The 115343-nt window shown below is 41.4% G+C and carries 96 protein-coding genes, 5 tRNA genes and 1 other annotated feature (2 of these 102 cut by a window edge); of the genes, 75 read left to right on the forward strand and 26 right to left on the reverse strand.

The genetic code is table 11. The annotated features are described in order from the left end of the window. The 4 genes from AC1DOK_RS08090 to AC1DOK_RS08105 all read left to right on the forward strand — a co-directional run. Positions 1 to 88: the 3' portion of a sugar phosphate isomerase/epimerase family protein gene (locus AC1DOK_RS08090; protein WP_477553752.1), read on the forward strand. It extends 776 nt beyond the left edge of the window; the window shows 88 of its 864 coding nt (coding positions 777-864); its start codon lies beyond the left edge, outside the window; the stop codon is at positions 86 to 88. Between the two features lie 23 nt (positions 89 to 111). Next, positions 112 to 1173 carry a Gfo/Idh/MocA family protein gene (locus AC1DOK_RS08095; RefSeq protein ID WP_477553753.1) on the forward strand — a complete coding sequence of 354 codons (1062 nt, stop codon included), beginning with the start codon at positions 112 to 114 and terminating at the stop codon, positions 1171 to 1173. A 111-nt stretch (positions 1174 to 1284) separates the two neighbouring features. After that, complete coding sequence (locus tag AC1DOK_RS08100; RefSeq protein WP_477553754.1) at positions 1285 to 2160, forward strand: sugar phosphate isomerase/epimerase family protein; 876 nt, start codon at positions 1285 to 1287, stop codon at positions 2158 to 2160. A 120-nt stretch (positions 2161 to 2280) separates the two neighbouring features. Continuing rightward, a complete protein-coding gene (locus tag AC1DOK_RS08105; protein ID WP_477553755.1) occupies positions 2281 to 3162 on the forward strand; it encodes an NAD(P)-dependent oxidoreductase in 882 nt (293 codons plus the stop codon). A gap of 41 nt (positions 3163 to 3203) precedes the next feature. Here AC1DOK_RS08105 and AC1DOK_RS08110 read toward each other — a convergent pair whose 3' ends face one another. The 4 genes from AC1DOK_RS08110 to AC1DOK_RS08125 all read right to left on the reverse strand — a co-directional run bounded on the left by AC1DOK_RS08110 (position 3204) and on the right by AC1DOK_RS08125 (position 6886). Beyond that, positions 3204 to 3920: a helix-turn-helix domain-containing protein gene (locus AC1DOK_RS08110; protein WP_477553756.1), complete on the reverse strand. Its 717-nt coding sequence runs from the start codon at positions 3918 to 3920 to the stop codon at positions 3204 to 3206. A gap of 68 nt (positions 3921 to 3988) precedes the next feature. Next, positions 3989 to 5251: an MFS transporter gene (locus tag AC1DOK_RS08115; protein ID WP_477553757.1), complete on the reverse strand. Its 1263-nt coding sequence runs from the start codon at positions 5249 to 5251 to the stop codon at positions 3989 to 3991. Positions 5252 to 5465: 214 nt separating this feature from the next. Further along, complete coding sequence (gene clpP / locus AC1DOK_RS08120; protein WP_477553758.1) at positions 5466 to 6059, reverse strand: ATP-dependent Clp endopeptidase proteolytic subunit ClpP; 594 nt, start codon at positions 6057 to 6059, stop codon at positions 5466 to 5468. Between the two features lie 35 nt (positions 6060 to 6094). Beyond that, positions 6095 to 6886: an RNA polymerase sigma factor gene (locus AC1DOK_RS08125; RefSeq protein WP_477553759.1), complete on the reverse strand. Its 792-nt coding sequence runs from the start codon at positions 6884 to 6886 to the stop codon at positions 6095 to 6097. A 171-nt stretch (positions 6887 to 7057) separates the two neighbouring features. Here AC1DOK_RS08125 and AC1DOK_RS08130 point away from each other — a divergent pair, with 171 nt between their 5' ends. Next, complete coding sequence (locus AC1DOK_RS08130; RefSeq protein ID WP_477553760.1) at positions 7058 to 7903, forward strand: patatin-like phospholipase family protein; 846 nt, start codon at positions 7058 to 7060, stop codon at positions 7901 to 7903. Positions 7904 to 7947: 44 nt separating this feature from the next. On the opposite strand, the gene AC1DOK_RS08135 is transcribed toward AC1DOK_RS08130, so the two are convergent. Both AC1DOK_RS08135 and AC1DOK_RS08140 read right to left on the reverse strand, forming a co-directional pair. Beyond that, positions 7948 to 8175: a DUF3892 domain-containing protein gene (locus tag AC1DOK_RS08135; RefSeq protein WP_477553761.1), complete on the reverse strand. Its 228-nt coding sequence runs from the start codon at positions 8173 to 8175 to the stop codon at positions 7948 to 7950. Positions 8176 to 8268: 93 nt separating this feature from the next. Then, positions 8269 to 9111, reverse strand: a complete 843-nt coding sequence (locus AC1DOK_RS08140) for a helix-turn-helix domain-containing protein (protein WP_477553762.1) — start codon at positions 9109 to 9111, stop codon at positions 8269 to 8271. A gap of 282 nt (positions 9112 to 9393) precedes the next feature. Between AC1DOK_RS08140 and AC1DOK_RS08145 the strand changes: the two genes are divergently transcribed. Continuing rightward, entirely contained in the window at positions 9394 to 14373 is a 4980-nt protein-coding gene (locus tag AC1DOK_RS08145) for a glycosyl hydrolase family 8 (RefSeq protein ID WP_477553763.1), read from the forward strand. Positions 14374 to 14496: 123 nt separating this feature from the next. Here the strand turns inward: AC1DOK_RS08145 and AC1DOK_RS08150 are convergent, their stop codons facing one another. After that, the gene (locus AC1DOK_RS08150; protein ID WP_477553764.1) at positions 14497 to 14649 is read right to left on the reverse strand and encodes an RNA polymerase sigma factor; all 153 of its coding nucleotides are present in this window, start codon (positions 14647 to 14649) and stop codon (positions 14497 to 14499) included. A gap of 338 nt (positions 14650 to 14987) precedes the next feature. Between AC1DOK_RS08150 and AC1DOK_RS08155 the strand changes: the two genes are divergently transcribed. The 22 genes from AC1DOK_RS08155 to AC1DOK_RS08260 all read left to right on the forward strand — a co-directional run bounded on the left by AC1DOK_RS08155 (position 14988) and on the right by AC1DOK_RS08260 (position 43764). Continuing rightward, positions 14988 to 15980 (forward strand): kanamycin nucleotidyltransferase C-terminal domain-containing protein, encoded by a 993-nt coding sequence (locus tag AC1DOK_RS08155; protein ID WP_477553765.1) that lies wholly within the window; start codon positions 14988 to 14990, stop codon positions 15978 to 15980. 206 nt (positions 15981 to 16186) lie between these two features. After that, positions 16187 to 17200: a LacI family DNA-binding transcriptional regulator gene (locus AC1DOK_RS08160; protein WP_477553766.1), complete on the forward strand. Its 1014-nt coding sequence runs from the start codon at positions 16187 to 16189 to the stop codon at positions 17198 to 17200. Between the two features lie 60 nt (positions 17201 to 17260). Continuing rightward, the gene (locus tag AC1DOK_RS08165; protein ID WP_477553767.1) at positions 17261 to 18556 is read left to right on the forward strand and encodes an ABC transporter substrate-binding protein; all 1296 of its coding nucleotides are present in this window, start codon (positions 17261 to 17263) and stop codon (positions 18554 to 18556) included. A gap of 115 nt (positions 18557 to 18671) precedes the next feature. Continuing rightward, positions 18672 to 19538: a carbohydrate ABC transporter permease gene (locus tag AC1DOK_RS08170; protein WP_477553768.1), complete on the forward strand. Its 867-nt coding sequence runs from the start codon at positions 18672 to 18674 to the stop codon at positions 19536 to 19538. Further along, a complete protein-coding gene (locus tag AC1DOK_RS08175) occupies positions 19538 to 20356 on the forward strand; it encodes a carbohydrate ABC transporter permease (protein ID WP_477553769.1) in 819 nt (272 codons plus the stop codon). Before AC1DOK_RS08170 ends, AC1DOK_RS08175 begins: the two co-directional genes overlap by 1 nt. Before the next feature lie 12 nt (positions 20357 to 20368). Continuing rightward, entirely contained in the window at positions 20369 to 22648 is a 2280-nt protein-coding gene (locus AC1DOK_RS08180) for a glycoside hydrolase family 65 protein (protein ID WP_477553770.1), read from the forward strand. 24 nt (positions 22649 to 22672) lie between these two features. After that, positions 22673 to 24355 carry a glycoside hydrolase family 13 protein gene (locus AC1DOK_RS08185; protein ID WP_477553771.1) on the forward strand — a complete coding sequence of 561 codons (1683 nt, stop codon included), beginning with the start codon at positions 22673 to 22675 and terminating at the stop codon, positions 24353 to 24355. A gap of 270 nt (positions 24356 to 24625) precedes the next feature. Continuing rightward, positions 24626 to 26005 carry a Na+/H+ antiporter NhaC gene (gene nhaC, locus AC1DOK_RS08190; RefSeq protein WP_477553772.1) on the forward strand — a complete coding sequence of 460 codons (1380 nt, stop codon included), beginning with the start codon at positions 24626 to 24628 and terminating at the stop codon, positions 26003 to 26005. A gap of 228 nt (positions 26006 to 26233) precedes the next feature. Continuing rightward, positions 26234 to 27430: a quaternary amine ABC transporter ATP-binding protein gene (locus AC1DOK_RS08195; RefSeq protein ID WP_477553773.1), complete on the forward strand. Its 1197-nt coding sequence runs from the start codon at positions 26234 to 26236 to the stop codon at positions 27428 to 27430. 2 nt (positions 27431 to 27432) lie between these two features. Continuing rightward, entirely contained in the window at positions 27433 to 28260 is an 828-nt protein-coding gene (locus tag AC1DOK_RS08200; RefSeq protein WP_477553774.1) for an ABC transporter permease, read from the forward strand. A gap of 41 nt (positions 28261 to 28301) precedes the next feature. Beyond that, positions 28302 to 29231 (forward strand): glycine betaine ABC transporter substrate-binding protein, encoded by a 930-nt coding sequence (locus tag AC1DOK_RS08205; protein WP_477553775.1) that lies wholly within the window; start codon positions 28302 to 28304, stop codon positions 29229 to 29231. Positions 29232 to 29340: 109 nt separating this feature from the next. Then, positions 29341 to 29563, forward strand: a binding site (T-box leader). 90 nt (positions 29564 to 29653) lie between these two features. After that, positions 29654 to 30913, forward strand: coding sequence for a tyrosine--tRNA ligase (gene tyrS / locus AC1DOK_RS08210; RefSeq protein WP_477554112.1), 1260 nt, complete (start codon positions 29654 to 29656; stop codon positions 30911 to 30913). A gap of 872 nt (positions 30914 to 31785) precedes the next feature. Then, positions 31786 to 33195 (forward strand): tyrosine-tyramine antiporter, encoded by a 1410-nt coding sequence (tyrP, locus tag AC1DOK_RS08215; protein ID WP_477553776.1) that lies wholly within the window; start codon positions 31786 to 31788, stop codon positions 33193 to 33195. A 124-nt stretch (positions 33196 to 33319) separates the two neighbouring features. Next, positions 33320 to 35182, forward strand: coding sequence for a tyrosine decarboxylase (tdc, locus tag AC1DOK_RS08220; protein ID WP_477553777.1), 1863 nt, complete (start codon positions 33320 to 33322; stop codon positions 35180 to 35182). A 91-nt stretch (positions 35183 to 35273) separates the two neighbouring features. After that, positions 35274 to 36089, forward strand: a complete 816-nt coding sequence (gene pdxK / locus AC1DOK_RS08225) for a pyridoxine/pyridoxal/pyridoxamine kinase (RefSeq protein WP_477554113.1) — start codon at positions 35274 to 35276, stop codon at positions 36087 to 36089. A gap of 44 nt (positions 36090 to 36133) precedes the next feature. Then, positions 36134 to 37507, forward strand: coding sequence for a Na+/H+ antiporter NhaC (nhaC, locus tag AC1DOK_RS08230; protein WP_477553778.1), 1374 nt, complete (start codon positions 36134 to 36136; stop codon positions 37505 to 37507). A gap of 362 nt (positions 37508 to 37869) precedes the next feature. Continuing rightward, complete coding sequence (locus AC1DOK_RS08235; RefSeq protein WP_477553779.1) at positions 37870 to 38175, forward strand: YerC/YecD family TrpR-related protein; 306 nt, start codon at positions 37870 to 37872, stop codon at positions 38173 to 38175. A gap of 130 nt (positions 38176 to 38305) precedes the next feature. Next, entirely contained in the window at positions 38306 to 39334 is a 1029-nt protein-coding gene (locus tag AC1DOK_RS08240; RefSeq protein ID WP_477553780.1) for a LolA family protein, read from the forward strand. A 167-nt stretch (positions 39335 to 39501) separates the two neighbouring features. Continuing rightward, on the forward strand, positions 39502 to 40680 hold the full coding sequence (gene alr / locus AC1DOK_RS08245) for an alanine racemase (protein WP_477553781.1): 1179 nt from the start codon (positions 39502 to 39504) through the stop codon (positions 40678 to 40680). 131 nt (positions 40681 to 40811) lie between these two features. Beyond that, a complete protein-coding gene (locus tag AC1DOK_RS08250; RefSeq protein ID WP_477553782.1) occupies positions 40812 to 41096 on the forward strand; it encodes a CopG family ribbon-helix-helix protein in 285 nt (94 codons plus the stop codon). 3 nt (positions 41097 to 41099) lie between these two features. Then, positions 41100 to 41450 carry a type II toxin-antitoxin system PemK/MazF family toxin gene (locus AC1DOK_RS08255; RefSeq protein ID WP_477553783.1) on the forward strand — a complete coding sequence of 117 codons (351 nt, stop codon included), beginning with the start codon at positions 41100 to 41102 and terminating at the stop codon, positions 41448 to 41450. 142 nt (positions 41451 to 41592) lie between these two features. Beyond that, complete coding sequence (locus AC1DOK_RS08260; RefSeq protein ID WP_477553784.1) at positions 41593 to 43764, forward strand: Tex family protein; 2172 nt, start codon at positions 41593 to 41595, stop codon at positions 43762 to 43764. A gap of 49 nt (positions 43765 to 43813) precedes the next feature. Here AC1DOK_RS08260 and cmpA read toward each other — a convergent pair whose 3' ends face one another. Further along, positions 43814 to 43957 (reverse strand): cortex morphogenetic protein CmpA, encoded by a 144-nt coding sequence (gene cmpA, locus AC1DOK_RS08265; protein WP_477554114.1) that lies wholly within the window; start codon positions 43955 to 43957, stop codon positions 43814 to 43816. A 142-nt stretch (positions 43958 to 44099) separates the two neighbouring features. Continuing rightward, on the reverse strand, positions 44100 to 44450 hold the full coding sequence (locus AC1DOK_RS08270; RefSeq protein WP_477553785.1) for a hydrolase/acyltransferase: 351 nt from the start codon (positions 44448 to 44450) through the stop codon (positions 44100 to 44102). Positions 44451 to 44602: 152 nt separating this feature from the next. Here AC1DOK_RS08270 and AC1DOK_RS08275 point away from each other — a divergent pair, with 152 nt between their 5' ends. From AC1DOK_RS08275 to AC1DOK_RS08330, 12 genes are all read left to right on the forward strand, one after another. Continuing rightward, entirely contained in the window at positions 44603 to 45082 is a 480-nt protein-coding gene (locus AC1DOK_RS08275; protein ID WP_477553786.1) for a SprT family protein, read from the forward strand. A gap of 18 nt (positions 45083 to 45100) precedes the next feature. Next, a tRNA-Asn gene (locus AC1DOK_RS08280) sits at positions 45101 to 45173 on the forward strand. 8 nt (positions 45174 to 45181) lie between these two features. Continuing rightward, positions 45182 to 45273 (forward strand) — tRNA-Ser (locus tag AC1DOK_RS08285). A 170-nt stretch (positions 45274 to 45443) separates the two neighbouring features. Continuing rightward, positions 45444 to 45518, forward strand: a tRNA-Glu gene (locus AC1DOK_RS08290). A gap of 21 nt (positions 45519 to 45539) precedes the next feature. Then, positions 45540 to 45615 (forward strand) — tRNA-Lys (locus AC1DOK_RS08295). 20 nt (positions 45616 to 45635) lie between these two features. Further along, positions 45636 to 45717, forward strand: a tRNA-Leu gene (locus tag AC1DOK_RS08300). Between the two features lie 292 nt (positions 45718 to 46009). Then, on the forward strand, positions 46010 to 46642 hold the full coding sequence (locus AC1DOK_RS08305) for a hypothetical protein (protein ID WP_477553787.1): 633 nt from the start codon (positions 46010 to 46012) through the stop codon (positions 46640 to 46642). A 14-nt stretch (positions 46643 to 46656) separates the two neighbouring features. Next, on the forward strand, positions 46657 to 48486 hold the full coding sequence (locus AC1DOK_RS08310) for a cyclic nucleotide-binding domain-containing protein (protein WP_477553788.1): 1830 nt from the start codon (positions 46657 to 46659) through the stop codon (positions 48484 to 48486). A gap of 411 nt (positions 48487 to 48897) precedes the next feature. Further along, positions 48898 to 49182: a hypothetical protein gene (locus AC1DOK_RS08315; protein WP_477553789.1), complete on the forward strand. Its 285-nt coding sequence runs from the start codon at positions 48898 to 48900 to the stop codon at positions 49180 to 49182. 76 nt (positions 49183 to 49258) lie between these two features. Beyond that, on the forward strand, positions 49259 to 49567 hold the full coding sequence (locus AC1DOK_RS08320; protein ID WP_477553790.1) for a hypothetical protein: 309 nt from the start codon (positions 49259 to 49261) through the stop codon (positions 49565 to 49567). A 389-nt stretch (positions 49568 to 49956) separates the two neighbouring features. Beyond that, a complete protein-coding gene (locus tag AC1DOK_RS08325; protein ID WP_477553791.1) occupies positions 49957 to 51714 on the forward strand; it encodes a methyl-accepting chemotaxis protein in 1758 nt (585 codons plus the stop codon). 205 nt (positions 51715 to 51919) lie between these two features. Next, a complete protein-coding gene (locus AC1DOK_RS08330) occupies positions 51920 to 52972 on the forward strand; it encodes an AI-2E family transporter (protein WP_477553792.1) in 1053 nt (350 codons plus the stop codon). 61 nt (positions 52973 to 53033) lie between these two features. Here the strand turns inward: AC1DOK_RS08330 and lpdD are convergent, their stop codons facing one another. After that, entirely contained in the window at positions 53034 to 53447 is a 414-nt protein-coding gene (lpdD, locus tag AC1DOK_RS08335; RefSeq protein ID WP_477553793.1) for a prenylated flavin chaperone LpdD, read from the reverse strand. A gap of 162 nt (positions 53448 to 53609) precedes the next feature. After that, positions 53610 to 55088: an NCS1 family nucleobase:cation symporter-1 gene (locus AC1DOK_RS08340; protein WP_477553794.1), complete on the reverse strand. Its 1479-nt coding sequence runs from the start codon at positions 55086 to 55088 to the stop codon at positions 53610 to 53612. Between the two features lie 293 nt (positions 55089 to 55381). On the opposite strand from AC1DOK_RS08340, the gene AC1DOK_RS08345 reads away from it, so the two are divergent. From AC1DOK_RS08345 to AC1DOK_RS08375, 7 genes are all read left to right on the forward strand, one after another. Then, entirely contained in the window at positions 55382 to 56737 is a 1356-nt protein-coding gene (locus AC1DOK_RS08345) for an aminotransferase (protein ID WP_477553795.1), read from the forward strand. A gap of 236 nt (positions 56738 to 56973) precedes the next feature. Further along, entirely contained in the window at positions 56974 to 58224 is a 1251-nt protein-coding gene (locus tag AC1DOK_RS08350; RefSeq protein WP_477553796.1) for a M20 family metallo-hydrolase, read from the forward strand. A 72-nt stretch (positions 58225 to 58296) separates the two neighbouring features. Continuing rightward, on the forward strand, positions 58297 to 59178 hold the full coding sequence (locus AC1DOK_RS08355) for a nitrilase-related carbon-nitrogen hydrolase (RefSeq protein WP_477553797.1): 882 nt from the start codon (positions 58297 to 58299) through the stop codon (positions 59176 to 59178). A 43-nt stretch (positions 59179 to 59221) separates the two neighbouring features. Continuing rightward, positions 59222 to 60583 (forward strand): NAD(P)-dependent oxidoreductase, encoded by a 1362-nt coding sequence (locus tag AC1DOK_RS08360; RefSeq protein WP_477553798.1) that lies wholly within the window; start codon positions 59222 to 59224, stop codon positions 60581 to 60583. A 48-nt stretch (positions 60584 to 60631) separates the two neighbouring features. Then, complete coding sequence (preA, locus tag AC1DOK_RS08365) at positions 60632 to 61930, forward strand: NAD-dependent dihydropyrimidine dehydrogenase subunit PreA (RefSeq protein ID WP_477553799.1); 1299 nt, start codon at positions 60632 to 60634, stop codon at positions 61928 to 61930. Next, positions 61927 to 63351, forward strand: a complete 1425-nt coding sequence (hydA, locus tag AC1DOK_RS08370; RefSeq protein WP_477553800.1) for a dihydropyrimidinase — start codon at positions 61927 to 61929, stop codon at positions 63349 to 63351. Before preA ends, hydA begins: the two co-directional genes overlap by 4 nt. Before the next feature lie 65 nt (positions 63352 to 63416). Then, the gene (locus AC1DOK_RS08375) at positions 63417 to 63632 is read left to right on the forward strand and encodes a hypothetical protein (RefSeq protein WP_477553801.1); all 216 of its coding nucleotides are present in this window, start codon (positions 63417 to 63419) and stop codon (positions 63630 to 63632) included. 25 nt (positions 63633 to 63657) lie between these two features. On the opposite strand, the gene AC1DOK_RS08380 is transcribed toward AC1DOK_RS08375, so the two are convergent. Continuing rightward, positions 63658 to 65268, reverse strand: coding sequence for a PucR family transcriptional regulator (locus tag AC1DOK_RS08380; RefSeq protein ID WP_477553802.1), 1611 nt, complete (start codon positions 65266 to 65268; stop codon positions 63658 to 63660). A 299-nt stretch (positions 65269 to 65567) separates the two neighbouring features. On the opposite strand from AC1DOK_RS08380, the gene ald reads away from it, so the two are divergent. Both ald and AC1DOK_RS08390 read left to right on the forward strand, forming a co-directional pair. Beyond that, the gene (gene ald, locus AC1DOK_RS08385) at positions 65568 to 66689 is read left to right on the forward strand and encodes an alanine dehydrogenase (protein WP_477553803.1); all 1122 of its coding nucleotides are present in this window, start codon (positions 65568 to 65570) and stop codon (positions 66687 to 66689) included. 35 nt (positions 66690 to 66724) lie between these two features. Beyond that, a complete protein-coding gene (locus tag AC1DOK_RS08390; protein ID WP_477553804.1) occupies positions 66725 to 68185 on the forward strand; it encodes a CoA-acylating methylmalonate-semialdehyde dehydrogenase in 1461 nt (486 codons plus the stop codon). Here AC1DOK_RS08390 and AC1DOK_RS08395 read toward each other — a convergent pair. Continuing rightward, positions 68141 to 68524 (reverse strand): hypothetical protein, encoded by a 384-nt coding sequence (locus AC1DOK_RS08395; RefSeq protein WP_477553805.1) that lies wholly within the window; start codon positions 68522 to 68524, stop codon positions 68141 to 68143. The genes AC1DOK_RS08390 and AC1DOK_RS08395 overlap by 45 nt on opposite strands. A gap of 29 nt (positions 68525 to 68553) precedes the next feature. Here AC1DOK_RS08395 and AC1DOK_RS08400 point away from each other — a divergent pair, with 29 nt between their 5' ends. Beyond that, positions 68554 to 69447 carry a LysR substrate-binding domain-containing protein gene (locus AC1DOK_RS08400; RefSeq protein WP_477553806.1) on the forward strand — a complete coding sequence of 298 codons (894 nt, stop codon included), beginning with the start codon at positions 68554 to 68556 and terminating at the stop codon, positions 69445 to 69447. A 48-nt stretch (positions 69448 to 69495) separates the two neighbouring features. After that, positions 69496 to 70149 (forward strand): DUF4085 family protein, encoded by a 654-nt coding sequence (locus AC1DOK_RS08405; protein WP_477553807.1) that lies wholly within the window; start codon positions 69496 to 69498, stop codon positions 70147 to 70149. Between the two features lie 121 nt (positions 70150 to 70270). On the opposite strand, the gene prpB is transcribed toward AC1DOK_RS08405, so the two are convergent. The 4 genes from prpB to AC1DOK_RS08425 form a co-directional block, all read right to left on the reverse strand. Continuing rightward, on the reverse strand, positions 70271 to 71173 hold the full coding sequence (gene prpB, locus AC1DOK_RS08410; protein ID WP_477553808.1) for a methylisocitrate lyase: 903 nt from the start codon (positions 71171 to 71173) through the stop codon (positions 70271 to 70273). 54 nt (positions 71174 to 71227) lie between these two features. Continuing rightward, positions 71228 to 72682 carry a bifunctional 2-methylcitrate dehydratase/aconitate hydratase gene (locus AC1DOK_RS08415; RefSeq protein ID WP_477553809.1) on the reverse strand — a complete coding sequence of 485 codons (1455 nt, stop codon included), beginning with the start codon at positions 72680 to 72682 and terminating at the stop codon, positions 71228 to 71230. A 48-nt stretch (positions 72683 to 72730) separates the two neighbouring features. Next, complete coding sequence (gene mmgD, locus AC1DOK_RS08420) at positions 72731 to 73840, reverse strand: citrate synthase (RefSeq protein WP_477553810.1); 1110 nt, start codon at positions 73838 to 73840, stop codon at positions 72731 to 72733. Positions 73841 to 74107: 267 nt separating this feature from the next. Continuing rightward, entirely contained in the window at positions 74108 to 75460 is a 1353-nt protein-coding gene (locus AC1DOK_RS08425; RefSeq protein WP_477553811.1) for an MATE family efflux transporter, read from the reverse strand. 93 nt (positions 75461 to 75553) lie between these two features. Between AC1DOK_RS08425 and AC1DOK_RS08430 the strand changes: the two genes are divergently transcribed. Then, a complete protein-coding gene (locus tag AC1DOK_RS08430; RefSeq protein WP_477553812.1) occupies positions 75554 to 76030 on the forward strand; it encodes a glutathione peroxidase in 477 nt (158 codons plus the stop codon). 336 nt (positions 76031 to 76366) lie between these two features. On the opposite strand, the gene AC1DOK_RS08435 is transcribed toward AC1DOK_RS08430, so the two are convergent. From AC1DOK_RS08435 to melA, 3 genes are all read right to left on the reverse strand, one after another. Beyond that, positions 76367 to 76741: a hypothetical protein gene (locus AC1DOK_RS08435; protein ID WP_477553813.1), complete on the reverse strand. Its 375-nt coding sequence runs from the start codon at positions 76739 to 76741 to the stop codon at positions 76367 to 76369. Between the two features lie 24 nt (positions 76742 to 76765). Next, the gene (locus tag AC1DOK_RS08440) at positions 76766 to 77218 is read right to left on the reverse strand and encodes a helix-turn-helix transcriptional regulator (protein ID WP_477553814.1); all 453 of its coding nucleotides are present in this window, start codon (positions 77216 to 77218) and stop codon (positions 76766 to 76768) included. Positions 77219 to 77450: 232 nt separating this feature from the next. Next, the gene (gene melA / locus AC1DOK_RS08445) at positions 77451 to 78749 is read right to left on the reverse strand and encodes an alpha-galactosidase (RefSeq protein ID WP_477553815.1); all 1299 of its coding nucleotides are present in this window, start codon (positions 78747 to 78749) and stop codon (positions 77451 to 77453) included. A 211-nt stretch (positions 78750 to 78960) separates the two neighbouring features. Between melA and AC1DOK_RS08450 the strand changes: the two genes are divergently transcribed. From AC1DOK_RS08450 to AC1DOK_RS08480, 7 genes are all read left to right on the forward strand, one after another. Continuing rightward, complete coding sequence (locus AC1DOK_RS08450) at positions 78961 to 79830, forward strand: AraC family transcriptional regulator (RefSeq protein ID WP_477553816.1); 870 nt, start codon at positions 78961 to 78963, stop codon at positions 79828 to 79830. Positions 79831 to 79954: 124 nt separating this feature from the next. Continuing rightward, on the forward strand, positions 79955 to 80656 hold the full coding sequence (locus tag AC1DOK_RS08455; protein ID WP_477553817.1) for a dihydroorotate dehydrogenase electron transfer subunit: 702 nt from the start codon (positions 79955 to 79957) through the stop codon (positions 80654 to 80656). Beyond that, the gene (locus AC1DOK_RS08460; RefSeq protein WP_477553818.1) at positions 80637 to 81569 is read left to right on the forward strand and encodes a dihydroorotate dehydrogenase; all 933 of its coding nucleotides are present in this window, start codon (positions 80637 to 80639) and stop codon (positions 81567 to 81569) included. Before AC1DOK_RS08455 ends, AC1DOK_RS08460 begins: the two co-directional genes overlap by 20 nt. A gap of 83 nt (positions 81570 to 81652) precedes the next feature. Next, the gene (locus AC1DOK_RS08465; protein WP_477553819.1) at positions 81653 to 81928 is read left to right on the forward strand and encodes a hypothetical protein; all 276 of its coding nucleotides are present in this window, start codon (positions 81653 to 81655) and stop codon (positions 81926 to 81928) included. Between the two features lie 182 nt (positions 81929 to 82110). Beyond that, on the forward strand, positions 82111 to 82917 hold the full coding sequence (locus AC1DOK_RS08470) for a transporter substrate-binding domain-containing protein (protein WP_477553820.1): 807 nt from the start codon (positions 82111 to 82113) through the stop codon (positions 82915 to 82917). Positions 82918 to 82928: 11 nt separating this feature from the next. Beyond that, positions 82929 to 83585: an amino acid ABC transporter permease gene (locus AC1DOK_RS08475; RefSeq protein ID WP_477554115.1), complete on the forward strand. Its 657-nt coding sequence runs from the start codon at positions 82929 to 82931 to the stop codon at positions 83583 to 83585. Next, positions 83582 to 84304 carry an amino acid ABC transporter ATP-binding protein gene (locus tag AC1DOK_RS08480; protein WP_477553821.1) on the forward strand — a complete coding sequence of 241 codons (723 nt, stop codon included), beginning with the start codon at positions 83582 to 83584 and terminating at the stop codon, positions 84302 to 84304. Before AC1DOK_RS08475 ends, AC1DOK_RS08480 begins: the two co-directional genes overlap by 4 nt. Before the next feature lie 108 nt (positions 84305 to 84412). On the opposite strand, the gene AC1DOK_RS08485 is transcribed toward AC1DOK_RS08480, so the two are convergent. Both AC1DOK_RS08485 and aspA read right to left on the reverse strand, forming a co-directional pair. Continuing rightward, on the reverse strand, positions 84413 to 85342 hold the full coding sequence (locus tag AC1DOK_RS08485; RefSeq protein WP_477553822.1) for an EamA family transporter: 930 nt from the start codon (positions 85340 to 85342) through the stop codon (positions 84413 to 84415). 64 nt (positions 85343 to 85406) lie between these two features. Further along, complete coding sequence (gene aspA, locus AC1DOK_RS08490) at positions 85407 to 86831, reverse strand: aspartate ammonia-lyase (protein ID WP_477553823.1); 1425 nt, start codon at positions 86829 to 86831, stop codon at positions 85407 to 85409. Positions 86832 to 87079: 248 nt separating this feature from the next. Here aspA and AC1DOK_RS08495 point away from each other — a divergent pair, with 248 nt between their 5' ends. From AC1DOK_RS08495 to AC1DOK_RS08535, 9 genes are all read left to right on the forward strand, one after another. Further along, entirely contained in the window at positions 87080 to 89494 is a 2415-nt protein-coding gene (locus AC1DOK_RS08495) for a DUF7408 domain-containing protein (protein ID WP_477553824.1), read from the forward strand. Then, positions 89491 to 90420 (forward strand): ABC transporter ATP-binding protein, encoded by a 930-nt coding sequence (locus AC1DOK_RS08500; protein ID WP_477553825.1) that lies wholly within the window; start codon positions 89491 to 89493, stop codon positions 90418 to 90420. Before AC1DOK_RS08495 ends, AC1DOK_RS08500 begins: the two co-directional genes overlap by 4 nt. After that, positions 90417 to 91361: an ABC transporter permease gene (locus AC1DOK_RS08505; protein ID WP_477553826.1), complete on the forward strand. Its 945-nt coding sequence runs from the start codon at positions 90417 to 90419 to the stop codon at positions 91359 to 91361. Before AC1DOK_RS08500 ends, AC1DOK_RS08505 begins: the two co-directional genes overlap by 4 nt. Before the next feature lie 32 nt (positions 91362 to 91393). Next, the gene (locus AC1DOK_RS08510; RefSeq protein WP_477553827.1) at positions 91394 to 93187 is read left to right on the forward strand and encodes a phage tail tape measure protein; all 1794 of its coding nucleotides are present in this window, start codon (positions 91394 to 91396) and stop codon (positions 93185 to 93187) included. A 35-nt stretch (positions 93188 to 93222) separates the two neighbouring features. Then, the gene (locus AC1DOK_RS08515; protein WP_477553828.1) at positions 93223 to 94212 is read left to right on the forward strand and encodes an AAA family ATPase; all 990 of its coding nucleotides are present in this window, start codon (positions 93223 to 93225) and stop codon (positions 94210 to 94212) included. Then, positions 94209 to 95195 carry a DUF58 domain-containing protein gene (locus AC1DOK_RS08520; RefSeq protein WP_477553829.1) on the forward strand — a complete coding sequence of 329 codons (987 nt, stop codon included), beginning with the start codon at positions 94209 to 94211 and terminating at the stop codon, positions 95193 to 95195. The genes AC1DOK_RS08515 and AC1DOK_RS08520 overlap by 4 nt, the downstream gene beginning before the upstream one ends. Positions 95196 to 95257: 62 nt before the next feature. Beyond that, positions 95258 to 97243: a vWA domain-containing protein gene (locus AC1DOK_RS08525; protein ID WP_477553830.1), complete on the forward strand. Its 1986-nt coding sequence runs from the start codon at positions 95258 to 95260 to the stop codon at positions 97241 to 97243. Beyond that, entirely contained in the window at positions 97227 to 100169 is a 2943-nt protein-coding gene (locus AC1DOK_RS08530) for a VWA domain-containing protein (protein WP_477553831.1), read from the forward strand. Before AC1DOK_RS08525 ends, AC1DOK_RS08530 begins: the two co-directional genes overlap by 17 nt. Positions 100170 to 100316: 147 nt before the next feature. Continuing rightward, positions 100317 to 101735, forward strand: a complete 1419-nt coding sequence (locus tag AC1DOK_RS08535) for an NAD-dependent malic enzyme (protein WP_477553832.1) — start codon at positions 100317 to 100319, stop codon at positions 101733 to 101735. Positions 101736 to 101878: 143 nt separating this feature from the next. On the opposite strand, the gene AC1DOK_RS08540 is transcribed toward AC1DOK_RS08535, so the two are convergent. From AC1DOK_RS08540 to AC1DOK_RS08555, 4 genes are all read right to left on the reverse strand, one after another. Continuing rightward, entirely contained in the window at positions 101879 to 102496 is a 618-nt protein-coding gene (locus AC1DOK_RS08540) for a TetR/AcrR family transcriptional regulator (RefSeq protein WP_477553833.1), read from the reverse strand. Between the two features lie 197 nt (positions 102497 to 102693). Further along, complete coding sequence (glpK, locus tag AC1DOK_RS08545) at positions 102694 to 104184, reverse strand: glycerol kinase GlpK (protein WP_477553834.1); 1491 nt, start codon at positions 104182 to 104184, stop codon at positions 102694 to 102696. Positions 104185 to 104214: 30 nt separating this feature from the next. Continuing rightward, on the reverse strand, positions 104215 to 104781 hold the full coding sequence (locus AC1DOK_RS08550) for a glycerol-3-phosphate responsive antiterminator (protein ID WP_477553835.1): 567 nt from the start codon (positions 104779 to 104781) through the stop codon (positions 104215 to 104217). 98 nt (positions 104782 to 104879) lie between these two features. Continuing rightward, positions 104880 to 106520: a glycerol-3-phosphate dehydrogenase/oxidase gene (locus tag AC1DOK_RS08555; RefSeq protein WP_477553836.1), complete on the reverse strand. Its 1641-nt coding sequence runs from the start codon at positions 106518 to 106520 to the stop codon at positions 104880 to 104882. A gap of 310 nt (positions 106521 to 106830) precedes the next feature. Here AC1DOK_RS08555 and AC1DOK_RS08560 point away from each other — a divergent pair, with 310 nt between their 5' ends. The 7 genes from AC1DOK_RS08560 to AC1DOK_RS08590 all read left to right on the forward strand — a co-directional run. Continuing rightward, positions 106831 to 107814 carry a glycerophosphodiester phosphodiesterase family protein gene (locus AC1DOK_RS08560; RefSeq protein ID WP_477553837.1) on the forward strand — a complete coding sequence of 328 codons (984 nt, stop codon included), beginning with the start codon at positions 106831 to 106833 and terminating at the stop codon, positions 107812 to 107814. Between the two features lie 325 nt (positions 107815 to 108139). Next, positions 108140 to 109777 carry a urocanate hydratase gene (locus AC1DOK_RS08565; protein WP_477553838.1) on the forward strand — a complete coding sequence of 546 codons (1638 nt, stop codon included), beginning with the start codon at positions 108140 to 108142 and terminating at the stop codon, positions 109775 to 109777. 84 nt (positions 109778 to 109861) lie between these two features. Then, positions 109862 to 110935, forward strand: a complete 1074-nt coding sequence (locus AC1DOK_RS08570) for a DUF917 domain-containing protein (protein WP_477553839.1) — start codon at positions 109862 to 109864, stop codon at positions 110933 to 110935. A 33-nt stretch (positions 110936 to 110968) separates the two neighbouring features. Further along, a complete protein-coding gene (locus AC1DOK_RS08575) occupies positions 110969 to 112342 on the forward strand; it encodes a dihydroorotase (RefSeq protein ID WP_477553840.1) in 1374 nt (457 codons plus the stop codon). An 18-nt stretch (positions 112343 to 112360) separates the two neighbouring features. Next, positions 112361 to 113617: an allantoate amidohydrolase gene (locus tag AC1DOK_RS08580; RefSeq protein WP_477553841.1), complete on the forward strand. Its 1257-nt coding sequence runs from the start codon at positions 112361 to 112363 to the stop codon at positions 113615 to 113617. Positions 113618 to 113793: 176 nt separating this feature from the next. After that, a complete protein-coding gene (locus AC1DOK_RS08585) occupies positions 113794 to 114438 on the forward strand; it encodes an ABC transporter permease (RefSeq protein WP_477553842.1) in 645 nt (214 codons plus the stop codon). Between the two features lie 41 nt (positions 114439 to 114479). Then, on the forward strand, positions 114480 to 115343 hold the 5' portion of the coding sequence (locus AC1DOK_RS08590) for a glycine betaine ABC transporter substrate-binding protein (RefSeq protein WP_477553843.1). The gene runs 39 nt beyond the window's last position; 864 of the gene's 903 nt are visible here — the first part of the coding sequence; its start codon is at positions 114480 to 114482; its stop codon lies beyond the right edge, outside the window.

Here is a 115343-nt window from a genome sequence, read left to right on the forward strand (position 1 = left end):
CTCAGTTGAGTTTGAAGGACTCGAAGATTGTAAATGGGGTTCGAAGACTGGGATGGATAATGCAGTTAGAATGTGGAATCAACTATAACGTTAGTGGAGTGTGAGAATGATATGAAACGCGTAAATGTTGGTGTGATCGGAGCGGGTTCGATTTCGAGTGTTCATTTTGAAGCTTATCGTAACAATCCCAATGTAGAAATTTATGCTGTTTGTGATTTGAACGAGGAGCGGGCAGCAGAGAATGTGGCTAGATATGGGGCAACTAAGATCTATACGGATTACCATGAATTATTAGCTGACCCTGCTATCGATGCGGTTAGCATATGTACTTGGAATAACTCACATGCGGCTATATCCATTGCGGCATTAGAAGCAGGTAAGCATGTGCTTTGTGAGAAGCCGCTTTGTAAAACAGTAGAAGAAGCAATACAAGTACAAGAAGCCGTCAATAAAACCAATCTTATCTATCAAGTGGGCTTCGTTCGTAGAAGTGCTTCGAATACCGGCATTTTGAAGCAATTTATTGATGCAGGTGAGTTAGGTGAAATTTATTATGCTAAAGCCTCTTGTTTACGTAGACTTGGGAATCCGGGTGGCTGGTTTGCTGATGTAGAGCGTTCAGGTGGTGGACCGTTAATTGATCTTGGAGTTCATATTATCGATATCAGTTGGTATCTAATGGGTAGACCAAAGGTGAAGTCGATTACTGGTAATGTGTATCATAAGCTTGGTAATCGCTCGAATATCAAAAATCTACAATTCTATAAAGCTGCTGATTATGATGCAAACCGCAATACAGTTGAAGATAGTGCGAATGCCCTTATTCGTTTTGAGAACGGAGCTTCGCTAATGGTTGATGTCTCCTTCACTCTTCATGCGAAGAAGGATGAGCTATCCGTTAAACTGTATGGTACTAAGGGTGGTGCTGAACTCGAACCTGAAATATCAATAGTGCTTGAGAAGCATGACACGATTCTGAATGTTAATCCTCAGGTGGATCATCTTTCATTTGATTTTGCCCATGCATTTCAGAATGAGATTGATAACTTTATTAACAGCTGCTTAACTGGTTCCCAATCGATTGCACCAGTTGAAGATGGCGTCGAGCTTATGAAAATATTATGTGGCATTTATGAAGCAGCTGACAAAGGCTGTGAAATTACTTTTGCATAATTAAGCAAGTAAATCAATTTAATGGTTTCAATGAGTTATGAAATTGATTCAAGTATATGGTTTATATCGATACTAGCTTTCCTAAGGAAAGCATATAGGAGAGTAAGGATAATGAAACTATTGAATAAAGTTGGCGTAATCGTAGACAGCTTTGGCGTACCCTTACGTGAAGGACTTCAAAAGGCTAAATTAGTCGGTGCTGACGGTGTGCAAATCTATGCCGTTCACGGGGAAATGGACCCAGATAACCTATCTAGTGCTTCCAGAAAAGAATTGAAAAATTACATCGCATCACTTGGTCTTGAAATATCCGCATTATGTGGTGATTTAGCTGGGCATGGCTTTCAAGATGCTGAGGTCAATAAGCAGAAAATCGAGAAATCTAAGCGGATTCTTGATCTTGCTGTTGAACTAGGTACGAGAGTAGTAACTACTCATATCGGGATTGTTCCTCAGGATGAGAATGATCCTATATATGAAGTCATGCAGAAGGCATGTGATGAACTATCCATGTATGCCAAAAGCATGAATGCGTTCTTCGCAATAGAAACAGGGCCAGAAACTGCGGCAACCCTAAAGAAATTTCTTGATTCCTTAAGTGCGAACGGTGTATCGGTCAATTTTGATCCTGCGAATATGGTCATGGTTACAGGAGATGATCCGGTAGCTGGGGTAAAGCTACTACGTGATTACATTGTACATACGCATGTGAAGGATGGTATCCGTTATATGCCTGTTGATCCGAGAGATGTATACGGATCGCTTGGATATGCAGATATGGATCATGGCAAAATTGCTCAAATGGTCGCATCAGGAGAGTACTTCCGTGAAGTACCGCTTGGTGAAGGAAATGTTAATTTTGATACTTATTTTGCTGCATTACAGGAAATTGGATATGAGGGTTATTTAACGATTGAACGTGAAGTGGACCAGAATCCTGAAGAAGATATTTCGAAGGCAGTTCAATTTATCCGTCAATATCAATAAACAGAAGAGAGGCCGAAGGCCTCTCTTTTTATCGTTATAAGAATAAATTCGAAATTGTACTTTAGGATAAGATGAGTTTTAATTATAGAAGGAGTCTTTAGTGATCAGGAGGAATAATAGATGAAATTACAGCCTAAAGAAACTGCAGTAGGATTTATTGGTATTGGGGTAATGGGCAAGAGTATGGCAGGTCATATCATGAAAGCGGGCTATCCTTTACATATTTATACGCGTTCAGCAAACAAAGCGGCTGAGTTAATAGATCAGGGTGCAGTCTGGCATGATTCGCCGAGTAGTCTTGCAGCGGTATGTGATGTCATTATTACAATGGTAGGTTATCCGAAGGATGTAGAAGAGGTGTATCTTGGTGAGCAGGGTTTACTGAAACATGCGCAAGCAGGTACCTATTTCATTGATATGACAACATCGAGTCCACTACTTGCAGAGAGAATCTATCAGCAGGCTGCCAAACAGCAAATGCATGTATTAGATGCACCGGTTTCCGGTGGCGATGTAGGTGCACGTGAAGCTAAGCTATCCATTATGGTCGGTGGCGACCGTGATACTTATGAAGCTATACTGCCGATCTTGGAACTTATGGGATCGAATATCGTGCTACAAGGCAAAGCAGGTGCTGGTCAGCATACGAAGATGTGCAATCAAATAGCGATTGCTTCCAATATGATTGGGGTATGTGAGGCGTTAGCTTATGCTAAATCGTCGGGACTCGACCCTGAAAGCGTACTGAAGAGCATTGCAACTGGAGCGGCAGGAAGCTGGTCTCTTAGCAATCTTGCACCTAGAATTATTGCCGGCAATTTTGAACCTGGCTTCTATATTAAGCATTTTATCAAAGATATGGGCATTGCCCTTGAGGTTGCTAAGGAAATGAAGCTAGAGACACCAGGTCTAGCACTTGCTGCTTCTCTCTATGGGCAGCTTGCTGATCTCGGATATGAGGATAAAGGGACACAGGCTCTGTACAAAATTTGGGCGGAGTAAATTCGGATGGGATAATAGATTGTAATAAAGCCAAGCCCTCATTACTCGGGTTTGGCTTTTGTTTGTGGTAGTTGATTTTGCAGCTCATTTGCAAGCCGTTCTGCATCTTCGAGGCGATAGGTAAGCATTACGTAGACATAGTCGTGCTTCTTGTCTGCATCTGGTTCAGGTTGGCCTGTACTTGGTTTGGTTGTATCTGATTTAGCTATATCTGATTCTAGCTCGTCTGAATTTGATAAGGCTTCATCTTTGAGTTCGGATTCTGCTTGATCATCCTGATCTGATTTAGTTGAAAGTGCTTGATTAATTTTCTCCAGGGAAAGCTTCCATTCAGCTTCTGTTATAGATTCAAAGGCAATGTTAGCACTTGCATTGTGCTCTTTGGAACCTGTTTCCATACCATGCTGAATTAGACTTAATCCCGAATTAATAAGCGACATGAACCTTTGCATCAAATAAGCTGAGTTCTCAGAAGCCATCTTATCGTCTAAGTGATATGTGGTATTCATTTTTTTATTCGACATATAATACTTCTCGATCAAATTACCTTGCTGCTTCGTCTCGACAAGCTCGAGAAAGCCAGCCTCTTCAAGCTTCTTGACGTGATAGTATAACCGTGAAGGTAACTCATCCATCTTCTCCGCCATTTGTTTAACCGTTACTGGTTCCGAAGCTGCGATCGTTAGGATTTGATTACGCTTAGGATCTAGCATTAGCTTGGCTATTTCAAAATCCGATATCGTTGGTATATTTGCCATAAGTGGTCATCCTTTTCTGAGCAACAATTCAGGTAGCACTCCTGTACCCGTTAAGTGTTGATGTCAGCTTAGGCAGATGTTGCGTCTTGCTCCTTAGCTTTCATGTCCTGTTCGATGCTTTTGAGTGCTCGATAATATTTTAACATAGGAAAGAGCAATGTGGCGACTATTAGCAAAAAACCAGCTGCAGCCAAAGAGTTAAGGATACCTAATGTAGATGCAAACCACCCGCCTAGTAGCAAGCCGATGACTATCATCGTATTAGCAAGTGAGTTGAAAATAGCCATTCCTCTACCTCTTGCATGATCTGGTGTAAGGATGACGAATAGACTCCCAAGCGGAACATTAATGAAAGCAACGGCAATGCCAAGTAAGACGATCCAGCCATAAATAGGTGGTAATCCGAATAGGTTGTGGAGAGGTTCAAGTGGAAGGATCAGGATACAATTGATACCAATCGCTATAAGTGACCCTAGCATAAGCGTATGGGGTAAGAGACGTTTAATCAAATAGGAAGCTCCGATTACACCGAATAAACTGCCAATTCCAAGTGCTGTTTCGAGGAATCCATAGTGCACGGGTGGTACTTTAAATGTATACAGTAGCGCAGCATCTATATTGGTATTAATAATACCAATTACGAGCATGGTAGGGATGAGCAGGATCAGGATAGCTAACAAGCCTTGGTTGCGGAATACAATACGAAAGCCTTCTTGGAAAGATTGTTTGTAGGATAGATGAACGGCTGGATCTTTGGCCTTACTTAGAGTTTGGACATTCGGAATAAATAGGATGAATACGGCTGAAATCAGGAATGTAACAACCGTTATGACGAATATAGCCGTAAAGTTATGGAAGCCGATCAGAACACCACCGATCGCAGGACCAATCATTCTCATAGCCGTCGCTGTTGCTTGGGATAAGGAAACGGATTGCGTGATATTCTCTTCTCCTACGATTCTGGGGATAATGGAAGTCCGAGCAGGCTCGAAGAATAAAGCACCAATCCCTTCAAAGAATACAAGCACAAGTAATAAAGCAAGCGAGTGCTGAGAAGGGATCATAAGCAGAACGATGATGGCTCGATAGAGATCGGAACTAATCATGATTCTTTTTTTGGAGAAACGATCTACTAGCGGTCCAATGAAAGAACCAAATAACGTGCTTGGAATGATTTGGGCCAGAATGACAAAGCTGATCACAATCGGATTGTCGGATAAATTGGCTGCAAGATAAACAATGAGAAGCTTAGTTATTCCATCACCTAGTTGGGAAACAATTTGAGCAAGCCACAGATTTAAGTAAGAACGATTGCGCAGTAATGTTAGCATGATAATCACCTCATAAGTTATTAAGTTTCAGACTCAATTAATAAAAATTTATCGTTAAAATTTATTTTAACGGTAAAAAACAATTTAATCAATACTATTTTTTAGTTTTTTTTGAAAAATATGAAGTCTCACTCCTATGCAAAAAAGACTAGTCGGTGATCTACACCGTCTAGTCTTTTATGTTTTTATGGCATTATGAAACAGTGTTATGCTCTTAAAGCTCAGGTATGCTCTTTATCACCTTGTCAACAATCCCATATCCCAATGCTTCATCCGCGGACATGAAATAATCACGTTCCATGTCGCTATTGATACGTTCAATGGCCTGACCAGTATGTTCGCTAGTAATTCGATTGATCGTTTCTCGTGTCTGTAGGATGCGTTTAGCAGAAATGGCGATGTCGGTAGCTTGACCTTGTGCCCCGCCGCTTGGCTGATGAATCATCACTTCACTGTTCGGCAGAGCATAACGCTTGCCTTTGGCTCCAGCAAGGAGTAGGGTCGACGCCATGGAAAAGGCTGCTCCCGTACAGATCGTTGATACCTGAGGCTTAATGAACTGCATGGTGTCATAAATAGCAAGTCCTGCTGTAACCGATCCACCCGGGCTATTAATGTACAAGGAGATATCCTTATCAGGATCTTCAGCAGTCAGATAAAGTAGCTGTGCAACAATCGAATTCGCGACTTGATCATCAATCGCTGATCCTAGGAAAATAATTCGATCTTTTAACAAACGGGAATAAATATCGTAAGATCTTTCTCCGCGATTCGTTTGATCGATGACATATGGAATAAAAGTACTCATGCTATATCCCTCCACGTATAAGCCTTGTGAGTGAATTAGGCCGCCAATTGGTCAAGAGGGTGTAAATGACTGAAATGATTGGTGTAATTGTTGGTTGCGTTATATTTGCTGCTGCTTGGAATAGTTCTGCTTTGTGCGGTTACAGTTGGAACAAGATCCAGAGGTGCACCATCATTGAGTAATAGGATGAGTGCTTGAGGATCACCCGATCTGAATGCGGCAAGATAGGCGTATACGACCTTATCGTCAGTTCTATCACAACCTAGCTGAGATGCTTTATTAGAGTTGCTCCAATCATCTGCTAAGAGCTCTTTGCTATTAAGCTGTTGAAGTTTGGTTCTTGCACGATTAAGTGCAGCCTTAATGGCTCCTTCAGTTGTTCGTAGTAGCTCGGCTACTTCAGAGGCAGTATAACGCAGGGCATCTATGAGCAGTAATATTACTCGCTGACGAGGTGGTAAATTCGCCACTAGCGTCTCCATGGCAGCCTCTAATTCGAATACATCGAAAGTCTCTTCAGTTGGAACTTGAAGTGGATCAAGGTTCGAGTCGATAAGCAACTTATCTTTTCGACAGCGATCAATCCAAGAGTTGGAGGCGATCCGGAATAGGTAGGCTTTGCTTATTTCTTGCTTATACGGATACCGTATAAACATAGAATAGGCCTTCATTATAGTCTCCTGCGCGAGATCCTCTGCTTCAAAGTGCGAACCAGTCACAGCACGACAATACCACTGTAGTGATACATGTAGGGGTTCTACATTATTCATGAATGTTCGCTGAACAACTTCAGTATTTAGGCTTTGGTCAGAAGCATAAAGAGACATGCTGAAAGCCTCCTTCATTGACTAGGGATGGTCGGTATTCACTCACAGTATATACGATAAAAATGAGCAAATCGATACGGTACCCATCTAGATTGAAAAATAAAGTGAATTAGAGTACGGTAAGAGATAAGAGTTATTACAAAAGATTGTATCGGAACAGGAGGATGTTAGTTGAATGAGACAGGAGTAGTGCTGGAAGGCGGCGGTATGCGCGGCGTATATACAGGCGGAGTGCTCGAGTATTGGCTGGAGAATGGACTGAAATTCCCTTATACCGTAGGTGTTTCTGCTGGAGCATGCAATGCAATATCCTATATATCTGGACAGCATGGTCGTAATAAGAAGGTTACTATAGACTATATTGGTGATAATCGTTACTTGAGTATAAAGAATTTATGGCGTGAAAAAAGCTTGTTTGGCATGAATTTTATTTTTGAACAAATGCCTAAAGAACTCGTTCCATTCGATTATGATACGTTCTACAATTCATCACAGCAGCTTATTGTTGGAACAACAGATGCGTATACGGGGGAAGCTGTGTTTTATCGAGATTTCGACTTACGGGAACAAACCTTGAAGTTAGTTCGTGCTTCTAGCAGTTTGCCGTTCTTATCTCCTCCAGTTCAACATGGTGGACGCACGCTATTCGATGGAGGAATTGCATCCCCTATTCCAGTTGAACAGTCGATGAAGGATGGCAATACTCGTCATATTGTTGTGCTGACACAGCCAGCCAATTACCTTAAGAAACCAACTCGACTTGGATGGTTAGCTAGACGATTTTACAGTGAATATACGGGGCTTATTCGTGCTCTAGAAGAGCGTGCTGCAGTATATAATGCAACTCTTGATCGTCTTGCAGAAATGGAGAAGGAAGGCAGCGCAGTCATTATTCGTCCATCTGTTGATTTACAGGTCGGCCGAATGGGGAAGAAAAAAGATAAATTAGAAGCACTATATGAGCTTGGAATGAGAGATGCCGAAGCAGCGATGGACAAGCTTAAGAAGTGGATATAAGTGAAAAAGGGGAGTGCCATATGATGACGGCACTCCCTTTATATTTAGAATGTGGGTAGATTATCTAGATTGTTACTCGGATCACCATCTGCATTACTGCGGATATGCTCATCTCCATCTCGACCTCGAAATACATTGACATTACTGATTTCTCCAGCTTTAGCCATCTGCTGCGCTTGCATATAATCAACTACTTGGCCTGACGACAGCTGCATTTCTACGATATCTCCATCCCCATTCTTACGAACGGCAACGATTTGCTCTTGGTTCAATTTATTCACCTCCAGTTCACCAGACATGTATATAGGGTGAATTCGCTATTAGGTTGATCGAAAGTTGTGTGGTTTATTCCTATAACCTATTCATCAACTACCTCGATTCATTTTACGATACTTAAGTGGCGACGATCCGATGGTTCCTTTAAATACTCTTCCAAAATGGGTTAGGTTCTCAAATCCTACACGATCGGCAATTTCAGATACGGATAATTGAGAATTCTTTAGAAGAGAGCGAGCTTCTTTCATACGAATGTTATTCAGATACTCGATACAGGTAAATCCGGTCACTTCTTTGAAGGTCCGGCTTAAATGAGAGGGACTAATAGAGAAGCTTTGAGATAAATCATCTAAGGTTATACGTTTATCATAATTGCTATTAATAAATTCTAAAACACGGGAAATTTTCTTATTGGCCCGATTCGATTCAATTAGACTGTGATTAAGACCCATATCAACTTTGCGTTTGAGGAAGACGAGTAGCTCCATCAGTAGGATTTTTTGGTAATAGTCGTATCCCGGCAATTGATTGGCTTCTTCCTGAATCATTTTATTAAAAAGATGCTCGATAAAGGTTTGGTCGTATCCGCCGAGCTTGATCGCATTCGATTTGGAATGAAAGTAGGAGAAGAGGTTAAACCCTTCATGGTCGACGAGAAAGTTACTTAGAAAGCCCTTCTTAAAAACCAAGGTTACTCGTTCATATGTAGTGCCGTTTAAATTAACGAGCTTATGTAAATCGTTCATGTTAATAAACAATAAGACACCGCTGACAATTTGGTAAGTTCTGTCTTCAATATAATAATAAATTTCACCTGAGATTAGATAGAGGATTTCATAGGCATCGTGATAATGAGTGGATGGCATGCTGGAGTGGATTTTCTTTTCACGACTAATGTAAAAAGGAAGAGATTCATAAAAATTGATTTCCATAGACATCAACTCCCGATCAAATGAGTGCATTATGCGTGGGAAATATGCTTTTTGGTACACGTTAGATTTATTTCTATTATTTGTATTATATCATTCATGACGATTTGCAGGAGATGAAGTGAAGAGAGGGTCAATAAATTCCCTCACATAGTTGAAATATAATAGCATTATACGTAGAGAATAAACATTTTAAGGAAAATAGGAAGAGAATGTTTGTGAGGTGTTGGGATATATTGAAGGTGGTAAAGCGCTTTAATTAACAATGGAAAAGAGGTAATGAAGGTGCAGATTTCAAAAAATCTTAAAAGAAGATTATATCAAATCCTATCATTTTTACTCATTCTAATTTTGCTGCCATTAAATGTTATAGGAGCTGCAAGCGCAGAGGAAGAGCCAGCCGAGATGGCAATCACATCGGGTACGGAAATTCTTGCCCAGTGGAATTTTACTAGCTCTGGAACGGGGGGGATTATTCCAGCATCGTCTGGCGTAAATCAACTTAGTTCCACCATTCAAGCTGTTGGTGGTCCATTCTTTGAGGCACTCGTATCAACTGATAATAGTATTAAATATCAAGGCTGGGATAACGGAGCGAACACCAAATACTGGCTAGTTACGCTATCGACGAAGGATTATGAGAATATTACTTTATCCTCGCAGCAGACATCAACAGGCTCTGGCCCTCGTGATTTTAAAGTTCAAATTAGCGGTGATAATCAAACTTGGTCGGATGTACCAAATGGCGGTCTAACATTAATAACGAGTAATTTTAGTTGTACGAACTGTAAATTACAGGATGCCCCACTGAACGCAAATAATCAAGATTTGTTGTACATACGCTGGGTCGTTACGACCACCAAAGCAACAAATTCAAGTAATTCTGCTGTTGGCGCCTTTGGTTCGAGCTTATTAAAGGACGTTATTGTAAAAGGCAATCGGATTGAAGAGGGCACGGAAATACCAACAAGTGAAGTAGCCAAAACCCCTGCAGCCAGTGCTACCGGACAGACAGAAAATGCACTCGTATCTGTTAAATTTAATAAAGGCATTAGCTTGAATTCGGGCTATAATCCTACAATTGTTGAAAATAACGCAAGTGCACTAACTGGCATAACAGCAACAGTTAATAATGATACTTTAATCATCGGTCATCCTAACTTTTTGAATGGAAAGACCTATACCGTAAACGTTCCTAAGGAGTTAGTATCAGGTACGGATGGCGTAGCTCTTGCTAACGATATTACATGGAGTTTTACAATAAAGAATGCTACGAGCCCTAGTGAACCTAAAGTTATAGCAGAATGGGTATTTACGAATGGAGGAAGTAACGGAAGCTTCCCTGCTACAAATGGTCTGAACAAAACATCCTCCACATTTACGAATGTAGGTGGTGTATTCGAGGCTTACGATAGTGGCACGAAAGCAATCAGCTATCAAGGCTGGAATGGCAGTGGGGCTAAATATTGGCTGGCAACCGTTCCTACGACGGGTTATGAGAATATAACGTTATCGTCGGTACAAAATTCCTCAGGAACGGGACCACGTGATTTCAAAGTGCAAACTAGCACAGATAATCAGGCCTGGCAGGATGTGCCGAACACAAGTCTCAAGATGGTTACTTCGAGCTTCGCTTGTGCAGGAGATACTTGTAAATTAAGCAACGTTCCTGTTCCGAATGCAGATAATAAGAGCTTGTTGTACATTCGCTGGCTCGTCAGTTCGAATGTTAATACCAAAGGTGAAGCGGGAGCAATAGGAAGCTATGGTTCAAGCAGAATCAAGGATATTCGTGTGTCAGGGAGCCCTAGCTCAGGAACAAATCCTGATGTTCCAACAATAGATGAGGTTTTGCTTCCTGCAAGTGGCGCAGTGAATGTTGCTGTGAGTGCACCAGTTACGGTTAAATTCAATAAGCCGATTAGCCTTGTTGCAGGGTATACTGCGACGATCAAGAGTAGTGACAACATTACATTAAGCAATGTAACAACTGAAGTCATCAATAATAATACCTTAAAGATCAATCACCCGAACTTTACAAGCGGAAAGTCCTATACGGTATCCTTACCTAAGGAACTGATCAAAGGTCAGGATAATTTACCGTTAATTCGGGATGTTTCTTGGAGCTTTACCGTTCAAAACTCAACTAGTGCACCTGTATTACCGAAGTTAATCAACATGACTTTTAATGGAGATCCAAAAACAAGTATAGCCCTTGCTTGGTATACCGATGTCATAACGAACACGGTGGTTCAAGTGGTGGAAGCTTCCGCAGTTCAGGGCGGTGTGTTTCCAGAGACTGGAGCAACTACTTATCAAGGAAGTTCTGAGAAAATAAGTACTTTCGTGATTCCAGGAGACAGAGCTAATCAGAGGGAAACGAATTACTACAGTCATAAAGCAATTGCGAATAACTTGACGCCAGGAACGGCTTACAAATATCGTGTCGGGAATGGTACTTCGAATAGCTGGAGCCAGATTGGTTCATTCACGACAGATGCAGCAGGAAATCAGCCGTATCATTTCATAGCTGGATCGGATTCACAGGCATCAAGTAGATCAGGCTTTGAACCTTGGGCAGATACTTTTGAGAAGGCAATCGGTCAAATAGGGAATCCTAAATTCCTTCTGAGTGCAGGGGATTTGGTAGACCATGGTGATCTAGAGGAGCAATGGCAATGGATGTTGGGTCTAGCGCAGAATGAGCTTACAACGGTTCCTTTTGTCCCTGTGCTTGGCGGTCATGAAGTTCAGGATTATGATGGAGATGAGACAACACCTAACAATAACTTCTACAATCATTTTAACTTGCCTAAACAGGTTGTTGCCGGTACACATGAAGGTTCTGTTTACTCGTTTGAATATGGAGACGCACTATACCTTGTATTCAATTCACAATTTGAAGGTAAGCTCGCTAGTAATGGAACTGTGCAGTCGGCAGATCAAGAATACTTGGATCAAGTAAAATGGATGAAGAATACGGTTGCAAAGAGTGATAAGAAATGGAAATTTGTTGCGTTCCACAAAGGTCCTTATGCGGCAGGCGATAATTCAGGAGAATGGGAAGATGATCGTGTACAATTTTATAAAAAGCACCTAGTTCCTGCGTTCGATGAGATGGGGATCGACATGGTGTTTGAGGCTCACGATCATATGTATATGAGATCTTTTCAAATGTACAATGATCTAGTTGTTCCAACCTCACAAATCACGCTAGATAGTGAAGGAAATGCGATCAATCCTAAAGGAACTGTTTATTTGATGTCGAACTCACTCGGAAATAAATTCTACACGAAATATCCAGGATATAACGATTATTTTGCAGCGAAGAACCTACAACCGAACAAAAAGATGTTTACTGATGTTTCTGTCGCGGATCAAGTGCTTCAATTTACAGCTTATACAGCAGCTATAGCGGACGAAGGATCTGGCAACAATGGTGTGAAAGTTTATGATCACTACGGAATCAGAAGAACAGATGTCAAGCCGGCAGTGGTCACGAATGCGAGTGTTGTTCTAAATGGCAACAAAGCAGTCATTTCATGGAGACCTCCAACAGGAAGCACAGAACCAGTAAGAGGTTACCGGATTTATGAGAAGAATGATAAGGTATCCACACACTGGAGTGAGTACATTCCTGCAGAGACAGGTAAGACGCAATATAGCTTTACTGTGAACAATATTAATGCGAGTACGAATTACGAATTTATCATCAAAGCAGTTGGTGCGAGATTCAATTCGGATCCCGTGCAAGTGAATACAATTGGAGGGCCAGTTCCGACTAATCCTCCGGCAGTACCTACCAATTTAACAGGTCAGGCGCACTCGTCTTCCCAAATTAATCTCACATGGACAGCTTCAGCGGGTAGCACAGCGCCTACTGGTTATTATGTATATCGCAATGGAAGCAAGGTTGGAACGACTGCGGTAACTTCCTTTAGTGATACAGGACTGAATCCGAATACAACATACAATTATGTGGTAAAGGCTTATAATGCACAGAATCTCGAATCACTCGCAAGTAATACGGTTAGCATTCAGACATTACAGGCGCAGGTAGGAAATGGTCCTCGCAAAGCATTTCCGCAGCATACGACCTATACTGGGAATACGATTAAGCCTAATCATGTGACGCAAACGCAAATGGATGCAACAGTAACTAGGCTATATGATGAATGGAAAGCGAAATACCTCAAGCAGAATCCATACACATCAAATCAATATTATGTCTGGTATAGTGATGGAGATTGGATTGAGCCAGACGATATTTCCATAACAGTATCAGAAGCACATGGTTATGGTATGTTGATTACTGCGATAATGGCTGGACATGATACGAATGCCAAAACTTACTTTGACGGAATGTATCGGTACTTTAGAGCGCATCCGAGTGAAATTAACCCTGATCTAATGGCTTGGCAACAAGGTGATAACGGTTCTGCAATCATAGATATTAACGGAGTTGATTCAGCTACTGACGGTGATATGGATATCGCATATGCGCTTCTGCTTGCTGACAGCCAGTGGGGAAGTAGCGGAGCAATCAACTATTTGGCAGAAGCGAGGAAGGTTATTGATGCCATCATGGAAAGTGATGTGAATCAATCCGAATCAATTTTGCGGATAGCAGATTGGGCGACGAGTGGAACTTGGGCAAATGTAACTCGCCCTTCCGATTTCATGCTTCAGCATATGAAAGATTTCCGAATTGCTTCTAATGATAGTCGATGGGATCAAGTTATTAATAAAACGTATGACATTGTGAATAGCCTGTATGCAAATTATAGCCCGAATGCAGGTCTACTTCCCGATTTCGTGATAAAGAGTGGTAGCAACTTCATTCCTGCGGATCCACAATTATTAGAATCCGATAATGATGGGGACTATTATTATAACTCAGCTCGTACACCTTGGCGTATTGGTACAGATTATCTGATGACAGGGGATATGAGGGGAAATAATCAGCTAAGCGCAATGAATAGCTGGATTCGTGCGAAGACGAATAATAATCCAAGCAATATTATGGCGGGTTATAAGCTGGATGGCTCGCTGGCGATAAGTAATTATGGAGATACGACATTCTCTGCTCCATTCATGGTGAGCGCAATGATCAATTCCTCCAACCAAGCATGGTTAAACAGTCTATGGGATCATAATGCGGCAGTCTCGACATCAGGAGATGTCTATTATGGTAACACCATTCGTTTACTAAGTATGCTAGTTGTATCCGGTAACTGGTGGGCACCGACGATTGTTGAACCCTAATGATGCATAGCTAACATTTACTTATGACGCCAAAAAGTCCAAAGCGCATTCGTTCAATCGAATGGGAGCTTTGGACTTTTGTATTATTCTGATTCACTTTGAGCAAAGCCTCTATGAATGTTTTCATATGGGGAACGTATCTTGTACAACCTCTTCCGCTGTTTGGCGATCCTTAACTAACAGGAATGCCGTTTTCAGCAGGTAGTCGCCGTATTGATTCATTAATGAAACGAGTGCTGCTTCGTCTTTCTCATGAAGACGCTGTATGATATTCAATTCGGGATCACCCTTTCCTATAATTAAGATGCAGCTACAGTGGATTTGGTTGCAATTGCGAAATAATTTTATAAGTATATAATTGATTGAGATTATTGTGTAAAATTTATTGATAGAATAATGAGTAAATAATATCATGTAATCCATTAGGGAAAACAATGAATTAATTCAAGAACAATAATATCCTATGTAAGATCGAAGGAGTAATTTAATTGCTGAACGTATTTGACGTCTCTGACGCGTTAATAAACCATATCAGGACCAATTTTTCAAATGATATTGCTATAATTGCTTACTATGGGTCGTATGCTTAAGGAACAGCGACCGAACGGTCGGACTTGGACTTTTTTTTTATTCCAGCAACATCTGATGGTTATCGTGCGAGCATTCAATTTATTGTGGATGATATAAGTTTTGACTTTTGGCCTATTAGCTGGGAACGGGCTGAAACAATGGCAAAACTGGAGGATTCAAAAACTACGATTATTGCTGACAGTCAAATACTGTACGTTAGATCGGATGAAGACCATGCTCGCTTTATGAAGCTACGAGATAAGATCAATGAGAAGCAAGATCCAAAGAATGGACAACATTTCACAGAGAGAGCTGAAGCGTTGTTACATGACGTCTATGTACATTTATATAAGATGAGACGGAATAATGAATCTGATAGTGTGACCTTATTCCGCATAGAATCATATGAAGTCTTGACGAAAGTACTGCAATGTCTTGCACTCTTAAACCAGACATTCTACACAAAGGGCTGGGGCAAGAACATGGATCAAATTATGCGGCTTCCATTGAAACCACCTCGTTTAGAAATGTTGATTGATGCAATCATGACAGCTGAGTTTGCTGTAGATATTCGTCAAGCTTGTGAAGAGCTAGTATCGGATACACTTGAATTAATTTTGAATAAGAAGGAAACATACACCACTTACCCTTCATATCCAGACAGAATGCTCGGCTATTACGAAGAGGTAAAAGGGGTGCTAGATAAGGTTGTAACAGCATGTGAAACTAACGATTATTCATCAGCCTTTTATGGAGCTGTTGGCGTACAAGATCAAATTGCCTATTTTCTTTATTTCGCTGAAAAGGGGCATTGGCCGAGCCCATTAGATCACTCTATGAGCTATCTGGAGTTATATAAACAGTTAGGGTTTCCGGATCTAATCGATTTTCTGAATCCTGCTGATTTAAGACCACTTCAGACAGCAATAGTGACTTTAGACAATCTCTTAGAAAACCATCTCAGAAACCATGAAGTCAAAGTAAATCGATTTGCCTCGCTTGAGGAGTTCACTGCATTTTTAAATACGAAAGCATAATCGACCAAAGATAACTGTTATTGAACTATTAGTTAAGAATTAGACTTATTTTCAACTGTAATTAATATCCAGTTTACAGGTTATTAAACCTATGGTAAATTTAATTCAACCGGTTGCACAGTACATTGTCAGCCGGTGAGATACAATAGTGCAAACGGTTGCGCAATTTGTTGAATAACCTTGTACTACATATAAGGGGGGCCTGTATGGAGCACAAAAATACGACTCTATCTACCATTGCTGAGCTTGCAGGTGTATCCAAATCTACGGTTTCAAGGGTACTATCGGACCATCCGAGGATAAGCCAGAAAACCAAAGATCGAGTGTATGAAATAATTGAAGAATTGGGATATCACCCCAATGAAGTTGCTAGGAGTTTAGCGAATAAATCGACGAAGACGATTGGAATTGTTATGCCAATTCACAATACAGAGGCATTCTATGCAAGTTCCTTCTTCCAAGAGTCATTAAGAGGGATATGTACTGTAGCGAGTGAAAGCGGTTACGACATTCTGATTTCTACGAATAAATCTTCAGAAGTGGATGTTATTCGAAGATTCATTAATGGTAAAAAGGTTGATGGAATCATCTTAATGAGGTCCCATGTCAAGGATGAAGGTATTGAATCTTTGCTGAAAGCTCAGTTTCCTTTTGTACTCATTGGTAGTTATGAGCCGGAAGTGGGTATATATAGTGTAGATAACGACAACTTTCAAGCTTCTTATGATTTAACGAGTTATTTGATCGCGCAAGGCAAACGTAAAATTTGTTTTATCGGTGGAACTCACGACTCTGTCGTAACGGTCAATCGAATTAACGGCTACAAGAAAGCGCTTAGTGATTTCAATCTATTAATAAATTGCGAATCACTAGTAATAACAGATAATTTATACAGCGAGTCTTCGACTGACATTGAAACAATCTTTACTGCAGAAGATAAGCCTGATGCCATTATTGTTATGGATGATCAAGTAGGCGGGGTTGTGATTGAGAAGCTCAACAAGCTAGGTCTTCGAATCCCCAAAGATGTTCGAGTAGCAGGCTTCAATTCGAGTTCTAATTTTGTGAATGCAAGCCTTTGTATAACGAATATCGATATCCATTCCGAGCAAATAGGGTCCAGGGCATGTCAGATGCTGATTGATTTAATGAACAACAAGAAAGTCGACCACAAAGTGATTGTGGAGCATGATTTAGTGAAAAGAGATAGTTTACTTTGATGAATACTGCTAAGCAGTGTTTATAGACATTTTTTTCATCTTAGAGGAGGTTTTTTTAGAATGAGCATGAAAAAAGGGATTATTGTAGCAACTGCAAGTGCGTTGGTATTGGGGGCTTTGGCAGGTTGTTCGAGTTCAAAAGAAGGAGATAAAGCAGCTGCAGACCAAACAGTAATTGATATTTATCAGTTTAAAGTTGAGTTTAAAGAACAATTCGAAGCGGTTGCCAAAAAGTACGAGAAAGAAAATCCGAATGTCAAAATTAACATTAGTACGGTTGGTGGCGGCGATGATTATGGTGCTTCACTTAAAGCTAAATTTGCATCTGGCGCAGAGCCTGCGATCTTTAATGTCGGAGGACCTCAAGATGTAGCAGATTGGACAGGTAAGCTCACGGATCTTGCTGATACAGAGGCTGCTAAGAAAGCATTACAAGGTACATTAACTGGTGTGACTGTAGATAATAAAATATATGGTCTTCCATTTGCACAAGAAGGTTATGGACTTATATATAATAAAGAAGTTTTCAAGAAAGCAGGAATTGATCCAGCTACGATCACTTCATATGATGCATTAGTCAATGCGGTTAAAACGCTTGATTCCAAAAAATCAGAGCTTGGATTAGAAGCGGTAATGGCATTCGCAGCTAAAGAAACTTGGATTACTGGCTTGCACTTATCCAATCCGTTCTTCGCAGCAGAGTTTGATAATGATATTAACAAAGTGTACGCAGCGAAGGAAATTGAGTTCAAGTATCAAGATGAATTCAAGAAAATGGTTGATCTACAGCAGGAATTTTCTGCACAGCCAACTGTAAGTTTGGACTATTCCAGACAGGTTGAGGAATTATTCTCTCAAAGTAAAGTAGCGATCACACAGCAAGGAAACTGGGTATATAATTCGATCGCTGATATTGATCCAGAATTTGCTGCGAATAATGTAGGCATGCTACCAATTCCAGTTGCTGGTGTTAAAGAAGATGTAATTCCTGTTGGTGTTCCGATGTACTGGGCTGTCAATGAAAATAAAGACGATGCAACTAAGAAAGCAAGTAAAGACTTCTTAGATTGGTTATATACTTCTGAAGAAGGTAAACGTACTGTATTGGAAGACTTCAAATTTGTGCCTGCATATGATGGCTATGATAATGATAAAATCTCAGATCCACTTTCAAAAACTGTTTATGAATATGCTCAAAAAGGTAAAACATCCAGCTGGGTATTCATGGGCTATCCGAGCGCATGGGGAATGGACAAGCTAGGTGCTGACATTCAGCAATATGTGAGTGGAAAGCTAGCTTGGGAACAACTCGTTCAGAATGCTAAGGATTCATGGAAAGCTGCTAGAAATAAGTAATCAACACATAGTTACAAATAAAGTGGCTGTGAAAGCCACTTTATTTGTAACAAAAGTTAAGTTCTGCTCCATCCATATGCTCGCAGTTTCTTGACTTCAAGAAGGAGGATGTTTTATGAAAAACAATAAAAATGGTCTTTCATTCTGGCTGTTTCTCGTGCCAGCACTCGTTGCTTTAATAATTGTAGTTGGTTTCCCTTTGTTATACGGTATTTATTATTCTTTTACAGACTGGAACGGAATTGGTTCTGCAACTCTAATTGGATTCGAAAATTACACCAAGCTGTTTAAGGATGAGGTTTTCCTAAACTCGCTTTGGTTTACAACTAAATTCGCTGTAGTTTCCATTATATTCATTAATATAATTGGACTTGGTTTAGCCTTAATCGTGACTTCTAAGATTAAATCTAAAAATGTTTTAAGAACTGTATTTTTCATGCCAAATCTAATCGGTGGATTAATTCTAGGTTTTATCTGGCAGTTTATTTTTATTAAAGCGTTCGCAGCAATTGGTCAAGCACTAGGTATTGAGTCATTACAGGCATGGCTATCGACCCCAACAACGAGCTTCTGGGGACTAGTTATTCTGATGAGCTGGCAAATGGCTGGTTATATCATGGTGATCTATGTTGCTTACTTAGAGAATGTACCACAGGATATGGTTGAGGCATCAGAGATTGATGGGGCGAGTGCATGGCAAAGATTTCGTCATATCGTTTTCCCGCTAGTTGCCCCAGCATTTACAGTCAGCTTGTTCCTTACGCTGTCGAATTCGTTTAAGTTATACGATCAGAACTTATCGCTAACAGGCGGCGGACCTTATAACTCAACACAGATGGTCGCTATGAACATTTTTAAAACGGCGTTTGGAGAGAACCAAATGGCTTATGCACAAGCCAAAGCAGTAATTTTCTTCATTATCGTTGCTGCCATCGCTTTGACTCAGGTTTATTTCAACAAGAAACGTGAGGTGGAGATGTAATGACTAAAAGAAGAAAGAAACTAGCTCTTGAAATTCTAGGGATTTTACTTGGAATCATCTGGATATCTCCATTTTACTTAATGATCGTTAACTCTTTAAAAACTAAGAAAGAAATTTTTGGAGATACGTTAGGTTTGCCAGCTAAGGTAACCTTTGATAACTATGTTAAAGCAGCGCAGCAATTAGATTTTGTGAACACATTCTTTAATTCATTATTGATTTCGGTTATTAGTGTTGTGGTGATAATTATATTTTCATCCATGGGAGCTTATGCTTTGTCTAGGACGAAGACGAAACTTAGTGAGGCTATGTTCTTAGTATTCGCAGCTGCGATGCTGATTCCGTTTCAGACCGTTATGATTCCACTTGTTGAGATATTCGGTAGTGTTGACATGTTGAATCGCGTGGGTTTAATTATTATGTATCTTGGTTTTGGTTCAAGTTTATCGATTTTCTTATTCCATGGCTCCCTTAAAGGTATTCCAGTAACGTTAGATGAAGCAGCTACCATTGATGGCTGTAATACATTCCAAACCTTCTGGCGTATTGTATTTCCAATGCTCAAGCCTATTACGGTTACAGTTGGTATTTTGAATATCATCTGGGTTTGGAACGATTACTTATTGCCATCGCTAGTTATTAATCAAGAAGGCATGCAGACCATTCCACTCAAAATGTTCTATTTCTTTGGTGAATATACGAAACAGTGGCATTTAGCCCTAGCGGGTCTGACGATTGCGATTATTCCGATCATTATTATTTATTTCATTGCACAAAAACAAATTATCGCTGGTATAACTCAAGGATCCGTGAAGTAGGGGGAATTATAAATGAGATTGTATGATGTTGATGGATTCAAATTAACAACAAGCAAGTTGCATAAGTCTGATATGCGACTTGCAGAAAGCCTTACCTCGATTGGCAATGGCTATATGGGAATGAGAGGGAATTTTGAAGAAACCTATTCCGGCGATTCTCATCTTGGTAGTTACATTGCGGGCGTATGGTTCCCTGATAAAACCAAAGTAGGCTGGTGGAAGAATGGCTACCCCGAATATTTTGGTAAAGTGATCAATGCTCTTAATTATATTGGGATACGAGTTCATTTGGACGGGGAAGAGGTAGATCTTTCAGTTGATCTAGTACGTGATTTCCATCACGAGCTCGATATGAAGAATGGCATCCTAAAGAGACAATTTATCGTTGACAAAGGTACTAAGCAGACGCGAGTTGAAGTTGAACGGTTCTTAAGCATTGATCGTAAAGAAATTTGCGCTATTTCATATAAGGCTACTCCGTTAAATTATGCGGGCAAGGTCGTGTTCACACCGTTCCTTGATGGCAATGTAAAGAATGAGGATTCAAATTACGAGGAGACTTTCTGGCTGGAGATTGAGCGTGGTGTTAAATCTTTAAATGGCTTCCTAGTGGCTCAAACAAAGCCGAATCCATTCGGTACTCCGCAGTTTACGGTAGGTGCAAGTATGCAAATCGCGCCAATGAAGGAAGCCTCGGTCGATGTGCTTGAGCGTGCAATGTATGTGGAGAATTCGGTAGCCTGTCATGCGAATGAGGGTGAAACGGTTGGCATTTATAAGTATATCGCTGTAACAACCTCTAGAGACTATTCAGATTCGGAAGTACGAACTAAAGCTCAAGAAATTGTGCATGATGCAGCTAGTACTGGATATGAGGCATTGAAACTCGCACATGAGACGAAGTGGCATGCTAGATGGGATATCTCCGATGTTGAAATTGTAGGAGATGAAGAAGCTCAGCAGGGAATTCGATTTAATCTATTCCAGCTCTTCTCGACTTACTATGGGCAAGATGCTCGTTTGAATATTGGTCCCAAAGGATTCACTGGTGAAAAATATGGTGGCGCAACTTATTGGGATACGGAAGCCTATGCAGTTCCATTGTATTTATCTGTAGCTGATAAGGAAGTAACACGCAACTTACTACTTTATCGTTATAACCAGCTTGAGGGTGCTTACCATAATGCAAGGCAGCAAGGCTTACAAGGTGCCTTATATCCGATGGTAACCTTTACAGGCGTTGAGTGTCACAATGAGTGGGAAATTACATTTGAAGAAATTCATCGGAACGCGTCGATGGTTTATGCGATCTATAATTATGTGAACTATACAGATGATAAAGCTTACCTAAGTGAATTCGGTATTGATGTTTTAGTCGGTGTCGCAAGATTCTGGGCGGATCGGGTGCATTTCTCTGAGCGTAAACAGGTATATATGATTCATGGAGTTACAGGGCCGAACGAGTACGAGAATAATGTGAATAACAATTGGTATACGAATTTAATGGCTAAATGGTGCCTAGAGTACACATTGGAAGTCATTGAATATTTACGTCAATCAGGAGCGACTGGGAACTTGGAGAAACTTCAGGTGGCTGACGAAGAACGTAAGCAGTGGCGTTCCATTGCGGAGCAAATGTATTTACCTTACGACAAAGAGCTAGATGTATTCGTACAACATGATACATTCCTGGATAAGGATTTGATGCCTGTTGATGAATTGAAGCCAGAAGAACGTCCAATTAATCAGAAATGGTCATGGGATCGCATCTTACGCTCTTGTTTCATTAAACAAGCAGATGTCTTGCAAGGCATTTACTTCTTAAATGATCAATTTACTTTGGAAGCGAAACGACGGAATTTCGAGTTCTACGAGCCGATGACAGTTCACGAATCAAGCTTATCGCCTTGCATTCACTCCATTCTTGCCGCTGAGATAGGCATGGAGGAGAAGGCTGTTGAGATGTACAAACGTACAGCTCGACTTGATCTCGATAACTACAACAATGATACAGAGGATGGCTTGCATATTACCTCAATGACAGGAAGTTGGTTATCTATTGTTCAAGGATTCGCAGGGATGAGAACAAGCGGTGGTATGCTGTCATTCAATCCTCTATTACCTAAGGACTGGGAGCAGTATTCCTTTAAGATTAACTATCGTGATCGATTAATTAAGGTAACAGTAAGTAAGGAGAATACCGTCCTTGAGTTACTGAAAGGTAACGATTTAAAGCTTCAGCTTAAAGGTGAAGCGGTTCTATTAGAAAACACGATTTCGCTATCGAATTAATAATGGAGAGGGAGGCTTATACAAATGAAAGATTGGTGGAAAAGCTCAGTTGTATATCAAATCTATCCGAGGAGTTTTAAAGACTCCAATGGGGATGGACTTGGTGATATCCAAGGAATCATTCAGAAACTCGATTATCTAGAGGAGCTGGGGATTGATGTTATCTGGCTAAGTCCCGTATTTGACTCTCCACAAGATGATAATGGATATGATATCCGTGACTATAAGAATGTGTATGACAAGTTTGGAACGAACGAGGATATGTATGAACTGATTGATGAAGCTCACAAGCGTGGCATCAAAATTGTCATGGATCTAGTTGTCAATCATACCTCGGATGAGCATCGCTGGTTTGTAGAGAGTCGCTCTAGTAAAGATAATCCATACCGTGATTACTATGTATGGAGAGATGGCAAAGAGGATGGTTCAGAGCCGAATAATTGGGGCTCGTATTTCAGTGGTTCTGCTTGGCAATATGATGAAGCAACGGGTCAATATTACCTGCATTATTTCTCTAAGAGACAGCCTGATGTCAATTGGGAGAATGATCAGCTTCGTAATGAAGTATGGGATCTCATGAACTTCTGGATGGAGAAAGGTGTGGATGGTTGGAGGCTAGATGTGATTAGCTCCATCTCCAAATATCAAGATTATCCAGATTACGACCTGATTGAAGGTCAGAAGCATGTGATTGGCAAGTACCATACGAATGGACCTCGTCTTCATGAATTTCTGAAGGAAATGAACCGACAGGTATTGTCCAAATATGATTGCATGACGGTCGGCGAAGCACCTGGTTCAACACCGCAAGAAGCCTTATTATTCACTGCTCCTGAGCGTAGTGAACTTAATATGATCTTCACCTTCGAACATATGGACCTAGATACACAGCAGGGCACACCGAATGGTAAGTGGGCGCTTCGTGATCTGAATCTGGTTGAGTTAAAGCGTAATTTAGCTAAATGGCAAACAGAGCTTGAGATCGGTGGCTGGAACAGCCTGTACTGGAACAATCATGATCAACCGAGAATTGTGTCCCGTTGGGGGAATGATGCGGAATATCGAGTGGTAAGTGCTAAGATGTTCGGAACGATACTTCATTTTATGAAGGGAACTCCTTATATTTATCAAGGCGAAGAAATAGGTATGGTGAATTGCGCATATGAGCTTGATGATTACAATGATATAGAGATTCGCAATGCGTATCGTGAGCTTGTAGAGGAGAATCGTACGCTGACATATGAGGAATTCATGAAGGCTGTTCACTATAAAGGCCGTGATAACGCTAGAACCCCTATGCAATGGGATAACAGCGAGCAAGCTGGCTTCACTGATGGTATACCTTGGCTTAAAGTGAATCCGAAGTATCAGGATATTAATGTAAGTGATGCACTCAAGGATCCGAATTCTATCTTCTATTATTATAAGAAGCTAATTGAGCTTCGTAAGCAATTGCCAATTGTCGTACATGGAAAGTTTGAGCTTGTGCTTGAGGAACATCCAGAAGTCTTCGCTTATACAAGGGAATATGAAGGTAAGAAGCTGTTCGTTGTCGCAAACTTCTATGGTAACAACTCAGGGGTTCAGTTGCCCGAACAGCTGCAAGGAACTAAATGGAGTAAGTTACTGAGTAACTACGAAGATTCTCCAATTAATCCTGAGCAATTGCAACTAAGACCATATGAAGCCATTGTCTATATTGGTTAAATTAATGATTTATAAGTGCTGCCTTGTAGTCTGATGACAATGGGGCGGCTTTTTGTTTTGGAGTGAAACTGAATCGGCTGAAGAAACATTTATCCAATTCAGAGTATAGCGGTTATTCTTGCTCAAAATAAGATGAAACCTTCAAGTATCCACAATTTGTGGTTTGACTGATGAGTGCATCTATATTATATTTTGCTATTATACTTAACCGCGTAAAAGCGTAAAATCATAAAATGAAATTCGTCTAAGAGTTTAAGGAGCCATTACATGATGTCTAAACAGCCTAGCTTTGGTCAAAGCCTTATTTTATTTGTGGGGATGTTTCTGTTATTGTTCATCGCCATGTTTATTCTCAAATCTGAACCACATATTCCTTTGTTAATGGGAACCGCTATTGTCGCAACCTTACTTTATTGCTTTGGATTCAGCTGGAACGAGCTGCAGGATGCGATGCTAAAAGGGATTCAGTCGGCGATTATGCCAATTATTATTCTTGGTCTTATTGGTGTTCTCATTGCAACTTGGATGATGAGTGGAACTGTACCAACGATTCTATATTACGGTTTAGAATATATTAATCCGCAATATTTTGCGTTAAGTGCACTATTTATTACGATTGTTGTATCGATGTTCACAGGCAGCTCTTTTACAACTGTTAGTACGGTGGGGGTTGCTCTCATGGGGATGGCGCTAGCTATGGGAATTAATCCGCTCATTGCTGCAGGAGCGATTATTAGTGGTTCATGCTTTGGAGATAAAATGTCGCCGCTGTCCGATACGACAAATTTTGCTCCAGCGGTAGCGGGTGTTCCATTATTCACTCATATTGGTAATTTATTGTACACAACTGTTCCTGCGTTAATTCTGACCGCCGGCTTCTTTCTTATTATGCCTCAAGCAGACGGAATTGATCTGTCTTCGATTATGAGTATGAAAGCAGCTCTCCAAGATAGCTTTAATATTCATTTACTCACAATATTATCACCAGTTGCAGTGCTTATCTGCTCGGTCTTAAGGAAGCCTATTTTGCCGACGCTTATGGTTGGGATTGTAACAGGACTTCTTGTCACCTGGTTAGTTCAAGATAATACGTCTTTATCGATGTGGCTGCAGGTCATGCAAAGTGGATATAAGGGTGAGGTAGCTAATGATATGGTTGCTTCCATCGTTCATCGAGGTGGATTACAATCTATGACATCTTCAATCTCACTGATTCTGATTGCTTTAGCACTAGGTGGGTTATTGCAGCATTGCGGGGTTATTCGGGCTTTGTTCGAACGCTTAGTGAAGCCATTACGTAATCCAAGCCATATGGTACTTGCTGCAGGCAGTTCATCGATCGCTGTTAATGCGTTGACTGGTGAGCAGTATTTATCGATTCTGTTGCCTGGGCAAATGTTCAAAGAAGAGTTCATGAAACGACATATTCCGATGAAAACATTATCACGCACATTGGAGGATTGTGGAACCCTAGTTAATCCCTTGATTCCGTGGGGGGTCAGCGGTGCTTTTTTTGCAGCAACATTAGGGGTTCCTGTTATTGAATATGTTCCATATGCGACGTTCTTATGGCTTTCACCGATTATAACCTTTATATATGCCTATATGCCAAAGCTTAAACGAATCAGCTTGGGAGATTCGGAGAAGTGAGCGTCAACTAAATCTACTATTATTCGTGCTGCAAACAGATGGCTCCTGAATTTCTCAGGAGCCATCTGTTTGTGTTGGAATCAGAAAGGATATAGGGATATCGCAGGCACGCACTTAGTTAGACGATAGGATGCATTATTGCAGTGTATAAAGGAGGATATAGTTATAGCATATTAAATACGATCTAATTTAATGGATCAGTCGTGTACGGATCTGAGGTGAAGAAGCATGACCATTCTGGAGGTCAAGGAAGTCAGCAAGCTGTTCGGTCACAATCTTGAACAAGGAGTAGCCCTTCTTAATCAAGGCTATACCAAAGAAAGGCTTGCCAAGGAAAAACAAATTACCGTCGGTGTTAATCGCGTCAGCCTCGATATTAAACAAGGTGAAATATTTGTGATTATGGGGCTTTCGGGAAGTGGTAAATCTACACTAGTACGTATGCTCAACCGCTTGATTGAACCAACAGCAGGCCAAATTCTTGTACATGGGCAGGACTTGGTTCAATTGAATAAGGAGCAATTGCGTCATGTCCGCCGTAAAACGATTAGCATGGTGTTTCAAAAATTTGCGTTATTTCCACATCGCACTGTACTTGAAAATGTGGAATATGGACTGGAAATACAAAACATAGATAAAGTTGAACGGCGGCAAAAAGCCCTTCAATCCCTTGAACTTGTAGGGCTTAAAGGCTGGGGTGACAAAAGTCCTGATGAGCTCAGCGGAGGTATGCAGCAGCGGGTCGGACTCGCAAGAGCACTAGCAAATGATCCGGAAGTACTGCTTATGGATGAGGCTTTTAGTGCACTTGATCCACTCATACGTAGAGATATGCAGGATGAACTGCTGGAACTGCAAGATCGTATGAAAAAAACGATCGTATTTATTACACATGACCTTGATGAAGCGCTGCGAATTGGAGATCGTATTGCGCTTATGAAGGATGGATCTGTTGTGCAAATTGGTACACCGGAGGAAATCATGATTCAACCTGCAAATCGTTATGTGGAGAGATTCGTCGAGGATGTGGATCTGTCCAAAGTGCTTACGGCTTCGCATGTAATGAGGCGACCAGAGACCATCACACTGGATCGCGGACCGCGGGTAGCGCTTGAATTGATGCGTGAACGAGGGATTTCGAATCTGTTCGTCATTGATCGATCGAAGCGGCTGCTTGGTGTCATTTCAGCTGAAGATGCCTCCGCTGCATACAAAAACAAGCAAACCTTGCAAGATATTTTAATTACAGATGGTCCTTGGGTCACCCCGGATAAATTCATTGGCGAGCTATTTGAAATAACAAGCTCTGCTAAACTGCCGCTGGCCGTAGTTGACAACAATCATCGCCTTGTTGGAGTCATTGTGCGTGGAGCGCTGCTCGGTGCGCTTGCTGGCGTAATTGACCTTAAGGGTGGGAATGATTAACCATGCCTAAGATACCTATAGCAGATTGGATTCAGCTCCTTGTGAATTGGATGGAAGATCATCTGTCCGGGCTATTCGATGCCATCGCCTTAATAATCGCCACTGTTGTGGATTTTATCTCGTGGCTCTTCTTATTGCCCCATCCTTATCTATTCGTGGTAATCTTGGGAATTATTGCGTATATAGTTGGACGACTATCGTTAGCTCTGTTCTCTATGATTGGTTTTTTGCTTATATATAACCTGGATTATTGGCCACAGACAATGGATAGCCTTGCACTTGTATTAACTTCAGGCCTTCTTTCCATTGCGATTGGTATTCCTTTAGGAATTCTGACTGCATATAGCCGCCTTGGTGCCCGAATCATCATACCTATTCTAGACTTCATGCAGACAATGCCTGCCTTTGTTTATTTGCTGCCAGCGGTCACCTTCTTCAGCCTAGGTGTTGTGCCGGGGGTCATTGCTTCGGTGATTTTTTCCATCCCGCCAACGATTCGTTTGACGAAGCTGGGGATCAACCAAGTGCCTGAGGAGCTTGTTGAGGCGTCCGATGCCTTTGGCTCCACTTCCATGCAAAAATTGTTCAAAGTGCAGCTTCCACTGGCTATTCCAACTCTCATGGCGGGTGTGAACCAGACGATTATGCTATCGTTGTCTATGGTTGTTATTGCTTCAATGATTGGGGCGCAGGGTATTGGTGCCGAAGTGTATCGCGCTGTAACTCAATTGCAGATCGGCAAGGGCTTTGAAGCAGGTCTGGTTGTTGTTATTCTAGCAATTGTCTTGGATCGCTTGAGCCAAAATATTTTCAAACCCAAAATCAGATAAAACATCCCCAATGCTTTACGGTATGAAAGGATAGTTCGAATATGAAAAAAAACAAGATCCTACTGCTCCTGTTTATCTTGGTTATTATCGCATCGCAAGCAGCGTGCAATCCAGATCGTCGTAAGCTCGGAGAAACGATACCTGGATATAACAATCCGTCTGGTTCAGCTTCAGGCTCCATCGCTCAGCAGGTGAATGGCCAAATTATCGGCATTGACCCTGGTGCAGGTATTATGAAAGCGGCAAAAAGAGCCATACAAGACTACGGCTTATCGGACTGGACCCTTGTGGAAGGCTCGGGTGCTGCCATGACAGCTATGCTGGATAAAGCCATTAAGAATCAAAGTCCGATCATCATTACAGGATGGACGCCCCACTGGATGTTTTCGAAGTACGATCTTAAATATTTGGATGATCCCAAAAAATCTTTCGGTGAAGCGGAAGAAATTCATACGTTTACTCGTATAGGGCTTCAAAAGGATCAGCCTATAGCCTACGAATTTCTTAGACGGTTTAAGTGGACTGCTGAGGATATGGGGCAAATTATGACGGCAATTCGGGAAGGACAGCAGCCTGAAGCAGCAGCTAAAGCTTGGGCAACAGCTCATGCAGATATAATCGCTCCTTGGATTAAAGACCTAAAGCCGGTAAATGGGGAAACTATGAGATTAAGCTATGTTGCTTGGGATTCAGAAATTGCCAGTACACATCTGGTGAAGGTGCTGCTCGAAAGTAAGCTCGGTTATCAAGTTACCGCACTTCAAGTCGAATCTGGCCCAATGTTCACAGGCGTTGCAAACGGCGATGTTGATGCATCGGTCTCTGCCTGGCTGCCGCTAACTCATGCAGACTATTGGGCGAAGTTCAAGGATAAAGTAGAAGACCTTGGCGCTAATATGACGGGAGTCAAAACAGGCCTGGTCGTACCTACTTATATGGTAATTAACTCCATTGAAGATCTGAAAAAATGAATAGCAGCAACGGTTTGGCTGCAGGTAATTGGAGATCAGTGACGTTTTATAAATTTAATGGTTGACAAATAAATTTATATTCACTATGATTGTCAATAATCTAATATTGGATAACGCGATGAAAGAGTTTAGTAGCAATTTGTCACTGTTCAGCAGAAAGCCAGGGGTTGATGCGACCTGGTACAAACAAACTTGTGAATTACGCTCAGGAGTACCTTAGGTAACGCTAAGCGGAGTGGCAATCGATATTATTGCCGAGAGTGGTATTAATAGTGGCTGCAGCACTATTAATGCAATCTGGGTGGTAACACGGTTAATAAATCGTCCCTAAGCCTATAATAGGCATAGGGACGATTTTTGTTTTTTTTAGAAGTACGTTTATCTTAATCATAAAACTATACACCAAGGAGCTGATTCAGATGATGAACATTATTGATGAACTAGAATGGCGGGATGCCATTAATCAACAAACCGATGCTGAAGGATTGCGTAAATTAGTAAGCGAGAAGTCGATTTCGTTATACTGTGGTGTGGATCCAACCGGTGATAGCATGCACATTGGACATTTAATTCCATTTATGATGCTGAAACGATTCCAGTTAGCTGGACACCGTCCGGTTATCTTGATTGGTGGAGCGACAGGCACGATTGGTGACCCAAGCGGTCGCCAAACGGAGCGTCAGTTGCAAACTTTAGAACAAGTCCAAAAGAACGTAGATGCGTTGACAGCACAAATGAAAAAGTTATTTGTTAATGACGGCGACAATGGGCTTAAAATGGTCAACAACTACGATTGGACACATAACGTAACGATATTGGATTTCTTGCGTGACTACGGTAAAAACTTTAGTGTCAATACAATGCTGGCTAAGGATATAGTAGCAAGTCGTCTCGATACGGGGATATCCTTTACAGAGTTCTCATACCAAATTCTTCAATCTATGGACTTCCATCATCTGTTTAAAGAAGAGGATGTTCAGATGCAAATCGGTGGTGCTGACCAATGGGGCAACATTACAAGCGGCCTGGACTTGATTCGTAAAAAAGAAGGTTCAGAAGCCAAAGCTTTCGGATTGACGATTCCATTGATGCTTAAAGCAGATGGTACGAAGTTCGGTAAAACAGCGGGTGGTGCGATCTGGCTGGATCCGAACAAAACGACTCCATTCGAGTTCTACCAGTTCTGGGCGAACACAGATGACCGAGATGTCATTAGATACTTGAAGTTCTTCACATTCTTGACGAAAGACGAAATTGATCAATTAGAAATCAAAGTGCAGACCGAACCTCATAAGCGTGAAGCACAACGAATGTTGGCAGAAGAAATGACCAAGTTCGTTCATAGTGAGGAAGCTTTGAATCAATCGAAGAAAATTTCAGAAGCATTGTTCAGCGGCGATATTAAATCGTTAACAGCTGATGAAATTGAGCAAGGATTCAAAGATATGCCTACATTCCATGCTTCTAAAGAAACAAAAAATATTGTGGACTGGCTGGTCGATCTAGGCATAGAACCTTCTAAGCGCCAAGCTCGAGAAGATATTGCGAATGGAGCCATCTCCATAAACAGCGACCGTGTGACAGATGAAAATATGGATGTCACAGTGAACAACGCTTTTGATGGACGATTTATCATCATTCGCAAAGGCAAAAAGAACTACAGCCTCGTGAAATTGGTATAAATCGACAACTGTAACCGAGTCTTAATCTATCTATAATCAATGATGTAGATTTATAGAATTGCTATGATTTACATCACAAAAAAGACGGGCTCCAAAGTCATGAAAAATGACTGAGGAACCGTCTTTTTTTTGCCAATTTAAGACAAATGACACAACTTCAGTGCATTCGAAATAAATAAATGTAATTTGAAGAAAAGAGAAAAAATGGATAAATCAACTAGATATGATGATCATGTCATATCCATACAATCGAATAAGCTGTACTTCATCTATGTATAAATATTCCTTGGATATCTGGTTATATTCCATTCCCCTGAACTTCTTCTTTAACATAACTCCAAACATCTATATCTAATGAGCAGAATAAAAAAAACCCCTTTAAGCCATTATAATTTTGAGCAGCATGAGTTGTAGTGAAATGTAGTTTCCAGACTTATTGTAACCAAGTATATCTAAAATATAGCAGGATAGGGAAGGATGTGTAATCGAAGAGAATTAAATTAATATTTATGCACATTTTTAAATTAATATACATTTATTTAGCCTGAAAATGCTTTTATCTACAAAAGCGTAAAACATTTAAAGCATTCATCAATAAAGTAATAAAAACATTAAAGTAAATAACTAAAATGTTTTGGAAAATATAAACAAACCCTTGTATATCAAGGTTAAAAGACGAATTGACAGAACAAAAAAAGCAGGCGTATACTGATGCTGCAAGTTAATCGATTAACTTAAAAATAGCAATAAATTCATATTGGGAAGGTGATATGTTAAACATTAACATTCATTAATTCCGATAGTCTCAATTCATACTTTATTCATAATTTCGTGATTTGAGGAAATTGAAAGATAGAAAGAAGGATGGATTTATGGCCAATACGAAAAAGTTGACACTGTTTGGACTAATCGGTATTACGATGGCATTCTTCGGTACGGTACGTAGTGTACCAACGCTTTCCATCACGGGTTGGACCCAGATCTTTTACATGCTTATTGCGGCGGTATTGTTTGCATTGCCTATTGCATTGATGTCAGCAGAACTTTCAACAGGATTTCCAGAAGAGGGTGGCCCCCAAGTGTGGGTCAAGAATGCATTAGGTGAGAAATGGGGATTTGTTACCTCGTGGTTATTATGGGTTCAAATGTTCTTCGGAATGGTTATGGTCTCTTCTACAGTAGGTATCTTACTAGGGTATGTCATTAATAAGCCTGAACTATCCTCTAACAATTACTTTATTTTTGCAATGATTCTTATTTCCTACTGGACCGTAACTTTATTGAATCTTAAGTTCGATATGGTTAAAATCGCAGGGAATTGGGGAGCAATTATCGGGGTATATATCCCATTTGTTATTCTTGTTGTTTTTGGTGTCATTTATATGATTAAACATGGCATTCAGCCAAATAGCTACTTAGGCAATTTTAAAGCCAGCGATTTGCTGCCTAATTTCAGGGATTTGGGAAGCATGGCTTACTTGTCGGGTATCATCTTTATTTTTGCAGGCGTCGAGATTTCGTCGGTCCATGCTAACAATATTGAGAATCCGAAACGCAACTATCCGATTGCTGTCATTACATCGGTTCTCTTACTTGTTGTTTTTAACTTAATCGCAGGTTTGACGGTATCCAATGCGGTACCAAAGGGTATGTTGGAACTGGCTAATATTACGCAACCATACTTGATTTTCTTTGAAGATTTAGGTATTCCTTTGATTTTCGTTAATATCGTTTCTGCCATGATTTTGATTGGCGTATTGGTGCAGCTGAGCGCATGGGTGCTCGGACCGAGCAAATCCATGATTAAAGTAGCTGAAGACGGCAACTTGCCTCCTTTTTTCCAAAAGAGAAATAAAAAAGGTGTTCCGATTACATTTGTCATGATTCAAGCGATTGTCATTTCGTTAGTCTCTGTCTTGTATATCGTTGTACCGAATGTCAACAGCGCATTTCTTATTATTACGATAACAACTACAATTCTATATTGTATTGTATATGCTTTAATCGCAATTTCAGCTATTCGATTGCGTTATAAAATGCCGAAAGTGGAAAGACCATTTAGACTCGGAAGTAAAGGGAACGGTTTAATGTGGTTCATTTCCCTGCTGTCTCTGTTGAGTGTAGGTATTACTTTAACAGTCAGCTTGATTCCGCCTTCCATTCTCGAACCAAGTCAATACATGGGATATGTGATATATCAAGTGGGAGCTACTATCGTTATGGTAGGTATCGCCTTAATTATTTATAAAGCCAAGAAACCGAGCTGGAAGAAAAGTGAATAAATTCACAAAATAAGCTCGCAAAATAAGCTCTGCATCATACAATTCATCAATAATTCATCATTAATTCATTATACAATTCATCATTAATTCATCATACAATTCATCATAACTGGAGGAAAAAAATATGAACTATCAACTTCCCGATCTTAACCTTAAAGCATTATTCCTTGGCAGCAAAGGCGAGAATGTCGATCTCTTTAAAGAAATACTACTTAAAGTTGTTGATGAGCATGTAGGCTGGCGTCAAAATTATCAACCACAAGATTTGCCGGTTATTACACCATTTGATAAAAGCTCGAAGAGCTTCCAAGATACTGCAGACCATGTGCGAAGTGTATTCAATGTGTTGTCATCCAAGCTTCGTACAGAATCGTTGCCATGGCACACAGCTGGCCGCTTCTGGGGGCATATGAACTCGGAAACATTGATGCCAGCGATTATTGCCTATACTGCAGCAATGCTCTGGAACGGTAATAACGTTGCCTATGAATCCTCTCCAGGTACATCGCAAATGGAAGAAGAAGTTGGGCATCAATTGGCCAAGATGATGAGTTACAGAGAAGGCGAAAGCTGGGGACATATCTGTGCAGACGGTTCGATTGCCAACTTGGAAGGACTGTGGTACGCAAGAAATATGAAATCACTTCCGCTTGCGATCAAGGAAGTAGCGCCTGAATATGTAGAAGGTAAATCCGAATGGGAATTGCTGAACATGTCTACAGAAGAAATTCTGAACATCATGGATCAAATTCCTGACAAGCTCGATGATGTGAAAGCACATTCTGCAAGAAGCGGCAAAAATCTCGATAAATTAGGAAAATGGTTAATTCCGCAAACGAAGCACTATTCATGGCTGAAAGCAGCCGACATTATCGGTATCGGCTTGGATAATGTAGAAGCCATCGATGTTGACAGCTGTTATCGGATGGATATTGGCAAGTTAGAAGCGAAAATTCGTGAATTGGTTGCACAAAACATTCCAGTTCTCGGTGTTGTTGGCGTTATCGGCAGTACGGAAGAAGGTCAAATCGATCACATTCATAAAATTGTTGAGCTGCGCGAAAAGCTAGCTAAAGAAGGAATTTACTATTATATTCATGTGGATGCGGCTTATGGCGGATATGCTCGTGCAATTTTCTTGGATGAAAATGATGAATTCATCGATTATGACAAAATTGATGAGGTTTATGCAAGAAACAGCATTTTCACCGATATGAAATTGAAAAATGAATGGCTTACAGAAGATATTTACAAATCATTCAAAGCAATGAGTCAAGCCGAAACGATTACGATTGACCCGCACAAAATGGGATACATCCCTTATTCTGCCGGTGCTATCACCGTAAGAGACACTAGAATGCGTGACGCAATTTCTTATTTCGCGACTTATGTATTTGAAAAAGGTGCCGATATTCCAGCTTTGCTTGGCGCTTATATCCTCGAAGGTTCCAAAGCAGGCGCAACTGCTGCATCTGTATGGACAGCACATAAAGTATTGCCGTTAAACGTAACAGGATACGGTAAATTGATGGGTGCAAGTATCGAAGGCGCATATCGCTTCTACAATTTCTTGAAGAATAAAAAATTCAATGTGAATGGCAAAGTTATTAACTTGTACCCATTGACGAAGCCTGACTTTAACATGGTCGATTATGTATTTAATGAAGAAGGCAATACAGACTTGGTAGTAATGAACAAGTTGAATCACGACTTCTTCGATCAGGCGTCGTACGTGAAAGGCGACTTGTACAGCAATGAATTTATTACTTCCCATACAGACTTTGCAATTCCTGACTATGGGAACAGCCCACTGCAATTCGTACAAAGCTTAGGATTCAGCAGAGAAGAGTGGGATCGTGCAGAAAAAGTAACTATACTGCGTGCTTGTGCATTGTCTCCATATGCGCATGACAAAGAAGTATTTGAAGAATATGCAGCAAAAATCGAAAAAGCGATACAAGAAAAACTTGAAAAAATCTATAGCTAAATAAAGAAAAACAATGAACTGGAATGCGTAACGATAGGATATTGTTACGCATTTCTCTTTATCTAAATAAGGGGTGCCTAAAATGTCCAACATAAATATCAAAAAAGTGTTAACGGTTGCAGGATCTGATTCAAGCGGAGGAGCTGGGCTGCAAGCAGATCTCAAAACGTTTGAGGAATATGGTACTTTTGGTTTCTCAGCTATCACCTCCATTGTAACGATGGATGCTGGTAACGATTGGCACCATCATGTGCATCCCATCAATTTAGAGCTTGTGCATGAACAATTAAAAACAATCTTATCCGGCGGTACATTAGATGCCATGAAGACGGGAATGCTAGGTTCCGTAGAAATCATCAAGCTCCTAAGCACCATCATAGACAAGCATGATATTACCAATATAGTCATCGATCCCGTGATGGTATGTAAAGGGGAAAATGAAGTAATTCAACCGGAAAATGGACATGCTATCCGTGATTTATTGTTGCCAAGAGCAACGATTACAACTCCTAATTTATTCGAAGCCGGACAACTGGCAGGTATGAAGAAAGTTAGTACGATAGCTGAGATGAAAGAAGCAGCACATCAAATCCACGAGCTTGGTGCGAAATACGTCGTAATCAAGGGCGGCAAAGCGCTACAGGATCATCAAGCGATCGACCTGTTATACGATGGAACCGAATTTACGCTATATGAAGCAGAGAAAATTGAGACAAACCACAACCACGGGGCAGGATGTACGTTCGCCGCAGCAATTACAGCAGGACTTGCAAAGGGACTATCCGTGAAAGAAGCCGTAGCGAAGGCTAAATTATTTACAGCTGAGGGAATTAAATATGGATTCGCATTTAATCAATTCGTTGGTCCTGTATGGCACGGTGCTTACAATAAGGCTGAACTACGCTAGAAAACGCTAAGGCAGCACGATTTACATGATAAGGAGTTCTGCGTATGAAAAAAGAAGTGACGCTAAAAGAAAGTTTGTTTCTTTTAGTTGTATTATTAGCAATTATAGGGGCTTGTATAATTGGCTTAGGCATGTCTCCTCAAATCCCCATTTTGATTTCCTTAGGAATCATTATTGTCTTCGCAAAGGTGAAAGGAGTATCTTGGGATCGTGTCCACAAAGGTATTCAAAACGGGATTATTCCTGGATTAATTCCAATCCTTATATTTATGCTTATCGGTGCTTTAATCAGCGTCTGGATTGCCGCTGGTACGATTCCAACGATTATGGTGTATGGATTCGGTATATTATCTGCGAAGTATTTTTTACCTTCTGTTTTTGTAATTTGTGCAGTTGTAGGTATAACAGTAGGTAGCTCATTTACGACGATATCGACAGTGGGCATTGCTTTCTTCGGTATGGGTCAAATCATGGGCTATGATCCAGCCATCATAACTGGGGCCATCATTTCAGGCGCCTTTCTAGGGAACAATGTCTCTCCTTTATCAGATACGACGAACCTGGCTTCAGCCATTGCTGAGGTTGAACTATTTGATCATATCCGCCATACGATGCGGGTTGTCATTCCATCCTTTATTATCTCGCTCGTATTTTATGGGGTTATGGGAAGTGCTAAGGTTCTGTCTACAGGGGATCAGATCAATGAGCTTGTTCAAACCTTAAATACCTCTTTTACCATTTCTATGGTCACTTTAATTCCGGTATTAGTGCTCTTTCTATGTGCATGGAGGAAAATACCGGCAATTCCTACATTATTGTTAAGTATTGCGTTTACGATTGGCGTTCTTTATATTTATCATCCACATACAAGTTTTCTTGATCTATCCAATCTTATGCAAGACGGATATGTATCGCATACAGGGGTTGATAGTGTAGACAAGCTACTTTCTCGTGGTGGCATTCAGAGCATGATGTGGTCTGTATCCTTGATTCTTCTGGCACTAGCGTTAGGCGGATTGCTAGTTGAACTGAACATCATCAAGACAATAATTTCGAGAGTAGCGGCTTTCGTGAGTACCAAAGGAAAACTCATCTTAATAACAGCGTTAAGTTCCATGGGTATTAACCTTCTTCTCGGCGAACAGTATTTGTCTATTATTTTACCAGGTGAAGCGTTCAAGTCCCAATATGATGAGATTCAGTTACCTCGCAAAGAAATGTCAAGAATATTGGCCAATGCAGGGGCAGCATTTAATGCACTAATTCCTTGGGGTGTCAGCGGCGTATTTATTACGGGGACATTAGGTGTATCTACATTAGAATATTTACCCTTCGCCATTTTTTGCATTGTTGCACCTGTTATAAATATTTTACTGGGATTCAGGAATAAGTCAGCGAAAGCATCTAAATCGGTTTGATTATCAAGTATATAAAAAAATATAAGTTTCACACTTAATACTTATATACACCTTAAGAAACGGCATCACCGTCTTATAAAGACGGTGATGCTCGTTTCTTCTTGTGATAGAAAAATAGCTGGTATGATTTTGGTGTTAAGCCGGTAACTAACCAGCTTTTTTGTAAATTTTTACATAAAATTATTAATATATAATTATAAATGTAAATAATGCTATAATATGTTATAAACCTCATTAACTCACAGAATAATATGAGAAAAAAATCACAAATAAGAGGTTTATTATTTGTAAAATGTCTTCTAATCATATACTAAGCTTGATGCAGGAATATGATGCGGTAATTACTCAAGGGGGTTGACATAATGCTAATAAATGAGCTGCAAGGAAAAGCTTTAGATGATTTTTTTGAGGGTATTTTAACGCTTAAAAGCAAAGAAGAATGCTATGCCTTCTTTGATGACCTATGTACGGTAAATGAAATCAGAACGTTGTGTCAACGATTTCATGTCGCTAATATGTTGTACAATCAAAATACCTACAGTGATATTGAAGCAGAAGCGAGCGCAAGCACTGCGACAATCTCGCGTGTGAAGCGATCTCTGTATCACGGGAATCATATGTATGATGTTATCTTCAAACGAATGGAGAAACAAAAATCTGAGAAGTGATAAGAAGATATTTAATCGGTCAATTCAAGCAATAAGTTGAATATGCTTGTCATGCTAGTCTGCATAAATGTCCAAGTCCCCTCATAGTATGTACAAATGCTGATTACTAATGAAGGTAGGGGATGATGGAATGCGCCGGATGACATGGATCACCACCATCGTGTTGATTTTTGCGGTGGTATTAGTAGGTTGTGGCAAGAAGGACGCTGGAGGAGTAGTAAAGGACCTCGGTAAAGTGGTATCCAGTATGGAGAGTTATCAAGGAACCGGTCGCATGGTGTTGCAATCGGGCCAGCAGCCGCAAGAGTATGCAGTTGAGGTTTGGTATCAAAGCCCTCATTTTTACCGTATACTGTTGAAGAATGTAGAGAAGGACATCACGCAAATTGTATTGCGCAATGAAGATGGCGTATTCGTACTCACACCGCATCTTAATAAGAGCTTCCGATTCCAAAGCGATTGGCCAGAGAATCAGCAGCAGGTGTATTTGTATCAGTCACTCGTCAAAAGTATAACAGATGATACAGCTCGTCATTTTACAACGGACAAGGAATCTTATGTATTTGAAGTTGCGGCAAATTATAGTACAGGTGCTTTAGCAAGGCAAAAAATTTGGATTGATCAAAAAAGCCTTAAGCCTCAAAAAGTTGAAGTATCAGATGCAAGTAATAATGTGATCGTGAAGGTTGACTTTACTGCATTTGAGTTCGATAAGAAGTTTGAGAAGGATTCTTTTGATATGCAGCGCAATATGACTAGCTTTAATCTTCAATCGATGCAGACAATGTCACCAAGTGAAACAGAAGAAGAGCAGTCGCAATCGGTTGAAATGGTGGAACTTATGATTCCAAATGGCGTTTCGATGCAAGATATTAGTGAAACGAAGTATGGCGAGAATAATGCTCTACTCATTCGTTACAAAGGTAAATATAATTATTCAGTACTGGAATCTAAGCCCCGTGAACAAGCAGCTTCATCGGTATTGTCAGGAGAAGTCGTTGACCTTGGATTTGCGTTCGGTGTTATGACAGGGGAAGAGACGCGTACACTCTCTTGGCTTAATGATGGAATGGAATTCCGTTTAACAACATCTGATTTACCAAAAGAAGAGATGATTCGAGTAGCACAGTCCTCGTATAATGCATCTGCAACTAAATAAGTCATTTGACAGTGCAGGGTTATCCGATTAACATAAGCTTATCATTGATAACCGGCTGAAATGAATAGCGTATGAGGGAAGGATCCGAATGTGATTCTTCCCTTGTCCCTATATAGAAAGCTGTTATAGATGATGGAAATGTGAATTGGAAAAGAAGGTGTAGTCAGATGGGAGAATATTACCGACCTACTTGGGTAGAAGTATCACTTGATGCGCTTGAATCGAATTGGAATGAATTAAAGCGATTTCTGCCTAATCAAATGCATATGATGGCTGTTGTAAAAGCTGACGCTTACGGGCATGGTGCTGCAGAGGTAGCGAGACAAGTACTAAAGCAGGGAGCAGCTTATCTGGGGGTTGCTTTTCTTGATGAAGCGCTAGAGCTTCGAACAGCAGGTATTACAGCCCCAATTCTTGTTCTAGGATATACGTCACCTGAAGGAATTCCTCTTGCAATTGAACATGATATTACGCTTGCTTTGTTCAGTGAGGAAGTACTTGCCACATTACAGAGTATGAACATGGCTCATGATGGCAAACGCTTGAAGGTTCATGTCAAAATAGACACAGGCATGGGGCGCGTGGGTTTACATCAGAAAGCAGATGCAATTGCCTTTGTCGAGCAGTTGACACAGCTCCCAAATGTTGTTGATTTAGAAGGTTTGTTTACGCATTATGCAATTGCTGATGAACTCGATAAAACATATACGTTACAGCAATATCATAAATTTGAAGAAATCGTGAGTCACTTTCAAAATCAGGGAATTAATATTCCTTATATACATGCAGGGAACAGTGCGACAGCGATCGATACACCGGAGTTATCATATAACATGATTCGGGTGGGGATTGCTATGTACGGCATGTATCCTTCTGATGTGGTTAAGATGGATCATGTGTTGCTGAAACCTGTATTAAGTATTAAAACGAAAGTTGTTATGCTTAAAACATTACCGGAAGGTTCAGGGATCAGCTATGGCCTTCGTTACCATACACAAGGTCAGGAGCTAATTGCAACACTTCCAATAGGTTATGCAGATGGTTTCTCAAGGATTCTAAATGGCAAAAGCGAAGCACTTATAAAAGGTCGCAGAGTCCCGGTAGTGGGTACTATATGTATGGATCAATGTATGATTCAGGTGAATGATGTACCTGACGCAGAGGTTGGTGACGAGGTCGTTATTCTTGGCTCACAGGGTCAAGCGAGTATAACAGCTGAAGAAATAGCGGCTAAGTTAGGTACGATTAATTATGAGGTTGTATGTATGCTATCGCATCGTATACCGCGGGTGTATGTAAAAGAAGGTAAAGTTGTGAAAGTTGTCAACGCACTTTGGAAAGGATAAGTGTATACTGGAATTGTATATTCGAATATATCATAGAATATATACGAACTACATATACTTGTTCTTGTATAAATTTGCATGATAAAAGCTAAAATGGTAATATTGTTTTGTACTGTTTCTGGGGGTGCAAGATGGTGAGTAATTTGCATAGCACAAAAAGAATAATGATTTCACTACCAGACCATTTACTACAAGAAGTTGATGGTATTGTAAGGAAAGAAAATTCAAATCGCAGTGAGTTTATTCGTCAAGCGATGAAGCTTTATCTAATCGAACGCAAAAAACGTTCCATTCGCGAATCCATGCAACGAGGCTATCTTGAAATGGCTAAGATTAATCTCAGCATGGCTTCAGAAGCATTTCTTGCGGAGGAAGAAGCGGACGGTACAGTTGATCGCTTAGTTAGTGGGGTGTAAATCTTGATTGTTAAACGTGGCGATGTTTTTTTTGCGGACCTATCACCCGTCGTTGGATCAGAACAGGGAGGAGTACGACCTGTTCTCGTGATCCAAAACGATATTGGAAATCGTTTTAGCCCAACCGTCATTGTTGCGGCTATTACTGCCCAAATTCAGAAAGCCAAGTTACCAACACATGTAGAAATTGATGCTGAAGTTCATGGATTTGATCGAGATTCCGTTATTTTGCTGGAACAAGTACGTACGATTGATAAACAGCGTCTGACGGATAAAATCACTCATTTGGACGAGGAAACAATGAACAAGGTTGATGATGCTTTGCAAGTAAGTTTGGGGTTAATTGAGTTCTAAAAGAGGAATGCTAAGTTCCCTTTGTGTATTGTTGATCGTGACAATGTCGAGGGGCTGCTGGAGTTCCTCTTTTTTGTGACTAAGAAAGCATAAACGAATTCGGCCCATGATAAAGAATGGTACTGGAAGGTGGAGATTTGAGTTGGAAACAGAAGGACAGATTGTTAAACAGATCGCTGCTGAGCTGAGCTTGCCAATCGGTAAAGTGAAGACAGCTACTGGACTACTTGATGAAGGAAATACCATTCCATTTATCGCGAGGTATCGTAAAGAAATGACTGGGGAGCTCGATGAGAATCAGCTTCGTGACATTGAAGACCGTTTGCGATATTTACGTGGTCTTGAAGAGCGTAAGCAGGAAGTTATCCGTCTTATTGATGAACAAGGCAAACTAACGGATGAACTAAGGACAGCTATCCTTGCTTCTGTTAAGCTCCAAGAGGTTGAGGACTTATATCGCCCTTATAAACAAAAACGTAAAACGCGTGCTTCGGTAGCGAAAGAGCGTGGGCTTGAACCACTAGCAGATTGGATTATGACACAGCCACGCAGCGGAGATGTAATGGCTGAGGCTGTTCAATATATAAATGAAGAGAAGGCTGTAACGACAGCAGAAGAGGCTGTTCAAGGAGCGATGGATATCATCGCTGAATCGATCGCTGATGATGCTAAGATTCGTTCATGGGTAAGACGTTATACAACTGAGCAAGGTGTTATACATACAGAAGCTAAAGATACAGAGCAGGAATCTGTCTATGAGATGTACTATGCGTATCAGGAGCCTGTCCGTAAGTTGCCTCCACATCGTATACTCGCAATTAATCGCGGGGAGCGGGAGGAAGTTCTGAAGGTAAAGCTTGTCGTACCTACTGAACGTGTTCATGATTGGATCAGTGGACAAGTGATTAAAGGTACTTCTATTGTAAGTGATTTACTTCGTACCGTAGTTGAAGATGCTTATAAGCGTTTAATTGAGCCTTCTATCGATCGAGAAGTTCGCGGCGAGCTGACAGAGAAAGCGGAGACACATGCGATTGCTATTTTTGCCGAAAATCTACGTAATCTCTTACTTCAACCCCCAGTTAAGGGGAAGGTTGTACTGGGAGTAGACCCCGCTTTTCGGACAGGCTGTAAGCTATCAGTAGTCGATGAGACAGGCAAAATGCTAGAAGTGGCCGTTACCTATCCAACGCCACCTGCCAATAAGGTTGCTGAAGCTAAGAAAGTGTTCCATTCGCTTGTCGAGCGATACGATGTTGAGTTAATCGTCATCGGGAATGGTACAGCTTCACGGGAGACGGAGCAATTCGTTGCCGAGTTTATTCGAGAGGAACAAGCGGCTAGTAAGCGTCACTTGCAGTATTTGATCGTGAACGAGGCTGGTGCGAGCGTGTATTCAGCTTCCAAACTAGCACAGGAAGAATTCCCCGACCTTGACGTTGCAGAGCGTAGTGCCGTGTCCATTGCCCGCAGATTGCAAGATCCGCTCGCGGAGCTAGTGAAGATCGAGCCGAAAGCGATCGGCGTAGGTCAATACCAGCATGATGTCTCGCAGAAACATCTGGAGGGCAGTCTTACAGCCGTCGTGGAGTCAGCGGTTAACCACGTCGGTGTCGACGTGAATACCGCATCTGCGGCGCTGCTCTCGTATGTAGCGGGCATTAACGCGACGATTGCCCGTAATATCGTTGCTTACCGTGAGGAGAACGGTAAGTTCAAGAAACGCGGCCAGCTGCAGAAGGTGCCGCGCTTAGGTGCCAAAACCTACGAGCAATGCGTAGGTTTCATGCGAATCAGCGAGGGTACAGACCCGCTGGATAACACCCCAATCCACCCCGAGTCCTACGAGGTGGTGGATCGCCTGCTGAGCGAGCTTGGCGCATCGCCCAAGGAGCTGGCATCCCAGCCGCTGCGCGAACGGCTGACAAACCTAGAGCCAGCTGAGCTGGCTAATCAGCTTGGCGTAGGCGTGCCGACGCTAAAAGACATCCTAGACGCGCTCAAGCGTCCAGGACGAGATCCGCGCGAGGAGCTATCCCCACCGATCTTCCGCACGGATGTGCTACAGATCGAGGATCTCACGCCAGGAATGGAGCTGCATGGAACGGTCCGCAACGTAATTGATTTCGGTGCTTTCGTAGACATTGGTATCAAGAACGATGGGCTAGTTCATATCTCGCAGCTTAGCAATTCTTACGTTAAGCATCCAATGGATGTTGTATCCATTGGTGATACGGTTAAAGTATGGGTTCTTAGTGTAGATCTAAAGAAGGGCCGAGTGTCACTTACGATGAAAGATCCTCAGGTTAGCTGAATTCATTTCACATACTAAAAAAGCAGATGAACCACGCGATTATCGCGGTTCATCTGCTTTTGGTTTCTTCATGATTTTTATTCGCTATTAATCTTGTTCGATAAAAAAACCAAGAATCATTCAATAATCGAATTTGCTTGCGATTCTTTGATAAAAATGCTCGCATGAGCTGATTACACAGCCACTGCGGCATATGCGGAATCGATGGTGAATGTGGCATACAGCCATCCCCTCCAGCCGTTTATACTTGATAAGTTAATCTGAGTTATAAGAACGAATCTGTCATAACCCGATTACTCATAAGTATATGAGGCAAAAGCGGAATCGGTGCCAGTCTACTCGGATTCCTCTTCGTACCATTGTTCTAATTGAGCTTGAAGCGCACGAATTTCTGTGAGCAGGGAAATAAGTGGATAGGATTTCTCATTAACAGCTGCGAATGAACGCTCTAATTCATTCATATAATCCAAACCTTGAATAACCGCATAACCGCTAGTAGTTAGTTCTAAATCATCACATTCGGCAATAACAACTGGAAGTGTTGGAATGCTGTCAGCTGTAAGCTTTTCGATTTCTTTATGTAATCTGCGATTCAAAGCGGTTAGTTGATACATATGGGTTGCTGGCATTTGTACGAATTCCAACTGATCCTGTGATTTAAGTACTGCGTATCTCATTTTCGACATTTGTAGATACTCCTCTCTGATTAAACCAAGACATCCTTTTACGTTAAGCTACTACTTGACAGTATAGTAGTTAAAGAGGTACAAATTCAAGTGAGAAGTTGCTCATTATGTGTTTAACAGAGGGACGAATTAGTGGGATGGGGGATACTACAATGAACGATGATCAGCTGCAGCAATGGGTCGAACAAATATCGAATCACTCTTTTGGTAGACCATTTCTCCATCGTGCTACCTTTAATTCCCGTCTGCGTTCAACAGGTGGACGGTATTTTACCAAAAGCCATAATATCGAAATTTCCTCCCTACAGTTAGAGCTGCATGGTTTAGAGGAAACGGAGAAAATTATCAAGCACGAGTTATGCCACTACCACCTTCATTTATTAAAAAAAGGATACAATCACCGAGACGCTGATTTCAAGCAGCTTCTTAGTAAGGTTGGCGGCACTCGCTATTGTAAATCATTGCCTGATTCAATGGGGAGACGCCGATTACCTTACCGATATCGACTTGTTTGCGTCAAGTGCTCCATGGAATATATGAGAAAACGTAAGGTTGATGTTAGGAAATATTTGTGTGGCAAATGTCATGGGAAATTAAAGCTCATTGAACTTGACTCGAGTGGTCATTCATGATAAATTAGTAAATGTTATTCCCTGATAGCTCAGTTGGTAGAGCACTCGACTGTTAATCGAGTTGTCACAGGTTCGAGTCCTGTTCGGGGAGCTTGTCATGGAGAGATACCCAAGTGGCTATAAGGGGACCCTCTGCTAAGGGGTTAGACTGCGTAAGCGGTGCGAGGGTTCGAATCCCTCTCTCTCCGCCATAACTTAGCATAAGTAAAGTCGCAAAGCGGCGGCTTTTTTTGTTGTTAATACAGTGATTTTTAAAGAAATACCAATAATTACAAACAAAATTATGTCTTGTATTTTCTCCAAATATCCCGTATAATAACGCTTGTCTTCCAAAAAGGTTGAATAAAATTTAGGATTGCTCGGCCCGTTGGTCAAGTGGTTAAGACACCTCCCTTTCACGGAGGTAACAGGGGTTCGAGTCCCCTACGGGTCACCATTAACTTTTCTCACATCATGAGAGCCATTAGCTCAGTTGGTAGAGCACCTGACTTTTAATCAGGGTGTCGAAGGTTCGAGTCCTTCATGGCTCACCAGTATTATAATTGTATAACATGCGGTCGTGGTGGAACGGCAGACACGCTATCTTGAGGGGGTAGTGCCCATAGGGTGTGCGGGTTCAAATCCCGCCGACCGCATAACGATGAGAGTCCCTGCAGAGCAAGGGCTTTTTTCTTTTTCTGCTACTTTAAAAGTTGCCGGGCACGTTTAATTTACAAAATACTCTGTATTCTTCACCAAATGATGTACAGCTAGTATAAAAGTCGACACATAGACGGTTCGAATTTCAATCTTTCTCGAATTCGCAGATTTTTCTCTTTCTTTTTACAAAATGTAATTCAAACTACAGAATGGAAGCCACAGAAATAATATGATAGCCGTAAGAAAAGTCTTAATATTAAAATAATGAGAGGAAGTTGGAAAATGAGCATGAAGAAGAAGATAGTATCTGTTAGTGGTGTATTTATTGTAGGTGTACTTGTCGGTTCGGCCCTTATGTACAACAATTCGTTCTACCATAAGGTCAATGATGTGCTAGGCAGAGGTGCGACGCAGAATTCGATCGCAAGTGCCGGAAATGTGAACGGAATGATGTCGGTTAACGTAAACAGCATGGATCTTGAGACGGCATTGATGGCGGTTCAACAGCAACGCTCGGGGCAGATGGATCAGCAGCTGAAGAATCAAATTACTGCAGTACAGGCTAGGAACGATCAGATAGCCAAATTAAATGCTTATCTGAACAAGCAGAGAGAGGTAGCGGCACAGTTTCCGAGCAATGCCCAATCCACAGATAAGACAAATGGCAATCAGCAAGAAGCCATAAGAGAAGAAATGAAAAAAGTTGGGATAAGTGAAGAGCCCCCGAAAACTAAAGGCGAACTCGATGCGTTGATATCGAAAACAAAAGGTCAAATCGACAGTTTATCGAATACGCAACAGATGGATATGCTTCGTTTGCAGAGTTTGAGCAATAAACGAAATGAAGCGTTCGACGTTATGAGTAACTTCGTGAAGAAGATGCAGGATTCCAGAAGCAGCATTATCGGCAATATGAGATAAAGGAAGTTGAATAGATGTCCTCCGAAGATGTTTTTTCTTTTTTGCACGAGCATTCTCTGCTACGCGGTATACCGGATGATGAGCTGCGAATTGCGGCCAGTTCTATTCAATCCATCGATTTCATGGACGGACAAACTCTCCTTGTTGAAGGAGAAGTCGGCACGGATTGTTATTTTATTCGTACGGGTAACGTACAGGTTTCATCACGTAATTTGGTCGGGAAGTCGATGCTGCTGGCCGAGCTCGGTCCAGGGGCGTTAGTCGGAGAAATCGGACTACTGCACAACGAACGCAGGACAGCTCGCGTAACAGCTATTGGCGACGTATCGGCGCTGTGTTTGGATCGTCAGTTATTCGAGTTATTGGCCAAAAGTAGCCCGCTGTTTCATGAGAGCATGCTGCTAACCGTCCGTATTCGTATGATTCATCGGAAGCTTCGCAACGCTACGATATGGTCGGTCATACCTGACGCCGAGCTTCGCGGTCTCGCGGAAGTCACCACAGTCCGAAAAGTTGCGAAGGGTGAAATCGTCGTAGCGGAGGGAGCGCTTGCCGATCAATTTTACATGGTTAGCAAGGGTAAATTAGAAGCCTGTGGGAGGAGAAGGAAAAGGACGGTTCTGCTCGAAGGTGATTTCTTCGGGGAAGCGATGCTATTGACCGATACTCCTTCCGAGGTTGCAATTACGGCATCGGAGGATAGTGAATTATTGGTGATGGGGAAGAGCGAGTTTCTGTATGTACTAAGTTATTACGTCCCGATCCAGAAGCAGTTTATGGAGATTCTTCACATCCGGACTCCGCACCTAGTTTCCAAAGTTAAATATGAGTTTGGAGGAGATCTAGGGCCTGTCTATGAGGAACGCAGCTCCATTCTGCCGAAAGCCAGGGAACGCTGGATTGACGTACTTCTTTGGCTGGGCGGGGGCTTCATCGCACTGTCTCTGCTGGCTTTGTTCCTGAACAACAGCTGGCTGAACATCGTAGTTATGATTGTAGGAGGACTTGTGGGTCCGGTTACGTTCGTTTCATATATTCGAGACCACCAGTTATTAGGTTTTCGACAGACACGGTTAAGCATGATTTTTGTGGCTTCCGCGATATTCGCGGTTCCTGTAGCGTGGTTCCTAGAGCGAGCATGGCTATTCGATATCGGTGACAGCAGCTTGGATTACGCGCAGTTTAGATTGCCGTTATTAGTATCATTGATTGAAGAAAGCGTTAAACTTCTCGTATGTATCGTGCTCGTTCGGAGGAAGCAAATGCATTTTCTGATGGATGCGGTCGTGTTCGGAGCGGCAGCGGGTATGGGATTTGCTGCGATAGAAAGCATGATCTACGGTTGGTCGCATATGGAAGAGGTATCTTCAGTCGGCATGTTATCCGTTCTCTGGATCAGGGCCTTGTTGTCACCTTTCGGCCATGGAGCATGGACGGCGATCGCGGTAGCAGCAATCTGGATCGGTGTGGTGTCAACGAAGTCGAAAGCCTTTGGTAACGCGCGAGTCGTGTACAAAGTTGGAGGCGCAATTCTCCTGCTTCTCATCGTCATTGGTTTACATGCAATATGGGATTATCGCTTTGACAATGGCCTTGCAAAAATTGGGATGATGGTTGTGATCGGTTGCATCGATATCATCTTGTTATATATCCTGATTCGTATCGGTAGAAGAGAGGAGCTTCAAACCCTATCGACAATGAATCCCTATGTGCAAGAGCAGCTTCGGCACCTCGATCCGGATGATACGAAGGGTGGCGAGCTGCATTGCAGCAGTTGCGGTACCTTATCGCCGAGGAGTACCAGATATTGTGCTCGTTGCGGACACGCTTTAAGAGTCAAATAAATGGCTCCTTTATAAACATGAATAAAGCCTGAAGCTGTAAGCTGCTGCCGCTACTTTACCAAAGACAGCATATTTAGCATTCGTTGTGGCTGATGTTGATTGAAAATTGAATATCCTCTTCAATTCTAGAGACAGTGTCCTATTTCTTAGGTGCTGTTTCTTTATTGTCTCCTCTTATTTAGGTGGAAATATACCTGAGAGTGTGATATGATATAATTTGTGTCTTATTAATTAATCATATGCATTAATATGAATATTATTGGCATGTTTGGTAACAAACTTAAAATAACTCACATGAACTAAACGGTATTAAGGGATAAATAAAAAGTCCTTGTGTAACAGGGGCTTTTTTTAGTGTCAATGTATACTGTTCTTGATCGGAGCACAACTGAACAAGGAGGACTTGAATAGATGTCTAAGATGCTAGCTAAATTGTATTTGTTCTGTGAAGAGAATAAAGAATGCTCCAAAATACTAAGAATCACAAGATATTCAGATATCAAAGAGGTGACAGAACATTCTTGTGATACAATTGAGTTAGAAATGACACAATATGAAAGTCTAAACATTGACGTTAATCATGGAGAAAATGTTTTATCATTTATGCTCCAGGGCTGTATGACTGATTATGAAGAGAAAATTGCTAAAGTTCATCATCATAATCAATTATACTTAGAATTGGAATTCATTGATTAAATACCCAAAGCAGCCTAAGGTCAAGTAGCTCATTCACACACCAAAATAATGAATTACAGAAAAGGGGTTATGTAAAATGAGAGTAAACTTGAATTTTACGAATAAAGGACGAGTCGCAATTGGTAACTTTAATAATGATGAATTGATTGAGATTTTCACTCGATATATCAAAACCTTATCCAAGCATTATGCGATTGATGTCTTTGTTCCAGCTGAGGATAATCAGAATATTATAAGCGATGGGGTTATAACGCTAAGAGTTGAAAATGCACAATGTGATGTTGAGACCTTCTTTAAGGAACTTGGTAGAGATATTAAAGTACCTTTAAAGAAACGACTTGGCGATAAAGTAGATACCGTTTATAAAATTGTTATTGAAAAATAATTAACGAATGATATTGGACTTGTAATTATTAATTTTTGGATCAATACAATGTTACTTCACTCCTTAGTAGTTTTCTGGTTGGATCATTTGACCATGGAAACTACTCTAATGAAGGGTGAAGTTTTTATATTTGAATCATTCTGTGGATCATCGGACTTGAATTAATGTAAAATTCTTAAAATTCTAATAATTAATCTAATTTAGTAATATAGTGGTAAATAAAATGTGATTTCATAAATACGATGCGTATTTATGATTTTTTTGATTATATATAGTCTAAATAAAATCGAAATTCTGCCGATAAATTAAGAGTGGAAGTTTGACAAAATATGAGGAGCCGTACCAACTACCTTGGGTATTTGACACTACGTGCATTACGGGGGATATGTATGATTGTGATTAATTATTTTAGACGGAGTTTAATTCGTAAGTTGATTTTGATGTTATCTGTGACATTTATGATTCTAGCGATTGCTTTAATCACTATTTCTTATCAACGAGAAAAAGCGCTTTATTTCGACAATGTTGAGAATGTTTCGCTCACTTTACAGAATCAAATTAGTCTAGAGATGCCAACGATTAAAAAACTAGCTACATTGTCGAAAGAAAAAGGTATTCCAAATGAAGAAGACCTTGTTGACATCGAGAGGTATTTATCGGCTGCAACGAAGAGTGGTTTTGTAACGAACGCTATTCTTTTTGATGCTAATCCTGTCTCTGCCGGAGATAAAATCTCGCTAAAAATTCTAGCTGTAAGTGATTCCTTACGAAAATCTGGACTGGAGCATTTCACAGATTACGAATTACCAGAAATACTCCAAAAAGGTATGGAAAAGCTCCGAACTTCAGATCTAGCTATATCGGATGCTTATGAAAATGGGGTTACTGGTAAAATTGTATCTTCATACGTAACATTAAAAAATGATCAAGGTGATGTTGTAGCTATTCTAGGTACTGAAATCGATTACGAAATTGTAAACGATGAATTGAATGGAGCTCTGCTATTTACAATATTAACCGGAATTGGTATCGGTCTTGTGATGCTCATTGTCTCCTTAATCATTTTACGTAGGCAATTAAGACCACTTCATGAAATAACAGCTATGACTAAGTTAGCGGCACAGGGTGACATGACGATTCAGATGAAGGAGACTCGGATCGACGAATTCGGCATGTTAAAGCGTAATTTTAATGAAATGATCCAGCAGATTGGCACACTCATATCTGGCATTAAAGTAACTACAGCAAGAATTGAAGAATCAGCTGTAAGTTTACGTGAAGGTGCTGAGCAGACGGCTACTTCTGCAGGGGAAGTTACAGAGAGCACGCAAGAACTTGCAACCAAAGCTGAAAACCAGCTGCAAAGTATAGAAGAGACCAAACGTGCTATTGAAGAAATCGCAATTGGTGTGGGGCGAATAGCAGAATCCTCCAACGATGTGGCTGACACGGTATCATCCGTTTCTGCTCAAGCCGAAATGGGAAATCAGGTTATTGATGAGGCGACCAATCAGATGTCAGTAATTAAAGACAGGGTTCATGATTCGAATGAGCAGTTACAGCGATTACTAGCACAATCACAGGAAATTGCTCAAATTGTAACAGCAATAAGTGAGATTGCTAATCAAACGAATCTGCTTTCCTTGAATGCTTCGATTGAAGCAGCTAGAGCAGGAGAACATGGCCTCGGATTTAATGTAGTTGCGATGGAAATAAGGAAACTTGCCGAGCGGTCTGGTAGCTCTGCTGAGGATATAACAAGAATTATTAAATCCGTACAAAGCAATGTGGAACAAACAGCTGATGTAATCTATAAGAGTGAGCAAGAGGTTATACAAGGATCAAATATAATGGCCGACGTTAGTAGCACATTCCATGCGATTTCGAGTGCTATGGCGGATATTAATACACAGGTACAAGAGACTTCTGCCTCTACAGAACAATTATCAGCTAGTATTGAGGAAGTTAATGCCACAATGGATGAACTTGCGAACTTATCAGAAACATCCTCAGCAAGTGCACAGAATGTTGCTGCAGTTACAGAGGAACAGCTTGCCACAATGGATGAAATTACGAATCAGTCTCGCTTGTTAGATGAAACAACACAAGAAGTAAGCGCTCAGATCGCGAAGTTCAAAATTAAGTAGGATGATTCAGATGCTCTAAAATACGATAGTATTGGTTAATGAAAGGAGCCTTGTTTACAAGGCTTTCTTTGTTATTCTATCTTATTTTATAGTTGTGATTGTAGTTAATGAGTAAGATTTTTGATACAATAATAATCTAGCCACATGACTAGCGTAATAAATAGCTATTTACTAGGCAATTCAATGATTGACGAGGTGCAAATGGATGAATTTCAGACAAATATTACAGAGTCAGGGTTTTAGGCGTTTTGCTATTCTGGTTCTAATCTGTATTCTATTTTACAGTGTTAGAAGCATGGCAAACGTTATTCTATTAACGCTTCTGTTTACTTTTCTAATGGGTAGCTTGCACAAGACAGTTCTGAAAGTCACCGATCGATTTTTCTCCATACATCCCAAAGTTATTCTTCCAATTCTGTATGTACTCCTGATTACGATTATCGTTCTCGGTATTTATAAATTATTCCCATTAATCGGCAAAGAAATTATGCAGCTATATGAACTTATCATGAAAGCTTATAATCAGCCTCACGATAGTGATATAGGAAGATATTTCAAGGAGTTTCTAGGTAATTTCGACATCAAAAGCTACATCCAGCCAGGTATGGATCTTATTATGAGGGTGTCAAACCTTGGTGTAAATGTTCTTATTGCCCTAATCTTAAGTCTGTTCTTCTTAATGGAGAAATCGAATATTGCAAAGTTTAGCCGCAAGTTCTTAACAAGCAGGCTTAGCTGGTTGTTCGTTGAAATCGATTATTTCGGTCATAAGTTTGCACAAACCTTTGGTAAAGTTATTGAGGCGCAGTTATTAATTTCTTTGACGAATACGATTTTAACATCTTTGACACTATGGGCTCTAGGCTTCCCGCATTTATTAGGTCTTGCCCTGATCGTGTTCATATTAGGTCTAATTCCAGTCGCTGGTGTGTTCATCTCATTATTCCCACTAAGCTTTATTGGCTTCAGTATTGGCGGAGTAGAGTATGTTGTTATCATCCTGGTTTTCGTGGCAATCTTACATGCTTTTGAGGCGTATGTATTGAATCCTAAGCTGATGTCATCCAAAACTCACCTGCCAATCTTTTACACGTTCATCATATTGATTTTCTCAGAGCATATTTTTGGCATATGGGGATTAATTGTCGGTATACCGATCTTTGTATTTATTCTCGATATTATTGATGTTAAGACACTTGACGTGAAGACAGTAGAGCCCAAAGAAGCAGAAGTGAAATCAACGGAAAAGTTAAACTAAATTATAAGAGAAATAGATAATAATATTAGAGTTAACAAGCTTAAAGCCTCCTACTGTTCATTCAATTGACAGTGGGAGGTTCTTTTATTGTGAGTAGTTTGAGAAGCTTTTGAGTAAGCTGAGGAATATTTGATAAAAACTCGGCGATTTCGTCTTTATTCGCATTGTCTAGATGTACCCCAGCTGTAATCACGACTGGTTTCTGTATTTGTTTACATAAGGTTTCAGCAATTGGAATCGCAATTGCATCATCTTTATGTCCTAGAAAATTATGAACGGATGTTGTACAGCTGTATGTACCATCATTTTTGAGACTTAGTCGTGGTTCGCAAATGACTACGGTGCCAATATGTGGTTCTTCGCCTCCACCAATATAAATATTAACGCCTTTGTCCACACTTATGAGTACAGCTTTAAGTGCACTACAATCATTACCAACCGTAATTTCATTAATCTGCCACATGGTATGTTGCAACTAGATTCCCCCCCCATACATTTCTTCTTGTTCGTTATTACTATAACATATTCACCTTTATAATATTTCCAGACAGGCAGTTGGCTCACATGATAGTTAAATAAAGAGCAGGCTTGAGTTTAAACTCAAGCCTGCTTATTTGGCAATCAGATGTTACGTTGATTAACCGCTAATTTGTTTAGTAAAGGATTTATATTCAGATGCTTTAAGCAAGGACTGATCTTTACTCATAAACCACGTGTACAGAAGCATGGATACTAATAGTCCAATAATCCAAGCATTATCCCAGACGAAGGTTAATCCAGGAATATATTTGCACACGACGGTTACGGCTATTCCAAAGAGCAGCGCCCAGATGGCTTTCTGGTTAAATCCGCCGCTATAGCTATATCTTCCGTTAACCTGGTAGAGTTCAGTTAGTTGAATTTGGCGTTTACGAACGAGCCAGTAGTCTGCAATTGCAATACCTTCGATCGGACCTAGTAGAGCACCATAAGTTCCGAGCCAACCAAAGATATAGTTGCCGAAATTCTCAAGAATAGCCCATGGCTGCAATATAAGTGAGAATAAACCAGTAATAATAACGCCGATACCATACGTAAACTTCCTTGGCCAGAGATTCTCAACTGCGCGAGCAGGTGCAATGACATTAGCTGCTACGTTAGTTGTTACTGTTGCTAGAATAATTCCGAGTGTACCGAGGAAAATGACGAATGGTGAGAATTTAGCTAATAGAGCCGCTGGATCCCAGATGGCTTCACCGAATACGACAACAGTTGCGGAAGCAACAGCAACTCCGATGAAGGCAAATAAGCCCATTGTGGTAGGTAAGGCTGTAGATTGACCGATAATCTGAGATTTTTGACTTTTCGCATAGCGACAAAAATCGGGAATATTGAGTGCGAGCGTTGCCCAGAAGGCAATTGCACCCGTTAAAGAAGGAAAGAAGACCTTGAAGAATTCTCCTGAATTGGTGAGAGTAGAGGGAGCAGATAACATTGGACCCCATCCGCCAGCTGAAGTAAATGCCCATGCTAATAATGCAAGACTCATAATGATTAGAGTTGGAGCAGCCCAGTTCTCCATTCGACGAACGGCTTCCGGACCTCTGTAAGCGATTACGACGTTAAGCGCCCACATGAATACGAAGGATATTCCGAGGTGCCCAGATACATTAGCCCAGCCGCTCATAGCTACAAGAAGTGTATCAAGTGCAGCGCCTGCGAACCAGCAGTTAATTCCAAACCAACCAGCTGCAATGACACCACGTGCTAAAGCGGGTATATGCGCACCCCTTGAACCAAACCAGAGACGTGCAAATACAGGGTAGGGAATCCCATACTTCGTTCCAGCATGTGAATTCAGTAGAATTGGAACTAATACAATCAGATTTCCTAACGTAATCGTTCCAACCGCTTGCCACCAGTTCATGCCAAGTGAGATCAATCCTGCTGCAAGTGAATAAGCAGGAAGACATATACACATACCGATCCATAAGCTTGCAAAATTATACGCAGTCCATTGATGCTCGTTCTTTCTAGTTGGACGCAATCCCTCGTTGTACATGGAGCTGTCTTTGATGAGATTCTCACCTTCCGGTGTCAGAGTAACAATACCATTCTCTTCAACCTGTAATTGCATATGATTCCTCCTCTACATAGTAGATGCTTACGCATGGAGTGAACGCTCTCTGAAATGAGTTTACTCTACTACCCATTAATTTGACAAGATGGAATTATTTTCATTTTATTCTAAAAGTATATTAGGTGATAGAATCCTGATTGGATGCAGATGAAAGCGTTTAACATAGTGTAACTAATCACTTGAGCATTATAAAACAATTTGTATAATGCAATGGGGAAAGCACATTCATATAATGGATTTTAATACAAGTAGAATTAGGCTCTGAACTGATGTGGAGGGGGTAATGAACTTTGAACACAGTGGAGAACAAAGCACTTAAGGAACAATTATTGGAGAAGGATCGCAAATATGTATGGCATCACATGTCGCCACATAATGATAACCCTATGATATTCGTGTCAGGTGAGGGTAGTTGGATTACGGATGCGGACGGTAATCGGTATTTGGACGGGATGTCCGGACTATGGTGTGTTAATGTCGGACATGGACGAACAGAAATTGCTGAGAGAGCATACGAGCAGATGAAGACACTCGCTTATTCGCCTATGTCACAATCTCACGAACCTGGCATTAGACTTGCCGAGAAAATCAGTGAATGGCTGGATGGCGATTACCGTATTTTCTTCTCAAACTCAGGTTCAGATGCAAATGAAGTCGCTTTTAAAATCATCAGACAGTATTTTCACCAGAAGGGTGAGTCAACTCGCTATAAATTTATTTCCAGATATCGTGCTTATCATGGTAACTCCATGGGGGCTCTTGGGGCCACCGGGCAAGGAAGTAGGAAGGTGAAATACGAGCCGCTTGGAACTGGCTTTGTGCATGTACCTCCACCTTATTGCTATCGTTGTCCGTTCGGTCAAACTTATGGAAGCTGTAAGCTAGAATGTGCCAAGGTGTATGAGGATGTTATTAATGCTGAAGGAGCAGAGACGGTTGCGGGAGTCATTCTTGAACCAACCATTACTGGTGGGGGAGTGATTGTACCGCCAGAGGAATATCTCTCAGAAGTGCGTGCTATATGCGATAAGTATGGCGTGATGCTGATTGTCGATGAAGTGATATGTGGGCTTGGTCGATCTGGCAAACGATTTGGGCATCAGAATTATGATGTGAAGCCAGACTTCGTTACGATGGCCAAAGGTTTAACGAGCGCATACTCACCACTATCTGCGACAGCTGTTCGAGCGGATATCTACGAAAGCTTTAGGGAGAAAGAAGCGACTTCTCATTTTAGGCATGTGAATACATTTGGTGGAAACCAGGTGTCCTGCGCAGTAGGACTTGAGAATATGAATATTCTAGAGCGAGAGAATTTGGTTCAGCGCTCAGCAGACCTAGGAGAAGAATTACGCAAACGAATTTCTGTACTCGCTGATCATCCGAATGTCGGAGATATTCGTTATTTTGGTTTCATGTGTGGGATCGAGATGGTGGAGGACAAGGAGAGCAAAATACCTGCATCGCCAGATAAAGTACTCCAAATTATTCAAAGCTGCAAAAAGCAGGGACTGATTATTGGCAAGAATGGGGATACAGTACCTGGATATGCGAATATAATAACACTTGCCCCGCCGTTTGTTACGACCGAAGAGGAGTTAGATTTTATTGCGGAGGTGCTTCAAGAAGCATTTGCTCAGCTGTAATTCAAGTGTTCATACCGGTAACCTATAGGGGTTATCGGTATTTTTATATAACATTTTCTATAATTACCTTTATTTTACGTTATGTAAAAATACTTCCTATTCTAATAAAACGTTGTGTATAATGGAATTGGTATATTTTAGATATATAATAGATCACAATTAGGCAAATTTTATTTAAACACTTACGAATTTCCTCTAAGGTTCATAGGAGACTGTTAGGAAAGGAGTTGCTCAAGATGTCATCGATTCAAGCTTTAACCATTAATAGTAACCGCTTACAAGACAGGATCGCAGCACTCTCACAGATCGGACGTATCGGAGAAACGGGCGTATGCCGTCTTGCACTCTCCAAAGAAGATTATGAGGGTGTCCAGCTAGTGAAATCATGGATGGAAGCTATTGGGATGCATGCAAGAGTAGACGATTTTGGTAATTTGATTGGCAGGATCGAAGGTATAGACCCGCAAGCTCCTATTTTGATGCTTGGTTCGCACATTGATTCTCAGCCTTATGGCGGTAGGTTCGATGGAGCGATCGGTGTACTTGGTGCAATAGAAGTCGTTCAAACGCTATTGGAACAGAAATTTACGCCAGCTATGCCGATTGAAGTCGTTGCTTTCTGCGATGAGGAAGGGTGCAGATTTAACAAAGGGCTGTTCGGTTCAAGAGGTATTATGGGCAAGCTTGAGGAAGGCGAACTAGAGCGGGTTGATAAGAATGGAACATCTCGCAAACAAGCATTACTCGAATTTGGTTGTGATCCAGAGAGATTCGAACATTCAACCTATCCTGAAGGCAGTGTGGGGACTTTTCTTGAACTACATATTGAACAAGGTCCTGTGCTTGAAGCCCAAGATTGTCCAATTGGTATTGTTACCGGAATTTCTGGACCCCTGTGGTTGACAGTAGAAATGTTAGGTGTTGCTGGACATACGGGTTCTGTTCCGATGCATATGCGCCAGGATGCCCTGCTCGGAGCTGCCAAGATCATTGTTGCACTTAATGAGCTGGCTAGAAGTGAGCCTGGAGCACCAACTGTGGGAACGGTGGGTTCACTATCGGTGTTTCCTGATTCACGCAATATTATCCCAGAACGAGTAACGTTTACAGTTGATTTACGCGATATTGATTTAGACCGTCGTCGTCGTCTGGAGGAGAGGTTCATGACCATTCTATCAGATGTTGCCACAGAACATGGTCTTACGTATACCGTGCGTGAAGATACGAACAGCGAACCTCGTTATTGTGCAGATTGGATCAAAGACACCATGAGAGAGCAAGCAACAAATCTCGGTGTATCTGCGCCAGAGCTTATGAGTGGGCCTTTTCATGATTCGTTAGTCATGTCTTATGCATGTGACTACGGAATGATTTTTGTTAGAAGTAAGGCTGGTATTAGTCACAATCCCCTAGAATACTCCTCTCCCGAAGATATTTCATTAGGTACTGAGCTTCTGTATCGAACTGTTAAGCAAATCACGAACTGATAAACAAATTGCAATCATACACAATGGATAGGTTTTACTCTTATTTATTTTAAATGATAAAGGAGTGAGTCTATGAGTAAGGTGATAATTGGTTTAATTCAAGCCTCCAATGATGTGCATGGTGATGAGTCTGTAGATGTCCACAAACGTGCAGCAATCGATAAACATATTCGCATGGTACGTGAAGCAGCGGGTAAAGGAGCACAAATTATCTGCTTACAGGAAATATTCTATGGCCCCTATTTTTGTTCTGAACAGAAAACCAAGTGGTATGAAGCAGCAGAGGAAATTCCGAATGGACCAACGACCAAGCTGTTTCAAGATCTTGCACAAGAGCTAGGTGTTGTTATTATACTTCCCATTTATGAAAAAGAAGGAATCGCTTCGTATTATAACACCGCTGCTGTTATTGATGCTGATGGACGTTATCTTGGTAAATATCGCAAGCATCATATCCCGCAGGTAGCAGCTGGCAGTGGAGGAACTGGCTTCTGGGAGAAGTATTATTTCAAACCGGGGAATTTCGGATATCCCGTATTTGATACAGCATTTGCCAAAGTTGGTGTCTATATTTGCTATGACAGGCATTTTCCAGAGGGTGCTAGATTATTAGGGCTTAATGGAGCGGAGATCGTATTCAATCCTTCAGCTACTGTAGCTGGAACGTCAGAATATTTATGGAAGCTGGAGCAGCCTGCGCACGCAGTGGCTAATGGATACTATGTTGCAGCCATTAATCGTGTAGGAATTGAGGCTCCTTGGAATATGGGTGAATTCTACGGTCAATCCTACTTGGTTGACCCACGTGGATCGTTTGTAGCGATTGGGAGCCGTGATCAGGATGAGGTCATTATTGGTGAGATGGACAAGGATGTCATTCGTGAGGTTCGTAATGTATGGCAGTTCTATCGAGACCGCAGACCAGAAACATATGATCAAATCATGAGTTTATAGAAGAAGATTTGCGACAACTCTAAGTAGAAAGGTGATGCCTAAGATGAGTAGCACTTTTATTCCCATTGAAGAGATGAAGCGTAATTTTTCGGAAATCAAGCTTGGAATGCGACCTAAGGAAGCACAGGAAGAATCGAATCGCTGTTTGTATTGTTATGATGCCCCATGTATTACCGCATGCCCAACAGGTATTAACATCCCATCATTTATTAAGAGTATTGCTATTGATAATGTTAGGGGTGCAGCAAGAACGATTATGGACGCGAATCCAGTAGGAGCAAGCTGCTCTCGTGTATGTCCAACCGTTGAATTATGTGAAGGCGCCTGCGTGTTGAATCATTCCTCGAAGCCAATCATGATAGGGGATTTACAGCGATATGCAACAGACTGGGCCATTCATAATGAACAGCAACTATTTAAAGCAGGTGTTAGTAATGGCAGGAGAGTGGCTGTTATTGGCGGTGGTCCTGCGGGTCTGTCAGCAGCGCGTGAACTTGCACGGTTCGGATTTGCCGTTACCATATATGAGGCGAAACCACTTGCAGGTGGGTTAAACACGTTTGGTATTGTTTCATTCCGGCTTCCACAGGAGATCTCCTTATGGGAAGTCGAACAGGTGCGTGGGCTTGGAGTGGATATTCAAACAGGTGTGAAGATTGGTGAAGATATTTCTGTTCAAGAGCTTATGCAGGATTATGATGCTGTTGTGATCGCAGTAGGCATGTCACGTGTTCCTATGTTAGGCATCGAAGGCGAAGAGTTACAGGATGTATATGATGCAATAGAGCTGGTTGAATCGACGAAGGACGGAACACCTGCACATCTTGCTGGAGCAAGAGTCGCAGTCATTGGTGCTGGCAATACAGCGGTGGATGCTGCAACCTGCTCCATCAGACTTGGTGCTGCGCAAGTGAAAATGCTATACCGCCGAACTAGAGAAGAAATGACAGCTTATGATTTTGAATATGAATTTGCTAAACAAGATGGAGTGGAATTCCGCTGGCTGACAGCACCCAAACGAATTATTGGCAATTCGGAGGGCAGGGTAATCGGTCTTGAATGTATTCGAATGAGACTTGAGGAAGCGAAGGATGGGGGACGTCCAAAACCAGTTGCCATCGAAGGCTCAGAATTTATGATGGAAGTCGATGCAGTTGTTAAAGCGATTGGGCAGACCCGTCATTTACCTTTAATTGAATCTCTACAGATTGAGCATAGACATGGTGTAGTCAAGGTAAACACGGAAACTTTACAAACCTCGAATTCTCGCATTTATGCTGCCGGTGATGTTATTTTCGGTGATGGTCAAGGAGAAGCAATGGTTGTATCGGCTGCCCAGCAAGGCAAGTTAGCTGCGTATGCCATCTATCAACAGCTAGTCCAGCAACAAAGCGAAACAGCCTAATATTCTTGATTAGTTCTTACGAACATTTATGAACAAGGGGGAACCTGTATGGCTGATTTAAGTATTAATTTAGCTGGTATTTCTGCGCCCAATCCGTTCTGGCTTGCTTCCGCACCGCCGACTAATACGGGCTATCAAGTACAACGCGCCTTCGAAGCTGGATGGGGTGGTGCTGTATGGAAGACACTGGGCGATCCGATCATTAATACCTCTTCACGGTTTGCAGCAGTTCATTTTAATGGACAGCGAGTTGCGGGATTTAACAATATTGAGCTTATTACGGATCGACCACTTGAGGTCAATCTGAAAGAAATATATGAAACGAAGAAACGATTCCCGAATCATGCACTAGTTATTTCGTTAATGGTAGAACCGAAGCGGGAGAAGTGGCATGAAATTGTTAAGCGAGTAGAAGCAGTTGGCGTAGATGGTCTGGAGCTTAATTTTGGATGTCCACATGGTATGGCAGAGCGAGGAATGGGTGCTGCTTCTGGGCAACAACCAGATTTGGTAGAGTGTCAGACAATGTGGGCTAAAGAAGCAGCGACAACACCTGTAATTGTTAAATTAACACCGAACATTACGGATATTACAGCTACAGCAAGAGCAGCCGTTAGAGGTGGAGCGGATGCAATATCGCTTATTAATACGATCAATTCACTTGCTGGAGTCGATATTGACACATGGAATACCATTCCGCATGTAGGTGGTAAAGGAGCTCACGGTGGTTATTGCGGTCCTGCCGTTAAACCGATTGCACTTAACATGTTGTCTGAATGTGCAAGAGATCCGCTTGTTGGCATACCGATTTCGGGAATTGGTGGTATTTCGAATTGGAAAGATACGGTTGAATTTATGTTAATGGGTGCGACGGGCGTTCAAATCTGTACAGCAGCTATGCATCACGGCTTTCGTATTGTCGATGAATTGATCTCAGGCCTAAACGATTACTTGGATGCCAAAGGGATTGCGAGTGTCACAGAACTCATTGGCAAATCGGTAGAGCGTTATAGTAACTGGGGGGATCTGGATCTGAATTATAAAGTAGTAGCTCGGATTAATACTGAAACATGTATTAATTGTAATAAGTGCCATATTGCTTGCGAGGATACATCACATCAATGTATTGAACGGCATACAGACGCAGATGGAAAGGCTTATTTGCAGGTGAGAGAAGAGGATTGTGTTGGATGTAATCTATGTTCAATCGTCTGCCCAGTCGATGGCGTTATAGACATGGTTGAGCTTCCTCAAACGCTCGCTCCAATGTCTTGGAATCAGAGGCAGCAGGCATTATCCGCAGTTGGGATGAGTTCTATCTCTATTAATAAGGAGGCGATTTCATGACAGCTAAGCTGATTCGCGGAGGAATAGTGGTAACAGCAACGGATACGTACCAGGCAGATCTATTAATACGTGATGGGATCATTGAATCCATTGGTTTGCAGCTTGAGGCCGAAGGTGCTGAAGTGGTAGATGCTTCAGGATGTTATGTATTCCCTGGTGGTGTTGATCCACATACACATCTGGATATGCCATTTGGTGGTACGGTAACATGTGATGATTTCGAGAGTGGAACAATTGCCGCAGCCTACGGAGGAACGACAACAATTGTTGATTTTTGCCTGACGAATAAAGGAGAAACCTTGCAGAGCGCGCTTAACACTTGGCATGAGAAGGCGGAAGGCAAAGCAGTTATTGATTATGGGTTCCATCTTATGATCTCTGAAATAAATGATGAGGTTCTTGCAGAGCTTCCGGCAGTGATTGATAACGAAGGTGTGACTTCTTTTAAGGTGTTTATGGCCTATAAGAATGTACTTCAAGCCGATGATGGAACATTGTATCGTACATTGCTCTCAGCCAAGGAGCTTGGTGCACTCGTCATGGTACATGCAGAGAATGGGGATGTAATTGATTACTTGGTGAAGGAAGCACTTAACCAAGGTCATACAGATCCAATCTATCATGCGCTGACTCGCCCACCTGAGCTTGAAGGAGAGGCAACTGGTAGAGCCGTTCGGTTAACTGCATTAGCAGATTCTCGGTTATATGTTGTCCATGTCACTTGTGCAGATGCAGTGAAGCAAATTGCTGAAGCACGTAATCAAGGGCTTGAGATTTGGGGAGAAACTTGTCCTCAATATCTAGTGCTAGATCAATCTTACTTAGAACTTCCTGATTTCGAGGGAGCTAAATACGTATGGTCACCACCTCTTCGTGAAGCTTGGAATCAAGAGGTATTGTGGAATGCACTAAAGAATGGGCAGCTACAGACGATTGGTTCAGACCAGTGTTCGTTTAATTTTAAAGGACAGAAGGATCTTGGGTACGGTGATTTTAGTAAAATTCCGAACGGGGGACCTGTGATCGAAGATCGATTCAGTCTCTTGTATTCAGAAGGTGTGGTCAAGAACAGGATTTCAATTAACCAATTCGTTGATATCATCTCAACACGCAGTGCGAAGTTATTTGGTCTGTTCCCACAAAAAGGAACAATCGCAGTAGGCAGTGATGCGGATGTCGTTATATTTGATCCGGCCGTGGAGCGGGTGATCTCAGCTGAAACACATCATATGAAGGTTGATTACAATGCTTTTGAAGGAATTAAGGTGACAGGAGAGCCACAATCTGTTCTCTCTCGTGGGGAATTTATTATTCGGAACAAGCAATTTGTTGGCACAATCGGATCTGGGCGTTATATCAAACGTCACAAATATCAAGCAACGGGCCTTGGGAATGTTGTGAAGGAAACTATTCGTTCTTAAGTTATAGCGACTTCATATCCCATTAGTCAGATATGAAGTCGCCTTATGAGGGAGGTATATATCCGATGTCTTTCTATCAGGAAGTGCTTGAAGAGATGCTTAAAATCGACCATTATATGCAGCAAGGTTATGTCATAAGTAATGTGAAGGAAGACTTAAGCGGGGCATGGCTAGAGCTTACGCCTCCTGATTCTTCAACTGATCAAGTTATCTTGCATATTCTAACGGCTGATGCAAGGATTCATCTTGGTAATCTGTTATTGAATAGAGTCCTTGGATAGAGTACTTGAATAGAGTGCTTGGAGTTTAGGTCAAGGGACCATGCAAGTATTCATAGGCATGAAGAGCTAACTCAATGGCGAGCCTCTTCTCGGGAAGAATGAAATCTTCCCCAAGCAGCGAAGCGATTTTATCCAAACGGTGATAGAGCGTCTGTCTGACAATGAATAGTTCCTTGGCTGTTTCCTGCTTGGAGCAGGACATGAGCAAATACACTTTAAGTGTGCGGATGAGCTGGCTATTTTTCTCAAGATCATACTGAACGACGGGGCCAATGTATTCTTCGATAAAAGAAGGGAGTTGGCCTGTTTTTTTAAGACTAGATATGATTCGGTAAATATGCAGCTCGCTGTAAAATGGTTTTTTGAGTGGACCGATATCCTTCTGAATCAGAATGGTTTCCTGAGCCGATTCGTAGCTCTTCTGAATTTGAGCGATATCAGAGACCTCTCTACCAACACCAATGCGATGAGAGAATAGGCGCAGTTTCTGATGCTCTTCACTTTTCTGTAAACGTTGCATGGTGCTCATAATGGTATCCATCGTTGAAGCGCGGTTCATTTGATCGAGCAGAATATAGACGATTTGTTTGTTGAATAGCGTAGACAGCAGATAATAACCTTGCTTCTCAAATAGAGAGCGAGCAATCATCGTTTTCTGAATATAGGCGGATTCGAACTCCTGAGTTTCAAAGTGAATTTGCTCTGGTTCGAATAGGCAAACTATCCCTTTATTCAGCTTGAGGGAGCTTTTGATTGAGTGTATGTAATCACGGACTTCTTTGGATGTATGCTGTCCACTCAGCCAATCAATAATCCATAAGTCTTCTTTAAAACGTCGTTTTTCTTCCATATAACTAGTTCGCATGATTTCTTGTGCTACAGCTGTCGAGCAGCGATCGAGTGCTAACACATCGAACTCAGTAAGTTCTTTGTCAGAATAAATAATTAAGTCGGCAAATAGATGATCGAGCGCAAGAATTGGTCTGTGAGCCATTCTTCTCTTGACTTCGGAAGTGGATGAGAGTTTATTCGCCATCCAGTTGTTGTATAAAGCTTCTGCTTTACTTTTATTTAGAGAAGGAATGAATTGCGCTTCTGTTTCCAGTGGAAATAAGGCGACTTGCGTGTGTGTTGCCTCTTGAAGTAGTTCGAGTAAGGAGGTTAATCCATTACCGGATAATAGGAGCTGATTGAACCTAGAGGAGAGACTTTCTAAATCAGATACCATCTGATGGTGGCGATTGATGAATATGGTATGTAAATCCTGAGTGATATCGATATAACGGACTTCTTTATGAAATAAAATGAGTGGAAAATTCTCTCGAAGTGCAAGTTCCTTCATCTGTTCTAATGGTTGCTTCATATAGGTTAACTCGATGCACAGTCCTGAAGCCCCACAATCTATAAGCTGCTCGAGAAAGGTAATGCTGAGTGTCTCATCTTTATTCCAGCCAATACCTGTTGATAGAATTAATTCTTTACCATTAAGTAGATGGCCAACTTGTGTTACTTCCATGATATGAACCCAGCGTACGACTCGTTTGAGAGCAGTTTCACTTGCTAAGACTTCGGCATCACGAAAGAGTGGTCGTTTGAGGATGTCTTTAATCGTTAATTGAAGGAGTGTTCGCGCCATAAGGTTCAGTCCTTTATTGATTATCTTTTCATCTTATAAATGAACATAACTGTAGATCGATTCGTAGCGTGATACAATAACCATTATACACTATGTTTAGCATATAACGGATAATTTTAGCGATTATGTCTAATGAATACGTCGTTTAGCTAAGGTATTATAGGGTCACAAGCTACCATTAAGTTAATCGCAAGCGAGCTGTTTGCCCATGCGGACAGGCTTATATACTTGCTCTCTATTGTAATCGGTTGCAAATAATAGCGCTTCATCGTCAAGCGGAGAGGATCAGGTGAGTGTAAATGGAAATAGGGGTACCTAAAGAGATTAAAGCTAACGAGTATAGGGTTGCCATAACACCTGCAGGTGTGCAAGAGATGATACGCAGAGGTCACCCTGTATTTATCGAAACAACAGCTGGTGAGGGATCAGGCTTTACAGATAAGGACTATAAGGATGCAGGCGCGCAGATTGTTCTTACACCTCAAGAAGCTTGGTGCCGAGAGATGGTAATGAAGGTGAAGGAGCCCTTACCTCAAGAATACAAGTTCTTCTATGAGGGATTAATCTTATTTACTTATTTACATTTAGCTGCTGATTTGGAATTAACTGAGGCTCTAGTCAAGCACAAGGTAACAGGCATTGCCTACGAAACCGTACAACTGGATAATGGTCAATTGCCTTTATTAACACCTATGAGTGAGATTGCAGGACGGATGGCATCTCAAATTGGTGCTCAATTTCTAGAGAAAACTAAGGGTGGCAAAGGAATCTTACTTGGCGGAGTACCTGGTGTGCGCCGAGGGAAGGTAGCGATTATTGGAGGAGGAATTGTCGGTACAAGTGCAGCCAAAATTGCAAGCGGTTTAGGGGCTGACGTGACGATTTTAGATACAGATTTAGCAAGACTTCGTGCATTAGAGGATCAATTCGGCAAAAGCGTGCAAACACTCGTATCGAATCCCTATCATGTAGCAGAGGCAGTAGCTGAGTCGGATCTCGTTATCGGTGCGGTGCTCATTCCTGGTGCTAAGGCACCGAAGCTAATCGATGAAGCTATGATTCGATCGATGACAAGAGGCGGAGTAGTCATTGATGTAGCGGTAGATCAAGGCGGGATTGTCGAAACAATTGATCGAATAACAACTCACGATAACCCTGTATTCGAGAAACATGGCGTATTGCATTATGCAGTTGCCAATATGCCTGGAGCAGTGCCACATACTTCTACATGGGCATTAACGAATGCGACACTTCCTTATGCCATACAGCTTGCACAGAAAGGTAAAGATCAACTGGATAGCATAAGCCATGTGCTGAAAAAAGGAATTAACACGATGGGTGGTTATGTCACTCATCAGGCTGTAGCAGAAGCGCATCAATTGGATGGCGCTCCATTAGAAACTGTTAGCTGGTCAAGGTAAGGTATAACTGGTTTCATTATGAAAGGGGAATGTACATGACAATTGGAACGATTCAGAAACTCCAAAATTTCGTGAATGGGCATTGGATTCCTGCTAGCTCAGATAAGTATGAACCCGTTTATAACCCTGCAACAGGTGAAATCATTGCTGAGGTACCTCTATCTTCTCGTGAAGACTTGGATCAAGCTGTACAAACTGCGGATGTTGCTTTCCAGTCATGGAGCAAAACACCTGTGCCTAATCGTACCCGTGTTCTGTATCGCTTCATTCACTTGTTAACCGAACATGCAGACGAATTGGCTGAAACAATTGTAAGAGAACATGGTAAGAATCTGAAAGATGCACGTGGAGAAGTTCAACGTGGAATTGAATCCGTAGAAGCGGCAACAGCAACACCAATGATGATGATGGGGCAAGCATTACCTGAAATTGCTAGTGAAATAGAGGGTACTACTTATCGTTATCCACTCGGTGTTGTAGCTGGAATTACACCTTTCAATTTCCCAATGATGGTTCCTCTGTGGATATTCCCTGTCGCGATTGCATGTGGAAATACATTCATTCTTAAGCCTTCTGAGCGTACACCATTATTAGCTCAGCGTTTAGTAGAATTAATGATGGAAGCAGGTCTGCCGAGTGGGGTGCTGAATCTCGTTCATGGGGCTAACGATGTCGTGAATGGAATTCTAGAGCATCCAGCGATTAAAGCTGTATCATTTGTTGGCTCTCAGCCAGTTGCGGAACATGTATATAAGACAGGAGCTGCTCATGGGAAGCGGGTGCAAGCATTAGCAGGCGCTAAGAACCATGCCATCGTAATGCCTGATTGTCATTTGGAGAAAACGGTACAGGGGATTATATTAGCAGCCTTCGGTAGCTCAGGCGAGCGTTGTATGGCAACTTCCGTTGTTGCAGTGGTGGAGGAAGTTGCAGATGAATTCATCGAGCTCTTGGTAAGCGAATCTGAGAAATTAGTCGTTGGTGATGGACTTGATCCGGCCACCTTCATTTCTCCACTTATTCGTGAATCCCATCGCAATAGAGTGCTTGGTCTTGTGGAGAGTGGAGAACAAGAGCAAGCCAAGCTACTATTAGATGGTCGAATAGCTATAGAGAAGCATCCCGATGGCTATTTCCTAGGAGCCACCATTTTCGATCATGTTACAAGTGATATGCGAATATGGAAGGAAGAAATATTTGCACCTGTACTGAGTATTGTCCGGATTAAAGATTTAGCTGAAGGTATTGCGTTAACCAATCAATCCAAGTTTGCTAATGGTGCCATTATCTATACATCCTCTGGGGAGCATATGCGGTATTTCCGTGAGAACATTGATGCGGGAATGATCGGAATTAATGTCAATGTACCAGCTCCAATGGCTCTATTCACTTTTGCAGGCAACAAAGATTCATTCTATGGCGATTTAGGAACGAACGGTATGGATGGTGTGTTATTCTTTACTCGTAAGAAAATGGTGACTTCTCGCTGGTTTTAACTGCGTGGATGTATCTCCTTCCGCTTGCTGTTGACATCGTGATATCTGAATAGGTAACTTCAAGTAAGGTAATTTCACAATTTCAAAGGCAAACGCTATCGCTCCTACAGGAGATACATTCCCCTTAGTATATATTTGGTAATAGGTGTGATCTAAAGCACCAATTGACCAAAATTGTAAAGCTGTGATACAGGAATAACCTTCCTGCACCACAGCTTTTTCGTTATCTAGTGATTTATGATGAAGTGAACTGTTACTAAGTGAACTAGTATCCGGTAGAAACAGCCTACTATACTGTAATAATTGACCGAATATTTTGATAAGTGCTATGATATTCATAATTAGATCAGCTGTGAAAGGGGATCTTTATGGAGTTACGGCATTTAAGGTATTTTGTAACCGTTGCTGAGGAACTACATTTTGGACGAGCAGCTGTAAGGCTGAATATTTCGCAGCCACCTCTTAGTCAACAAATTCGACAGCTCGAGGAAGAGCTTGGCTTCCCTTTGTTTTATCGCGATACACATCGTGTTGAGTTAACGGAGGCTGGAAGAGTTTATTTGGAAGAAACACGTCTTCTGCTCGCACATGTGGAACAAGCACGTGCTGCAGCTGAGAAGGCACATCAAGGAGCTAAAGGTAGACTTGTGATTGGATTTCTTGGTTCTACAACCTATAATATAGTCCCCATTCTTAGGCAATTTCGCACGCATTATCCGATGGTAGACTTGAATCTGCACCAAATGAAGACTGATCGTCAATTACAAGCCTTACACGATCGCAGTATTCATCTCGCTGTTGTTCGTAATCCAGTAGAGACTCCTATCTTAGCTTCAGATATTTACTTAATGGAGCCTTTTGTTGTTATTCTTCCCAAGGGGCATCCATTAGCAATCCAGGATCGAATACGCATGCAAGATTTATCGAATGAGAAGTTCATCTTGTCATCTGGTTACCATGGTACAACTTATCATGAAGCTGTCATCAGTCTATGCGACCAAGCGGGCTTCTCACCTCAAATAGCGCTTGAAGTACCTGAATTACATACGATTGTAGCATTTGTTTCGGAAGGAATGGGAATATCACTTGTGCCCTCATCCTTTAGGCATCAGCAGAATAATGCAATTGTCTATCGTGATTTGGAAGAAGTGAAGGCAGAGCTAAAGACAGTTTTCGTATGGCGCAGCGATGAGCAGTCCTCTGTATTACAGGAATTCTTAAAGCTGAGCCAAGAGTTTAAAGCGAGCTATCATGTGCCATGACATACAGGATTAACTGTCTTATTAAATTTGAAAGCAGGTCGTAAATAGGTGAAATATTTCACAAAAGATTGGTATAACGAATATCAAATAGCATGCTTTTTGATTTTCCCTGAAACGGAAAAAGAATGGGAAGAATATGTGGATTCGTATCAAAGGGCGGGGAAAAACTTCAATAAAAGTTGTAGGGAAAGACTAGAGTATCATAAAAATGACCTACTAAAATTTCTTCCTGAATCCTTTCACTCCTATATTCATGATGGAACGATAATCTCACAGTATCCTTCGGAAGAGCTTAGAACCATGGCTAAGCAGTGGGGAAAAGAGTATGAAAAACGAATGGATATGATCAGTAAAGAATACCATAAACACTATCTTTCGGTTAAAGGCGTACTTCGAGAGAATGTTGTTCAGTGGTACGAAAAATCACTGCATGATGCAGTTATAACTTCAATTGAAATACCTTCACAGGATACATTCATAATGACCTTAGATTGTAGGGGAGGCTTTAGTTATTTCACCGATGTGAAGTTCACATTCGAAGGCGTGAAGAAGCTCGTAATGCCTGATACCCTCGTCGGTAGCTGGTGGTTATATAATGAAATATACGTAGCTGAAGCTGGATTTGAGCTTCGTGTATTACTTAGTCCTTTATCGGAGATGCTTCTCGTTGCAGAGAATGTGTTAATTGAGGTGCTGAATTAATTATTAGATGAACCCATGCTTATCTATCTCAACAGTAGAAGGATTATCAACACGATCCATGAGCATGCAAAAGAGTTTGTCGTCTTGGATCAACAACAAACTCCTTCGTTCACTGCGACAGCTATTTAGGCAAAACTGTCTTAGCAATCGTGCCATCAAGCTTCTCATAATCATCATATCGAATCGTGTCATACAATTCCTTGCGGGTTTGCATGTTTGGAAGGGAATTAACTTGTGTCCCTGTACTGCTAATTTCGGCAAAAACTTGTTCATATGCTTTGGCAGCAACACGGATAGTTGTTACAGGATAAATGACCATATTATAGCCCCAAGATTCAAACTGATCTGCAGTATAGTAGGGTGTTCGTCCGAATTCTGTCATGTTGGCAAGCAGAGGCACATCGACAGCACTTCGAAATGCTTTGAACTCGTCTTCATTCTCCAGTGCTTCTGGAAATATACCATCCGCACCAGCTGCAATATACAACTTAGCTCTTGCGATAGCTGAATCGATTCCCTCCACATCCTTGGCATCTGTGCGAGCAATGACGATGAGTGAAGGACTTGTTTCCTTAATCGCTCGGATTTTCTGCATCATTTCTTCAGCAGGAATCAGCTTCTTGCCGTTCAAATGACCGCATTTCTTCGGCATGTCTTGATCCTCGATCTGCACAGCGGCGACACCAGCCTCTACCATTTCTTTGGCTGTCCGTGCAACGTTAAGTACGCCTCCGAATCCTGTATCGATATCCACTAGTAGTGGAAGTCCAGAAACGCGAACAAGCTCGCGTGCGCGTTCTGCTACCTCATTGGAATAGATGAGACCTAGATCAGGCAACCCACGGCTTGCTGTATAGGCAGCTCCAGATAGATAAAGCGCTCCGAACTCAAATTGTTTTGCAATTCTTGCAGCTAATCCATCGTGAGCACCCGGAATTTTTAAGATGGACCCGCTTGTTATAAGTTGTTTGAATTGAGCAGCTAATTGTCTTTGATCAGGTGTTTGTTCTACTAACCAGGACATGTTGATTCCTCCTATAAAGCTATCTTCATTAGTAATTGCGCTTATTAACTATGCTTAGATTACGTACAAGCTCATATACTCATTGACTGGTGTATTTGCAAATTTAGTGAAATCAGTAGAAAGCTCAAGGATTTGATTCGCTTTCTTTCTTGGGAATCTTGTTAATAGATTAGACTCGAACTTCTCAATAACCTTAGGTAAACCCTCTGTACGACGGCGACGATGGCCAATCGGATATTCGCATTCAACCTTCGCTGAATCAGTTCCATCATTGAAATGAATTTGAATGGCGTTAGCTATTGAACGTTTGTTGGGATCAAGATAATCCTGACTATAACGAATGTCTTCAACTACGATCATTTTGTCTCTCAGCTTGTCAACACGAGGATCAAGTGCAGTTTCTTGCTCGTAATGCTCCGCTTTTAGTTCACCGAATAGGAGACCAACTGCTACCATGTATTGCAGACAATGATCGCGATCAGCAGGATTATGAAGCGGACCCTTCTTATCTATAATACGAATAGCTGATTCATGTGTAGTGAGTGTTATATGGCTGATATCGTCCAATCGATCTCTAACAATAGGTGAGAGTTCGAAGGCACATTCGACTGCGGTCTGCGCATGGAACTCAGCAGGGAACGATATTTTGATCAAGACATTCTCCATGACGTAGGAATCGAGCTGACGGGCTAACGTTAGTTCTTTGCCTTTGAACAGCACATCTTGAAAGCCCCAGTTCTTCGCAGATAGTGCAGTTGCATATCCCATTTCGCCATTAACCGCCATAAGCGCTAAGCGAACAGCTCGGCTTGTAGCATCTCCAGCCGCCCAAGATTTACGCGATCCTGTATTTGGTGCATGTCTGTAAGTTCTTAATGCCCCGCCATCAAGCCATGCATTGGAGAGGGCGTTGACAACTTCCTCAAGTCCACCACCTAACATGGCAGTTATGACTGCAGTTGAAGCAATTTTGACCAGAAGAACATGATCTAATCCGACTCGATTTAAGCTATTTTCTAGTGCAAGTACACCTTGAATTTCATGCGCCTTGACCGCAGCGGTTAGAACGTCTTTCATCAGTAATGGAGCTTTGCCGACTGCTATATTGCAGCGACTTATATAGTCGGCTACTGCCAAGATGCCTCCCAGATTATCTGAAGGATGCCCCCATTCAGCAGCTAGCCATGTGTCGTTATAATCAAGCCAACGAATGATACAACCGATATTGAATGCGCCATGTACAGGGTCAAGCTCGAATTGTGTACCCGGTACTCGGCAGCCATTCGCAACAGTAATTCCAGGTACGATCGGTCCTAAGTGCTTCGTGCAATCTGGGAAGCGTAGAGCTAAGATTCCAGTTCCAAGTGAGTCCATTACGATATATTGAGCTATTTTGTAAGCTTCTTCGCTTTGAATTTCATGCTGAAGTGCGTATTCTGCTAGTTGAATAAGTAAGGTATCAGCTCCAGAAGCTATTGTTCCTTTATTCTCGATTATAGAGGTGCTCATTCTTAAAACCACTCCTGTTATTTGAATTATCAGATATTATATTTGAGATTAAACCTGTAATCCGCGAGGACCATTGTAAAGAACACGGGGACGGAATAGACGATTGTTCTCATGCTGCTCGATTACATGGGCACATACACCAACTGTTCGAGCGGCTAGAAAAACAGGAGTAAACAAATCTATGGGAATACCTAATAAGTAGTAGACAGGTGCGGCATAGTAATCCAAATTCGGGTACAAGCCTTTCTCGCGTTTCATGACCTCTTCTCCAATAACGCACATATGATATAGACTCATTTGATCCTTGGAGGCAGCGAGTGGAGCAAGTGCTTCTTTCATTAGCATGGCGCGTGGGTCAGGTTTATTCATATAGACACGATGACCAAAGCCCATAATTCTTTCTTTGCGAGCTAGCTTACCGAGAATTAGTGGTTCAATCTCGTCTTCTGACTGTACCTCAAGCAGCATACGCATAACAGCTTCATTCGCGCCGCCATGAAGTGTACCTTTGAGTGATGCCACAGCACCTGTCAGAGCACCGAATAAATCTGCTTGTGTTGAAGCGATGACCCGTGCAGCGAAGGTCGAATTCGGCATTTCATGCTCACTATAGACAATAAGTGACTGATCAAATACTCGTTCTTCAATGTCTGTTGGCACCTGACCCGTAATCATATACAGAAAGTTAGCGCTGTATGAAAGATGGCTACGTGGGTTAATTGGCTCCAAATTCATATTTGCACGGTAGCTATTAGCAACAATTTGTGGTACCTTGGCGAGCAAGCGAATTGCTTTGCGACGATTAGCAGCCCTTGTCCGATCCTCTAAATCTTCATCATAGCCAGCAAGTGCTGAAATACCTGTTCTAAGCGCATCCATCAAATGAGATTTTTTGGACAGCAGCTGTAGAATAGAAATAACCTCATCGGGCACGCCATAATTCGCTTTTAAATCTTGCTCGAGTCCATCTCGTTGTTCTTCAGAAGGTAGATAACCATCAAGCATTAATCCAATAATATCTAGATAGGTTACTGACTTAGCTAATTTGATAAGATCATAGCCTCTTAGCACAATTTCTTCATTCTCGACATCTAGATAAGAGATATTCGTCTCACTTGCGATAACGTTTTCAAGACCAGGTTGAAATTGTCCGCTCATCGACTTCGCGCTCCCTTGATAAGGTATTTAATTGAATAGCTTAAGTATAGTTATGAGGGGATCATGTCGTCTAATATCTATTGCGACCTTAATGAGAGGTTTTAAAGAATACAAATTCATTGGAGTCATTCTCTTACAAAAAAAGCGACAGTTCTAGAGATTCTAATTAGAAAACTCATGAAATGCCGCTAAATTTATGAAAATATACATGATCGTAAGGACAATCCGTCCGCGTAGCGGTCATCAATCAACACGAGAATTTTAGAATTAATGCATACCTACTTCAATATCTTTGGCTCTAATAGTTGACCAGTCTGATTTATAGAAGCGGTACATGAAGGATAATCCAATGACTGTTAAATAAGTGTACAGAGCAATCCAAGCACCAATACTGCCCATATCAAACACAAAAATAAGCACATAAGCTAATGGTACAAAAACGCACCAATTGATAATGAGCGACATCCGAAGCAAGAAGGTGGTTTCCCCAAGTCCGCGTAATGCGCCTGCATAGAAGTTAAGAAAGCCATCGAATATTTGCAAATAAGCGGATATCATAATTAATTGAGCAGCTGTTTCGTAAACGTACGGATCTGTGCTGTTATAAATCATAGCAATTTGTTTAGCAAAAATAATCTCTGCTGTACCAAGTAGGATGAGAAATATCGAGCCTAGGACGGCTACGTCAGTAGCAGCTCTTCGAGCTTTGAGAGGCTGCCCTCGCCCAATTTCTTGGCCAACTAGAATCGTCGCTGTTGTACCAAAGGCGAATGCAGGCATAAAGCCGAAAGACATTACATTAAGAGCTACTTCGTTTGCAGCAAGCGCTTCTGTCCCTAATCTAGCTACGAATATGGTAAAAATGAACATGGCAAAACTCATCGAGAATTCTTGCATGCCAAGTTTAAAGCTTTCGACAACGATTAATTTCATCTCACGCAGTCGAATTACAACCTTGACGAGCGTTTGGAATTTATTTTTGAATCGGATAAAAAATACATACAATGCGAGAATGAATCCGATAAACTCACCAATTAATATCGCATAGGCGCTACCATTAAGACCAAGCTCAGGAAATCCTAATCGACCGTATGTCAGAGAATAAGCGAAGAAAAGTATCGCGACATTACTAATAATCGATAAAATCATGGATGTACGGGTATCCCCAACTCCACGAAGAAATCCATGAAACATGAAGCTAATGATACCAAAGGAAAGTGCATAGAATCGAATTTGTAAATAATGTTCACCAGCTACGACTAGCTCTGATGATCCACCGGTCCAGCCTAAAATATTTCCTGCAAAGAAGAAGCCAACTATGAATAATAGTATCGCGACGAATATACTTAGGTATAGCGCTAAATAAGTTCGCCTAATACTAGACTTAATATCATTTGCTCCATAATCCTGTGCAACCAAATAGTTCACCGTATGACTGATGCCTGAGAAAATCGCAAATCCATTGTACATAATAATATTAGCAACACCGACGATTGCAATATTTAATGCACCAAGATGTCCTACTAAGATGAGGTTTACTGTACCGATCGCAGTCTGCGCAAAAAAAGACATAAACGAAGGTAATGCTAATACAAGAACGTTTTTCCAATTACTAAACATGTTATGAACTCCTAGATTAGATTAAAATGCATTGTTTCATTATAATGATATAAACTGATTATACACAATTAACCAGTAAAGGAGTTTTTTAATATGAGTATTTATCAATTTACCGCTACGACAAATAAAGGTGTTCAGCAATCACTGAGTGAATATGAAGGCAAGGTTTTACTAATCGTGAATACAGCTAGCAACTGTGGATTTACGCCACAATATAAAGGACTTCAAGAGATCTATGATACATATAAGGATCAAGGCTTCGAGGTGCTAGGGTTCCCGTGCAATCAATTTGGCAATCAAGAACCAGGAACAAGCGAAGAAATTCAAAGCTTCTGTGAGATCAATTATGGAGTAGCCTTTCCTATATTTGAAAAGATCGATGTCAAAGGTGCTAACATCCATCCTTTATTTCAATATCTTACGAAAGAAGCATCGGGATTTATGACGGATTCAATCAAGTGGAATTTCACTAAATTCCTTGTAGATCGTAGTGGTAACGTAATTGATAGATATGCGCCGACTACTTCACCAGCGAGTATCGAGGAAGAGATTAAGAAGCTATTAGGGTAAGTTTGGGGTTAGAATGCAGCGGCATACAGGATGCCGCTATTTTTGATGGCAGTTTATATAGCGCTGATCATAATGGTTGGCATTGGGTTTATCTATACAAGTATTCTTTATAAGAATACCTTGACGAAATTTAGAAAAACAATCTCGAGGAGTTCTTGAATATGTTAAGTCATAAGCAAAGCAGGAGGTTCCGTTGTAGCGTCGTTTGCTTCCGGAATTAATATAAAAAGAGAAGTCTGTAAAATTACGGACTTCTCTTTTTATCCATATGCAATTTAGGGGTTTGTGTAGCAATGGAACCAAATTATACCACAAGTATTAGTGGACATTAGGAATCTAGATAAATGATTTAGTTTGGAGTAGAATCCAACTAATTGCTACTAAAAATACCGTAGCTACTACATTAATTACAAGGGCAACAATATTTAAAAAGTCAGTTGTCGGACAAAATACAATAATCAATGATGTTACTGCGACTAATAATGGAATTACCTTATTTGTGTTTGTGACTAGTTGTTGCTTGTGAAAATGTCTTAGTATGAAATAAATACCTATTAAGATAGGTGCAGTAAGGAATACTCCCAAATATCCCCATGCATCTTCAATAAACCAAGGGAAAAAGCGCATACGTGAAGTAAAGATAAAAAGATTTAGTATGATAGTTCCTATTAATAGGCTATTTAATATAATGACTTTCTTGTTTTTCTCCATTTTAATTACTCCTTTAAAATTAAATTACTCATTAGTTAATTCGTGAAAACGATTCATGACATCTTCCTCTTCAAACGTGCTATACCAACGATACTCACTATCATCTAAAATACGAAAATGCTGACTAATCATATTTTGTTGTACTCGAAACTTTCCTTTTTTCGCAATCTCATTCCAAAACATTTTTCCACCTAATGTTTTTACTTTTGGAGTATTCATACCATCGTGAGCTAGTGTTTCAATTACTTCAAAAGGTTCTTCTCCTAAAATATGTTTTAAGATTTGACTATCCTTAAATAAAGCACAAACTACGACTGCATTCGTCCAACCAATGGATGTTCTTTCTTTTTCAACTTGAACCAGTGTCTTTTTAGAAATCCCTAGAACAGTAGCCATTTTTTCTTGAGAATATCCCCTGTCAAGACGAATCAGTCGAACATTCTTAGAAATCAAATCAATTACAGTTTCTTTATTCAATTAACATCACCTTCATGGGTTAGTGTTCATTTCTACTAATAGTGTAATATTACACTATTAGTTACCTTTTGTAAAGGGTAGGCATATTGGGGAAAACTACGCACATTATCCGGTTTCGGCATAATGCTGGTCGGGGATTCGAGTCCCACCGGGCTATACAGTTAAAGAAAATCCCTACTAGCTTTAGCTAATAGGGATTCTTGGTTTGTATTTATGAATGCAATTTAGTTTCTTATTTATATTCAGGTAACCAATCACCATGAGCAGCGATTAAATCATCACACATAGCTACAATGTCATCCATGGATAATTCTGCAGAAGTATGAGGGTCTAGCATAGCAGCGTGGTAGATATGTTCTTTCTTCTTTGTTATCGCAGCTTCAATTGTTAACAGCTGAGTATTGATGTTCGTGCGATTTAAGGCTGCAAGCTGTGGTGGAAGATCGCCTACATAGGTAGGTGTAACACCACTTTTGTCTACTAGACAAGGCACTTCTACACAGGCTTCTTTTGGAAGATTGGTAATTAATCCTGTATTCATCACATTGCCACCGATTTTATAAGGAGTGTCTGTCTCCATTGCTTCTATAATATAGGATGCATACTCACGAGAGCGGAAATGGTTGAGCTCGGAATTCTGAACAAGCTCATCTCTCATGAAATTCCACGCTTCAATCTGTTCAATACAGCGACGGGGGTACTCATCTAATGGAATATTGAATCTTTCGATGAGTTCAGGGTAATTCTTTTTGATGAAATAAGGATGGTATTCTGCATTATGCTCAGAGGATTCGGTAATGTAGTAACCGAATTTAAGCATCATTTCGAGACGAACCATATCGTCATGCTTTTCTTTTTGTTTCTCCACTGCCCGGCGTTTAATTTCAGGATAAAGATCTAAGCCATTTTTCTTGACTTCGAGTAACCAAGCCATATGATTAATTCCTGCTATTTTCCACTGTACACCTTCGGAGTCCATCCCTAATTCACCGAGTAGATGAGGCACACACACCTGGACACTATGACATAAGCCAACTGTGTTAACCCCACCGTATGTATTCATCACATTCGTAAGCACAGCCATCGGATTGGTATAGTTCATGAACAGAGCATCAGGGCAAACCTCACGAATGTCTGCTGCGAAGTCAAGCATAACAGGGATTGTTCTCAAATTTCTGAATACACCACCAATACCTACGGTATCAGCGATCGTTTGGCGAAGACCATATTTCTTCGGAATCCCAAAATCTGTAATTGTACATGGATCATAGCCACCAACTTGAATGGCATTAATAACGAACTTGGCTCCTCTTAGTGCCTCTTTACGATCTGAGAATGCCTGGATTGTACAATTGCTGTTTAATGTACGTTTGATATTATTCAACATTTTTTCAGAGTCTTGTAGGCGTTCGGGATTAATATCGAATAGAGCAATTTCAAAGCCATTGAGAGCTGGTGTTGCCATAATATCCCCTAACACATTCTTGGCAAAAACAGTGCTACCTGCCCCTAGAAAAGTAACTTTTGGCATATTTCATGACCTCCACGTATGATTGTTTTGTGATCCGGATTACCTTAACTATACCGTTTAAGAGTTCCTTAAGTATATGGAGGGAAACGATGAGTATATGGACGATTGTAGTTTTACCTTGCTTGCTAGGGTGAGATCATGCTAATCTGTCAGAAAATAGTGAATGCATACGAATCTGCTTTTCTCTGGAAAGCTAATAGGAGGTTAGATCATGATAGATGCTTATTATGAGGTAGCAATTAACCCAAGTCCCTCCAAAGGGGAGTATGTCTTATTGTTCAGCGGTGAATCTCAAACCGAAGTCAGTCATCTGGTTGGTCCTTCTGTACTTGATTATCATTTAATTCATGTCGTGATAGGCGGTAAAGGAAGCTTTCGTATTCACGGTCATCAATATGAGCTTAAGGCAGGGGATAGCTTTGTTATTTTTCCTGGTGAGCTATTTACTTATGAAGCAAATTCGGTAGATCCTTGGCAATATCGCTGGATAGCTCTTAAAGGGAATCTAGTGGATATAGCTTTCAGTCAGATGGGAGTTTCGGCTAATCAACCAATCATAAGTAGTACAGACAATCGAGTAATTCCAACATTATTCCATCAAATAAAGCAAACGCTTCAAGCTGGGAGTAACCATTGTGATATGCAGGCGAATGGTTATTTCAGATTGCTATTAGCGGAGTATATGCAGCATACGGATACGAATTTAACAGTTGAGAAAGAACCACAATCGGATATTGAACATCAAATTGAGTTAGGAATTCGTTTTTTGACGCTACAATATACACAGCCTATTTCAATCGAGCAATTGGCTCACACAGTGGGTTATCATCGAACCTATTATTCCAAAATGTTTAAGCAGCACACAGGCTTATCGCCTGTGAATTTCTTGTTGAAGATTCGTATGGAGCGAGCGAAGCTATTATTAAGCAGTCGTCTGACAATCGAACAGATCTCTTCATCAGTTGGTTTTACAGATCCATTATACTTTTCGAAGCAATATAAGAAGTGGTATGGTGTAAGTCCAAGTGAGTCTCGCAGCACTATGAGAGGAAATAAAGGATATAATTGTAAGAATGGATGAAATTACTAAGCAGAAAACGGATAAAAAGTGAAAAAAGTTACATACGATAAACAAGTTGCAGTGCATAGTTACTCAGGGAAGTATTTTGGAATAAGCCTGTTTGTAACATGAAAGGAGCTGCAACATGTCTGTCATAATCTCAAATGAAGAAATAGCAAAAGATATTTATCTTATGGTTGTTAAAGGCAAATATCAAGGTGTGATGGGCCAGTTCTATATGCTCCGTGCATGGGACCGCTATCCGATTCTTTCACGACCTATTAGTATTTATAACATTGATAATGAAACAATTCAGTTTGTATATAAAGTGTTTGGGGAAGGTACAGCCAATTTCTCCAAGCTGAAGTCTGGAGATTCGATTGGACTAGAAGGTCCATTCGGTAACGGATTTCCAAAGCCAGAAGGTAGGGTAGCTATGATTGGTGGAGGGATTGGTATAGCTCCACTCTATTATGCTGCAAGGCAATTACCAGGATCAGATCTTTTTCTAGGTTTTAGTCAAGAGGCCTTTCTAGTAGATGAGTTTACTCAGGTTGCTAATCAAGTGGTTACGAATGTTGGACGAGGGATTGTCGATTATTTGGACTTTGAGAAGTACGATACGATATTTGTATGTGGTCCTCATGGCATGATGCATGCAGTTGCTGATAAAGTTAAGAATTCCAAGACCAAAGTATACGTTTCGCTTGAGAAGCGAATGGCATGTGGGGTTGGAGCCTGTCTTGTCTGCAGCGTGATTTGTAACGGTGGAAACAAGAGAGCATGTGTTGAAGGCCCCGTATTTCTAGCACAGGAGGTAAACTTTGATGCAGAGAATGGCTTGTAATATTGCTGGCGTTTCTTTTAAGAATCCGATCGTTATGGCATCAGGTACATTTGGTTTTGGTAAAGAATATGCCAAAATTTACGATATTAATAAGCTTGGTGGTATTTCAGGCAAAGGCTTAACCTTAAATCCGAAAGCGGGTAATCGCGGTATACGTGTCTGGGAAACGCCATCCGGGATGATGAACAGTGTGGGGCTTGAGAATCCAGGGATTGAGGCATTTTTGAAGGAAGAGATGCCATTCTGGGAAACAATTGAACCTGCTAAGCTAGCGAATCTAGGTGGAGGATCCATTGAAGATTATGTGCAAGGTGCTGTGTTAATTACAGAGGATACGCATAAGCGTAGAGAGCAAGGTCTGCATGGAGTAGATATGATTGAGCTGAATATATCTTGTCCGAATGTCAAACAGGGTGGCATTGCTTATGGTATTCAGACCGAAACAGCCAGAGAAGTCGTTAGGGAAGTTCGTCAGGCGACATCTCTCCCTTTATCAGTTAAGCTATCACCCAATGCAGAGAATATTGTAGCAATGGCTGTCATGTGTGAAGAGGAAGGTGCAGAAGCAGTTTCACTCGTGAATACATTCTCAGCGATGAAGATTGATATTAAGCGAAGGAAAAGTGTGTTCGATAATGGTTATGCAGGATTATCTGGCCCAGCAATCAAGCCGATTGCACTTCGAATGGTCCATCAAGTTGCTCAGCATGTTGATATTCCAATTATGGGCATGGGCGGAATTGCAAGCAGCGACGATGTGATTGAATTTATTATGGCTGGTGCAACCGTTGTTCAGATTGGAACCTATAATTTCATGAACCTTCGTGCTGGTGAAGAGATTATGGATGGGCTTAAGGCTTTTATGGATCAAGAGAACATCAGTAGCTTAGATGAAATTCGAGGGATCATATAGATCAAACAGCAGTGACAACTTGTTGATTAGACGACTATGCTCTACAATAGAAGGAAATACTTTGTTAAGCGATAGGTGATGAAATGACAATCAACATTATGAGTGCAACTGTTTCCCACTCCAAAGAAGATGGATATATCGGACAAGTCATATTCGAGTATGCGAATCAATCCGCTCCATATGAAATTATGCTGCAAAGCAAGAATAAGTACGACTGGAACTACAGCTTGAATTTTGCAAATGAATCGGGCAAGGAAGAAGATATTCTTCTCGTAGATACGAAGCTTGAAGAGGATGATGAATTCTTTGATATCTTTGTAGAAGCTGTACTTACTAAGCTTGAAGACGCTTCTGAGTAGAATACAATACAAACTCCAAATGACTTGCTAATGCGATCGAGAAAATCTCGATCGTTTTTTTATTGACTGATTATTATCTGTAACCGCATACATTTATATAATTTCAAGTATTTACCTAATTTATCAAATAGTGTATTGTTGTGATAATATACCAATTTAGTTTAGTGAGAGGCGGGGGAAGTATGAAGAGAGTATGGAGCTTAGCGCTTATCATCTGTATGCTATTCGTATTTGCTGCATGCGGTAAAACAGCTGACACCAAAGGAGCAAGCGGAGAACCAGCCAAGAAATACAAATTTGGGACTGACGCCACTTGGGCACCCCAGGAGTTTATGGAGAATGGGAAAATTGTAGGCTTTGACGTCGATTTTCTGGATGCTGTGATGAAAGAAGCTAAGTTAGATTACGAGCTTAGCAATATTACTTGGGATCCATTCCTAATTGCAGTTAAAGAGGGTAAAGAATTGGATGGCGGGATTTCCTCCGTGACGATTAGTGATGAACGCAAACAATCTTATGATTTTTCCGCTCCTTATTTCGAATCTACGAATATGATCCTCACCAAGGACGATAAGATTACAAGTGCAACTGATCTAAAGGACAAGAGAATTGGCGTTCAGAATGCTACAACTGGTCAGTTAGTGATCGAGGAGCTTTTTGGCAAGGAGAAAAAAGATCTGAATAAGTACGAGAATATTACGATGGCGTTCATGGAGCTTGATAACAATGGAGTTGATGCTGTTGTCGCGGATAATATGATCGTTAACGAATACTTGAAGAATAATCCGAACAAGAAATTCAAGGCTATTTATGATAAAAAGAACTTTGCATCCGAGTTCTATGGCATCTTGCTTCCTAAGGGAAGTGAACTTAAAGCTAAGCTAGATCCAGCTGTCAAAGCCGTATTGGAAAATGGGAAATACGCTGAGATTTATAAGAAATGGTATGGTAGTGAGCCAGATGTGAAGACATTGTTAAAAATGAAATAGGGGATCATATGATAGATTTCAGGTGGGATATAATTGAAGCTTACGCACCCTTTTTTTTCACAGGGATGTTGATGACAATTGGAATTTCCTTAGCATCGATAATACTCGGTACGATTCTAGGATTAGGCATTGGTCTAGGAAAAATGTCATCAAACCGCGTTATCCGTGCACCATTCACAGCTTATATCGATTTTTTTAGGGGGACTCCTTTGCTTGTACAAATTATGTTAGTTCACTTCGGGGTTACTCCACTTTTACTAGGCTATTCCAATGGCATTTTCTCAGCAATTCTCGCTTTGTCACTTAATTCGGCTGCGTATTGTGCTGAAATTTTCCGAGCAGGAATTCAGTCCATTGACCGTGGTCAGATGGAAGCAGCCAGGTCACTAGGGCTTAGTCATTATAAATCAATGAAATTCATTATTCTTCCACAAGCGCTTAAACGAATGATTCCTCCGTTTGGAAATGAGTTTATTGTGCTGATTAAGGATTCTTCTCTAGCTTCCATAATTGCAGTGAAGGAACTCATGTATTGGGCAAAAGCAGCACAGGGACAGTATTACAGAGTATGGGAATCTTATTTGACAATTGCAATCATTTATCTGATCTTGACCCTTACTTTAAGCAAGCTTCTGAATCGTCTCGAAAGGAAGTATCGAACAGAATGATCCGAATGACGAATCTTAAGAAGTCTTACGATAAGACGGAAGTAATTAAGGGAATCAACCTTCATGTGAAGCATAAGGAAGTTGTAGTGATTATCGGTCCATCTGGCTCAGGGAAGTCTACATTATTGCGTTGCATGAATTTACTAGAATCCTTCAATGAAGGAGAAATCGAGATTGAAGGCGTTCGGTTAACGGATAAGAAAACGGATATCAACCTGGTTCGTACCGAAGTAGGCATGGTTTTCCAGCGGTTTAATCTATTCCCGCATTTATCTGTTACGCGCAATATTACTCTAGCTCCTATGCAGGTTCGCAAGTGGAAAGAGGATGTTGCGAAGCGTAAGGCGATAGAACTGCTAGAGAAGGTAGGACTTGCTGAAAAGGCTGACGCATATGCTCCTTCTTTATCCGGTGGTCAAGCTCAACGAGTAGCAATAGCTAGAGCACTCGCAATGGAGCCGAAGATTATGCTATTTGATGAGCCTACTGCTTCTCTTGATCCAGAGATGGTAGGAGAGGTTATTAGTGTCATGAAACAGCTTGCAACAGAAGGCATGACAATGGTTGTGGTGACACACGAGATTGGCTTTGCACGAGAGGTTGCAGATCGGGTTATTTTCATTGATGGTGGTTATATCGTTGAAGAGGGTAAGCCTGAGCAGATTTTCGACCATCCGAAGCAAGAACGAACCCAAGCTTTTTTATCTAAAGTACTATAAAAAATAAGCTTACGCTATTGCGGCGCAAGCTTATTTTTATTGAATATGTTATGACTAAATTCACGATTATCATAGAACTGGAAAAACGATTTTCTTGCATTTTTCAATTTATCCGACTAGCCGAAGGGAAATCATGCCAAGTAAGGTAAGAGTAATGCCGACTACCTCTTTACGGCTAAATTGTTCATGTAAAAACAGGCGGGCATATAAAAGAACAATAAGTACGTTCATAGCGATAACCGCAGAGACAAGCCCTGTGATGCCAAGACGGAAGGCGGGCAAGAGAAACGCCATACCTGAGATGTTAAAGATACCGACGAACATGCCCCACGTAATCGTTCGGGATATGGACCAGGGAGGAGGTGCATCAGATGTTGCAGCAGTTTCATCCTGGGCAAGATTAGATACAAGAACGGTGGTGTTTCTATTCTTGCGGATGATGCCATACATCCAGGACCCTAAAAACAATATGCTCCCGGTGATATACATATAAATGAGCGTAGGAAACGTTTCTCCTTCCCACAGAACTGCCTGCTTAGAGGCAACATCGGTTATTCCGAAGGAAATGAGCATCAGCAATCCCCACTGAGCACCCTGCATGTTCGACCAAGATAGGTCGCTTGAATAGCGGATGATTAGCAAGCCGCTCAGAATAACACCGAATGCAATTGCTTGTCCCCACGAAAGTGACTCTCCCCAGAGTAGATAGGCGAAGCAAACAACAATTATCGGGGGTAGGCCACTCAGAAGTGCGATAAGAGAGGCCCGTCCAACTGCAAAACCTTTGTACATGGCAGTATTGGCAATGAACGAGAATAATCCGATTAGAATACCGACGAGAGCTCCATTGGTCCAGTTCTGCTTCATGATCAAGTTGAGTGCGAGTGCAATGAATACTCCTGACAAATAAACACCGAATAGCATTAAATTTCTATCTAGCGGTTTGCGCGAGGTCCACTGATAGAGGATTCCCCTCATACCAAAGCAGAGTGCTGCGGCGCTCGCATAGACGAACCACATACGATCATTTCCTTTCATGATGTCAAGTTTAAGGAGATGATTCCTATTGAAGGGAATCATCTCCTTATATAAGATAAATACATTATTGCGTTAACAACAAGGAAGCTCCGGCTATTCCCGGCTTCGTCATTTCAAAGGGATCGAGGATTATATTGAGTTCCTCTTCGGAGAGTACATTATACAACAAGCACAATTCACGGAGTGATTTGCCAGTTACAATCGCTTCACGTGCAATTCTAGCTGAAACTTCATACCCTAGATGAGGATTAAGTGCAGTCATGATACCAACACTTTGCTCAACATACTGCTTACAGATTTCAATGTTAGCCTCGATGCCTTCGATACAATAAGTTCTGAATACCTTAAAGGCTTGATTCATGATACTTAAGGATTGGAGCAGGTTAAAAACAAGGACAGGTTCCATCACGTTTAGCTCTAACTGACCTGCTTCTGATGCAAGGCAAATCGTATGATCATTACCAATGACCTGGAAAGCCACTTGGTTAACGACCTCACACATAACTGGGTTTACCTTGCCCGGCATGATGGAGGAGCCTGGTTGTCTAGCAGGAAGTGATATTTCAGCTAGTCCAGCGCGTGGTCCAGATGCCATCAAACGAAGATCATTGGCAATTTTGGACATGTTAATCATACAAATTTTAAGTGCAGCAGATACTTCTGTATAGGAATCTGTATTTTGTGTTGCATCAATTAAGTTCTCAGCTGATACTAATGGGAATCCACTTATTTCGGCAAGAAGCTCGGCACATCTAGTAATATAGCGTGGATCAGCATTAATGCCTGTCCCAACGGCAGTTGCACCCATGTTAACTTCAAATAAATGCTCTTTGGTTTGGCTAATTCGTTTAATATCTCTTCCAAGGACCTTGCTATAAGCAGAGAATTCTTGGCCAAGACGAATAGGAACAGCATCTTGAAGATGCGTACGCCCCATTTTGATAACGCTGTCAAATTCAGTCGATTTGGTTTCAAAAGTTTCTTTCAATTGCTCCATGGTGGTAAGTAATTGATTGATCATAGATAAGGTTGCGATATGTATAGCTGTAGGGAAAGCATCATTCGTTGATTGAGCCATATTGACATGCGTATTAGGGCTTAATTTAAAATAATCACCTTTCTTCTCACCTAGAATCTCTAGTGCACGATTCGCAATTACTTCATTCGTGTTCATATTGATTGAGGTACCAGCGCCACCTTGAATGGGATCTACGATAAACTGATCATGCCACTTACCTGATAGGATCTCATCAGCAGCGGTAACGATAGCTTCACCTAGCCTTGCGTTCAGTTGTTTGATTTCCATATTTGCAAGTGCGGCAGATTTCTTCACAATTGCCATTGCTTTAATAAGTTCTTCATGAATTCGATAACCTGTGATTGGAAAATTGTCTACAGCACGTAAAGTTTGGATTCCATAATAAACCTCAGCGGGAACTTCTCGTGAACCTAGGAAATCTTTCTCGATCCGAACTTGTTCTTGTGACATTGTAATAGCCTCCTGTTCCTATAAAGAAACATAATTTTGTGAATTCAACAATTTTAATTATATTCTTCTTTTCTATGAAGTAAACCTTCTTTTATTAAAATTATGCAGGGCTATGATCACTTGCTTGCGTCTATTAAAGGTGGAAATTAGAAATAAAAGAAACTATTTAGAAATAGGTAACGTTTATACTTGTGATGGAGAATTTTGTATGATGATTATGCTGATGTAATTGGAGAGGAGATTAAATTGTGTTAGTAGATGAAAACAGTTATTTCAAGAGACGAGGAAGAAATCCATTCTTTGCAATTATGGTTAGTTTAATGGTGTGCTTGATGTTATTCATAACTATAATGCCACAAGAAGTAAAGGCAGATGTAGAGCCTAAACTTGATATTAAGACAGAAATCGGACTTACATCCTCTACTAATTATATGAAAGAAAAAAGGATGAATCCTGTTAAACTCATACTTACGAGTACGGATGTTGATTTGATGGGAGATGTTGTCATCCAAATCGCTAACCCTAATGGTGGCAAAGACATCAGTTATGTTCAGCATGTAGAGCTGCCGAAGGGTGTCAGCAAGGAAGTCTGGTTTACTCTACCAGGTGGTCAATATTCAAAGGATAATAACGTCATTCGTTTTTATAGAGATTCACTGTCCAAAGGGAACAACGTTCCGTTTACGAGTGGTGAGGACTACTTGTATGCTACCTCTTCGAATAGCGCTAGTGTAGGCGTTCTATCAGAGGATAGTGATACATTCAATTTTTTAACGCTCCTTAGGGGGCAGAACTTGGATCTTCAGGTGAATCCACTTAAGGCAGAGAAGTTTCCAGCGAATTCTCTTATGTATGATTCACTAGATATTCTTGCGATTAATCAATTTCCATCCGAAACCCTATCACAAGGACAAGTAGAAGCGATTACGAGCTGGGTTAATAGTGGAGGTACGCTTATTTTGTCAGGCGGTGCAGGAATTGCCAAAACAACGCAAGCCTTCGAGAAATTACTACCCGTTCAATTAGAAGGCACAATCGCCGTTCAAGATTTATCCGTTCTTGCTAATATGACAGGTAGGGAGCTTCAGTTGACGGAGCCATTTACATTATCAAAGGCTAAGCCTCTTCCTGATAGTGAAGTTGTAATGGAACAGAATGGTATTCCACTAATCGTGTCCAAGTCTTATGGCAATGGAAAGGTGCTGTATGCCGCATTTGACGTAGCTCTACAACCGTTAGCTAATTGGAATGGGCATCATATTCTTTGGGGTGATTTACTCAAGGAGGAGTTTGCTGAGTATAATCAACAATCCAACATACGATACGGAGGCGGTGGCGTATACTGGCAGATTGATAATGCGCTCGATTATTTTCCATCGATACAGTCGCCTCCATTTAGCTTGCTTGTCGTACTATTGATTATTTATGCCATTATAGTCGCGCCAATCTTATATTTAATACTTAAGTATTTTGATAAGCGTGAATGGTCTTGGGTGATCATCCCATCCATAGCGATTGTCTCAAGTATAGGTATCTTCTTTGCGGGGGCTTCCAATAAAGCTTCCATGATTGGTCATACACTAACCTCGATTGAATTAAATGGTGATGGACAAGGAAACCGTAGTGGCGGTGTTGCATTGTTCGTTCCTAATAGTGGAGATTATACGTTGTCCTTGAATAATAAGACATTCCCAACAGCATTCGATACCATTAGCCGTGGACAACAAGGGTTACATGGTGAATCTGATCTTCAGATTCGGTCTGTTGAAGATGCTACAGAGTTGGAATTTAAGAAGGTACCTTTCTGGTCAGTACGTAAAGCCATGCTACAAGAAAACGGGATTCAACAGCTTGGTGCGATAGAAAGCGAGTTGTTTGTCAATGCTTCAGGGCAAATGGAAGGTAAGGTAACGAATAACACACTTTCAGATTTAAAAGATGCTTTCATATTATTTGATGGTCAAACCGTTAAGTTAGGCGACATCAGGCGCAAGGATACAGTCTCATATACTTTAGCGACTAGTATATCAAATACGATGTATTACGGCGATTTAGGCTATATGGTTTATCCACATTCAGGCTCTAACGATACCTTTGAGCGCCAAAGGCAACTATTAAATTTTCATAGTAATAGAAACTTATCCTTGAATACTGGACTACCCAGCTTTTTTGCTTGGAGTGAAGATCAAGGAATTGATTTTACTGTAGATGGTCAGAAGATTAAGAATGACCAATTAACGCTCTGGTCACAGCAGATTGAGCTGAATCTCGTGAAGGATAAGCAAATTACGGTTCCTCGTGGTTATATCAAACCTACGATTACTGAAGTGAATTCACAAAGCTTCGGTCAAGATAAAATGTCACAAACCATCAATCTCTCTGATGGATATGTAGTTGTAGAGTATCGCTTGCCATCAGTGGCTAATGCCAAGTTCACCGAGCTTGTTATCGATAATATGAATCAGAATGTAGTGGTGGAACTGTGGGATGCTGTTAAGAAGGCATGGGTGAAAGTAGATTTAAGCACAGCGTATACGCTCGATCAAGCTGCACTTGCGCCATTTATTGATCGTGGTAAATATATTCAAATGAAGTTTAGTATCATTACAGGTGGAGACATTCGTATGCCTGAAATTGCAGTGAAAGGAGAGGTGTCGCCATGATCGAAATTAAGAATCTAACTAAAACGTATGGATCATTTACAGCACTCCAATCACTTAATATGCAGGTTGATAAAGGAAGTGTATTTGGCTTTGTTGGACCTAATGGAGCGGGTAAATCAACAACGATGTCGATTTTGGCGACGCTGCTATTGCCAACATCAGGTACAGCTAGAGTAGGAGGCTATGAAGTAACACAGAATCCTAAGGAAGTTCGTAAGCTAATTGGCTATATGCCGGATTTTTTTGGCGTGTATGATCAGTTTAAGACGATGGAGTATTTACATTTTTATGGTGCTAGCTACGGAATTCCGCGTGTCGAGCGCAATAAACTGATCCCACAGTTACTTGAACTGGTTAACCTAACTGATAAAGCAGATTTCTATGTCGATACTTTATCTCGGGGGATGAAGCAGCGCTTATGTCTTGCAAGAAGTCTTGTACACGATCCTGAATTACTTATTCTGGATGAACCAGCTTCAGGTCTAGATCCACGTGCAAGAATTGAAATGAGAGAAATTCTCAAGGAACTAAAAGCGATGGGGAAAACGATTATCATATCATCCCATATTTTGCCCGAGCTAGCTGAAATGGTAGATGAAATAGGCGTTATCGAGCACGGGCAGATGATCGCACAGGGGAAAGTTCAAGATATTCAGAATCGTATTCAAGTGAACCGAGTGCTGCATATCAGGTTTATGGAACGAGCAGAGGAAGCAGTGCAGCTGTTACGAGATGAGCAATATGTCTCTATGGTGTTACAGGATGAAAGAGGAGTTCATGTTCATTTCAGTGGGCATGATGACGACCAAGCACAATTATTACGTAAAATGATGGATAAAGGCTTTCCTATTATTTCATTTAATGAAGCTCAGACGAATTTGGAAGATGTATTCTTAGAGATTACCAAAGGGGGTGTTCAGCCATGAAAAGCTTTAATTTGCGAGGGAAGCTAATTAATCCAATGTTAGATAAGGAATTTAGACTTCGTATGCGCACCCCTCGTTCCATGTTCGCTTTATTATTTTATGTTCTAGCACTTGGTGTGTTTGCGATGGGATACATTTATGTAACAACAGGAATGTTTGGTTCTGGTTCTGCTCGGTTCGATCCTGAAGTGAGCCGGATTATGTTCTATTTCTTATCCATTGGCCAGCTTGTGCTTATTGCATTCATGACACCAGGCTTAACTGCGGGTGTGATCAGTGGAGAGCGAGAAAAACAGACGCTTAACATTCTACTGACGACTCAGCAAAGCTCATCGACAATTATCCTTAGTAAGCTCGTTTCGTCACTTAGTTTTATGACATTAATTGTGATTTCTACTTTACCGATATATAGTATTGTATTTTTATATGGTGGGATATCGCCTAAGCAGCTTATGCTTGTATTCTTGTTTTATGTATTTATTATGCTGCTGTTAGGTTCTCTCGGTATTTTGTTCTCTACGCTGTTTAAGCGGACGGTTGTTGCGATTATCGTAACTTATGGTGTTGGAGGAGTTATATTCCTAGGAACAGGATTAATATATATCCTTGCGATGAGCATTTCCCAGCGGAATTATTATCAAGTCACTCCAGTTGTAAGTGATTATTCTTGGACAGGTTATATTCTTGGATTAAATCCAGCTGGGGCACTTATTAGTATTTTTGAGGATGGATTCTCTAAAGAAGTATTCAGGGTGCATGGGCCAGGTGCTGCTACAGCAAGTGCTCCGATTGAATTATGGCAAGAATTTCTGATTGTTTATACCCTTATAATTGTAGGTGCGTTATGGCTTAGTATTCGTAAGATTAGACCTATTGCTCGCAAACATAAGGATCATGATGAGCTTTCATCAAAGGGTAACCAAGAACAAGTACAGCAGTAAACTAAATTAGCAGCAAAGTGAAGGTGGGTCAAGTGGAGACAGGTTCAAATGATAACGTAATGTCACAAGTCAAATCTGCAAAATCGGATGAGCTGATCCATTTGCTTACTCCTGTTCAAAGAAGGCTTATTCTATTTCGTTTATTGCATAATGGCTTCTGGGGATTAATGGCTGGTTGTCTAACTGCAATCATTTGGTTACTCCTAGGTAGATTTATACCTTTGAATTATTTATATGAAGTTAGCATGATCCTCGTGTTCGTTGGACTCCTCTCTGGCATCATATGGGGAGTTGCGCGTAAATTACCTCTTACAAAATCCGCTGAAGTTGTGGATTCTTTCGATAGAAGTAATGCCATTGTAACAGCCCTGAATTATATGAAAGAAGAATCTCCTGTCGTAGCACTTCAACGGGAACAGGCGATTGAGGTTGGGAAAACATTCAACAAGCGAATTTGCGAGCATATGCCAATACCTTCCAAGCGGAAGCAGCTCATAAGTATTGGAGTAAGTATTATTGTGCTTATTGTGTTAGTTGTGCTACCTAATTCTATGGATGAGGTGCTTGCCAAAGAGAAGCAAGAGCGTGAATTTGTGCAGGAGCAACAAGCAAAGCTAGACACCTTGAAGCAGCAAATTGAAGAGAAGAAGCTGCCAGCTATAGCAGAACAAACGGTCAAACAACCAATTGAACGATTAGAGGAACGACTGAGTAATTCCAAGAATGTCGATCAAGCATTAGAAGAGATGGAACGTGCAATGAAGGAAATGCAGTCTTTGGCTGGGGATTTGAAGAAAGAGCAGATTAAATCTGAGCAGCTTCTGCATGATATGGCGAAGCAGAACATGTTAGCTGAGGTTGCTAAGTCGATGCGTCAAGGTGATCCAAATGAGTTGAAGAATGCGATGGATAAGCTTAAGCAGGATGTGAATAAACTTAGTCCTGAAGCCAAAGAAGCGCTCGCTAAACAGCTCGAACAGCTAGCAGATGCTGTGCCACAAGATGGTAAGGCGGAAAGTGATGCCTTGCGCAAAGCATTAGAGGCTGCTGCAGCTGCAGCGAAGGAGCCGGGTGGGGATGCGAATGAGCTGCAAGAAAAATTAGCGGAGCTGAACGAGCAGCTTGCGAATGCGTTAGCGAAGATGGACGCATCGAAGCAATCATTAGCTGCGATGCAAGCGCAGCTGGCACAGCTCGGCGAGCAAGGCCAGCAGCTCGCTCAGCAAGCGACGGCGGCAGGCCTTGCCGTCGCTAATGCTTGGTCCGCCGGGCAGAGCTCGGCGGATGCTCTTGCCGCGGCGGGAGGCGCTGGCGCCGCGGATGACGCGGCGTGGGACGAAGCCGCCGCGAAGGCGCAGGGCAGCGGCGCCGGCAGTCGCCAAGGCGCAGGATCAGGCAGCGGCGCCGGCAGTGGCCAAGGCGCAGGATCAGGCAGCGGCGCCGGCAGTGGCCAGGGCGCTGGATCAGGCAGCGGCGCTGGCAGTGGCCAAGGCGCCGGATCAGGCAGCGGCGCCGGCAGTGGCCAGGGCGCCGGTAAAGGTAGCGGCGCCGGCCTTGGCGAAGGCTCCCGCAACTTGATCATGACCCCTCGGAAGTATGAAGGGGAGGGCAACATTTATAAAGATAACGGACCGAATAATGATAAGGGCGGCGAGACGCAGAAGGGCGGTACTTCGCCAATGATTGATGGCGTAAGCAGGCCGTATGAAGAAGTGTACAATCAATATGCGACTGAAGCGAAGGATGCGCTCAACCGGGCACCCTTGCCAGAGCGAATGCAAGGGCTAGTTGAACAATATTTCTTAGAGATACAGCCGAATCCTTAGATCAGCAATGTAATTTTAAAGGAGTGATACCTGTTATGGTAGATTTGAAAGTGCAATTGGAAGAATGGTCGGGAACGATAACATCCGTAAGGGAACAAGTTGAGCGTGTGATCGTTGGACAACAGGAAGTGGTTGAGCAGATCCTTTGGTGCATATTTGCTGGAGGACATGCACTGCTTGAAGGGATTCCTGGTCTTGGCAAGACCAAGCTTGTTCAGACGGTCGCAGATGCACTCAAACTGTCGTTCTCCAGAATTCAGTTCACGCCTGATCTTATGCCAACAGATATAACGGGTACGAATATTATTCAGTTCGGTTTGCAAGGGGATACCTCTTATCGGTTTCAACCCGGACCGATCTTTAGTCATATTGTATTAGCGGATGAAATCAACCGTGCGACTCCCAAAACACAGAGTGCTTTACTTGAAGCGATGCAGGAGAAGACGGTTACTACTGGGGGAGGAACACATCGTTTACCACTCCCATTCTTTGTTTTGGCTACGCAGAATCCAATTGAAAATGAAGGAACTTACCCGCTTCCAGAGGCGCAGTTAGATCGTTTTATGCTGAAGATTAACGTTTCTTATCCCACACCCGACGAGCTTAAAGAAATTGTACGTCGTACAACAGCAGTTCATGAGGTTCGTGCGGAGGCTGTTGCAACTGCGGAGCAAGTGCTTTCTGTACAGCAAGGTGCCAAAGGAGTACTTGTTGCAGAGGAAGTGCTTGATTATGCGGTCAGATTGTTAACGATGACCCACTCTGATCAGAAGGACGCTCCAGAATCGGTACATAAATATGTTCGATTCGGCTCCGGACCTCGGGGGATTCAATCGATTATTAACTTAAGTAAGGTACGTGCGCTGAATGCAGGAAGATTACATGTATCTATTCATGATATACAGAAGGTTGCAGTTCCGGCTTTAAGACATCGTTTACTACTTAATTATGAAGGACAAGCAATGGGTGTGTTAACAGACAACATCGTGCAGGATATTCTATCCGCCTTGGAGAAAACGCGATGACAGCTAGTAAGTTATACTTGCCTAATGATTTGTTGTTGCAGCTCGAACAGTTATCTTTGGTAGCGAAGAGGCGGATTCGAGGAACGATGCAGGGCAAGAGGCGATCCAAGCAGCTTGGTTCGTCGCTAGAGTTTGCTGATTACAGGGAATATACACCCGGTGATGATACACGTCGATTCGATTGGGGAGTTTACGGACGGACAGGCAAGCCGTTTATTAAACAATACATGGATGAGCAAGAGCTGCAGGTGCACTTGTTTATTGATGCATCGCCATCTATGAATTTTGGTGGAGAGCTCAGCGGTACCCTTGTCGAAGGAGGGAAGGTAGGCAACAAGCTAGACTATGCAAAACAACTTGCTGCCTGTATTGGCTATATTGCCTTATCTTCGTATGACCGAGTTGACGCTGCTTGTTTTGCAGATCGAATAATCAATCATACACCGCTGCTCAGAGGTAAGGGTTCAGCAGCCAGGCTATTTCAATTCATGGAATCGGCGGAAGGTCTAGCAGTGGATAAGCAAGGTACTAAACAAGGTAGTAAAAACGGCAATATACAAGGGAATAGTCAAGCTGACTCCTATTTTGCACGACCTTTTATGAATCCATATGCACTTTCACGTCAGCAAGGAATGACCTTTATATTCTCAGATTTTCTCGCTGAGCAAGGTGTTGAAGAAGCGCTATCTTATATGATAGCTGCAAGGCAAGAAGTCGTTGTAGTGCAGGTGCTTCACCAGCAAGAGCTTGAACCATCATTAATTGGTGATCTCAAATTAATTGACAGCGAGCAAAGTGGAGGTAAAGAGGTTGCTGTGTCCGGTCGTGTATTACGTGCTTATCAAGATGTTGTGCAGACGTATACCGACGGTTTAAGACAGTATTGTCATGAACGTGGAATGACGTATGTAATGGCACGGACGGATTTACCAGTAAGCGAAATGGTGTTGAAACTATTACGCCAGACAGGTGTTTTAATATAGAAACTCGTGGTCTATAGAAAGTCTTGTTTCTTTGTAAGTAACTAAGAAAGCAGGTGAGGTACGTGCGGTTTGAATCATTCGCGAGCATCGGATTCGCCCTATCATTAGGTGCGATCATTGTGATGTATTTACTAAAACGCAAATATGTCGATACCGTTGTACCAAGTCACATGCTCTGGAATCGTGTACTACGTAACATGGAGGCGAATAAGCCTTGGCAGAAGCTGCGTAATCAAATGTTATTTTGGATACAAATGCTGATAGCTGCGCTGCTTGTGTTTGCTTTAATGGAGCCTTTGATTCCATCTGAGAGGGGAGTTAAAGCTCATCTTGTTATTGTTGCTGATACATCTGCTAGCATGGCTGCTATGGATATGCAGAATGAGCAAGGTCAATCGGTTTCACGAATCGAACAGATGAAATCTAAATTACAACAATTCGTTGCTGGACCAGCGAGTAAGAGTGAAATCACTCTGATTCGCGTGGGAGAACAGCCTGAGTTGATCGAGTCAAGGCAAACGAATGAATCTGCTTTATTCCAATCTATAGATAAACTAGCAGTGAATTACGGTGTTAGCAGTTATCGAGAAACGATGTCACTAGCCGCTTCGCTGACTCGTATGGATAAGGATGCAGAAATTATTGTTTATACGGATATGCAGTGGCCAGAGCAATTGACAGGATTGACATACGATGTACCGGTTCGCGTGGAGCAGATTTCAGGTCAGGGTCATAATGTGGCTATTGCACAATTCGGAGTCAAAAAGACGGGTACTAGTGAATCTGATCAGGCACAAGGTGTAGCTGTTATTCGGAATTGGTCGAACGAGTCGCAAACTCTAGATGTGGTGTTAAGTATTGGTGATGGTGATCAAATAGGCGATGTGCAGACAATTACCTTACTCCCGGGTGCACAGAAAACACTGAAGTTTGAGGGATTACCAATAGCTTCGCATTATGCGTTGCGATTAGATATTGATGATGCGCTTCAAGAGGATAATATAGCTTATTCCTTCTTAACGGAGCAAGGTCAACAACGTGTATTGCTCCTTACAGAAGGTAATTTATTTCTAGAGAAGGCACTTCAGCTATCGGGTACGGAAGTTGTTAAAATTCAGCTTCCTCCCATGGATGAGAATACCGATTTATCTAGTGTGAAGCAGATTGTTCCAGATACTCCTATCGATATGGTCATTCTTGACAGAGTTGCAGATCAGTCAATTGATTCACCTGAGTGGGTGGATCTCTTCAAGCAAAAGCCAGTTTGGCGTATTGGCAGTCGTGATCAATCGGCAACCGTTACACCAACAACAGATGTATTTGAGATCAAGGAGCATCCTATTAATCGATATATAAGTATGAATGATACGCATATATCACAGCTTGGTGCTGTGAAATCTGTACCTTGGGGGCAACCGATTATTGAGCTTGGCGATAATCCAGTGGTGTTCGCAGGAACTGAACAAGGTCAGCCACGTCTACTATTAAATTATGATCTTCATCAATCGGATTTGCCACTACGTGCCGAGTTCCCGATATTTGTACGCAATAGTATCGAATGGCTTGGTGAATCCCAAATGATATCTTTAGGACGATTAATAGCTGGAACGACTAAAGAAGTTGCTATATCGCCCAGAGCTACAACTGCCGAATGGAAATTATTAAACAAGTTTAAAAGTGATTCTGGTTCAGAAGCTGCTGTTCCTCAAGGATCTCTAGAGTTAAGTAGTAAATCAACCTACCAGATGGTACCTGCCGTGCCTGGATTGTACCAATTCGTGCAGAAAGATTTGTCAGGCAATGTGATTTCTACAGCTAATGCGGAAATAACGATGGACAGTAAAGAATCTAACATTGCACTGCAATCAGAGCTTACTTTTCCATTAGCAAGTTCTCTTAATGTACAAGTTCAGACAGACGATCTTGATCCTACAGAGTCAATATTGAGTCAGCAAACAGATGTGCAGTTAATGAAATTGCTAGCGATGCTCGTCATCCTTCTCATCCTGTTCGAATGGGGGGTGTATCAACGTGGGAATTCAATTTAGTTGGCCTTGGGCACTTCTCCTAATGGCATTAATCGCGCCTGCGATGATTTATTTCTATAAGAGGGATCAACGACTTTATGGATTTCGCAAAAAGCTCGTCTTCTTCCTTCGCTCTCTAGCACTTCTATTGCTAGTTCTTGCTGTATCAGGTATGCAAAGCTACATCATGCATATAGAGAAGCATATTGCTTATGTAATCGATAAGTCAGACAGTATGCCCGAATCAACTGATTTACAGGAATGGATGAAGCAATCAGCAGCGAGCAAAGGTGAGAAGGATCAGTTTGCAGTTATTTCTGCCGGACTCGAGTCTGCGATTGAACGTAGTATGTCTGTCTTACCATCTAACTTTGTCCAGTCAGCCCAGTTAAGTCGGCAGTTCTCGAATATGGAGCAAGGCTTGCAAGTAGCAAGCAGTCTATTACCCATTCCAGAAGCATCGCGAATTGTACTTGTGACTGATGGGGAAGAGAACGTGGGTAACATGCATAGGCAAGCCAAAATGCTCAAAAACCGAGACATTCCAATTGATGTGCTGCAGGTTCCTAGACAAGTAGTAGGAGATGTAGCCATAGAGCGACTACAAATTCCTGAGAAGCTTTATCAGGCAGAGAAATTCGCTTTCGAAATATCGATTCGAAGTACACTAGCCGGAAGTGCTGAACTCCGGATTTATGAAGATAATCGCGAACTAGCGGCAATGCCTATAGAGGTTGAACGGGGAGATAATCAAATCGTGCTTCAGGGGATTGCCAAAACGCCTGGCCTACATCAATATCGTGCCGAAATCTATATGGATGGCGATAAGCAAGCAATTAATAATGTTGGCTATGCATTTAGCAAAGTAATTGGGGCTCCTAGGGTTATGATTGTCGAAGGACAGCCGAACACCTCAGGTAATATTGCAGCTGCACTTGAATCAGGAATTGTACAACATGAGATTATAGCGCCGGAGCTGTTTCCACGAGAACTGATGAAATTAACGGCTTACGACAGCATTATTCTCAACAACGTATCCGCAGATCGTTTTTCCATCTCGCAGATGGAAATGATGGAGAAAGCGGTAAGCACCTATGGAATTGGACTCATGATGGTTGGTGGGGAAGATAGCTATGGGATGGGTGGGTATTTTAAAACACCTATTGAAAAAGCACTTCCGGTTCGAATGGAACTAGAAGGGAAGCGGGAAATTCCATCACTTGGACTAGTCCTCGTCATTGACCGTTCGGGTAGTATGTCTGACGATAAGATGGAGCTTGCCAAGGAATCAGCGATACGGACTGTTGAATTAATGCGTTCCAAGGATACCGTTGGTGTAGTAGCTTTTGATTCCCAGCCTTGGTGGGTTGTCGAGCCTCAAAAATTGACAGATAAACAGCAGGTTATGAATCAAATTCGATCAATTCAAGCTGAAGGTGGTACTGATATTTATCCAGCCCTAAAGTCCGGGTTTGATAAGCTCAAAGAGGTTGATGCGCAGCGAAAACACATCATTCTGATGACAGATGGTCAATCAGCGAATAACCCTGATTATAAATCAATGTTAGATGAGATGGTCAAGCTCCAAATAACGCTATCCACCGTCGGAGTTGGACAAGATACAGATGTACAGTTGCTAGAATGGCTAGCGAAGGAAGCGAAGGGACGCTCTTATTTTACGAACGACCAGAGTACACTCCCAGCTATATTTAGTCGCGAAGCTGTCATGATGGCTCGTTCTTACATCGTGAACCAGCCGTTCGTACCGGCACTAGGAGCGGTGAATGATTGGAGTAAACTATTTGCAGACGGTGTTCCTCAGATTCAGGCTTATGTGGCAACAACAGTGAAAGAAGCGGCTGAACCTATTCTGCTCAGTCCTGAACCTGATCCATTGCTTGCAAGATGGCAATATGGTTCGGGTAGAACAGTGGCTTGGACGAGTGATTTAACAGGTAAATGGTCCAAGGATTGGATTGAATGGGGAGCGTTCTCGGAAGTATTTGCGCAGATGGTAAAATGGACGTTTCCGCAATTTGTTGCTTCTCCATTCGAAGTAAATACAGTACTTAGCGGTAATGAAGCGACACTGCGTGTTACGAGCACAGATGATGCTTCCACATGGGATGAACTGAAGGCCGTTGTAACAGATGATAAGCTACAATCACAAGAGGTGACGTTAACGCAAGTTTTGCCAGGAGAGTATGAGGGAAGCTTACCACTTCATGACGCTGGCGCTTATGTGATTAACTTTACCCCAATCCAAGATGGTACTGCACAGAACGAAGTTAGTGCCGGTAATATAGGTGTGGTTGTTCCTTATTCTCCTGAATATAGAATTCCTTCTTCATCTAAAACAGCTGATCAGTCCTTACTTGAAATTGCGCAGCTGACAGGTGGTAGGATACTATCGCTTGACAAGCCTAATGAAGTATTTACAGGAGATACAGAGCCTCGCAAGCAATTGTATGATCTGAGTCGTGTCTTAATCATAACAGCCTTGATCCTATGGTTACTGGATATTGCAGTTCGTCGTTTATCGATACGTTGGGAACTTATTTATTCTTGGGCGATTATCGGATTACAAAAACGGAGAATTAGTAATGACGCAGGCAATAATCAGCAGCAATCGGTTCAAGATTCTCGGATGGAACGATTACAACAGCGTAAACGACAAACCGGTCAATTTTATACAGAACGTAGTAATCAAGATGAACAGTTGAAGGGTAATTCACTACTTAAGAGTGAGGAGTCACCTATTAAGCATGCAGCACAAATTGTAAATAATGATAAGGTTAAGAATAAACTTGAAGCTAAACCTTCAACATCGTCTCCTAAAGAAGATATAAACAATTCAGCATCGAATCAAAGTAAGGAAAGTAACCAAAGCGACCAAAGTAATACGGTTAATCGATTATTAAATGCTAAGAAACGCAATCAAAGATAATTTAATGGGAGATATGCTGCGGCGTATCTTCACTTTTTGTTCATTTAATTTATTTGAATTTTATAAATTTTTATTTACATTCGGATGTTGGTACCCGTATAATACGTAGAATATTAGTTCGATATTAGATAAAAAGGGGTGTTTCACATGTCTTCAACGGGTGGAAGTTATAGTGTAATTGCTCGGTTGGAAATTGATTCAAGCACGATGTTCTTGAATGTTGCTCAATCCATACATGATGCTGGAGGTGATGTGATCGCGATTGATATGGTGAGCAATCGCAAATCATCAACTGTCCGGGACATCACGATAGGTGTTGCACATCAGAATCAAGAGAAACAATTAATTGACAGTATTTCGAAGGTTTCAGGCGTACAAGTTATTAACGTGTCAGATCGTACTTTCTTGATGCATCTCGGAGGTAAGTTAGAAGTTAAATCTAGAGTATCCGTAAAGAACAGAGATGACTTATCCCATGTATATACACCAGGTGTAGCACGTGTATGTACAGCAATTGAACAAGAACCAGCTAAAGCTTACTCTTTAACCATTAAGCGTAATATGGTTGCGGTGGTAACTGATGGTACAGCTGTACTAGGACTCGGGGACATTGGACCTCTTGCATCCATGCCTGTAATGGAAGGGAAGGCTATTCTTTTTAAAGAAATGGCTAATGTAGATTCGTTTCCGATATGCTTAGACACGAAGGATACAGAAGAAATTATCAAAATTGTGAAAGCGATTGCACCAGTATTTGGGGGGATTAACTTAGAGGATATCTCATCTCCACGGTGCTTCGAAATTGAGAGACGTCTGAAGGAAGAACTTGATATTCCAGTTTTTCATGATGATCAGCATGGCACAGCTGTTGTAATGCTAGCAGGATTGATCAATGCTTTGAAGGTTGTTGGCAAACAGATGTCTGACATTACGGTTGTATTTAGTGGAGCAGGTGCTGCTGGGATTGCTTGTACGAAGATACTTCTTGCTGCAGGAGTTAGGAATGTAATCGGTGTTACTCGTTCTGTAGGTGTATTGCACCAAGCAGGAATTTATTCTAATCCGATGCACCAATGGTATGCAAACAATACGAATCCGAATCAAGTTACAGGAACACTAAGTGATGCAATTGTAGGAGCAGATGTATTCATTGGATTGTCAGGTCCAGGTGTTCTTAAAGTAGAAGATATTCAGAAGATGGCAGCAGATCCGATTGTATTTGCAATGGCGAATCCTGATCCAGAAATCAACCCAGAAGATGCAGAGCCATATGTGCGTGTAATTGCTACTGGACGTTCTGATTATCCAAATCAGCTTAACAATGTGCTTTGTTTCCCTGGTATTTTTAGAGGGGCGCTAGATTGTCAAGCAACTACTATTAATGAAGAAATGAAACTAGCTGCTGCTTATGCGATTGCTTCAATTGTGACGGATGAAGAGCTTAATGAACAATATATTATCCCGAGCGTATTTAACGCCGATGTAGTCCCTAATGTTCGCAGGAAGGTTATCCAAGCTGCAATTGAAACTGGTGTTGCTAAGAAAATACCACGTGAATTTCGTTAATTTCGATTAACATCTTTCCAAATAGTTGGGGAACCCGCCGATTTATCCTACGAATTTCTGGCGGGTTCTTTATTGTTTTATTTAACAATTCAGAGATGTTCGTTTATATGTAGCCGTGAACATCAGCAATATTTGTTGAATAACTACAAATAGAGCGCATCCGTATACATTGTCGTTATTGTGTTAGCGATATCATCAAGAGAGTCCACATGTCTATTATGAACAATCTCCCATTGATACATTTCATTGGAGTAGAACCACTGGCGGGCAACTAAATCCGCTTTTAAATCTTTACGAGCTAATCCATTATTTTGGGAGAATATAATATCAGTGGTAATATTCTGTACTAACTTATGTCGTATTTCTTCCCACTTCATAGTAACTGCTGATGAGAGCCCTATAGACTCACCAAAAACTTTCATCATGTCACGTTCGGATTCAGCTATTTTAAATAGAGTAAGTACTTGTCCTAAAATAACTTTACGTGCTTCCTCTTTGGAAGTAGGAGAAAAAGGAATATTTGCAATATTAAAAAATTGTTGCATGACATCTTCCATTAGGACAATGAGAAAATCATCTTTACCTGAAAAATGTGTATAAGCGGTTCCGTAACCCGTATTAGCGAGCTTAATAATTTGGTTAATCGTTGTATTCTGGAAACCTTCTTTTAAAAATACATGACGTGCAGCTTTAAGTAGTTTTTGCCTCGTTTGTTTCGATCTTAAATGTCTTCCGTCAACAGTTTTCAATGCTTTTCCCATTTGAATTCTATCCTTCCGGCGAAAGATGGTAATCAAATTCCATATTTACATACTATCCACATGATAACCATAAAAGAAATAAAATAGCAACCAAATCAATCATGTGAATTTATTACGTTAAACGTTAGCCAAGCCGATGGTTCATGTGAACCATCGGCTTGGATTATTGCATAATCTAGTTACATTATTTAGTTACTTTATTTATAGGCCATCGTAGCTTTAATCGCTTTACACCAGCCTGTATATAACATGTCACATTCCTCAATTGTCATCTTGGGATCAAATAAGTAATCGATTTGCTGCTGAGAATTAATCTCGTCTTTACTACTCCAGTATCCAGTGGCAAGTCCAGCCAAATAGGCAGCTCCAAGTGCAGTTGTTTCGTGAACGAAAGGTCTCTCAACAGGAACACCTAGGATATCGCTCTGGAATTGCATCAGAAAATGATTTGCGGTTGCACCGCCATCTACACGAAGCTTACGAAGCTTAATGCCACTGTCTGCTTCCATCGCAGTAAGGACATCTTTGGTTTGATAGGCGAGTGCTTCAAGGGTGGCTCGTATAAAATGCTCTTTCTTTGTTCCACGAGTCAGACCAAATACCGCACCTTTAACTTCACTGTCCCAATAGGGAGTGCCTAATCCGACAAATGCAGGAACGACGTAGACACCTTCTGTAGAAGCAACTCGGTTCGCATAGGTTTCACTATCACTGGATTCTTTGATCATACGAAGTCCGTCACGAAGCCACTGGATGGCTGAACCTGCGACGAATATACTGCCTTCAAGTGCATATTCTACTTTGCCGTCTAGTCCCCAAGCAATCGTTGTTAATAAGCCATGATCGGATGTAACAGCGTTGGTCCCTGTATTCATAAGCATAAAGCAGCCTGTGCCATATGTATTTTTGGCCATGCCTTCGGTGAAGCAGGCTTGCCCAAAAAGAGCAGCTTGTTGATCGCCTGCTATACCTGCAATTGGGATTTCTTGACCAAAAAACTGCGATGGGGCTGTAGTTGCATAAATTTCTGACGAAGAACAAACCTTTGGCAACATAGATTTAGGTATGGTCAATAAGTCCAAGAGCTCATCATCCCACTGTAAATCATGGATATTATACATTAACGTTCTTGAAGCGTTTGAATAATCAGTTACATGTGTACGGCCACCTGTTAACTTCCAGATGAGCCAAGTATCAACAGTTCCAAATAAGAGATCGCCGTTGTCTGCTTTGGCTCTAGCATCAGGTACATGATCCAATATCCATTTGACTTTGGTACCTGAGAAGTAAGCATCGATTAATAAACCAGTTTTGTTTCTGAATAAAGCTTCATGTCCATCATGTCGTAACTCATCGCATATCGCTTGTGTCTGCCTTGACTGCCATACAATTGCATTGTAAATCGGTATTCCGGTATGTCTGTCCCATACGATCGTAGTTTCACGTTGATTCGTAATACCGATTGCTGCAATCTGATTCGCTTCCACATTGGATTCGATCAGACAACTCGTAATAACAGCGGAAACAGATGCCCATATTTCCTGCGGGTCATGCTCTACCCATCCAGGTTTAGGGAAGTGTTGAATGAATTCTTGCTGAGATTTATGTATAATTTGACTTTCATGATTAAACAAAATAGCTCTTGAGCTTGTTGTACCTTGATCAATAGCTAATATATAGGAACTCATATCTCACTTCCTTAACTAGATTTCGAATAATTATCTCATAACTGTAACCTTCTCATAGTGGTTCCAAAGTTCTTTATTGGATGTGGTTACTACGAGGGCGCCAGAATTAAGTGCTGTTTCGACGTCTTGCACAGTTTGAACAAATCCGCCGGCCCAGATCGGAATATGAATGTGCTTATCAATCTCTTCCTTGATGTTATTAAGCATAGCAGCAGGCAATACTTCGATGTAATCTGGTTTCGTTTTGGCTAATAATGCCGCACTAGTTGTTAAAGCATTATTATCGATAAGAAATACACGTTGTATCGCCATGATGCCTCTTGCCTTTGCTTCAATAATAACATTAGATTTAGTTGATAATAATCCAAATGGGCGGAATTCTTGACACAGAAATTGTGTGCCATAAATATCACTTTGAAGGCCGCGTATGAGATCGACATGCAGGAGTAGCTGTTTTTTATGTTGTCTAGCTAACTGAAATACATCTCGAAGCTGAGAAACATGGACGTCGAGCATAACCATGTATTCATAGGAGCTATTAAGCAGTTTTTCGAAATCCTTCAATTGTTTAACTGCAGGAAGTATAGGTTGTTTCATGAAAAACAAGGTATCCACCTTCACCTTCTATTGTCTGGATAAACAATTAACTGTTAATCGCTACAATTATGAATATATCATAGCAAACTTTGAAATGCCTATAAGTAGGCTTGTTTTGTTTCTTGTTCGTAGTTTGCTAGGGTTCTTTCATCCCATCCTAATTGCTCAGCCATATAGGCAATAACAGGATTAATCCAGGCGACTGCACTAGGACGATCAAAATTCATTGCAGAAGACCGGCGATTAAGGAAATCGAGTGGTCTTGTTACCATTTCGTGATCGATTCCGTATTGCAAAGCTGCTAACACTTCAACATCCGTTTTATACTGGGTGGCTGTAGATTGCAAAGCAGGGATATATTCAAACACTACAGGTACGTTGCTTCCATAACGCTGAACAAGTTCTGTCGCCTTTTGTTTGCTTAATCCAAGCTCAATGCCTTTGGCAACCCAAGCATCTCTATACGAATTATAATTAACTGTAAATTCTCCACCGGATAGCTTAATGCGATCTGTTGTACAAGCTGGATAATGATTTCCAGTTTCGTTATGGAACCCCTGCGTTACGAGATTAACGACTCGTTCAGCCATTTTGCGATAACCTGTTAATTTACCGCCAGCAATTGTGATTAGTCCTGATTTGGAAATGAAAATTTCGTCTTTACGAGATAGTTCTGAAGGTGATTTGCCATCTTCATGAATGAGTGGACGAAGTCCTACCCAACTAGACTCGATATCCGAAGTCTTTAAGTTCAGAGTGGGGAACATCTCATTCGCGCATTTGATTAAATACTGACTATCTTCCTTAGTCATCTCCGGATTCTCTAAGTTACCTGTATAGTTGGTATCTGTCGTTCCAATATAGGCTTTACCATCACGAGGAATAGCAAAAACCATTCGGCGATCAGAGGTATCGAAATAAACAGCTTGTCGAAGTGGGAACTTTTTCTGGTCAATGACAATATGGACGCCTTTGGTTAAGTGAAGACTCTTACCTTGCTTAGATTTATCAAGCTCGCGTAATGTATCGACCCATGGACCAGCAGCATTAATTATTTTACTAGCGCGTATAGTGAATTTATTCCCGGTATTTAAATCTTTAGCAAGGATACTTGTTAGTTTACCTTCGGTATATTGAAGTTCTTCAGCTTTCACATAATTTATTGCCTTTACACCACGTGCAACTGCTGCTTTCATGGTTTCAATGGTTAGGCGGGCATCATCGGTGCGATACTCAACATAATAACCTCCGCCGAGTAAACGATCTTTATTTAATAAGGGCTCTTTAGCAAGTGTTTCTGCTTTATTCAGCATCACACGTCTTTCTTCCTTCTTAACTCCAGCTAACCAATCATAGATGTAAATTCCAATGGATGAAGAGAGTTTACCGTAAGTACCCCCTCGAACGATCGGCATGAGCATCCACTCAGGAGTGACTAAATGTTCCGCATTCTTATACAGAATAGCGCGTTCTCTACCAACCTCTCGAACTAATGCGACGTCCCCTTGCTTGAGATACCGAAGACCACCGTGAATGAGCTTAGTTGAACGGCTGCTCGTTCCTGCTGCATAATCCTGCATTTCAATCAATGCGACCCGGAGACCGCGAACAGCGCCATCAAGTGCAATACCTGCCCCTGTAATGCCTCCTCCTATCACTAACATATCGAATGTTTCGTTTTCTAGTTCATTCATAATTGTATTTCGTTTGTGGCTTGAGAAATTTTGGTTTTGGCTCATTGTACATTCCTTTCTGAGAAAAAATAAAAAGACCGCATAAGCCCATTCGATTGCAATATTGCAATCAACGGCTTAGCGGTCTTCTCATATTCTCCGACCTGTTATTTACTTATAATAGTTATCATATGCGAATTAGTTTATATTTACAAGGGTAAGAGGTGTCTAAAAACAAAAAACTTTTGATTTTTCTGACAGGCTCTTATATCCTTTAAGAAGTGGGATTTAATGGACAGAAACCTTAATTGTCCAAATAAATCAAAATTCATCCAAAGTAGTTATTACTTTAGGAAATGCCTGTAGGAGGATTTGAATGAGTTCATTTGATAAAAAAACGCCTAGTTATAGACCCAATCTTGTATATTCTAAAAGACAGAGTCGGGGATTGTTTAAGAAAATCATACTCGGAATCGTTGGTGTATTAGCTGTCCTGTATGTCGTCAATTTCATTCTGTATTTCACACTAATACCGAAACAGCCGGATGTATTTGCTGGTTTAAAGAAGCCACTCTTGATTTCGCATCAGGGAGGGGAGAATATAGCACCTTCCAATACCATTGCTGCCTTCGACAAAGCAAGGCAATATCAAACAGATGTAATGGAAACGGATATTCACATGACCAAGGATGGTCATCTTGTAGCAATCCATGATAATACAGTAGACCGCACGACGAACGGAACTGGACGAGTTGATTCTTATAATCTCGCAGATCTGCAGAAGCTAGATGCGGGCTATCATTTTAAAGATCTAGAAGGACAATATAGCTATAGAGGCAAGGGGACTTATATCCCAACACTCGATGAATTATTTGAGCGATATGGCAAGGATTATCATTTTAATGTTGAAATTAAAGCTCGTTACCCGCAAGAGGGTAAATCACAGATTGAAGAGAAGCTATGGGAGCTCATTAAGAAATATAACTTACAGAGCAAAGTTATTGTAAATTCATTTGATAATAGCATTGTACAAAGCTATGAGGAATACTCGAAAGGGGAAAGCCCGCTTGGAGCTGGTAAAGCAGAGGTTGTTAAATTTGTACTTGCGAATAAATCATTCTTAAAGGGGTTCTATCGTCCTGACTCGCAGGTTCTGCAAATTCCTACATCTGATAGTGGATTTAATCTGAAAACGCAAAGCATTATCGATGATGCTCATAGACTTAATATGCAGGTGCATTATTGGACAATCGATGATAAAGAAACGATGAAAGAGCTTATTGAACTTGGTGCTGACGGTGTTATGACGAATCGACCTGACTTATTATTAGAAGTAATGCAGGAGATGGGATTGAAATAAGCAATTGCTCGGTGGCGACTAACCACGTGAGATTAATCTAATACGTTAAGCCTTCTAATCCAAAGAATATCTTTGGTTTGGAAGGCTTATTTTAGTATGAGAGAATTTACATCGCATGGCTATTAAATTCTTAGTGATTTCTTTAAGAAACGTGTCCTTCCTTTATGGACGGATGCGTTATATCTTGTATTCTGAGTGCGTAAAGTAAAATGTGACAGACAATTTAACAATTTAATTGACTAAATTAACAGAATTATAATAAAATTAAAATAATTATGATTCGATAATTAGTTATCATTATTTGATAATTACCGGAGGTGTTGAGGTGGATGTAATTAAAGCCTATCGTGGGACTACATTACGTTGTAAAGGTTGGAGACAAGAAGCATTGCTTCGGATGTTAGAGAATGTGCTAGAGAATGGAGAAAACCAACAGGAGCTTATTGTGTATGCCGCATTAGGCAAAGCTGCACGCAATTGGGGTTCTTACCATGCCATTGTAAATACACTTAAGAATCTAGAAGATGATGAAACGCTTGTCATTCAATCGGGTAAGCCGATCGGGATCATGAAAACACATCTATTTGCACCTATTGTCATTATGGCAAATTGTAATTTGGTAGGTAAGTGGGCAACAAGTGAGAATTTCTATGAATTGCAAGAGAAGGGACTTATTATTTGGGGCGGTTTAACAGCTGCAGCTTGGCAATATATTGGTTCACAGGGTGTTATTCAAGGGACATATGAGATTTTTGCAACCATTGCTAGAAGACATTTTGGCGGAAGCCTGGCAGGTAGATTCATTCTTACAGCTGGATTAGGAGGCATGGGTGGAGCGCAGCCACTAGCAGGCGTAATGGCGGGTGCTGCGATTCTTGTCGTAGAAGTCAACGAGATACGTGTTGATAAACGAATTGAAGTTGGGTATTTGCAGAAGAAAACACATAATTTAGATGAGGCACTCAGCTGGATTAATGCGGCTGTTGCTGCTGGTGAGAAGCTAAGTGTCGGGCTCATTGGCAATGCCGCAGATGTATATCCTGAGCTTGTTAGACGAGGAATAACACCAGACATTGTGAGCGATCAGACTTCAGCACATGATTTGCTCTATGGCTACATTCCAGCTGGCTACAGTCTTGAAGAGGTAAAGGCAGTCCGAGAATCAAATCCGGCTCAGCTAGAGAATGATGCGCGTGCATCGATTGCTCGTGAGGTTGAAGCGATGCTAGAACTCAAGCGTAGAGGTTCAATCGTGTTTGATAACGGAAATAACATTCGTACTCAGGCCTATCAACATGGTGTGAAGGATGCATTTGATATCGATATATTCACAGAAGCTTTCTTAAGACCGCTATTCGCACGTGCAATCGGTCCGTTTAGATGGGTTGCTTTAACTGGTGAGCCGAATGATATTCTTACGATTGATAAATACATATTAGAGCATTTTGCAGATAACGAGATTGTGACGAATTGGATTCATCTAGCGAATGATTATGTACCATTTGAAGGGCTTCCTGCTCGGATCGGTTGGTTTGGTCATGGGGAAAGAACGCGACTCGCGCTTGCTGTTAACCAAATGGTGCGTGATGGCGTGCTTAGTGGACCGATTGCCTTCTCGCGTGATCACTTGGATGCTGGAGCCATGGCACATCCGAACATCATGACGGAGCGGATGAAGGATGGAAGTGATGCCATATCCGATTGGCCACTTCTGAATGCAATGCTGAACTGCTCATCGATGGCTGATCTTGTAGCCATACACTCAGGTGGTGGAGGTTACTCTGGTTATATGACGAGTGCAGGAGTGACGCTTGTTGCAGATGGAACGCTAGAAGCAGACTTAAGGCTCAAGCATTCTCTCGATAATGATACGGCGATCGGCGTGCTAAGGTATGCAGATGCAGGTTATGAGGAAGCACTTGATGAGGTAGAGCTTAAAGGGATTAGGCGAGTTTTAACTTGATTAACATGATGGTGTGTTTTGATGTAATGCTAGCATTTTGCAATAGGTAGAATAATGGAGGCGATTTTATTGCGAGTACTATCAATGGATGATGTAAGGGCTGCGGTAGCAGGAGGTTCAGTATATGCTTCTGGTGGCGGCGGCTGGGTCGAACATGGACTTGAGATTGGGGGAGCTGCTGTAACGATTGGACGACCAAGATTGGTCTCCGTCGATGAATTGCCTGATGATGCAATTATTATTACGTGTACAGCGATAGGCGCACCAGCAGGTAAGACGGATTGGCAAATGCTTGGAAGTGACTATATCAAAGCTGTTAAGCTGCTTATGGATCATTATGATGGCAAGGTTGTCGGTGTGATGACACCACAGAATGGTATGTCGAGCACAATCAATGGATGGCTGCCAGCAGCTGCGCTCGATCTTGTCGTAGTTGATGCAACGGGTGATATTCGCGCTCATCCAACTGGCAAAATGGGGCAGATGGGAATGGCGAGCAGAACGGACTTTGACACGATCCAAGTTGTTGTTGGGGGTAAAAGAGAAACAGGTTCACATATTGAACTTGTAGTCACGGGTACACCTGCGAAGACATCCAATATTCTTCGGACCGCATCTGATATGTCTGGTGGCTTTATTGCCGCAGCTAGATTGCCACTTCCCGCTTCCTACATTAAACAGAACGCAGCCATTGGGGGTATAACACGCGCGATCGAGCTTGGTGAGGCGATAATAGCAGCGGAGCCAAGTGGAGCTGAAGCTGTGATTCGCACGATTTGTGAGCAAACGAATGGTGAAATTCTCGGAAGAGGTAAGGTTGTATCTACGAGTGTAACGTACAAGGGTGGTTTTGATATTGGGCAAATCAACATCGAAGTCCCGAACAACAAGCTTGTATTGCATGTAATGAATGAATTTATGGCTGTTGATGATGCTGATGGCAATCGGTTAACGACTTTCCCAGATGTGATCACAGCGATTTCAGTTGAAACCGGTAAGCCATTAAGTGCTGGTGCACTTGAGCCTGGGCTCGAAATTGCCGTGTTCCGAATCCATAAGAATTATATTCCGCTAAGCTCTAGTGTGAAGGATCCTTCGGTCTACCCAGAGGTGGAGCAAGCGCTTGGTATTAACATCTCTAGCTATGCACTAGGATAGCGATTAGGTGAATGGTAAACGGAGGAGAAGGACATGAGAACTAAGCAACAATATGATCTTGTAATTAAGGGAAATGCAGTGCTTTCGGATCGAATCATTCATGACGCTATAATTGCGGTCAAGGATGGCAAAATACAGGCCATTATGGAATCGGCTGTTGATTCTGAAAAGCTTCATGCGAAGCAGATGGTTGATGCTTCTAATCGATATATTTTACCTGGAGCCATTGATGCGCATGTACATTGTTATAGCTCTTTGGAAGAAGGCTTTACGAATGCAGGCAAGGCTGCAGCTGCAGGCGGTGTTACAACGATGATTGAGATGCCTTATGATGCTACAAGCATTGTATGTACAGAACAACTATTACTAGACAAAATAGACAGGTTAAATCACGAATCTGTTGTAGATACAGCATTACTGGTAACGATCTCTAAGGATGGTAGCCTAGATCAAATACCGAAGCTTGCAGAGGCAGGTCCATGTGGATTTAAAGTATCGATGTTTAATACGGATTCGATTCGCTTTCCACGTATTGATGACGGGCGTCTGCTCGATGCATTTACGGCTATTTCCAAAACCGGATGTCCAGTTGGTGTTCATGCGGAAAATGATGAAATCGTTAGGAGCTACATCGGTAAAATGGAGGCGCTTGGTGAATCAGATCCACGTTCCCACTGCTGGAGTAGACCCAAGGTTGCTGAGGGTGCAGCTGCTGTTATGGCGATGGAGCTAGCGTATCATACGGGTGTGAAGCTACATTTGTACCACACGACATACGAGCATCTATTTGAAATGGTGCGTTTCTACCGATCAAGAGGAGCTCTCATTACGGCCGAGACCTGTACGCATTACTTGACACTTCATGAAGACGATATGCTTACGCTTGGTGCAAAAGTCAAAATTAATCCACCACTTCGTAATAAAGAGGATGTTGAGGCTCTATGGAGACTTGCTGCAAGTGGAGGGATTGATTTGGTTACTTCGGATCATGCTCCATGGACAATGGATCGCAAACTGAATTCCGATATTTTCAAAAACGCATCAGGTGCTCCTGGTGTAGAGAATTTATTGCCAATTCTTTATAGTGAAGGCGTTGCAAAGGGAAGAATCACCCTGCTTGACCTTGTTCGGTTGCTTTGTGAGAATCCAGCTCGTACCTTTGGTCTGGATTATTGTAAAGGTAAAATACAAGTGGGTATGGATGCAGACTTGGTCATTTTAGACCCAAATGAACAATATATTTTGGATGAAGCAACGCTGCATTCCAGTGCGAAGTGGAGTCCCTATCATAATCGAAGCATGCATGGTAAAGTGCTATCTACCTATGTGCGTGGTCATCAGGTTTACGACGGACAGGTGATTGGTAAGCCTGGTGATGGTCGTTATGTTAAAGCAAGACATAACTAGAGGGGAGCTAATCTTTGTATGAAGGATACCTATACGCTTGGAATGAATCAGATCCGCATTCAGCAGAACATAGAAGCATTAGCTGCCTTTGTTGATGAGACTAAGCCAGGATGGACTAGACGGCCTTTTACCTCCTGGTATGCACAGGGGCGCGAGTGGCTTAAGAATGAAATGCTTGCTTGCGGTATGGAAGTAAGCATTGATGCAGCCTCGAATTTAATAGGTAGCATTCCAGGTACGGATATAAGTTTGAAGCCTATTGTAATTGGTTCACATACGGATACAGTAACTGGGGGAGGCCGATTTGATGGCACAATTGGCGTTATTGCTGGACTTGAGATAGCAAGGCGCCTGCAAGAAACAGGCACAGCACTTCGGCATACACTTGAAATTGTCGATTTTACAGCTGAGGAACCAAGTGAATTTGGTATTTCGACGATCGGTAGTAGAGGAATGGTTGGTCATTTATTGCCTGAAATGCTAGAGCGATCTGATTTATCTGGGCTTACGCTGCGAGAAGGTATAGTGATGGCTGGAGGAGATCCGGAGAGGATCGATGAGCTAAAGCGTACGGATAAAGATATTTCACTATATTTGGAGCTTCACATTGAGCAGGGGCCCGTATTAGAGCAAACAAGTCATAAACTTGGTATTGTAACGGGTATCGTAGGCATTCATCGTTATCGTGTTATTGTTAAAGGTAAACCGAATCACGCTGGAACCACGCCAATGAATATGCGTTTTGATGCGCTAACAGGTGCATCAAGGCTAGTGATCGCCCTTGAAGAGTTATGTAATCAAGTATACAAGGAACAGGTTGTAGGTACGGTCGGCAAGCTTATGGTTGAACCTAATGGAGCGAATGTCATTCCTGGAACTGTGACGTTCGAACTGGAGGTTCGTTCACTTAGTAGAGATATCATCGAAACGATAGTTGGACAGTTTACAGGGATTGCTGAAGAACTTGCGACATCTCGATCACTGAGTGTTCGTTTGGATTGTCTGTCTCAATCAGATGCTATAAGAGTTCCTGATTCGATAAGTGAAGTTATTGGTGAAGCTTGTAAGACTGTGGGCCCTACAATAAATCTGCCAAGTGGAGCAGGGCATGATGCCAATCAAATGGCCAAGATTGCTCCAGTAGGCATGATTTTCGTTCCAAGCCAAGAGGGTAGAAGCCATTGCCCAGAGGAATGGACTGACTATAGTGATGTAACACTTGGTGTAGAAGCACTTTCAAGAGCCTTGCTTTTATTCGATCAGAGAATGAATTAGACACAAAAGGCTGACTCAGGTTTACATAGAGCAACCTTTTGTATAAGAAAAAGAAAGTTAGATAACATCACATTCATATTGACTGAATTTACTTAATTATTATAAAATTAAATAAATTGTAAGTGATAACCAATTATCAATATATGATAATTATTAGGCATAGTTGGGGGGATGAGATGGACCTATTAATGAAAACGTATCAATACTTTCTAGATAATTACGATAGATTTATGGATGAACTACAGGTGCATTTAACCTTAAGCTTATCCGCTCTTCTGATTAGTCTCGTTCTATGTATCCCGATTGGCATATGGTGTGCCAAGAACCCTAAAGTTGCAGCGACAGTTATGAACACCATTAATTCTATTCGCGTTATTCCGAGTTTAGCGATATTAATTATTATGCTTCCGTTACTCGGAACAGGCTTCTGGCCTGCACTTGTAGCGCTTGTTATACTTGCTTGTCCGCCAATTCTGATCAATACGTTCTTAGGTTTTCGAGGGATTGATGCTGCCATTATGGAGTCTGCGTCTGGAATGGGGATGAATCAGAGGACGGTATTAACTAGAATCGAGATTCCGTTAGCGATGCCGCTTATGATAGCAGGTGCCAAAACAGCTGGAGTTGAAGTCATTGCTAGTGCGGCCTTAGCCGCTTTTATTGGAGGAGGTGGGCTAGGGACATTCATTGTGAATGGTCTTGGGATGAATAAATTCCAAGTACTGCTTGTTGGAGCCATACCAATTGCACTACTTACGATTTTTTCAGAGGTTATTTTTGCAGGAATTGAGCGCCTTACAACTAGATATCAGAGAGATTAGTGCTTTAATTTGTATCCACAAAACTTGTAGGGGGTTTAGGAATGAGAAAAACTTCGTTTATGTTAGTAGGAATCATACTGATCTTATCTCTAGTGTTAAGCGGTTGTAGCGGTGGTGGATCATCTAATCTAACGGTTAAAATTGGATCCAAGAATTTTACAGAAAATTTAATCTTGGGTGAAATGTATGCAATTGCACTAGAGAACGCAGGAATTAAAGTGGAAAGAAAGCTTAATCTTGCTGGGACACTTGTTGCTCATGAAGCACTAAAGAAGGGTGAAATCGATTTATATCCTGAATACACTGGAACAGGCTTAATTAATATTATGGAAGAGAAGCCAATCTCCGATGCGAAGCAAGTTTACGATAAAGTAGCTAAGTTCTATAAAGAAAAGTTTAATCTTGTTTGGCTAAATCCAACGGATGCTAATAATACACAAGCTTTAGCTGTTTCGAAGAAAGCTTCGGACCAATATGGAATAAAAACAATTTCTGATTTACAGAAGAATGCTGCAAACATTCGTTTTGCGGCTGTACCTGAATTCGAGGAACGTGAAGATGGCCTGCTAGGATTAAAACGTGTATACGGCGAGTTTCCATTTAAAAGCACGAAGCTGTTTGATTACGGAGTAAAATACCGTGTGGTTCTTGGTGATGAAGCCGATTTAACGGTTGCTTTTGCTACAGATGGTGATTTAACGAATCCGGAATTAGTTGTATTGCAGGATGACAAAAAGCTATGGCCTCCTTATTACTTAGCACCCGTTATTCGTCAAGAAATTCTAGATAAAGACGCGAATGTCAGAAAAGTGTTGGATGATATTTCAAGCAAGATTAATGACAAAAGTATGCAGGAACTGAATGCAGAGGTCGATATTAAGAAGCGTGAGTATGCAGAGGTTGCT

The organism is Paenibacillus sp. P5_B5 (assembly GCF_056400365.1).

Excerpts from the sequence above, each read along its gene's own strand:
- AC1DOK_RS08310 (WP_477553788.1), top strand. The coding sequence starts at position 46,657 with ATGTCCTCCGAAGATGTTTTTTCTTTTTTGCACGAGCATTCTCTGCTA.
- AC1DOK_RS08485 (WP_477553822.1), bottom strand. The coding sequence starts at position 85,342 with ATGAAAGGAAATGATCGTATGTGGTTCGTCTATGCGAGCGCCGCAGCA.
- AC1DOK_RS08575 (WP_477553840.1), top strand. The coding sequence starts at position 110,969 with ATGAGAACTAAGCAACAATATGATCTTGTAATTAAGGGAAATGCAGTG.
- AC1DOK_RS08560 (WP_477553837.1), top strand. The coding sequence starts at position 106,831 with ATGAGTTCATTTGATAAAAAAACGCCTAGTTATAGACCCAATCTTGTA.
- AC1DOK_RS08350 (WP_477553796.1), top strand. The coding sequence starts at position 56,974 with ATGTCATCGATTCAAGCTTTAACCATTAATAGTAACCGCTTACAAGAC.
- AC1DOK_RS08460 (WP_477553818.1), top strand. The coding sequence starts at position 80,637 with ATGCAGAGAATGGCTTGTAATATTGCTGGCGTTTCTTTTAAGAATCCG.
- AC1DOK_RS08585 (WP_477553842.1), top strand. The coding sequence starts at position 113,794 with ATGGACCTATTAATGAAAACGTATCAATACTTTCTAGATAATTACGAT.
- tyrS (WP_477554112.1), top strand. The coding sequence starts at position 29,654 with ATGAACATTATTGATGAACTAGAATGGCGGGATGCCATTAATCAACAA.
- AC1DOK_RS08540 (WP_477553833.1), bottom strand. The coding sequence starts at position 102,496 with ATGGGAAAAGCATTGAAAACTGTTGACGGAAGACATTTAAGATCGAAA.
- AC1DOK_RS08340 (WP_477553794.1), bottom strand. The coding sequence starts at position 55,088 with ATGCAATTACAGGTTGAAGAGAATGGTATTGTTACTCTGACACCGGAA.
- AC1DOK_RS08555 (WP_477553836.1), bottom strand. The coding sequence starts at position 106,520 with ATGAGCCAAAACCAAAATTTCTCAAGCCACAAACGAAATACAATTATG.
- AC1DOK_RS08450 (WP_477553816.1), top strand. The coding sequence starts at position 78,961 with ATGATAGATGCTTATTATGAGGTAGCAATTAACCCAAGTCCCTCCAAA.
- AC1DOK_RS08205 (WP_477553775.1), top strand. The coding sequence starts at position 28,302 with ATGAAAAAAAACAAGATCCTACTGCTCCTGTTTATCTTGGTTATTATC.
- aspA (WP_477553823.1), bottom strand. The coding sequence starts at position 86,831 with ATGTCACAAGAACAAGTTCGGATCGAGAAAGATTTCCTAGGTTCACGA.
- tdc (WP_477553777.1), top strand. The coding sequence starts at position 33,320 with ATGAACTATCAACTTCCCGATCTTAACCTTAAAGCATTATTCCTTGGC.
- AC1DOK_RS08095 (WP_477553753.1), top strand. The coding sequence starts at position 112 with ATGAAACGCGTAAATGTTGGTGTGATCGGAGCGGGTTCGATTTCGAGT.
- AC1DOK_RS08235 (WP_477553779.1), top strand. The coding sequence starts at position 37,870 with ATGCTAATAAATGAGCTGCAAGGAAAAGCTTTAGATGATTTTTTTGAG.
- AC1DOK_RS08435 (WP_477553813.1), bottom strand. The coding sequence starts at position 76,741 with ATGGAGAAAAACAAGAAAGTCATTATATTAAATAGCCTATTAATAGGA.
- AC1DOK_RS08535 (WP_477553832.1), top strand. The coding sequence starts at position 100,317 with ATGTCTTCAACGGGTGGAAGTTATAGTGTAATTGCTCGGTTGGAAATT.
- AC1DOK_RS08185 (WP_477553771.1), top strand. The coding sequence starts at position 22,673 with ATGAAAGATTGGTGGAAAAGCTCAGTTGTATATCAAATCTATCCGAGG.
- AC1DOK_RS08505 (WP_477553826.1), top strand. The coding sequence starts at position 90,417 with ATGAAAAGCTTTAATTTGCGAGGGAAGCTAATTAATCCAATGTTAGAT.
- clpP (WP_477553758.1), bottom strand. The coding sequence starts at position 6,059 with ATGAGTACTTTTATTCCATATGTCATCGATCAAACGAATCGCGGAGAA.
- AC1DOK_RS08170 (WP_477553768.1), top strand. The coding sequence starts at position 18,672 with ATGAAAAACAATAAAAATGGTCTTTCATTCTGGCTGTTTCTCGTGCCA.
- AC1DOK_RS08140 (WP_477553762.1), bottom strand. The coding sequence starts at position 9,111 with ATGGAAATCAATTTTTATGAATCTCTTCCTTTTTACATTAGTCGTGAA.
- nhaC (WP_477553772.1), top strand. The coding sequence starts at position 24,626 with ATGTCTAAACAGCCTAGCTTTGGTCAAAGCCTTATTTTATTTGTGGGG.
- AC1DOK_RS08315 (WP_477553789.1), top strand. The coding sequence starts at position 48,898 with ATGTCTAAGATGCTAGCTAAATTGTATTTGTTCTGTGAAGAGAATAAA.
- AC1DOK_RS08520 (WP_477553829.1), top strand. The coding sequence starts at position 94,209 with ATGACAGCTAGTAAGTTATACTTGCCTAATGATTTGTTGTTGCAGCTC.
- AC1DOK_RS08355 (WP_477553797.1), top strand. The coding sequence starts at position 58,297 with ATGAGTAAGGTGATAATTGGTTTAATTCAAGCCTCCAATGATGTGCAT.
- AC1DOK_RS08550 (WP_477553835.1), bottom strand. The coding sequence starts at position 104,781 with ATGAAACAACCTATACTTCCTGCAGTTAAACAATTGAAGGATTTCGAA.
- AC1DOK_RS08360 (WP_477553798.1), top strand. The coding sequence starts at position 59,222 with ATGAGTAGCACTTTTATTCCCATTGAAGAGATGAAGCGTAATTTTTCG.
- AC1DOK_RS08100 (WP_477553754.1), top strand. The coding sequence starts at position 1,285 with ATGAAACTATTGAATAAAGTTGGCGTAATCGTAGACAGCTTTGGCGTA.
- AC1DOK_RS08160 (WP_477553766.1), top strand. The coding sequence starts at position 16,187 with ATGGAGCACAAAAATACGACTCTATCTACCATTGCTGAGCTTGCAGGT.
- AC1DOK_RS08470 (WP_477553820.1), top strand. The coding sequence starts at position 82,111 with ATGAAGAGAGTATGGAGCTTAGCGCTTATCATCTGTATGCTATTCGTA.
- preA (WP_477553799.1), top strand. The coding sequence starts at position 60,632 with ATGGCTGATTTAAGTATTAATTTAGCTGGTATTTCTGCGCCCAATCCG.
- tyrP (WP_477553776.1), top strand. The coding sequence starts at position 31,786 with ATGGCCAATACGAAAAAGTTGACACTGTTTGGACTAATCGGTATTACG.
- AC1DOK_RS08325 (WP_477553791.1), top strand. The coding sequence starts at position 49,957 with ATGATTGTGATTAATTATTTTAGACGGAGTTTAATTCGTAAGTTGATT.
- hydA (WP_477553800.1), top strand. The coding sequence starts at position 61,927 with ATGACAGCTAAGCTGATTCGCGGAGGAATAGTGGTAACAGCAACGGAT.
- AC1DOK_RS08115 (WP_477553757.1), bottom strand. The coding sequence starts at position 5,251 with ATGCTAACATTACTGCGCAATCGTTCTTACTTAAATCTGTGGCTTGCT.
- AC1DOK_RS08275 (WP_477553786.1), top strand. The coding sequence starts at position 44,603 with ATGAACGATGATCAGCTGCAGCAATGGGTCGAACAAATATCGAATCAC.
- AC1DOK_RS08110 (WP_477553756.1), bottom strand. The coding sequence starts at position 3,920 with ATGGCAAATATACCAACGATATCGGATTTTGAAATAGCCAAGCTAATG.
- AC1DOK_RS08180 (WP_477553770.1), top strand. The coding sequence starts at position 20,369 with ATGAGATTGTATGATGTTGATGGATTCAAATTAACAACAAGCAAGTTG.
- AC1DOK_RS08250 (WP_477553782.1), top strand. The coding sequence starts at position 40,812 with ATGGTGAGTAATTTGCATAGCACAAAAAGAATAATGATTTCACTACCA.
- alr (WP_477553781.1), top strand. The coding sequence starts at position 39,502 with ATGGGAGAATATTACCGACCTACTTGGGTAGAAGTATCACTTGATGCG.
- AC1DOK_RS08175 (WP_477553769.1), top strand. The coding sequence starts at position 19,538 with ATGACTAAAAGAAGAAAGAAACTAGCTCTTGAAATTCTAGGGATTTTA.
- AC1DOK_RS08480 (WP_477553821.1), top strand. The coding sequence starts at position 83,582 with ATGATCCGAATGACGAATCTTAAGAAGTCTTACGATAAGACGGAAGTA.
- AC1DOK_RS08390 (WP_477553804.1), top strand. The coding sequence starts at position 66,725 with ATGACAATTGGAACGATTCAGAAACTCCAAAATTTCGTGAATGGGCAT.
- AC1DOK_RS08400 (WP_477553806.1), top strand. The coding sequence starts at position 68,554 with ATGGAGTTACGGCATTTAAGGTATTTTGTAACCGTTGCTGAGGAACTA.
- cmpA (WP_477554114.1), bottom strand. The coding sequence starts at position 43,957 with ATGCCGCAGTGGCTGTGTAATCAGCTCATGCGAGCATTTTTATCAAAG.
- AC1DOK_RS08425 (WP_477553811.1), bottom strand. The coding sequence starts at position 75,460 with ATGTTTAGTAATTGGAAAAACGTTCTTGTATTAGCATTACCTTCGTTT.
- AC1DOK_RS08165 (WP_477553767.1), top strand. The coding sequence starts at position 17,261 with ATGAGCATGAAAAAAGGGATTATTGTAGCAACTGCAAGTGCGTTGGTA.
- AC1DOK_RS08200 (WP_477553774.1), top strand. The coding sequence starts at position 27,433 with ATGCCTAAGATACCTATAGCAGATTGGATTCAGCTCCTTGTGAATTGG.
- AC1DOK_RS08320 (WP_477553790.1), top strand. The coding sequence starts at position 49,259 with ATGAGAGTAAACTTGAATTTTACGAATAAAGGACGAGTCGCAATTGGT.
- AC1DOK_RS08380 (WP_477553802.1), bottom strand. The coding sequence starts at position 65,268 with ATGGCGCGAACACTCCTTCAATTAACGATTAAAGACATCCTCAAACGA.
- AC1DOK_RS08270 (WP_477553785.1), bottom strand. The coding sequence starts at position 44,450 with ATGTCGAAAATGAGATACGCAGTACTTAAATCACAGGATCAGTTGGAA.
- mmgD (WP_477553810.1), bottom strand. The coding sequence starts at position 73,840 with ATGAGCGGACAATTTCAACCTGGTCTTGAAAACGTTATCGCAAGTGAG.
- glpK (WP_477553834.1), bottom strand. The coding sequence starts at position 104,184 with ATGAGTTCCTATATATTAGCTATTGATCAAGGTACAACAAGCTCAAGA.
- AC1DOK_RS08570 (WP_477553839.1), top strand. The coding sequence starts at position 109,862 with ATGGATGATGTAAGGGCTGCGGTAGCAGGAGGTTCAGTATATGCTTCT.
- AC1DOK_RS08455 (WP_477553817.1), top strand. The coding sequence starts at position 79,955 with ATGTCTGTCATAATCTCAAATGAAGAAATAGCAAAAGATATTTATCTT.
- prpB (WP_477553808.1), bottom strand. The coding sequence starts at position 71,173 with ATGTCCTGGTTAGTAGAACAAACACCTGATCAAAGACAATTAGCTGCT.
- AC1DOK_RS08580 (WP_477553841.1), top strand. The coding sequence starts at position 112,361 with ATGAAGGATACCTATACGCTTGGAATGAATCAGATCCGCATTCAGCAG.
- AC1DOK_RS08515 (WP_477553828.1), top strand. The coding sequence starts at position 93,223 with ATGGTAGATTTGAAAGTGCAATTGGAAGAATGGTCGGGAACGATAACA.
- AC1DOK_RS08240 (WP_477553780.1), top strand. The coding sequence starts at position 38,306 with ATGCGCCGGATGACATGGATCACCACCATCGTGTTGATTTTTGCGGTG.
- melA (WP_477553815.1), bottom strand. The coding sequence starts at position 78,749 with ATGCCAAAAGTTACTTTTCTAGGGGCAGGTAGCACTGTTTTTGCCAAG.
- AC1DOK_RS08305 (WP_477553787.1), top strand. The coding sequence starts at position 46,010 with ATGAAGAAGAAGATAGTATCTGTTAGTGGTGTATTTATTGTAGGTGTA.
- AC1DOK_RS08500 (WP_477553825.1), top strand. The coding sequence starts at position 89,491 with ATGATCGAAATTAAGAATCTAACTAAAACGTATGGATCATTTACAGCA.
- AC1DOK_RS08465 (WP_477553819.1), top strand. The coding sequence starts at position 81,653 with ATGACAATCAACATTATGAGTGCAACTGTTTCCCACTCCAAAGAAGAT.
- AC1DOK_RS08125 (WP_477553759.1), bottom strand. The coding sequence starts at position 6,886 with ATGTCTCTTTATGCTTCTGACCAAAGCCTAAATACTGAAGTTGTTCAG.
- ald (WP_477553803.1), top strand. The coding sequence starts at position 65,568 with ATGGAAATAGGGGTACCTAAAGAGATTAAAGCTAACGAGTATAGGGTT.
- AC1DOK_RS08195 (WP_477553773.1), top strand. The coding sequence starts at position 26,234 with ATGACCATTCTGGAGGTCAAGGAAGTCAGCAAGCTGTTCGGTCACAAT.
- AC1DOK_RS08415 (WP_477553809.1), bottom strand. The coding sequence starts at position 72,682 with ATGAGCACCTCTATAATCGAGAATAAAGGAACAATAGCTTCTGGAGCT.
- AC1DOK_RS08330 (WP_477553792.1), top strand. The coding sequence starts at position 51,920 with ATGAATTTCAGACAAATATTACAGAGTCAGGGTTTTAGGCGTTTTGCT.
- AC1DOK_RS08395 (WP_477553805.1), bottom strand. The coding sequence starts at position 68,524 with ATGAATATCATAGCACTTATCAAAATATTCGGTCAATTATTACAGTAT.
- AC1DOK_RS08430 (WP_477553812.1), top strand. The coding sequence starts at position 75,554 with ATGAGTATTTATCAATTTACCGCTACGACAAATAAAGGTGTTCAGCAA.
- AC1DOK_RS08105 (WP_477553755.1), top strand. The coding sequence starts at position 2,281 with ATGAAATTACAGCCTAAAGAAACTGCAGTAGGATTTATTGGTATTGGG.
- AC1DOK_RS08375 (WP_477553801.1), top strand. The coding sequence starts at position 63,417 with ATGTCTTTCTATCAGGAAGTGCTTGAAGAGATGCTTAAAATCGACCAT.
- nhaC (WP_477553778.1), top strand. The coding sequence starts at position 36,134 with ATGAAAAAAGAAGTGACGCTAAAAGAAAGTTTGTTTCTTTTAGTTGTA.